This is a genomic window from Bradyrhizobium sp. CER78 (assembly GCF_029846235.1).
GTDB lineage: Bacteria > Pseudomonadota > Alphaproteobacteria > Rhizobiales > Xanthobacteraceae > Bradyrhizobium.
Map to the genome: position 1 here is coordinate 221,270 of NZ_JARVWP010000007.1, position 110,601 is coordinate 331,870.

Genomic DNA, 110,601 nt, shown 5'->3' on the forward strand with positions numbered 1-110,601 from the left:
GTACGCCGCGGCTCATCCGCATAATTACAGCTGTCTCTGGAATACTGGATCGCCCGGTCAAGCCGGGCGATGACAGCGTTGCTCGTTGAACGTTCGCCCTTGCTCAAGTCACGCAGCGGCCGGGCTGCAGCAGCTTGGCCACTTCGGTCAGGACGCTGACCACCGGTTCGCAGGCGACCTTGCGGGTGTCGCCGGGCCGCGCGCGGGCGGGTGCTGCGGGGTGATTGCGGGCCTCTTCCCGCGCCACGGGAACGCGGACCAGGACCGACGTCTCGGGCAGCCGGTCGAGCTTCAGCGCGACGGTCCGGCTCGGCAGGCCGGTCACCGGAACCACGGCGCGGTCGGTCTTGGCGGCGCGATTGACCACGCTCTCCGGCGCCAATTGGGTGGTGACCTGCTGGCCGCCAATGAGATCATGACCGGATGCCAGTTGGACCGCGCCAAGCGTCAATCCAAGCGCCAACGCAGCGAAAATTCCCTTTTGAATCTTTGACATGGTGATGTCCCTCGCCCCATGGAAATTCCCGTTGGCGATCACGGACACAACGCGAACGAAACCTGTGGGGTTCTCGCGTCCAGCCATCACTTAACCGTGTACGAAAAAATTTTGATTCGCGCGGAACGAGTCCGGGGGTCTGCGCGTCTTTGCAAGAGCCGGTTATTCCCCCTGCCCCATTGACCGGCGACGTAGGGCGCGACCGTGGTGATGCCGGTCGCGCCCTGCTCTTTTTGGAGATTCGTCTTTTTGAAAGTTCGTCCGTCACGCCCTGCCGGCGAACGATGTGTCGGCCGGCCTGTCACGCACGCGTCGCATTGAAGTCAGGTTGCGAAAGACCATCCGGCTTCAGGCATCGTCGCTTGATGGCGCGTCCTGGGATCGGACAACCGTCACCTCACGGCATGACGGGCAACGACCGACATGAAACTTGATTCCGGTCGTCTGGTCGTCGACGAGCATCAATTCGCTCAAGGGCTCGCCGCATTTGCAGGTCACCGTCTTCTTATCGGCAAAATACATCTGACGTCCTCCATAAGCCTGGAGAGTTCATCGCGTCATAAGGGCGAGCCCGCTTGCGCCGTGCTCGCCCCTCGTCTCTGCTCCTTCTCGGTCTGTCAGATCCGGACAATCCGGATAGCGGGTCGACTCCCGGCTGTTATTTCGAAGCGGACTGCGCCTGCGAGCGTGACTCGGCGGCTTCGCGCGCCTGCCGCTCGGCCTTGAGGCGCTGGAAATTGTCGTAGAAGGCCTTCTCGTTGGCGCGATGCTCCTTCATCGCCTGCGACGCCTCTTGCTGACGCTGCGCATCACGCTCTTTTCGTTGCTGGGGAGTCAGATTCATGCGGCCTCCAACTAAGTTCTTGAATCAACGCCGGATTCAACGCACGAGGCCGGGAAAAGTTGCAATGGAGGGGAACTGGCCTATTTGCGCAGGCTGGCCCAGACGCCGCCGAGGATCAGCAAGCCGCCGACCAAATGGATCAATTTCGGCGGCTCGCCGAGGATGATCCAGGACAACAGCGCGCTCGCGATCGGCGCGACGTAGAGCACGAGCGATGTCCGCACCGAGCCGAACCGTGCGCCGAGCCAGGCGAAGCCGGCATAGGCCATCAGGCCGGGGACCAGGCCTGCGAAGACATAGGCCTCGAACGCCCTCGCGTTGAACACCGCAGCCGGCGTCGCCCACATCTCCTGCAGGGCCGGCGGCAGCGAGCACAGCGCGCCCGCCGCCGAGAACAGGCTGACCCGCGCCAGCAGCGAGGCGCGCGGTGCGACACGGGATTGCACCAGCGTGTAGCCGGACCAGCCGAGCATCGCGCCCACCACAAGGAGATCGCCCCAGGCCGCGCTCGATTGGGTCAGCGTTTCCAGATGGCCGCCGGAGACGATCAGCAGCGCGCCGGCGAGCGCCAGCGCCGTGCCGAGCCATTGCAGCGGACCGATATGCTCGATGCCGAGCGCGGCCGAGATCAGCAGCACCATGATCGGCGACAGCGCGAAGATCAGCGCGATATGGATCGCGGTGGTGGTGATGCCGGCGATGTAGACCGGGCCGCCGCACAGGAACATGCCGAGGAAGCCCGCAGCGAGGATCGGCCACAGGTTCTGCGCCAGCGGGATCTTGCCGTCGCGGATCGCCGTGATCGCAAACGGCGCCAGCCCGATGGTGATGATGCTCCAGCGGAAGAAGGCCAGCGAGAACGGCGGCACCGAGCCGGCAAGGCCGCGCGCCAGCACCTGGTTGGAGGCCTGCCCGACCGCGACCAGGATGAAGCCGGTCAGCGCAACCGCGTCCTCCCAGCCCGCGGCTGGACGGCTGACAGGCGCCTTCGGCAACTCCGCATCCATGACACCGCCCCCTCAGCCGGTGCGCAGGCCCGCGCCCGCTACTGCTCCGCCGCCTCCCGCTCCATGTCGCGGCCCGACATGTCCTCGCCCTGCATGTTGGCGTATTCGCGCGCCATCTCGCGCATCAGGAATTTGGCGGGGACGTCGTGATAGGTGCCGTGGTCGTTGACATATTGCATGTAGGCGCGCCCTTCGCCGTCGAAGGGATGCAGCAGCGCATCCGAATGACCGTCGAAATCGAGCGGCTTGACGCCGAGCTTGGCGCACAGCGTGTCGTTGAAGGTCGGGGTCGCCTTGCGCCAGGCGCCGTCGACGAACACCTCGGTGAAGCCGTGCCAGGTGAACAGGTCCGAGCCCATGCTCTGGCGCAGCTTCTCGGTGGTGAGATGGTTGCGGACATCGGCGAAGCCGACCCGGGCCGGAATGCCGTGGACCCGGCAGGCCGCGGCATAGAGCGCGGCCTTGCCGACGCAATAACCGTTGCCCGCGGCAAGCACGCTGGAGGCCCGGTAGCTCTCCGGTGAGCGCATGCTGACATAGGGGTTGTAGCGGATGCCGTCGCGCACCGCGGTGTAGAGCCGGCTCGCGATCTCGCGCGCGCTGGCGCTGGCCGGGACGGCGGCGCGGGCGAACGCCTCGACGGCGGGATGGTCGCTGTCGACATATTCGCCGGGGTCGGTGTAGAGGCGGCTGATCGTGTCAGTGAGATGCTCGGTCATGGCGCAAGCTTAGCAAGCCATCAGCGCAGTTCAATGCAGCTCACGCAGCCCTGCCCCGCCAGAGTCCGCTTTAATTCCTGAAGCGTTCGTCCCATTGCGGCGGCTGGTAGCTGCGCCGCTTGGCCTTGAAATATTCGCGCGCGAAATGGATGCCGATCCCGATCAGGAACGGCGGGGCGAGCGCAGCGGCGATCATGAACACGGTGATCGACTTCGGTGTCAGGATGTCCAGCACCATCGACGCCAGCAGCCACAGCGTGGCAGCAATCACCGCGACGTCGACATGCTTCATTCCCTCGGTCTTTCCCTTGGTCGTTCCGGGTTCCATCCTACCGGCTGGACCTGCATGCGCCAAGGATTCCGGCGGCAGCCAATACCTCCGGCCCTTCACTTTTTTGGAACGGTGCCCGCACGGGCAATGTTGATCCGGGCAAACCGAACCCGGAGGCCGCGATGGGCAACTCCAGTGACATCCACAACGGCGTCGACCGTCCTGCGAGCCAAAACGGCGTCAACGACCCGGTCGGCGGGGTCGACGTGAAGCGGACGTTCAACGACAACCAGACGCCGCACGAACGCGCGCAATGGGCCGCCGACGTCCGCGCCGACGCCTCGCCCAGGAGCGGCGAGCCGTTCCTGCCCGAAGCGCTGCGGCGGCGGCCTACGTCGCCGATCAACCCGCGCACCGGCCGCCATCCGACCGACTAGCCAGAGCGATATGAAGGCTACGGGCCCGTCGCAGGGGCGCTGCCAAATATCGAAAACAACCCCATGCAAAGTAACCGGCGTCGGCCGGCGTTCAAACCAGACAACTTGACACGTCGGGCAACTCAGACAGATAATTCTAATATTCCGAAATTGCTCAAGTGTTGCTTGAGCTCCGCCGCATGACGAGCTACGCGCTTTGCAATCAACCGAAGCGCGAGTACAATGATTGCAGATTGCTAAGGTGGACTGACTTCCCAGATGTTGCGACGGCTCGTTGCTTGTATTGCTTTGCTCTTTGCTGCCACAGCTCCCACACTCGCGGAGGACGGCGCAGCCCCACAAGCCTCCCCTTCAATCGCGACATGGAAACAAGATGTCTCCAGCCGTCTGCGCCAGGCTCGGCGTTATCCACCGCTGGCGCCTGGGCAGGGAGGCACCGCCACGGTCCGCTTCAGGATCGATCGCACAGGTCATCTCGTGTCGAGTTGGCTGGTCGAGAACACCGGCATCCCGGCGATAGACGGAGAGGCATTGGCAATCGTCGAACGTGCCCAACCCTTTGCCGCGCTGCCCGACGACGTAAAGGACGACACCGCCGTCCTGACCGTGCCATTCAATTTTGGGAGGGCGCCCGTCGCGCCGTGGGATGATCCCGCCCTTAAGTCAAAGCTGAATTCAGTCTGCCGCGGTTGCTGAGCGGTCCGGCGCGGCCTCTCATTCGTCATTCGCGCATCGACAGCATCGCGTTCAGCTCGACGGCTGTCTTCAGCTGATCGATGCGCGCGACGATCTGCTCACGCTCGGCGCCGCGCGGCAGCTGCGCGAGCTGGCTCTCCAGCCGCACGCGGTGTTCTTCAAGGCGCTGCTCGAAGGTGTGGGGTTCGGATCGCTTCCGCCGTTGAATCGTCTTCTCCATTGCTCATCCTTGGTGGTTGCAGGCCGGGGCTGTTGGCCCAGCGGTCCAGTTGATCGATGACCCGCGCGTGGCTCGGGCGCCGCGGTTCCGGCGCCTTCGGCTCGTCGGACAACTTGCGAGGCAGCTTGACTTGGTTAGTCATGGCATCTCTCCCGCAACCTAACGAAACAGGTAGCCCGTCGTTCCTCTATTTTTTTAATAAGCTATTGATTTTGCTTTACAATATTACTCATTCAACGTTTTTGTCTCAAGCAAGGGAACTCGGGGAGAGTCTGTTGGTTTAGCAAGTTACTCAATCAGCTAAGTTTGGGTATTTTTGCGATGGGGTATTTGAGATGAACGAGTTACGCGCCGAGCGTCTCCAGGTCATGGTCTCGCCGGAGGAATTGGCTGCCTTGGACGATTTCCGGTTCAAGCACCGTATGCCGACCCGCGCCGCGGCGGTCCGCGAGCTGCTCAAGCTCGGTCTGTCCGGCGTCGGCACCGACGCGGCAGCCGGGGTGAAATCCAGCGATTACGGGGTGTTCAATCGGGGGCCTGAAGGCCACACGCAGGGGGAGGACGCGCCAAGCGACAAGTGACGGCGCGTTGTCGCCGATGTGGCGGTTCAGCCGGCGACGAAGAGGTCCACGACCGCCTTCAGGGTGCAGACCACGAGCGCCGACGTGAACATCGCCGTGCCGAGATCTGCGAGATAAAGCAGCTGCGCCTTCTGCTCCGCATCGAGCCGCTCGATCGCCTTGCGCATGGCCAAGCTCCCTTTTCAGGAAAACGCGATGCGCCGATGTCCGTTCCAGCGCGGCCTCAGGCGCGTTGCAGCGCCAGCATCACGCCGCCGAGCGTCAGCGCCATCGCGCCGATCTCGTGCAGGCCCAGCGGCTCGCCGAGGATGATCGCAGCCGATACCACGCCGATCACCGGCACCAGCAGCATGCCGGTCGATGCCGATGTCGGCGGCAGGCGACGCAGCGTCTCGAACCAGGTGAGATAGCAGATGCCCATCGGCATCAGCGTCATGTAGGCGAAGCAGCCGAGGCCGAGCGGCGTGATCGCCGTGTAATTCGGACGCTCGAACAGCACGCCGAGCAGCAGCATGGCGAGACAGCCGATGCCGACCTGCCAGGCGACCACGGCGAGCGGCGGCATCGGCAGCGGCTTGCGGTTCAGGACATTGCCGAGCGCGAACAGGATGGCGCAGGCGAGCGCAAGCGCAATGCCGGTGAGCTTGCCGGCGCTGAACGCAAAGCCGCCTCCGCCGAGCAGCAGCACAACGCCGGCGATGCCGAGCACCAGCGCGGCCAGGTCCCGCAAGGTCGGGCGGCTGTGCAGCACCGGCCAGGCGAACAGCATCGCCCAGATCGGCATGGTGTAGGCGAGCAGCGCGCCCTCGCCGACCGTGACGAACTTCATCGCGATGGTGCCGAAGCCCATCCAGGCAAAGACATTGGTGAAGGAGGCGAACAACAGCCGCGGAATCGCCTCACGCGGCACCGCGAGCGACTGGCCGCGGGCCAGCGCCAGCGTGCCCAGGATCACCGCCGCGCAGGTGCCGGCGAGTCCGCGCGCGAACAGCGGCGGCCATTGCTGCAACAGCAGCTTCATCAGCGGCCAGTTCAGGGCCCAGCCGAACGCCGTCACCCCCAGGCAGAGAAAGCCGACCGTCCTGTCGCGTTGCGTCGTATCCATCGGCCGCGCTTAGCAGGCGGAGCTATGCGATTCCACTTCGCCTCGCGCATGCCGCGTCGCATGCAGAGATGCCTGCCACCCGCGAATGATGCGGCGCGTGCCTTCGAGTACCACCCGTCAGGCGAAGGTGCCGGTCGAAATCCGCGGCCAGCCCTCGCTTTTCCGCGCGGCGGCGAGCTTGCTCGTCCAGGCATCGATCAGGCTTGCGATCAGGAGACGGCCGGTGCCGCGCATGTCGGGCAGTTTCATGGTCGGTGTGCCGAGCGTCAGCGCAACCACGCCATGGGTCGCCGCGAGCAGCGCGGTCGCCAGCCGCTGCGGCAGGCCCGGCGCGGGTTCAGCGCCATGCGCCGCCAGAAATTCCCGCACCGAGACCACGAACAGTTCGTAGCTGCGGCGCGCGATCTCGGTCTCGCCGAAATAGACGCCGTCGGGAAACCGGCGGTCCTCGACCGTGCCGGACATCGAGAACAGCGAGCGGAAGTGATCGGGATTGTCGGCCCAGTAGTCGAGGTAGGTCTCCATCACCCGCCGCAGCCGCAGATCGCGGTCGGCGGTCTGCGCGCGGACCCGTTCAAGTGCTTCGGCAACCGCCTCGAGGTTCTGCTGCTTCACCGCGAGCAGCAGCAGCAGCTTGGTCGGGTAATATTTGAGGACGGTGCCCTTCGAATAGCCGATCGCGTCGGCGATCTTCTGGATCGAGACGGTCTCTAGCGTGCCGGCGGCGAATTCCTTGCGCGCGGTCTGAAGGATCAGCGCCTTCAGCGCCTCCTTGTCGGCCTCCTGGCGCGCCCTGCGCTGAAAGCGCCGCGCGCCCTTGCTGGGTCGCTCCTCGATCGACATGGCCGTCTCCTAAAGCATGATCCGGAAAAGTGCGAGGCGGTTTTCCGAAAAAGATCATGCTCAAACAAAGAGTTAAAGCGCGATGACAACTCAATCCAATCTCATCGCGCTTTAGAGCCTTTTTCCGCTCCGATGGAATCGGAACGAGGCCCTCTTGCCATACCTCAGTTAATTGACTATGGTCAATTAACTGATCGTAAGACGGGAGGATGCAATGAGCGCGCATGCGAGCCCCCTTGCCGGCGACATTGTCCGCAGTGACTTCGATCCATTCAGCCCGGCGACGCGGGCCGATCCCTACGGCACCTACGCGGAGCTGCGCGCCGCGGCGCCGGTCGTTCGCCTGACGAAGTACGACATCTGGGCGGTGCCGCGCTTTGCCGAGGTCAAGACGATCTTCGGAGACCATTTCAATTTCAGCAACGCCGGCGGCGCCGGGCTTGCGAACCACTTCAAGGAGAAGCCGTGGCGGCCGCCGAGCATCGTGCTGGAAGCCGATCCGCCGCTGCATAGTCGGACCCGCGCGGTGCTGGCGCGGATCCTCTCGCCCGGGGCGATGCGGCGGCTCGCCGACGACTTCAAGGCAAAGGCTGCAACGCTCGTCGACGGGCTGGTCGAACGCGGATCGTTCGACGCCATCAAGGACATCGCGGAGGTGTTTCCGGTCAGCGTATTCCCCGACGCGCTCGGCATCGATCAGGAGGGCCGCGAGAACTTCCTGACCTATGGCGCGATGGTGTTCGCCGGCTTCGGGCCGGAGAACGACTATTTTCGCGAGCTGATGAAAGAGGCGCCGCGCGTGCTGCCCTGGGTGGCGGCGCGCTGTCAGCGCGAGGCACTGCGCCCGGGCAGCTTCGGCGCGCAGGTTTACGAGGCGGCCGACACAGGAGAGATCAGCGCGGAAGAAGCGCCGCTCTTGGTGCGCTCGCTGCTCTCGGCCGGGCTCGACACCACGATCAGCGCCATCGGCATGGCGCTGTACACGCTCGCGCGCCATCCCGAGCAATGGGCGTTGCTCGCGGCCGATCCGTCGCTGTCGCGCGCTGCGTTCGACGAGACGCTGCGGTTCGATTCACCGGCGCCGTTCGTGTTCCGCACCACGCCGCACGAGACCGAGATATCAGGCGTTGCTATCGCCAAGCACGAGAAGGTGCTGCTGCTGCTCGCCTCCGCCAACCGCGACGAGACGCGCTGGGAGCATCCCGACCAGTTCGACATCAGGCGGCGGCTGTCAGGACACATGGGCTTCGGCGTCGGCATTCACGGCTGCGTCGGGCAGATGGTGGCGCGGCTGGAGGCGGAGGCCGTGATCGCAGCGCTCGCCAGCCGCGTGAAGCAGTTCGACATTGCGGGCTCGGTCGCCTTCCGCGACAGCTCGGGGCTGCGGGCGCTCAGCGCCATGCCGGTCCGCGTCACGCCGAAATAATTTTGTTGGCAGGCTACGAACCGAGGCCTGGCCCAAAAACAGAACCGGCGCACCTTTCGGCACGCCGGTCTGCCTTTTGCCCGCTTTGTAAACTCAGGTCATGCCGACGCCGCGCGCGGCGTGCGGTTGCGCGAGTTGCGCTGGAAGAACAGCGCCTGGCTCGCCACCGCCGACACCATTGCCGGCTGGAACGGTTTCGAGATCAGGAACGCCGGCTCCGGCCGCTCGCCGGTCAGGAAGCGCTCCGGATAGGCCGTGATGAACACCACCGGCACCTCGAAGGTGCGCAGCAGCTCGTTCACCGCATCGAGGCCCGACGAGCCGTCGGCGAGCTGGATGTCGGCGAGGATCAGGCCGGGCTTCTTGTTCTTGGCGAGCGCCACCGCATCGGAATGCGTGCGCGCGACGCCGATGACGTTGTGGCCGAGATTCTTCACCAGGCTCTCGAGGTCCATGGCGATGAAGGTCTCGTCCTCGATGATCAGGACGTCGGTCGCGATCTCGGCGGCCATCTCGCGGCCGGCGGCATCGGTCAGCTTGCGCGTCTCGGCGATGTCGGTGCCGAGGATGTAGCCGACCTCCTCCTCCGAGAAGCCTTCCAGCGACAGCAGCAGGAAGGCCTGCCGCGGCAGCGGCGTGATGTTGGAGAGCCGGCGCTCCGGCGGCAGCGACAGCGTCGCCACGTCCGCGTTGTCGTTGTTGTTCACCGAGACCGAATTCCAGATTTGGGTGAACAGCCGAAACAGACCGGCGCGCGGGCCGTGCGTCTGGTCCAGCAATGATCCGTCCTGCAACAGGGCCTCGAGCATGGCCCCGACATAGGCGTCCCCCGACGCCTGGTTTCCGGTCAGTGCGCGAGCGTAGCGGCGCAACAGCGGAAGGTGTTCGGCAACGATCTGCGATCGGGACATTCCCACTCCATCCTTGTTCTTAGGCCTGGGTTGTTGGGCCTTGTGGCCTGAAACCCGTTGTCTGGGGACGACAGAGTCCCGCTCCGAGAATCCAGTTTCTGGGGCGACCCCGGTTCCCCTGCATGCCCGACTACGCGCGAAAGCCGAAAAAGTTCCACGAAATAGTTCCAGCCTTCCGGAACTTTCTGCGCAACTTTGCATTAGCTCCTGACCGACGAGGCAACGCGGCCAGCCTCTTTTTTCGAGGAAACATCTTGGAAATCAGAGACTTAACTCCCGGGGAAGCGTGGATCAGATCATGAAGGAAGTAAAGAAGCAGGGCGGTCTCAACGCCGAGATTCAATCGAGAATCGGCCACCAGCTGCGCGCCATGTACGACGATGTGGTGCGGCAGGGGGTGCCCGACCGCTTTGCGGAGCTGATCCGCAAACTCGACGGGCCCGAGGCGGCCGCGGCGGCCGTGGCCGGGGGCGATACCGACAAGAACAATGGAGGGGACTAATGCCTCTCACGAATGAACTTCGCGACGACATCCTGGCGTCGGTCCCGAGCCTGCGCGCGTTCGCGATCTCGCTGTCCGGTAATGGTGACCGCGCCGACGATCTGGTGCAGGAGACCCTGCTGCGGGCGATCGCCAACATCGACTCGTTCCAGCCCGGCTCCAACCTTCCCGCGTGGTTGTTCACCATCCTGCGCAACCTGTTTCGCTCCGACTACCGGAAGCGGCGGCGCGAGGTCGAGGACGCCGAGGGCAACTATGCCAAGACGCTGAAGAGCCAGCCGTCGCAAGCCGCGCATCTGGAGTTCGAGGAATTCCGTGCGGCGCTCGAAAAGCTGCCGCAGGACCAGCGTGAAGCGTTGATCCTGGTGGGTGCCTCCGGCTTCTCCTACGAGGATGCCGCAGCGATCTGCGGCTGTGCGGTCGGCACCATCAAGAGCCGCGTCAACCGCGCCCGCTCGAAGCTTTCCGCGCTGCTCTATGTCGACAGCGCCGAGGATTTCGGCCCCGACAACACGGTGCGCGCCGTGATCGGCGGCAATGGCGGATAGCCGGGCGCGAGCGTCACTGAATACAGAAGAGGCGGCCCTCTGGTGGGCCGCCTCTTTTGCTTTCGGAAGGACAGGTCACGTTCACGCGACCGGCGTACGTAGACGCCGCATGATGCTTGGGTCTAGCCCGCCATCGCCTGCTTGACCGCGGCCGGCTTGAAGCCGTTCCTCAATTCGAGGATCTTGGCCGCGATCTCGGTCACCGGGACCGGATGACTGAACAGGAAGCCCTGGGCCTCGTTGCAGCCCTCGGCGCGCATGTGGTCGAGCTGCTCGACGGTCTCGATGCCTTCGGCGATCGTGGTCATGCCAAGACTTCTGCCAAGGCTGATGACGGCGCGCACGATCGATTTCGATCCATGCGTCGCGGTCGCGTCGCGCACGAAGGATTTGTCGATCTTGAGCTTGTCGAACGGAAAACTGCGCAGATAGCTCAGCGACGAATAGCCGGTGCCGAAATCGTCGAGCGCGATCCGCACGCCCTGCGCTTTCAGCTTGTGCAGCGTTGCAAGCGTCTCGGTGCTGTTCGCAAGGAAGACGGATTCGGTGATCTCGAGCTCCAGCCGGCGCGGCGACAATTTTGACGCCGCCAGCGCATTGACGACGACGTCGATGAAGTTGGGATCGCGAAACTGCACCGCGGAGACGTTGACCGCGAGCTTCATCTCGCTCGGCCAGGTGACGGCCTGTTCGCAGGCGCGGTCGAGCACCCATTCGCCGAGTGGACCGATCAGGCCGATCTCCTCCGCGATCGGGATGAACTGGTCCGGCGGCACCAATCCGCGCTTCGGGTGATGCCAACGCAGCAGCGCCTCGAAGCCGCAGATGCGGTCGAGATGGAGATCGTAGAGCGGCTGGTAGAACAGCGAAAACTCGTCCTTGACCATCGCCTCGCGAAGGTCGAGCTCGATCGCCCGCCGCCGCTGCAGGCTGGCGTCCATCGCAGGCTCGAAGAAGCGCCAGGTGCCCCGGCCCTCCATCTTGGCGCGGTACAGAGCGACGTCGGCATTCTTCAGCAGCTTCTCGCCGGTGGTGCCGTCGCCCGGCGACATCGAGATGCCGACGCTGCAGCCGACCACGACACGATGCCCGTTCAGTTCGTAGGGCGCACCGACGCATTCCACGATGCGGCGAGCCAGGCGTTCGGCCTCCTCGCCGCCCTGGACGCCACACTGGATGACCGCAAACTCGTCGCCGCCCAAACGCGCAACAGTGTCGACCTCGCGGACGCAAGCGTTGAGCCGGTCCGCGACCGCACACAGCAGTTCATCGCCGACCGGATGCCCGAGCGTGTCGTTGACCTGCTTGAAATTATCGAGATCGAGGCAGAACACCGCAAAGCCGGATCCGCGGCCGACCTGAGCGACCGCAAGCTCGATCCGTTCGGCGAGCAGCGTGCGGTTCGGCAGCTTGGTCAGGGCATCGTGCCGCGCCATGAACGCGATCTGCGACTCGGCGCGCTGCTGTTCGGTGACATCCTCGCAGGTGACCAGCCAGCCGCCGTCGGTTGTCGGCCGCTGCGCGATGGCGATGATCCGTCCATCGCTGAGATGCTGCAGATAGTTGCCCTCGTGCTGGGCCATCGATCGCTCGCGTTCCATCAGCAGGTCGGCGACGGTCCGCTCGCCATGATTGCCGGCGGCGACGCTGAGGCCGAGCACGTCTTCCATGGTCATTCCGGGAACGACGAGCTCCGGCGAAATATCGAAGATCTCGCAGAACCGGCGGTTCGCGACCTGCAGCCGCGCCTCGCTGTTGTAGAGGCACAGCCCTTGCGACATGTGCGTGAGCGCCGCATCGAGCCGCAGATTGGTCTCATGCAGCTCCGCCTTCTGCTGCTTCAGCGCGGAGATATCGCTGTAGACCAGGACGACGCCGCCCCCCTGAGTCTCGCTGCGGCTGACGCGCAGCCAGCGTCCGTCCGAAAGCTGCGCCTCGCTGGCAAATCCATCGATGTCACCATCGGCCGGCGCCAGGCTCGGGGCATCGAGCCGATCCGACTGCAGAAGCTGCGGCGAGAGGCGGATGAATTCGCTTGCCCGCGAGTTGGCCAGCGCGATCTGGCCGTCCGCATCGAGCAGCACGACGCCTTCGCGCGACGTTTCGAGCGCATCGGACAGCCGCGCCTGCGCGGAGCGGCGTTGCGACACTTCCTGATCGACCATCCGCCTGATGTTGTCGCGCATGGTTTCCATCGCCGTCAGCAGCGTGCCCAGCTCGTCGGTACCGCCCTTGGGGACGGTCGCGTCGAGGTCGCCGCCGGCGATGCTGCGCGCGGCCCGCGAGGCAATGGCGACGGGGCCGATGATGCGGCGCGCCAGCAACCACGAGAACAGCGCCGACAGGAACAGCGCAACCGTCAGCCCGGCGACGTTGAGCTGCAGGTCTCGCTTGATCGTCGAGAGCGCCTTTTGCCGGAACAGAAAGCCGTCGCCGGCCGTATAGTTGACCAATAGCTCAACCTGCTGGCTGACGATCTTGGAGTAGCGATCGACATCGCCGACCGTGGTGCTCGATGCGCGCGGATCGACCGCCGGATTTTCCTCCACGGACGATCCGATCGCGCGGCGATGCAGCGCCATCCAGGCGTCGGCGGCTTCCTGAACCTTTGCCGCGGCTTGCGCAGCCCGCGTGGACTGCGACCGGTCGGCGGCGATCGTCAGATCCTCCGAGAGCGTCTTGGCGAGCTTCTCGATCTGGCTGTCGAGGCTGGCACGGATCTCCGGATCGGTGGTCAGGAGGCGCTGCGACGACGCGACCCGCATCGAGGCGAAGTCCGCCCCGGCGGCGCGGGCGTAATTGATCGACATCAGGGATTCGTCGAACGTCTTGGCCACCAGGTCGCCGGCATGGCGGATGCCGAGGATGGAGTATCCGCCGAGCGCGACGGCAACGGCACTCATCGCGAGGCAGAAAATCAGGATCTGGGTGCGGATCGAACCCGTGGTCAGGGCAAGACGCGACAGGTGGCCGGTCGCGAACCGAATGGCTGCACCGGTCTTCGTCTTGACGTTGCCTAATAGGCTATCCATACCCGCGTTTCGCCGTAGTGCTCGATGTTCAAGCTACGCAGAAACGCGCAGCGCTGCGGAAAAATGACTGTCTGCTCAAAATTGCCTTAGTAGTGACTGGAACTCATGCTGAAATCGTTAAGATCAGCTGGCGATAATCACCGTTACAGGAAATCCGGGGGCGCCACTTGCACCCTGGAGGTGCCGATGTCGGGCATTCGAGGTTCAAGCGGGGGTCTTATGCAGTCAGCCTTGTTGCGCGCTGTGCGCCTGGGCCGGTTCGGCCGCGTGCCATTTGCGGCGGCGATCATCAGCGGAGCGCTAGCCGGAGCAGCTTTGGGCGCAGGCCCTTATGTCATTTCGCAGAAAGATCGCGAATTCAAGCCCGCCGAGATCTCGATCAAGCGCGGCGAGGCTTTACGGTTCATTAACGATGACGGCGAGCTGCTGCATCACGCTTATTTGAGCAGCGATACCTTCAGCTTCGACTCGGGCGACCAGCAGCCGGGCAGCAAGTTCGACGTCACCTTCTCCGTGGCCGGCGACTACACCGTGCTGTGCGGCATTCACCCCAAGATGAAGCTCGCCGTCCACGTCGCCAAATAGGCCATTTGAGGCAACGACGATCTACAGGACCGAGGTCTTGAAGAGCGCGGCGTGGCCGATATAGTAGACAAACAACGTCAGCGACAGCGCGGCACAGAGCGCGACCGGAGCAAGCCACGGGGCGCGACGATCGCGCGGCAACACCTTGTTGTCGGCGACGATCGCAAGCAGGACCGCGATGATCGCCGAGTGCCCGATGGTGTCGATCTTGCCGAATTCGAAGCATGCGCTGATGAACATCCCCGTCAGCACCGTCGCAGCGCAGCGCCGGATCAACGGCGTCCAGATCAAGGCGAAGGCGAGCGTGAATTCCACCATGCCGGCGGCGCGCATGTAGAACTCGTTGTCGAAGCCGAGAGTCATCGAGGCATGCTCGATCAGCAGCGGGAAGCTCCACTCCGGATAGGCCCATTTCTCGATCGAGGCCCACATCAACGTCACCGCCGCGGCGTACCGCATCACGTCGATCGGCCGGATGCCGAACAGGTCCTTGTTCAGCCCGATAAGCGCAAAATAGGCGGCAACGCCGAGAAAAATCGGGTAATCGGCGAGATGGAAGACGCCGTAGTCGCGGACACCGATCCCGAACAGGATCGCCATCCCCGCGGCCGACAATGGCAGCGTGCGCCGCGACAGCATGCCGGCGGCGATGCCGAGTTGCAACGCGCCGACCAAGTGTGACGTCGTCTTCAACTCGGGTGTCAGCAGGATCCCCCCGACCGCCCAGATCGAGATGAAAAAGAACGCGGCAACCGCGCGCATCATCAATTCGGTGCGCAGCCGCAATGGCTCAGTGATGCGGTCCAGCACCCGGATCGTCGCATCACCCAGCGATGTGGGCTCGATCAGGCAGCCCGCGAACAGCCAGAAGACAGCGACGCCGAGCAGCAGTTCAAAGTCGAGGCAAAGGACGTTCTCGAGTCCCCGGGGCTGACCGGCAACATCGTAGGCGCAGAACCATTTGACATGTGCCTCGGCACTGCGCGCGGCTGTGACGCAAAACAGAACCGCTGCAAAGCACGTGGCGAAATAGGAGCGCACAGCCGAGCCGGCATTTCGCTCCTGCCCACTAAACATTGAACCAACCGCCCACACACACTTAAGGACTTGTTTAACTTATATCAAATTTTAGGCTTTGCGCCTCCCCGTGACACCCGCTGGTTGCATTGTGGTTAATTGCGGCAGGCAGGCTCCGACCCGTCCCTCAGTGCAGTCTTTTCAGCCGGTTCCATCGAATTTTAGCTAATTCCGGCACGGGGGCTCAATTCAACTGTCGTAGTGAAACCCGGACAAATCGGATCGGGAGGCCGGTTAGATGTTCGGAGCGTTGAGTGTCGTGAGTATCGGGGTGGGGTCGGCCCTCGCCTACCTGACCGAACCATCCGCGGCGCACGCGGCGACGCTGGAGACCTGCGCAGGCGCATTCCTGATCGTCGGGCTCGGCCTCCTGGGGGCCGCACTGCCGCACCTGGCCTGACGAGGCCCGTTCTAAACCCTCTGCGGCGGTCAGCGCGGCAGTTTGGGGACCCCCGCCACCGGCGGGGCGGTGGCGGTGAGGGTTTGCAGGAAGGCGATCAGATCCTTCTTGTCGCCTGCGGTCAGAGACAACGGCCTGATGTCAGGCGACCGGCTCGGCCGCTCGATCCCGCCCTTGTTGTACAGCTCGATGACATCTTCCAGCGTTGCGACCGATCCGTCGTGCATGTAGGGCGCACGGCGTGCGACGTCGCGCAATGTCGGGGTCTTGAACGCGTATTTCAGCTTCGCCGACGTCGGAAAGAAGCGGCCGCGCCCGATGTCGTGGCCCTTGGCGGTGCCGATATCCTGGAAGGATCCGTCGGAGAAGGACGGGCCGCTGTGGCAGGACGAACACCGTCCCTTGCCGTTGAAGAGCTCGAAGCCCTGCTTGGCCGATGCGCTGATCGCGTTCTCGTCGCCCTTGATCCAGCGGTCGAACGGCGCCTCGCCGGCAACGATGGAGCGCTCGAAGGTCGCCAGCGACTGCTCGATCCTCGGCCGCGTGATCGCGCCGTCTCCGAACGCGTGGGCGAATGCATCGACATAGCCTGGGATCGCCGAGAGCCGCGCGATCAAATCCGCCTCGGTCATGTTGAGGTTCATCGGACTGAGGATCGGCCCGAACGCAACGGATTCGAGATCTTTGAACTTGCCGTCCCATCCCAGCGGCTCGAAGAAGGCCACGTCGATCAGCGTCGGCGAGCGGATCGGCAGGCCCTTCGGGTCCTCGCCGATGGCGCGCGGAAGGCCGTCGGCCCATGACAGGCTCGGCTTGTGGCAGCTCGCGCAGGCGTGCGTCTTCGACCGCGACAGCAGCGGATCGAAGAACAGCATCTGGCCGAGTGCGGACTTCGCCTCCGAATAGGGATTGCTGCTCGGGAAGGGGACGACGTCCGGCCGGCGATAGCTGGCACGGGTTGCGGCAGGGTCCTTCGGCGCCGTCGCCGGGGTGAAGGCAAGCGACAGCCCTACCGGCAAAACTGCCGCGAGCAAGGTCAGGCTGACCCAAAGCCTCATCGGGGTCCTCAAGCGGTATCCTGCTCGGTATATGCCCAAGCATGTTCAACGAAGTTTTAACGCTCGGTTGCGGGATATTACGGATGCCGGTGTCGGTCCCGGCGTATTCCCATCATCGTGAATACGATCAATCCGCGCAGCGATAGAGCCGCACAACCTGTAGCGGCCGCGCGCGGCTATTTCTTCGCCGGACGGACCGGCGCGGAGAACTGCTCGGTGCGGTCGCGCTCGGTCATGTCGACCACGGTATCCATCGGCGCGGTCAGCTCGTAAACATAGGAGACGTCGGTGAAGTAGCGCTTCGCGGTGCCGCCGAGCGCCTCCGGCGCGACACGGTCGAGCAGGATCAGGCCGAAATCACTGTCGGCCCGCCGCGTCGCCTGGCTGGTGTTGAACTCCTCCCAGCGGAAATGGAAGACCGCGTCGGCATCCTCGCCGACCACTTCCCAATTGGCGACGATGTGCGGATGCTTGCCGACCAGCGACAGCCCTTCATCGGAGTGCGAGGCGAGCTCGAAGAACAGCAGCGATAGCGATTGCGCGGCGCGGGCGCTGACGGTGATGTCAGGGCCGTTCACCGCGATCCGGTCGGCATGCGGAATCGCGCGCGATTCGAACAGGCCCTTCAGCTTGACGCCCTGCCACTGGCTCTCGCTCAGCAGCGTGACGACATTCGACATCGCGTGGATGCGCCCGATCAGAAGTTCGCGCGCGACATCGATATCGGCGCCGTGCCGCAGCGTGCGGGTCACGATCGACTGGATCACCGCGAGGATGTTCTTGACCCGATGGTTGAGCTCGTCGATCACGGCAGTCAGCCGGCGCTCGAAGCCGATCCGGACCTCGATCTCGCGGCTGAGGCGCAAATTGTTGTAGGCGACGTAGCCGAACAGGCCGCAGACGATGCCGGTCAGCGCGAGGCCGATCGCCGCGACGATGGTCGCGGTCTGCTGCGCCCGCACCGTCGCGTTGCTCTTGGCGTAATAGTCGAGCGACCAGTCACGGCCGCCGAACGTCACCGTGCGGACCATCGACGGCGACGGGCCGTCCTGGCGCACCGCGCGCGAGGTGACGATGCCCTGCTCGTTGGCGGTGAACTCGTCGTTGGAATCGCGAGGATCCTTCAGCGCCACCGCGAACAGCGAGGAATCGTCGTTGGTCAGCATCAGCGCCGACAATTCATACGAGAAAGTGATGAAGCCGGCCGGCTCGGAGGCGCCCTCCTGGAACACCGGCGCGGCGAGCACGACGCCGACCGGGCCGTTCAGCCGCAGCAGCGGCACCGGGTCCGAGGCCACCGGCTTGGCGTTGGCCATCGCCCGCGCCAGCATCGGACCGACCACCGAGTGACGGTCGAAGGCGCGGCCCGGGATGCTCAGGGTCTCCGGATTGCGCGGCTCGACGTCCATCAGCACGTTGATCGGCTTGTCGAGCGCCTTGAGGTCGAGCGCCTGGTCGTCGAAATCCCGGATGGTTGGATTGGTGAAGCCGTTGGCCTTCAGCTCGGCCTCCGCTGCACTCAGCTCGTTCGGCTTGAGCCGCGCGATCCAGGCAGCGACGACGAAATCGGTCTTGAAGGCATAGATCGCCGAGCGCAGCGGCTGCAGCATGTTGGCCTTCACCATCGAGGGCGTCTTGAACAGACCCGATGCCACCCGCGCCAGCAGCTCGCGCTCGGTCAGACGGTCCTGCACCAGGCTGGCATGGACGTCGATCGCCCGCGCCAACGCGATGCCGTCGATCGCGAGCTCCTGATCGTGCACCCGATAGGCGGCAAGACCGGAGAGCAGAACTCCGATCAGTGCAATCAACGCAACGATGAAGCCCAGTCGAACCACACGCTTACTCGGCAATCAGGGGGTGGCGAAAGGGGACTGAAGGCATCTGGTTTCTGCGGGGGCGGCGACAAATCAGGGAGCGATGAACGCCAGCCGCAATGCAATATGGAATGGCGATCATCGGTACGCAACAGGAGCCGGTCGGCAACATTAACGACGACGCCACCCGGCGGTCTTTGGCGGCGCCAAAGGTTGCTAATCGTCAAAGTTGGAATTTGTTCCGGCGATTGCGCAGCTTTTTTGCGGCGGAGTGAGTCCCAATGACTGCCTCACCGTCATCCTGAGGAGCCGCGAAGCGGCGTCTCGAAGGATGAACGGCCCGGCTGGTGGCCGTACACCCTTCGAGGCTCGCTACGCTCGCAGTGACGGGGAGAGAGCCGGTACGCCGCCACAATGATTAACGACGATCTGGTCTTGGCACCCGCCTTGTTAAACCGTCTTGGCGGCCCTGCCTTCGCCCTGCGACCGAAGGCCACCCTTGGTCTCGATGAAGCTGATGATGCGGTCGAGGCCCTCGCTCTTCTTCAGATTGGTCATCACGAAGGGCCGCTCGCCGCGCATCCGCCTGGCGTCGGTGTCCATCTTCTCAAGCGACGCACCGACATGGGGCGCGAGGTCGATCTTGTTGATCACCAGGAGGTCGGATCGCGTGATGCCCGGGCCGCCCTTGGAGGGGATCTTGTCGCCGGCGGCGACATCGATGACGTAGATCGTGAGGTCAGCCAGTTCCGGCGAGAAGGTCGCCGCCAGATTGTCGCCGCCGGACTCGATCAGGACCAGATCGAGGTCGGGAAATTTCGCGCGCATGTCGGCGACCGCGGCGAGGTTCATCGAGGCGTCCTCGCGGATCGCGGTGTGCGGGCAGCCGCCGGTCTCGACGCCGGCGATGCGGTCCGGCGTCAGCGAGCCGGAGCGCACCAGAAATTCGGCGTCCCATTTGGTGTAGATGTCGTTGGTGATCGCGGCGATGTCGTAGCGCTCGCGCATCGACTTGCAGAGCAGATCCATCAGCGCGGTCTTGCCGGAGCCGACCGGGCCGCCGACGCCGACGCGGAGTGGGCCGTGAGAAGTGGGCATGTGCGAAGCTCTCTCCGTTATCGTCGTCCCGGCCTAGTGCGCATCATGACCGGAACAGCCGCGTATACTGCGTCTCGTGACGCAGGCTCGCAAGGTCCGCCCGGAAGGTCGCGCTACCGAGATCGTCGAGCGTGGCTGCATTGGCCCGCGCTGCGGTCGCGGCAACGACCGGCTCGAGATCGGCCAGCACGCGCTGGCTGTCGGTCTGCCCGAGCGGGATCAGCCGGCTGCCCGCGGAAATCCAGTTGGAGAGCACGGCGTGCAGGAAAGCATGCAGCGAGGGCGCCAGCCGGATGCCGTGCGCAGCGCTGACGATGCCGACCGCGACCGGATAGACGATCGGGCCGTCGCAGGCGGCGACCATTGCGTCGAGGCCGGGCGAATTCCAGGCAGCTCGCGCGATCTCGATGAAGGCGCGTCCCTGCGTCGTGGTCTCGAGCTGCCGCTCGCGCGACGGCACGAAGGCCGCTGCAAGCTCGGCGATCTCCCTCAGCCCGGCGTGGCTGGGCTCCGACGCCGCGCGATGGCTTTGCGCAAGGAACACGGCGTCGCAAAATCCGCTGCCGTCAGTGAGCATCGCGGCGAGCCAGTCCCGCAGCGTCGCGGCATCGGTGATGTCGCCGGCCTCGACCGCCCATTCGATGCCGCTGGAATAGGCGAACGCGCCCACCGGAAAGGACGGCGACAGCCACGTCATCAGCCGATACAGCGCGGCTGCCTCGTCCTCCGCCATCCCGCCGCGCAACGCGGCGGGATCGGGCTCATTTGTGGTCATGAGCATGGGAGTGGTCGTGATGATGATGGGCATGCTCGCAATGCTCATCATGATGATGGTGATCGTGGTCATGCCCGTGATCATGATCATGGCCGTGGTGGTGACCATGATCATGCGCATGGCTGTGGGCATGATCGTGCCCGGTGTGAGCATGCGCGTGCGCGTCGGCGTGCGCGTGCTCGGCATAGGCACCGCCCTCGGGATCGAACGGCGCCTCGATCTCGATAACACGGGCCCCAAGCCCCTTCACCATCGCCTCGATCACGTGATCCCTGCGGATGCGCAGGCCCTTCGGCATGATCTGCGTCGGCAGATGGCGGTTGCCGAGATGCCAGGCGACCCGGATCAGATGATGCGGATCGCTGCCGCGGATCTCGGCGAGCGGCTCGGGAGCTGCGACCACCTCGACGAGGCGGCCGTCCTCCAGCACCAGCGCATCGCCGCCGCGCAACGCGACGGCGTTTTCGAGGTCGAGCAGGAATTCGAGCCCGCGCGTCCCTGATATCACCATCCGCCGCCGGTGCCGGTCGTCGAAATCGAGCACGACGGTGTCGGCTGCCGCTTCCTTCCAGCGATGCTGTCCCAGGACCTTGATTGCACGGATCATCGATGCCTCAGAGCTTCTGAACCTTGGCGTCGCTGATGATCTCGATCACCGTCGGCCCGGTCTTCATGTCGGCAGAATATTCGCGCCACACCTTCATGTGCGGCGCCTTGCTGTGCGCGGTCAGGTCGTCGCGGGTTTCCCAGCGCTCCACTACCACATACAGATTGGGATCATTGACGCTGACATGGCCCTCATAGGAGAGGCAGCCCTTCTCCTTATGGGTCTCGGCGATGCAGGCCTTATGTCCCCGAATGAAGTCGTCCTTGTTTTCCGGCTTCATCGGCGTGGTGGCGATGACATAGATCATGCTGTGTCTCCCGTTCTTATCGTTGTTTTAGCGGACGTCGACCTTCTCGGGCGTGATCACCTCGATCTTCGGCGGCGCGGCCATGCACTTCACTGCGACCCGGCCGAACGTCTTCATGTGCTCGGCGGTGCGATGCGGCACCAGCGCCTCGGCGTTTTCCCACTGCTCGACGAACACCATCTTGCTGTGGTCGGTGACGCTCTCATGCAGATCGTAGGCGATGTTGCCGGGCTCCTTGCGGGTTTCCTTGATGCAGGCCGTCGCCGCAGCGATGAATTCGGCGCGGGTCTCGGGCTTGATGGTCAGCGTAGCAACGACGTAAATCACGGAAACTTCCTCCCGGTTTTCTCTTTTGGCGCGGGTCTTGTTTGACGCGCTTTTTCCGCGAACCGGAAATCCGCTCCGCTCGAAAACGCTCTGGTTACCGGGGTGGGTTTTAGAACATAAAATAGCGCTGTGCCATGGGCAGCACCTCCGCCGGCGCGCAGGTCAGGAGTTCGCCGTCTGCGCGCACCTCATAGGTCTCCGGATCGACCTCGATCTCCGGCGTCGCATCGTTGTGGATCATGCTCTTCTTGGAGATTTTCCCGCGGGTGTTCTGCACCGCGTAGAGCTTTTTGCTGATCCCGAGCTTGCGGGCGAGGCCGCCGGTGACCGCGGCCTTCGAGGTGAACACCACCGAGGACGCGGTGAGCGACTTGCCGAAGGCGGCGAACATAGGCTGGTAATGCACCGGCTGCGGCGTCGGGATCGAGGCATTGGGATCGCCCATCGGCGCCGCCACGATCGAGCCGCCCTTGATGATGCAGTCCGGCTTGACGCCGAAGAACGCCGGCGACCACAGCACGAGGTCGGCGAGCTTGCCCTTCTCGACCGAGCCGATCAGCTTTGACACGCCATGCGCGATCGCCGGGTTGATGGTGTATTTGGCGATGTAACGCTTGACGCGGAAATTATCGTTGTCGTTGCCCTTGTCCTGCGGCAGGGAACCGCGCTGCTTCTTCATCTTGTCGGCGGTCTGCCAGGTGCGGATGATGACTTCGCCAAGCCGGCCCATGGCCTGCGAATCCGACGACATCATCGAGAGCGCGCCGAGATCGTGCAGGATATCCTCGGCCGCGATGGTCTCCTTGCGGATCCGGCTTTCGGCGAAGGCGAGGTCTTCGGCGATCGACGGATCGAGGTGGTGGCACACCATCAGCATGTCCAGATGCTCGTCGATGGTGTTGCGGGTGAACGGCCTTGTCGGATTGGTCGAGGACGGCAGCACGTTCTTCAGGCCTGCGATCTTGATGATGTCAGGCGCGTGGCCGCCGCCGGCCCCTTCGGTGTGGAAGGCATGGATGGTGCGGCCCTTGAACGCCTTCACCGTGTCCTCGACGAAGCCGGATTCGTTCAGCGTGTCCGAATGCAGCATCACCTGGACGTCGTAATCGTCGGCCACCGACAGGCAGGTGTCGATCGCCGATGGCGTGGTGCCCCAGTCCTCATGCAGCTTCAGCGCGCAGGCGCCGGCCTTGATCATCTCGACCAGCGCTGCCGGACGCGAGGCGTTGCCCTTACCGGAAATGCCGAGGTTGACCGGGAAGGCATCGAACGACTGGATCATCCGCCCCATGTGCCACGGGCCGGGCGTGCAGGTGGTGGCGAAGGTGCCATGCGACGGACCGGTGCCGCCGCCCAGCATCGAGGTGACGCCCGACATCAGCGCGTGCTCGATCTGCTGCGGGCAGATGAAATGGATGTGGCTGTCGAACCCGCCGGCGGTGAGGATCTTGCCTTCGCCCGCGATCACGTCGGTGCCGGGGCCGATGATGATGGTGACATTGGGCTGGATGTCCGGATTGCCGGCCTTGCCGATCGCGGCGATCATGCCCTCCTTGATCGCGACGTCGGCCTTCACGATGCCCCAGTGGTCGACGATCAGCGCGTTGGTGATCACGGTATCGGCCGCGCCCTGCGCGTTGGTCACCTGCGACTGCCCCATGCCGTCGCGGATCACCTTGCCACCGCCGAACTTCACCTCCTCGCCATAGGTGGTGAGATCCTTCTCGACCTCGATGATCAGGTCGGTGTCGGCGAGCCGCACCCTGTCGCCGGTGGTCGGGCCGAACATGTCGGCGTAGACGGAACGCTTGATCTTCACGGACATATCAGCCCCGTTTGCGTTTGAATTGTTGACCGGCGGTCACAGCGAGCGCCTCGCCCTTCGCACCACGTCGTCGAACTTCGTATCAAGCCAGGAATTGCCGCCACGACAGCCCGCGACCACTTGCTCGGCCCAATCGGTGTAGTCGACCAGGTCGTCGCGCTCCTCCGTCGTCGGATCAGAGTGAATACGCGCGCCGATATTGCTGATCTTGTCGGCAATCTTGATCAGCTTGGCGTCGGCCGACTTCTTCGGCGCGTCGACGACTTGCAGCCGCCGCCGCTCGGCCTTTGGCAAGCTCATGTCATCGGTGCATTCGACGACGAGGGAGGCCACGCGATCAGAGAACCTCGCCGAGAGCTCTTCGCGCGTGGTGTCGGTATCCTCGATGGTGTCGTGCAGCCAGCCGGCCGCGACGAGTTCGGCATCTGCACCATCGGTCGCGATCGCCAGCAGGTTCGCGACCTCGGCGAGATGGTTGATGTAGGGCTCGTTGCCCCGTCCTTTGCGTGCCATGCCATTGTGCCGGCGTGCGGCGAGATCGGCAGCTTCGGAGATGAGGCGGATCGCGGGAAGCATGATTACGCCACCTCTCCGGTCCGCGCCCGGGGCTTACCCCTCTCCCCAACCCTCCCCCGCAAGGGGGGAGGGAGCCTGGCGAGTGTGCACACTTCACTTGGCGTCGTTGTCCTTCCACCTTCCATCACGGTTTGTCCTCACCATCGATGTCAGATGTAAGGAACGCACCGGCGGAAGGGTTCCCTCCCCCCTTGCGGGGGAGGGTTAGGGAGAGGGGTGCCGCTTGCTCAGCCGCTTCCGCGATGCTCAGAACGACTCCTTCAAGATTTTTCAACACGTCGTCGTTGGTGAAACGAAGCACACAGAAGCCGCGTGACATGAGCCATTCATCCCGCCGCTCGTCGTGCCGGATACGCTCCTCAAAATCATGGCTCTCACCGTCGACCTCAACAATGAGCTTAGAGGAATGTGCGACGAAATCGGCGATGTAGTTGCCAATCGGTGCCTGACGGCGGAAGTTGAGACCAGCCAGCCGATCAGCCTTCAGGTGACGCCACAGCAAAGTATCCGCGCGCGTCATGGCGCGGCGGAGCTGCTTGGCGCGATCGCGCTGGATGTCGCTCACTTGAGTGTGCGGCATACCCCTCTCCCCACCCTCCCCCGCAAGGGGGGAGGGAGCCGGACTGACGTGCTCACCTCACAAAGGATCACAGCTTCCCCTTCACCTCGGCGCGGAAGCCGTAGATCACGCGCTTGCCGGCGAGAGCGACGAGTTGCACGTCGCGGGTCTGGCCAGGCTCGAAGCGGACGGCGGTGCCGGCGGCGATGTCGAGGCGCATGCCGCGGGCTTTCTTGCGGTCGAATTTCAAGGCCGGGTTGGTTTCGAAGAAATGATAGTGCGAGCCGACCTGAATCGGGCGGTCGCCGGTGTTGGCGACCGACAGCGTCACGGTCTTGCGGCCGGCATTGAGCTCGATCTCGCCGTCCTTGATGAAGAGTTCGCCGGGGATCATCCATCTCTCCTGTCATTCCGGGGCGATGCGCAGCATTGAACCCGGAATCTCGATCAAAAACCTCTGGATTCCGGGTTCGGCCTTCGGCGGCCCCGGAATGACTGATGTGGCCTATCGGATCGGCTCGTGCACGGTGACGAGCTTGGTGCCGTCGGGAAATGTCGCCTCGACCTGGATGTCATGGATCATCTCCGGGATACCAACCATCACCTGGTCGCGGGTCAGGACCTTGGCGCCGGCCTGCATCAGCTCGGCGACGGTGCGGCCGTCGCGCGCGCCCTCGACGATGAAATCGGTGATCAGCGCTACGGCTTCGGGATGGTTCAGCTTGACGCCACGCTCGAGCCGGCGGCGCGCCACCATGGCCGCCATCGAAACCAGCAGCTTGTCCTTTTCGCGGGGAGACAAATTCATGCGAGCACTCTGATCGTTCTTTGAAAGGTCTAGTTGAGCCACAGCCGCGGCAGCGGGCCGATGGAGGCGCGGCCGAGCACCGCCATCATGTCGGCGCGCAACCGGGCGGCATCTTGGGCACAGAAGCGCGCCATTGCAAAGCCATTCCAGGCCGAGATGCCGACTTCGCCGCCAAAGCTGTCCGACGCCTCGCGGATCCGCGCGATCAGCGCCTCGTCGCCCGGCACGATCAGCGCCGTGCCGATCGCGCAGCCGCCGCCCGCGATCGCACGCCGTGCGAGCTTCTCGCCGATTTCACCGTCGAGCCTGACGGTCTCGGCAAACACCAGCCGGCCGCCACGCCGCATCCGCCACCGGTCGACGAATTCGCCATGGCGCATGGTCTCGCCCATCGCGGCGCGGCCGAACACCACGATCTCGCAGAGCAAAAGCGAGGCGCTATCGGCGAGGTCGATGTCGAAGCTGCGGTGAATCCGGGCACGGTCGAACAGGATAGTCTCCTGCGGCAGCCAGGAGAGATGCGCGCCATCCGCGACCTTCAGCGCGATGTCGAGCCGCGCAGCGGGACCGGGGGCGCGATAAACCTTCTCGGCCGCAGCCGTCGTGAGCGTCAGGCGGGTGCCCTCGCCGGCCGCGATCGCAATCTCGAAGCGGTCCCCACCGGCAATACCGCCGGCGGTGTTGACGAACATCGCCGACAGGCCGTCATCCTCGGGCGATGGGAAGCGGACACGCAGCGAGCCGGATTCATGGAGATCACCGCGGCGGGTGACGCCGTCCTTGCGATGCACGCCGAACCGCGCCGCGCCCTGGGCGCGGTTTGCCGCAAACGTCGCCGCTGCCGCGCCTGCGATCCCGCTCCGCATTCCCCCGACGCTCCCTTAACGCACACCGCAAAGGGCGGCGTCACATCCTGTTCACAGCGCCATCTGGCGGCTGATCTCGGCAGGATCGAGGCTTGCGCGGTCGCAGGCATACTTCACCGCGCCCCGGTCCATCACGGCAAAACTGTCGCCGAGTTCGCAGGCAAAGTCGAGATATTGTTCGACCAGCACGATGGCGATGTTGCCGAGGTTGCGCAGATAGGAGATGGCGCGGCCGATATCCTTGATGATCGAGGGCTGGATGCCCTCGGTCGGCTCGTCGAGCAGCAGGAGCTTTGGCCGCATCACCAGCGCGCGGCCGATCGCGAGCTGCTGCTGCTGGCCGCCGGAGAGGTCGCCGCCGCGGCGGCCGAGCATCGTCTCGAGCACCGGGAAGAGCGAGAACACGTCGTTGGGGATGTTGCGGTCTTCGCGCTTCAACGGCCCGAAGCCGGTCTTCAAATTCTCCTCCACCGTCAGCAGCGGAAATATCTCGCGGCCCTGCGGCACGAAGCCGATGCCGCGTCGCGCCCGCTCATACGGCTTCAGCGCGGTGATGTCCTTGCCGTCGAAATTGATCGCGCCGGAGGCGATCGGATACTGGCCGACCATGGCGCGCAGCAGCGAGGTCTTGCCGACGCCGTTGCGGCCGAGCACGCAGGTGACCTTGCCCGGCTCCGCGGTCAGCGAAACGCCGCGCAGCGCCTGTGCCGCGCCATAGTAGAGGTTGATGTTGTCGACCTTCAGCATCGCTAGCGCCCCAGATACACTTCGACCACCCGCTCGTTCGACGACACCTGGTCGATCGAACCTTCGGCGAGCACCGAGCCCTCGTGCAGGCAGGTCACCTTGACGCCGAGCTCGCGCACGAAGGTCATGTCGTGCTCGACCACCATGATGGTGTGGTTGCGGTTGATCTCCTTCAGCAGCTCCGCGGTCAGATGGGTCTCGACGTCGGTCATGCCGGCAACGGGCTCATCGACCAGCAGCACCTTCGGATCCTGCGCCAGCAGCATGCCGATCTCGAGCCATTGCTTCTGGCCGTGCGACAGGCTGCCGGCAAGCCGGTTGCGCGCATCGGTCAGGCGGATGGTCTCGAGCACCTTGTCGATGCGTTCGGACTCGGCCTTGCTGCCGCGCCAGAACAGCGTGCCGCGCACGGAATGATCGACATTGAGGGCGAGCAGCAGGTTGTCCTGCACGGTCTGGCTCTCGAACACCGTCGGCTTCTGGAACTTGCGGCCGATGCCGAGCTCGGCGATCCGGGTCTCGTCGAGCCGGGTCAGGTCGACGGTGCCGTCGAACAGCACGGTGCCCTCGTCCGGCTTGGTCTTGCCGGTGATGATGTCCATCATCGTGGTCTTGCCGGCGCCGTTCGGGCCGATGATGGCGCGCATCTCGCCGGGCGCCAGCGTCAGCGACAGATTGTTGATGGCGTGGAAGCCGTCGAACGAAACGTGCACGCCGTCGAGATAGAGCATGGCCGAAGTGGCGCGGGTATCCATGACGTTCATCTGCCTACTCCGCCGGGTTCGGTGCGCCGACACCGTCTTCGCGCGCGGCGCTGTCGGCGTCGGGAGAGCCGTTCCTTGACTTTGTCGTCTCCCACCAGCTGTTGAAGGTGCCGACGATGCCCTTCGGCAGCAGCAGCGTGACCAGGATGAACAGCGCGCCCAGCATGAACAGCCAGTATGGCGCGAGTGGCCCCGAGGTGAAGAACGTCTTGGCGTAGTTGACGACGACGGCGCCGAGCGCGGCCCCGACCAGTGTGCCGCGGCCACCGACCGCGACCCAAATGACTGCCTCGATCGAATTGCCCGGCGCGAACTCGCTTGGATTGATGATACCGACCTGCGGCACATAGAGCGCGCCGGCGACGCCGGCCATGCAGGCCGACAGCGTGAACACGAACAGCTTGTAGGATTCGACACGATAGCCGAGGAAGCGCGTGCGGCTTTCGGCGTCGCGCACCGCGATCAAGACCTTGCCGAGCTTCGAGGTCACGATCGCGCGGCAGATCAGGAACGCGATGATCAGCGCCAGGCAGCTCAGCAGGAACAGCGCGGCCCGGGTGCCTTCGGCCTGCACGTTGAAGCCGAGGATGTCCTTGAAGTCGGTCAGGCCGTTGTTGCCGCCGAAGCCGAAATCATTGCGGAAGAACGCCAGCAGCAGCGCATAGGTCATCGCCTGCGTGATGATCGACAGATAGACGCCGGTGACGCGCGAGCGGAAGGCGAGCCAGCCGAAGCAGAAGGCGAGCAGGCCCGGCACCAAGAGCACCATCAGCGCCGCGAAGGCGAACTTGTCGAAGCCGTACCAGTACCAGGGCAGCTTGTCCCAGTTCAGGAACACCATGAAGTCGGGCAGGATCGGATTGCCGTAGACGCCGCGGCTGCCGATCTGCCGCATCAAATACATGCCCATCGCGTAGCCGCCGAGCGCGAAGAACGCGCCATGGCCGAGCGAGAGAATGCCGCAATAGCCCCAGATCAGATCGATCGAGAGCGCGAGGATGGCGTAGCAGACATATTTGCCCCACAGCGCCACCAGATAGGTCGGCACCTGGAACATCGAGCCCTGCGGCAGCAGCAGGTTCGACAGCGGGATCAGCACGCCGACCGCGGCGACGATCAGGACAAACGCGGTCGCGGCGCGATCGAGCGAACGGGTCAGGATGTGCGGCGTCATGCTTCCACCGCCCGGCCCTTGAGCGCGAACAGGCCGCGCGGCCGTTTCTGGATGAATAGGATGATCAAGACCAGGATCGCGATCTTGCCGAGCACTGCGCCTGCCACCGGCTCGAGGAACTTGTTGGCGATGCCGAGCGTGAAGGCGCCGACCAGCGTGCCCCAGAGATTGCCGACGCCGCCGAACACGACGACCATGAACGAGTCGATGATGTAGCTCTGGCCGAGATTCGGGCTGACATTGTCGATCTGCGACAATGCCACGCCGGCAATACCGGCGATCCCCGAGCCGAGGCCGAAGGTCAGCGCATCGACGCGCGATGTGGCGATGCCCATCGAGGCCGCCATGCGACGGTTCTGCGTCACCGCCCGCATCTCGAGGCCGAGCGCGGTGTAGCGCAGCATTGCGAGCAGGATCGCGAACACCGCGAGCGTGAAGCAGAGGATCCAGAGCCGGTTATAGGTGATGGTGATCTGGCCGAGCTCGAAGGCGCCGCTCATCCAGGAGGGGTTGCCGACCTCGCGGTTGGTCGGCCCGAACGCGGTGCGCACGGCCTGTTGCAGCACCAGCGACAGGCCCCAGGTCGCGAGCAGCGTCTCCAGCGGACGGCCGTAGAGGAAGCGGATGATGGTGCGCTCGATCAGGACGCCGATGAAGCCGGCGACCAGGAAGGCGAGCGGCACCGCGATCAGCAGCGAGTAATCGAACAGCGCGGGATAGCGGGTGCGGATCACCTCCTGCACCACGAAAGTGGTGTAGGCCCCGAGCATCACCATCTCGCCATGCGCCATGTTGATGACGCCCATCACGCCGAAGGTGATGGCGAGCCCGATTGCGGCGAGCAGCAGCACCGAGCCGAGCGACAGGCCATACCAGGCATTCTGCACCATCGACCACATCGCAAGATTGCTTTGGATCGAGGACACCGCGCTCGCGGCCGCCTTGGCAACCAGCGGCGGCTGGTCACCGAGCCCGGTGAGCAGCGCCAGCGCCTCCTGGTCGCCGCGCGCCTTGACCACGGCGACGGCGTCGAGCTTGTCGCTGTCCGACGCATCGGACTTGAACAGGACGATGGCGGCGCGGGCCTCGGCGAAGGCCTGCTTGATCGGCTTGACGCTCTCCTTGGCGAGCGCGCTCTCCACCGTCGGCAGCAGGTTCTCCTCGTGGCTCTTGAACACCGACTGGGCCGCGGCGAGCCGCTTGGCCGGATCCGGCGACAGCAGCGTCAGGCCACCAAGCGCGGCCTCCACGGTGCGACGCAGGCGGTTGTTGAGCCGCACGGCCGCGGCGTTGTCAGGCAGCTTGTCGATGGCGGCACCGGTGGTGGCGTCGACGATCTTGCCGTCGGTCTGCGTGATGAAGACCTTCTTGCTGTCGGGATCGGCCGACAGCCGGCCGTCCTGCAGCGCGCTGATGATGGGCGATGCCAGCGCATTGCCCGATGCGGCGACCTCGCCGATCGCAGCCTCGGTGTCGGAGAACTCGTCATTGGCGAATTTGGCGACCGAATCCTCGAACGGGCCGGCCAGCGCCGGCACAGCAAGGCAGCTCAGCAGCAGGAACGAGAGACAAAGCGCGCGAAAGCGATCAATACAATTGGCAAACACGTCAGTACCCCGGCAGGAGTGGGAGGAGAAGGCGGCGAGCGGTGCCGCCTTCTCCGGTGTTGGAAGGTTGTGTTGTGTCGTTAGGTCAGCAGCGCTCGATTACGAGCCCTGGCCGCCGCACTTGTTGGTCTTGGTGTTGTAATTGCCGCACTTCTTGCCGACCCAATCGCCGATCAGGTCCTTGGAGCCCTCGAGCTCCTTCGACCAGGCGTCGCCGGCCACCAGGCCCGGGGTCTTCCAGACCACGTCGAACTGACCGTTGCCCTTGATCTCGCCGATGAACACCGGCTTGGTGATGTGGTGGTTGGGCAGCATCTTCGAGGTGCCGCCGGTCAGGTTCGGTGCTTCGATGCCCGGGAGAGCGTCGATCACCTTGTCCGGATCGGTCGACTTCACCTTCTCGACCGCCTTCACCCACATGTTGAAGCCGATGTAGTGCGCTTCCATCGGATCGTTGGTCACGCGCTTCGGGTTCTTGGTGTAGGCCTGCCACTCCTTGATGAACTTCTCGTTCGCCGGGGTCTTGATCGACTCGAAGTAGTTCCAGGCGGCGAGATGGCCGAGCAGCGGCTTGGTGTCGATGCCGGCGAGCTCTTCTTCGCCGACCGAGAACGCGACAACGGGAATATCGGTCGCCTTGATGCCCTGGTTGCCGAGCTCCTTGTAGAACGGAACGTTGGCGTCGCCGTTGATGGTCGAGACCACCGCGGTCTTCTTGCCGGCCGAGCCGAACTTCTTGATGTCGGCGACGATCGTCTGCCAGTCGGAGTGACCGAACGGCGTGTAGTTGATCATGATGTCGTCCTGGGCAACGCCCTTCGACTTCAAATAGGCTTCCAGGATCTTGTTGGTGGTGCGCGGATAGACGTAGTCGGTGCCGGCCAGCACCCAGCGCTTCACCTTCTCTTCCTTCATCAGATAGTCGACGGCGGGGATCGCCTGCTGATTCGGCGCAGCGCCCGTGTAGAACACGTTGCGCTCGGACTCCTCGCCCTCATACTGCACCGGATAGAACAGGATGTTGTTCAGCTCCTTGAACACCGGCAGCACGGATTTGCGCGACACCGAGGTCCAGCAGCCGAACACGACCGCAACCTTGTCCTTGGTGATCAGCTCGCGGGCCTTTTCGGCGAACAGCGGCCAGTTCGATGCGGGGTCGACCACGACGGGCTCAAGCTTCTTGCCAAGCACGCCGCCCTTCTTGTTCTGCTCGTCGATCAGGAAAAGGATGGTGTCCTTCAGCGTGGTTTCGCTGATCGCCATGGTGCCCGACAGCGAGTGAAGGATACCAACCTTGATGGTGTCGTCGGCCGCTTGCGCGGGCGCGAAGGGCGAGGACGCTGCCAGGCCCAAAACCAGGCCGGCCGTCGCCGCAAGCGCGCGGCGGCGGGTCATCGTCGCTATTCCGTGAGTAAGCTGAGTAAGCATGAAATGTCGTCTCCCTGACGCAGGCGTGAACGCTTGCGAAACGGCCGCATGGCCGCCTGCGGTTAAGGGAATCGCAAGAACTGTGCCACGGTGCGTGGACACCGTAAGCCGATGAACCAACTGGATAATTTCATGAGTTCCGGGCAAATACGGAAATCGATTGCATAAACATTGAGCCGCCAGATTGACTGCTGAAAGAGCAGTCAGACTATTTTATAAGCAAAACTGCTGTTTTGGCTAAATTTCCGGCAGCGATTTGTGACAGATTGCGCGATGGTTCGGCGCATTCGACACGTTAATCCGGGCGATATCATCTTGAAACCGCCCAGTTCCTGGTCCATATGGTCGCCATGCCCGCGACATCGCGGTGCCTTCGCGAGCTGCGTGTTCAAGCTGCCCCAAGCGGCTTCTGGCTCGCCTTTCAGCTAACCCAGCTTGACGCCCCAGACACGCGGGTGTCCCCGAATGCCTTCATGCGATTCCGGCCGACATTGGCCGGGACGATGACGGCTTTTATGGAAAGAACCATCTTTTGACCTCCTTTCAGGATTTCGGCCTCGCCGATCCCATCGCCCGCGCGCTTCGAGAAGAAAATTATCTCACGCCAACCCCCATCCAGGCCCAGACCATCCCGCTCGCACTTGCCGGCCGTGACGTCGTCGGCATCGCCCAGACCGGAACCGGCAAGACCGCGTCCTTCGCGCTGCCGATCCTGCACCGGCTGCTGGAGAACCGCATCCGCCCGCAGCCCAAGAGCTGCCGCGTGCTGGTGCTCTCGCCGACCCGCGAACTGTCCGGGCAGATCCTCGACAGCTTCAACACCTATGGCCGCCACATCCGGCTGTCCTCGGCGCTCGCCATCGGCGGCGTGCCGATGGGCCGCCAGGTCCGCGCCGTGATGCAGGGCGTCGAGGTGATGGTCGCCACCCCCGGCCGCCTGCTCGATCTCGTCCAGAGCAACGGTTTGAAGCTCAACCAGGTCGAGTTCCTGGTGCTCGATGAAGCCGACCGCATGCTCGACATGGGCTTCATCAACGACATCCGGAAAATCGTCGTCAAGCTGCCGATCCGGCGCCAGACGCTGTTCTTCTCGGCCACCATGCCCAAGGACATCGCCGAGCTCGCCGAAGCGATGCTGCGCGACCCCGCCCGCGTGGCGGTGACACCGGTGGCCTCGACGGTGGATCGGATCGCCCAGCGCGCGATTCAGGTCGATTTCGCCGCCAAACCGACCGTTCTCGCCCAGCTCCTGAAGCAGGAACCGGTCAACCGCGCCCTGGTCTTCACCCGCACCAAGCACGGTGCCGACAAGGTGGTGAAGAGCCTTGCCAAGGCCGGCATCGAGGCCAATGCGATCCACGGCAACAAGTCGCAGAACCACCGCGAGCGCACGCTGGCGGCGTTCCGCTCCGGCGAGATCCGCACGCTGGTGGCGACCGATATCGCCGCCCGCGGCATCGACGTCGACGGCGTGAGTCACGTCGTGAATTTCGACCTGCCCAACGTGCCGGAAACCTATGTCCACCGCATCGGCCGCACCGCGCGCGCCGGTGCCGACGGGGTCGCGATCTCGCTGATCGCCGGCGCCGAGGAGATGGGCTATTTGCGCGATATCGAGCGGCTGATCCGGATTACCGTGCCGCGGGAAGACCGCCGCACACAAGGCGGCAACCGCGAGGCCGCGACGCCGGCGCAGGCCACCCACCCGCATCGGGGCGGCCGCTCTGCGCCCCGCGCACACAATGTCCGTGGGAATGAGGCCGCTCCGGGCGCAAAAGGCCCTCGCCGCCGCCGCCGTCGGGGTGGTAATAATGGCGCGCCGCAGACGAACCGGGGCGAGTCGCCGCGTCCGTCGCAGGCCGGCAACAGCGAAGGCATCCAGGGCGTCGCCTTCTTGCATCGCGAGAGCCGGCCGAATCCGCAACACAACCGCAACAACCGACCGAAGCACTAGCCGTCGCTCGATCTGGAGAACCATATGGCTAAGGAAGAGCTGATCCAGTTCGAAGGACTGGTGACCGAAATCCTCCCCGACGCTCGTTACCGGGTCCAACTCGACGCCGGGCACGAGATCGTCGCCTACACCGCCGGCAAGATGAAGAAAAACCGCATCAAGACGCTGGCCGGCGACCGCGTCACGATCGAAATGTCGCCCTACGATCTGGAAAAAGGCCGCCTGATTTTTCGGCACAAGGACGAACGTCCGAGCGGCGCGCCCGGCGGCCCGCCACGGGGCGGCGCGCAGCGCGGCGGCCAGTTCCGCCGCCGATAAGCGGATATTGCAACTGCTGCGCGTATGACGTCCTGGTGTCCTGCGCAACAATTGGCCGGCGGCTGCGCCGGCCAAAAAAAGCGCGCACGTCAGGATTGTTTTGAAGGCTTCTATCGAATAATATCCTACCCATCGATTTTCGGCCGGACGACATTAGCCAATACCGGTACAGCCGGTTCAGACGCTGACGACCCTTCCAAAAATTCGATCTCACCACCCCGCCGATCAGCGGGTCTTGAACTTGTATATCTGAGAAGGGACTACCCACGTGAGCATGGGAACCGTGAAGTGGTTTAACGCGACCAAGGGCTACGGCTTCATCCAGCCGGATGAAGGCGGGAACGACGTGTTCGTGCACATCAGTGCAGTCGAGCGCGCCGGCCTTGGCACTCTGCGTGAAGGCCAGAAGATCTCCTACGAGATCGTTGCTGACCGCCGTTCCGGCAAATCCTCGGCCGACAATCTGCGCGCCGCTGGATAAGCCGATTTCCCGGGAGCGCACAGCTCCAGGAAATTGTCGTTAAAGCATCAAGGGCCGCACCTTCGGGTGCGGCCCTTTTTGTCTGCATCGCCGTCTTGTCGCCGCGATCCGGAGCGCTGCGACCAACGCGAAGCATCATTAGTATGTCGAGCAGATCGTCGGCATGGTTGCTAACGTCGGAGCGTAGAACACGCAACGCGACTGCCGCGGCCTTGTATAGGCGACGTCGCTGAGATTGATGCCGCTCTTGGCCATCACATAGCCGACCGCCGGAACGTATTTGTAGCTCACCTCGCTGAAGATTAGATAGGTATCCGCAACCAGCAGCGCCGGCGGAACGACGCTGGTCACGATGTCACCCTGACTGCGGCTCGAGGCCGTCACCGTAGCCTGCGTCGCGCCCGAGGCGATCGTCCCGGCCTTGCTCCACTGGATGTGCGCGATGTTCGAATTATCGACGTAGATTTCCGACAGCGTGACCTTGGTCGGCGACGCATCGTAGGGCGTCATGATGCCGACGCTGGCGCTGAAGAAGTTCTGCAGGTCGGCGTCCACCACCTGCGTCGCCTGCGAGGTGAGATCTGACGCGGCGCGCGCCATCAGCGTGACCTTGCGGTCGACCGCAACGCCGGATGAGAATTCGACGGTGCCGAAGAACATCACCAGCATCAGCGGCACGACAAAGGCAAACTCGACGGCGGCAAGGCCCCGGCGGTCACGCGCGAGCGCAGCAACGGAGCGCAGCAGGGCCGCGGGCAGGGTTTTCACGACCTTGCTCATGAGCACGTGGTCCCGGCGGTTCCGGACGGCTCGTTCTTGAACGTCGCAGTCGCGATCAGGAGCCGCTTGCCATTGGGCAGGTTCGAAGCGTTGAAGCCGAGCTGGGTGACAAACAGCTGCCACTGATAGAACAGCCGGACCACCACCACGTCGCCGTCCTTGCCGGGACACCATTTCACCTGGGTCGGGTCGGTGATCGGCGTGATGTTGACGCTGCTGAAGCCGGTCGCAGACGGATAGCTGCGGACGTCGACGTAGATGCCGTTGTTGCAGTCGAACAGCGTCGTGATCTTGTTACAGACGTAGGCCTTGAACTGCGCCTGGGTATAGCTCAAGCCCTGAGCCTGGCCGGTCATGATGAAACGCGACGAATCCTGCGTCACCGTCTCGAGCACCTGGCTGGCGAAGAAGATCATTGCCACTTCGATGATCGCAAAAAGCAATCCGAAGAACAGCGGCGCGACCATCGCGAATTCCACCGCGGTCACACCGTGACGGTCTCGGCGAAAGCGACGGAGGAGGCGGGCAAAAGCGGTCAACGGCATCAACGACCCCGGATCAACATGGCGGCAACAACTACCCAAGAGTCATTGTCGAAGTATTTCGCCGGATCGAGACAGAGCGACCCGATCCGTTAGGTCTTCATTAACCATCCCGGGTGAACGGCCTGCGATCGACCAAGGCTCCGGCGCGTGGGGCGCCGGACCGGACACGCGTCAGTTCTGCGGCTTCGCGGCTCCGCCCGAGCCGGTGGCCTGATTGTTGAGCGTACCGGCCTGTTCCATGGTCGCCCTGAAGTAGGTGTCGCCATCGCCGAGGGTGATGCGGCGCTGACAGACCGGCATGCAGCTGTAGGTCTCGCGATCGATGCCGCGGTAGACGGTGACAAGCTGGTCGGTCGGACCTTCGACCTGGATCTGGCGATCCACCAGCACCTGTCCGGTGCGGTCGAGTGCGATGAAATTGGTCGCGCCATAGCCCTTGCCGGTCACAACGACGACCCCGCCATTCTGCAGTGTGACGTCGGCGATCAAGGGATTGCCGACCACGATCGTGGCGATGCCGCCGGGCAGCTTGACGAGCTTGGCCTGATCGACATTGACCGCAATCCGATCCGGATCCGGCGCAGCCGTTGCGAGCGCGGGCCCCAGCAGCAGGGCTGCGGCCAGCGAGATGAATCCAATGCGCGTGACGGCGCGAATGCGTTGGGACTGAAACGACATACTCTACCCCGGGACGTTCACAAGCCGGCAAAGGCGATACGCAGCGGACCGGCGCCCGACGCAGGCAAATCTGACGGCAATTCATTTAAGAAGAGCAAAAATCGACCGCCGAATTGCGCGGATGTCACGACTTCCCGAGCCGGCAAGCCTGATGTCCGCGACCTCGCCCGGAAATGCCCGGTCGTCGATGCGGTCGTCCTGCGGCAGCGGCGGCGCGTGATCGAATCGCCCGTTCCGCGGTTATCCCAATCTTAAGAGTCTCCACGCAGTTTCTGCGCCAGCCACAACCACAGGGCGCACCACGTGTCGTCGATATCACGAATCGAAAAGCGCGCCGCCGATTCCGGCGCCCGCGGCCTGATTGCCGACCCTGCTCGGATTCGTGACGCGGCGGCGCGCTGGATGATGTTCAGCGACTTCGGTGACGCCGCGCAGCGCCACATGGCGATCGCGTGGTCCTGCATCGTCGCATGCATTCTTGCCGACGTGGTCTGGCTGCCAAATTCAGGGCTTTCGTTCGCATCGTCGAACTGGATTACGATACTGCAAGGCATGGCATATTGCGCGATCGCGGCCGCATTCATCGCCATCGCGTCCAATCGGCTCGGCGCCGATCAGCGACGTCCGGCCGCCCTGTTGCGGCGTGGCCTGTTCATGACCGAGTTGTTCTGGCGCGCGCTGCTGCCGATCAGCGCGCTGCTGACCGCGGGCAGCACGCTCAGCTACCTGATCGCAGCATCGAAGCTGCCGCTCAGAGATGATGTTCTGGCGGGCGTCGATCATCTGCTGGGGTTCGACTGGCCGACCTTCCTGGCCGCGACAAACTCGCATTCGTTCGTCGCGACGCTGCTGACGACGGCCTACCAAAGCACCGGGCTGCTGTCGCAGCTGGTCCTTGGTTGGCTGATCCTGCAACGGCGTGGCGACCGGCTCGCGGAGTTCATCGCCGTCCTCAGCTTGAGCGCGGTCGCGCTGTGCATCGGCATGTGGCTGATCCTGGCCGCGGGCGCGTTCGCCTATTTCCACCCCGCCCCGCACAGCTACGAGCACTTTGCAGCGCTCGGCGACATGTGGACGTTCGGGCGGACCTTCGCGATGCTGCGAGACGGATCGCTGTCGGCCGTCGACATGGCAAAGGTCGACGGCATCGTCAGCTTTCCCTCGTTTCACACCATGCTCGGCGTGATGACGATCTATGCTGCGCGCGACACGCGCTGGCTCGTCGTTCCCGTGTTCGTCGTGAACGCAACGATGATCGTCGCGACGATGCCCGTGGGAGGTCATCACCTCGCCGACGTCCTGGCCGGCGGCGGCCTGACCATTGCCGCCATCCTCATCGCTCGTCGCTCTGCCAGGCCATCCGTCAGCAGGACTTAAGCTGCCACTTCGCAGCGACCACGTCGTAAGACTACAACGGCTTCAGCTGGCGGCGCGGACGTGAACGACCACGCGATCGTCGGCATAGAGCCGCTGCCATCCTCCGATATGATCCAGCAATCTGGAAGCCGGCGTGTCCGGAGCGAGCATCACCGCATCGATATCATTGGTCTCGAGCAGGCTGAGGAAACCGTTGACGTCCTTGAGCTGAAGCGCGCGGGCCAAGCCCATCCCGAACGTCTCGCCGTAGAGTTCGGCGCGCCCGTCGATGAACACCGGCACCTGGCGCCAGATCAGATATCCGCCGAACTGCAGATCGTTGAGCAGCCGCCTGACGTTGTGCGCCTTCATCGCGTCAACCGCGGCAGCCGGCGAATAGATCGGCGGCGGCGATATGACCTGACGCGCCGCAGCAACTGACGTCCACGCGCAAAGTCCGGCGAGGAGGATTGCGGCTGGAACGGCCCTCGGGCGAACGGTAGAAGAGGCACGCAGCCGGAACTGGGTTGCGACCGGCGTGAGCACAGCGAGCGGCAGCAGCAGCGCGAACAGCTCGAGATTTCTGACGTGAGACAGGGCCATGTGCAGCAAGCCCAGCACCAGAAGGATTCGCGGCAGCGGCAACCTCGCCCCGTAAAAGAGCGCAGCGCCGAGCAGGCCGAGGATGGACAGCGCGAACGGGTCGATCTCGCTGAACGTCGCCGGCCTCCATTCCTGGATGAGATGCAGCAATTCACCGAGGCCCAAAATCTTCAGCGAGGCGAGGATCGAGCCCCATCCGTAGGGTGTGATGCAGCACGCCGCCAGCGCGCCGATGCCGAACGCTGCCCAGCGCAGCGCCAGCGCCCACCTTTGAGCCGGCAGGGCATTCCACAGCGCATCGAGCGCAAATGCGCCGACCAGCACCAGGCCGAACAGAAAGCTGCCATGCAGGTTGGCCCACAGAGCGATCAGCGGCAGCAGCCAGAGCGAAGGCGCATCGCGCCGTTCGCTGGCGGTCATCAGGCCGTTCGCCCAGACCAGCATGATGGGCATCACCAGCACATGCGGACGGGCCAGCAGGTGTCCGGAGGTCAGGACCAGCGCCGCAAGGGCGATCAGGCTCGCATAGATCGCCGGCAGCGCGCGGCTGAGGATCGCGGTCAGCAGCGCGAAGCTGGCGGCAGCACAGGCCGCGGCCAGCGCCGCCGGGCCGGTCCACCCGGCGAGGTCATAGGCCTTCGCGAACAGGACCTGCGCCAGCCAGGACGACGACACCCACGGCGCACCGGCCTTGGTGAATGAATAGATGTCGACCGACGGCAGTGTGCGGTGGTCGAGGATCCAGCGGCCGACGACAATCTGCCAGTAGGTATCGGAATCGGCGAGCAGCCGGTCGCCGACGAACAGCAGCAGCGCGTAAACGCCGCACGCCATCCAGAACCAGGCCGGGATCTCGGCGAACGCGGAGGCCCTCGCCCGCGAGAAGGTCGCCGTCTCAACGCTCATGATGGCACCCGGCGGCCACCGGCGTCACTGCCGGAACGGATAGGCCAGCTGTCCGCCGATCTCGGTCGGCACGCCCTGCTCGGCATCGACGCCGTAATCTTCCGGAAGCTTGCCTTCGGGCATGCGGAACGTCCCGAACAGAATATCCCAGAGCGGGAACGTGCCTGCGAAATTGGTGTCGCCGCCGTCCTCGAGCCCGGTGTGATGCCAGCGATGAAATACCGGCGTCGCGATCACATATTTGAACGGGCCGAGCGTCCAGTTCAGGTTGGCGTGCACGAACGCCGAGTGGAACGTGGTGAACGGTCCGACCCACAGCATGATGTTCGGCGAGATGCCGGCCATCAGCAGGATCACGTCGACGGTGATCGTGCCGATCAGAAGATTGACCGGATGGAAGCGTGCTGCGGAGATCCATTCAAGATCCTCGGAGGAGTGATGAATGGCGTGGTACTTCCAGAAGTCGCCGCGGTGGAACATCCGGTGCAGCCAGTACAGCATGAAATCGGAGCCGACGAGGAAGATGATGGACTGCAGCCAGAGCGGAAGCTGCGCCAGCGGACCGTGCCCGTTCTCGTAGAACGCGATCAGATCGTCGGCGCCGTGAACGTTGAACACCACGGCCGCGCCCACCACCAGCAGCCCGATGCGCAGCACGCGGGCGAACACCGGCACGAAGAACCAGTAGCAGATGTCGGTGACCAGCTCACGCTTCTGCCACCATGGCTTGCCGGGATTGCAGGCCCAGAAATGGGTGAGCACCGTGAAGAACAGCGCCAGCGCGATCGTGATCGGCACCACCTTCATCATCGTCTGGCCGATCATTTCGATGACTTCAAAGGGAAGGCTGGGCATGACGGCCTCATTCGACGGAAGCCTCATGGGTACAGATGTGCACTTAAGGAGCCGTGAACAGGTGAGCTCAGCGGTCCTCAGCAACAATCCGCAATTTGAACCGACCGCTTAATCCCAAATTTACTGTGCGCAACAAGTGCGGGTTCCCACTGTGTTTGTGCGATCAAATTAACTGCACCGAAATTGTCGAACCGTAGGGTGCCGCAATGGTCACGGTGCTGAGAACGCCGGCGAGACCAAACCTAGTTCGACCAGCCACGTGCACACAGGAGTTACTTATGAAGAACCTCGTTTCGCGCTTCGTGAAGGACGAGTCGGGCGCGACCGCCATCGAATACGGCCTGATCGCCACCGGTATCGCCATCGCGATCATCGCTGCAGTCAACGGCGTCGGCACCAAGCTCTCGGGCACCTTCAGCACGATCGCCGGTTCGCTGAAGTAAGCCGGTTCCGACGAACTCGCATCAAAGGTCCCGGCATCCCCGGGACCTTTGCTATTTGTCGGGGGCCGCGGCGGCCTCCGCCTGGGCGCCGGCGGTCCTTTCCCGATTGTTCACCATTGGCCGCTAGCGTCGGGTCTCGACCGCAGCACCAGCTTGACGGCATGAATCCATGATCCTCGACATCGCACGCTTGATACTGTTTCCGGCCCTGATGGCCTTTGCGGCGGCGAGCGATCTGTTGACCATGACGATCCCGAACCGGATCTCGCTGGCGCTGGTGGCCGGCTTCTTCGTGCTGGCGCCGCTGACCGGGATGGGCGTCCACGACATCCTCAGCCATGCCGGCGCGGGCGCGCTGGTTCTGGTGGTCGCATTCGGCATGTTCGCGATGGGCTGGGTCGGCGGCGGAGACGCCAAGGTCGCGGCCGCGGCCGGACTGTGGTTCGGCTTCGAGCATCTGCTCCACTATCTGGTCTTTGCCTCGCTGTTCGGCGGCGCACTGACCGTACTGCTGCTGCAGCTCCGGCAATGGCCGCTGCCCTACCCGCTCGCGTCCCAGGCCTGGCTCAGCCGCCTGCACGACAAGCAAACCGGCATCCCCTACGGCATCGCACTCGCCCTCGGCGCCCTGCTGATCTATCCGGAAACGGACTGGATCAAGACCATTGATCTCGCGCACTTCGCATTGCGCTGAGAAAGCAGCGGTAACCGCCCGTTAAGGCGATTTAGATACGCCTCATTAACCATGCTTTGACGAATAGCTGGTCAACTCCCATCACGGCGGCGGCAGCGTCGCGGCGTCATGTGGAAAGTGAAGCGTAATGGATAAGGCCCGCATTCTGGTCCTGGCAATTGCAGGTTGCGCCGGCCTAGCGGCGCTCTATTTGGCAAGCGGAAGCGACGACAAGCCGGCGCCGCCTCCGCCGGTCGCGCAACTGCCCACCGTCGACATCCTGGTCGCGAAAACCGACATCGGCCTCGGCCAGGCCGTGAAGCCCGAAGATTTGCAGTGGCAGACCTGGCCGGCGGCAACCGCCAGCGCCAGCTTCATGCGCAGGGACAGCCACGCCGAAGCGATCAAGGACGTCACCGGTTCGATCGCGCGCGCGCCGTTCATCCAGGGCGAGCCGATTCGCGAGCAGAAGCTCGTCAAGGCCGACGGAAGCGGCTTCATGGCCGCGATCCTGCCGACCGGCATGCGGGCGGTATCGACCGAAATCTCGCCCGAGACCGGCGCCGGCGGCTTCATCCTGCCGAATGACCGGGTCGACGTCCTGCTGTCGAAGCGCGACAAGAATCCGGACCGCAACGGCGCCGACATCGTCAACTCCGAGGTGATCCTGACCAATATCCGCGTGCTTGCGATCGACCAGGCGCCGAAGGAGAAGGACGGCACCAACGCACTGATCGGCAAGACGGTGACGCTGGAGCTGAAGCCCGAACAGACCGAGACGCTGGCGCGCGCGCGCCAGAGCGGCGTCCTGTCGCTGGCGCTGCGCAGCATCGCCGACAACAACGCGCCCGAAACCAGGATCGACGACAACCACACGAGGCGCGGTGAGACGATCAACGTCATCCGCTTCGGCGTTGCCAACCAGGCAACGATGCAGAAGTGACCATGAGGACACACGTGATGAAGGGCGGGGCAACTCAACGGACAATGCGGGCCTTCATGGTCCGCGCATTGTCGTTCTCGGCCGTCGCGGCGCTCTCGCTCAACCCGGCGCTGACGCCGGTGGTGGCGAGTGATTATCGTGCCGCGCCTGCCCCTGCCGCATCGGCCGACGGCGGCCAGATGAATGCCCGTTTCCTCTCGCTCGGCGTCGGCAAATCGATCGTGATCGACCTGCCCAGGGACATCAAGGACGTGCTGGTGGCCGATCCGAAGATCGCCAACGCCGTGGTCCGCTCGGCGCAGCGCGCCTACATCATCGGCGCGACGGTCGGCCAGACCAACATCGTGTTCTTCGACGCCACCGGACAGCAGATCGCGGCCTATGACATCGCCGTCAAGCGCGACCTCAACGGCGTCCGTCAAGCGCTGCGCGCGGCGCTGCCGAATTCCGATATCCAGATCGAGGGCGTCGGCGACGGCGTGATGCTGACCGGCAGCGCGGCGAGCCCGATCGATGCGCAGCAGGCCGGCGAGATCGCCACCCGGCTGGTCGGCGGCCCCGACAAGGTCGTGAACTCGATCGCGGTTCGCGGCCGCGACCAGGTAATGCTGAAAGTCACGGTTGCCGAAGTCTCGCGCAGCCTGATCAAGCAGCTCGGCATCGACCTCACCGCGAACCTCAACTACGGCACGACCGTGGTGAAATTCGCCAACAGCAATCCGTTCACGGCGAACAGCGGGCCACTGGTGTCCGGCAACAATCTCACCACCGCGTTCGGATCGTCGGTGACGGCGACGCTGCGCGCCATGGAGAGCGCCGGCGTGGTACGGACGCTCGCCGAACCGAACCTGACCGCGATTTCAGGCGAATCGGCAACCTTCATCTCGGGCGGCGAGTTTCCAATTCCGACCGGCGTGACCTGTCAGACCTCGTCGACCGGCACGATCGGGAATTGCGTCCAGACCGTCAGCTTCAAGAAATTCGGCATTTCGCTCAACTTCACCCCGGTGGTGCTGACCGAAGGACGGATCAGCCTGCGCGTGATGACCGAAGTGTCGGAAGTCTCGACCGAGAATGCACTGACGGGCGGCGCGGGTGGAACGACGATCCCCTCGATCAAGACCCGCCGCGCCGAGACCACGCTGGAGATTCCCTCGGGCGGCTCGATGGCCATGGCCGGCCTGATCCAGGACCAGACCAAGCAGGCGATCAACGGCCTTCCGGGGCTGGCGTCGCTGCCGGTGCTCGGCACGCTGTTCCGCAGCCGCGACTTCGTCAACAACCAGACCGAACTGATGGTCCTGGTAACGCCCTATGTCGTTCGCGCGGTGGCCCAGAAGGACCTGTCGCGTCCAGATGACGGCTTCGCCAACGCATCCGATCCGCAGGCCGACCTGCTGGGCAGCCTCAATCGAATCTACGGCGTGCCTGGCCGCACCGAGCCGGCGCGGAATTACCGCGGCACCTACGGCTTCATTACCGACTGAGGCGGACGATGACACAGACCACACCCAGACCATCCGCCGATCACAAGCGCACCGTCAGTCTCGCCGGAGCGCTCGTCGGCCTTGCCATGACGCTCGGCGCCTGCCAGCACGCCGCCGACAACAGTTTCGCGATGGTGGATTCACCGGCCGACTATCGCCTGCGTCACCCGATCGCCGTCACCGAAGGCGACCGCTCGATCGTGGTCTTCGTCGGCCGCAGCCGCGGCGGCCTGACCGCGGAGCAGCGTGCCGAGGTGATGGGAATGGCGCAGGACTGGATGCGCGAAGGCACCGGCGCCGTCACCATCGACGTTCCCGTCGACACGCCGAACGCCCGGCCCGCGCAGGAATCGTTGCGCGAGATCCAGGCGACCTTCGCCGCGGCCGGCGTGCCGCCGCGCGGGATCCTCGTTCGCAAGTACCATCCCGAGAATCCGCGCCTGATGCCGGCGATCCGCGTGAACTATCCCAAGATGAAAGCGGAGGCCGGGCCGTGCGGCCTCTGGCCGGAGGATCTCGGCCCGTCGATGCACAACGGGTCCTACATCCAGAACAAGCAGTACTACAATTTCGGCTGCGCCAATCAGCGCAACCTTGCCGCCATGGTCGAAGACCCGACTGACCTCGTTCAGCCGCGCGCGGAGACCCCTGCCTACACGTCGCGCCGCAACATCGCCTTCGACAAGTATCGCAAGGGCAACACCACCGCCACGACCTATCCCGAGGCCGACAGGGCCAAGCTAAGCGACACAGGAAAATGATCACCTACGCGCAGCAAAACTCCGAAGAGCAGACGGACGCCCCGCCGCAGGCCGTGGACGACCATATTGCTCCGGCGCCACGGGTTTCGGTTCAGGCGTTCTGCGAGACGGTCGAGACCGCCGCCGCCGTGCAGTCGGCGGGCGAGGATCGCCGGCTGGCCAAGGCTCACCTCAAGATCCAGATGGGCGGCATGGCGGCCGCCATCGAGGCCTATCGCTCGGCGCCAACGCCCAACGTCATCATCCTCGAGACCGAGGGCCGCAGCGACATTCTGGCCGGCCTCGACCAGCTCGCCACGGTATGCGACGCCGGCACAAGGGTTGTCGTGATCGGCCGTGTCAACGACGTCACGCTGTACCGCGAGCTGGTGCGCCGCGGCGTCAGCGACTACGTGATCGCACCGGCGCATGCGATCGACGTGGTGCGCGCGGTCTGCAACCTGTTCTCGGCGCCGGAAGCCAAGGCTGTCGGCCGCGTCGTCGCCATCGTCGGCGCCAAGGGCGGCGTCGGCGCCTCGACGATCGCGCACAATGTCGCCTGGGCGATCGCCCGCGATCTGGCGCTGGATTCCGTGGTCGCCGATCTCGACCTTGCGTTCGGCACCGCCGGCCTCAACTACAACCAGGATCCAGCGCAGGGCATCGCCGATGCCGTGTTCTCGCCGGACCGCATCGATACTGCTTTCGTCGACCGCCTGCTGTCGAAATGCACCGACCATCTTAGCCTGCTGGCGGCGCCAGCCACGCTCGACAAGGTCTACGATTTCGGCGCCGAAGCGTTCGATGCGATCTTCGATACGCTGCGCACCACGATGCCCTGCATCGTGCTCGACGTGCCGCATCAATGGTCCGGCTGGACAAAGCGGGCGCTGATCGCGGCCGACGACATCCTGATCGTGGCGGCGCCCGACCTCGCCAATCTGCGCAACGCCAAGAACATGTTCGACCTGTTGAAGGCGTCACGGCCGAACGACCGCGCACCGTTGTACTGCCTGAACCAGGTCGGTGTGCCAAAGCGTCCGGAGATCGCGGCCGGCGAATTCGCCAAGGCGATCGAAAGCCAGCCGATCGCCGCCATCCCGTTCGATCCGCAGATCTTCGGTTCGGCCGCCAACAACGGCCAGATGATCGCGGAGATCTCCGCCAATCACCGCGCAGTCGAGATGTTTCTGCAGATGGCGCAGCGGCTGACAGGCCGCGGCGAAACCAAGAAGCCGAGGGGGTCCTTCCTGTCGCCCCTGCTCGAAAAGCTGCGGTCCAAATAGCGGTCCGCGTGGAGTCAAGACGTCGTGTTTGGTAAGCGTAGCGGAAACGATGGGGATTTGCGGGCACCCAAGCCCGCTTTTCAGACGCCGGAGCCTGCCGGCTCGTCGCCGATGGCGCGCGAGTCCGCCGCCCCGACGATATCGTCGCCTCCGCTGGCCCCGGCCAAGCCGCCGCCCGCTCCCGCCGTCGAAGCCCGCCGCTCGGACAATTACTATCAGGTCAAGGCCACGATCTTCGGCGCCCTGATCGAGGCGATCGACCTTGCCCAGCTCGCCAAGCTGGACAGTGAGTCGGCGCGCGAGGAAATCCGCGACATCGTCAACGAGATCATCGCGATCAAGAACATCGTGATGTCGATCGCCGAGCAGGAAGAGCTGCTCGACGACATCTGCAACGACGTGCTCGGTTACGGACCGCTCGAACCCCTGCTGTCGCGCGACGACATCGCCGACATCATGGTCAACGGCGCGGGCACCGTGTTCATCGAAGTCGCCGGCAAGATCCAGCGCACCGGCATCCGTTTTCGCGACAACCAGCAGCTTCTCAACATCTGCCAGCGCATCGTCAGCCAGGTCGGCCGGCGCGTCGACGAATCCTCGCCGATCTGCGACGCCCGCCTCGCCGACGGCTCGCGCGTCAACGCCATCGTGCCGCCACTGGCGATCGACGGGCCCGCGCTCACCATCCGCAAATTCAAGAAGGACAAGCTGACGCTGGAGCAGCTCGTCAAGTTCGGCGCGATCACGCCGGAAGGGGCGACCATCCTGCAGATCATCGGCCGGGTCCGCTGCAACGTGATCATCTCGGGCGGTACCGGCTCGGGCAAGACCACGCTGCTGAACTGCCTGACCAACTATATCGAGCACGACGAACGCATCATCACCTGCGAAGACGCCGCCGAACTTCAGCTGCAGCAGCCGCATGTGGTGCGGCTGGAAACCCGGCCGCCGAACATCGAAGGCGAGGGCCAGGTCACGATGCGCGAGCTGGTCCGCAACTGCCTGCGTATGCGCCCCGAGCGCATCATCGTCGGCGAAGTCCGCGGACCCGAGGCGTTCGACCTGTTGCAGGCGATGAACACCGGCCACGACGGCTCGATGGGCACGCTGCACGCCAACAATCCCCGCGAAGCGCTGTCGCGCTGCGAATCCATGATCACCATGGGCGGCTTCTCGCTTCCCTCACGCACCATTCGCGAGATGATCTGCGCCTCGGTCGACATCATCGTGCAGGCCGCGCGCCTGCGCGACGGTTCGCGCCGCATCACCCACATCACCGAGGTGATGGGCATGGAAGGCGACACCATCATCACCCAGGACATCTTCCTCTACGACGTGGTCGGGGAGGACGCCAACGGCAAGATCATCGGCAAGCACCGCTCGACCGGCATCGGCCGGCCGCGCTTCTGGGAGCGGGCTCGCTACTACAATGAAGAGAAGCGGCTTGCGGCGGCGCTTGATGCCTCCGACTCGCCGGCGCCGGTCTAGGGGAGCGCAGGATGCAGACGCAAACGCTCGCTCTGGCCTTCCTCGCCGCCACCACCGTGGGCGGCATCGCCTGGGTCTTCCTGTACCCGTACCTTTCGGGGGAGAAGAAGGCCGAGTCGCGCCGCGCATCGGTGGCGCGCAGCGAACAGTCGACGACGCGCGGCAGTGAGCGCACGCAGCGCTCCCGCCGCGAGCAGGTCGAGGGATCGCTGAAGGAGCTCGAGGCACGGCGGCAGAAGGACAAGAAGGTCCCGCTCGGCGTCCGCATCTCGCAGGCCGGACTGGAGTGGTCCGAGCAGAAATTCTGGATGATCTCCGGCGCCCTCGGCCTGTTCGGGTTCGGCGTGGCATTCATGGTCGGCGGAGGACTGCTCGGTGCGGCCGGCATCGGCTTCGCCATGGGTCTCGGCGCACCGCGCTGGCTGCTTGGCTTCTTGAAGAAGCGGCGGGAGAAGGCATTCCTGAAGGCGCTGCCCGACGCCGTCGACGTCATCGTGCGCGGCATCAAGGCCGGCCTGCCGCTGTTCGAATCGCTCAAGGCGGTCGTCAACGACGCGCCCGAGCCGCTGCGCAGCGAGTTCCTCGCGATCATCGAGACCCAGGCGATCGGCATGCCGCTCGGCGAGGCCTGCGCCCGGCTCTACGAGCGCATGCCGCTGCCGGAGGCGAATTTCTTCGGCATCGTGATCGCGATCCAGCAGAAGTCCGGCGGCAATCTGTCGGAAGCGCTCGGCAATTTGTCGCGGGTGCTGCGCGACCGCAAGAAGATGGCCGAGAAGATCCAGGCGATGTCGATGGAAGCCAAGGCCTCCGCCGCCATCATCGGCTCGCTGCCGCCGATCGTGATGATCCTCGTGTTCCTCACGACGCCGGACTACATCGCCCTGCTGTGGACGGAGCCGATGGGCCAGCTGATGCTGGTTGGCTGCGCGCTCTGGATGACGTGCGGCGTGCTGGTGATGAAGAAGATGATCAACTTCGATTTCTGACGGTGCAGCATGATTGATATTCTGATCGCCAAGCTTCACGACGTCAGGTTCATGACCATGCTGCTTGCCTTCTTCGCGGCAAGCGCGACGGTCTACACGCTGGTGATGCCGCTGCTCGCCGGCGGCGACCTCAACAAGCGCATGAAGGCCGTCGCCAGCGAGCGCGAACGCCTCCGGCAGCGCGAACGCGAACGCCTGGCCAAGTCGGAAAAGGTGACGCTGCGCCAGACGCCGAGGCAGGCCGTCTCCAAGATGGTGGACGACCTGAACCTCACCAAATGGCTGGCTCAGGAAGCGGCAATCGAGAAGCTCGTGATGGCCGGCTATCGCGGCCATGCGCCGTATGTCTACTTCCTGGCAGCACGGGCGGTCACGCCGGTTCTGATGCTGATCGCCGCAATCATCTACACGTTCTTCATCGCCGGCGCGACCTGGTCGCTGACGCTCAAGATCGGCATTTGCGTCGGCGCGGCCTATGCCGGCCTGCAGGCGCCGATGCTGTTCCTGAAGAATGCGATCTCCAAGCGCCAGCTCCAGATCAAGCGCGCTTTCCCGGATTCGCTCGATCTGCTGCTGATCTGCATCGAGTCGGGCATGTCGGTCGAAGTCGCGTTCCGCAAGGTCGCCAACGAGATCGTTGGACAGTCGATCGCGCTGTCGGAGGAGTTCGCGCTGACGACCGCGGAATTGTCTTACCTGCAGGACCGCAAGTCCGCCTACGAGAACCTGGCGCGCCGCACCGGCCTCGAAGGCGTGAAGTCGGTCTGCATGGCCTTGCAGCAATCCGAACGCTACGGCACGCCGCTCGGCCAGAGCCTGCGCGTGATGGCGCAGGAAAACCGCGACATGCGCATGAACGAGGCCGAGAAGAAGGCCGCGGCGCTGCCGCCCAAGTTGACCGTGCCGATGATCCTGTTCTTCCTGCCCTGCCTGTTCATCGTGATCCTCGGGCCGTCCTACATCAAGATCGCCGCGATGCACTGAGCTGCGCAGCAGCGGCTGCGAACACACCCGGCAATGCCGGGCGTTTTCTTTTGTGGGCACATAAGTACGATGCTTCGCTAGCTTGCGAGCTTCGCTATCAAACGCAATAGGAGTGGAGCAGCTAGTCGTCCTTGGCGACGACAGGTGCGGCGCGCGATGCGGTCCGCGGCCCATCCTTGCGGTTTAGCATGTCGCGGAGATAGGCGACGTTGGCCGCCGCCTCTTCCGCCGGCAGGTCGGCCTTGACGATGGTTTCAGCCTCGGCGAAGCGGCCCTGCAGGCCGACCACCAGAGCCAGGTTCTGCCGGATGCGGGTATCGGCGCGGGCGCTGGCATAGGCCTGGCGCAGCGTCTCTTCCGCCTTCGGCAATTCCTTGGTCAGCATGTAGGACAGGCCGAGATTGGAGAGCACCGACGGCTCGTCCGGAGCCAGTCGAAGCGCGCTGGCGTAATAGCGCCGCGCTTCCTCGTGCCGGTTCAACTTGTCGAGCGTGGTGCCCTGCACCGACAGGATCCGCCAGTCCGGATTGTCCGGACTGTGCGCGCGGCTCAACACGTCGAATGCGGCCTGCGAATTGCCGTTGTCGGCCAGCGCACGGCCATAGGCGGCGAGCAGCGGCTTGCTGCCGGGGCTGGCGAGCGTGGCCTGCTCCAGCACGGCGCAGGCCTGCGAACGCTGTCCAGTCATGCGCAACGCCTGGCCGTAGGCGATCGCCGCGTCGACATCCTTGGGGTTCTTGCGATAGCGCTCGCCATAGAGCTCGACGCCGCGACGCGGATCGTCAGGCGTGGGATCCGGCCGCGACGCGGTCGATCCGATCACGTCGGACATGGTCTGGCAACCGCCAAGCCCCGCGGCCAAAAGCGCCACGAGGGCTGCGGAAGCGAGATGCCGGGTCAAATTGGACTGTCGACGCATGGCACTGTGACTCACGAAATCGGGCGAATGGATCCAACTGAGCGTGCCAGCAATAGACTGTTAACCCTAACGTCTGGTTAACTGGCACGGTCAGGGATCGGCGCACCCGGTTCCAGTGCCGCAGGTCACGTCAACCGTGGGCGCGCTACCATCCGCCATGAAAGGCGTGTAGTAGCCAACCAACGACGCCAGAACAGCCGAGAGCCGCATGCCATCCGTGTTCGAGACCGCACCCACCACCGCCGTCACGCCGATCACCTTCGTTACCAGGGCGACATGGGATGCGATCCGCAGCGAATTGCCGGTGTCGGCCCGCCTGTTCGCCGAGGCCAACGGCTTTGAGGCCAAGCCCGGCAAATCCCTTGCCTTGCCGGCGGCTGACGGCGGCATCGCGCAGGTGCTGTTCGGCCTCGAGGATTCCGATCACAAAGTGCGCGATCCGTTCCGGCCCGGCGCCCTGCCCGGCCTGCTGCCGCCGGGCGTCTACCGCTTCGCCAATGCGCCGCATGACACACGGCTTGCCGCGCTCGCCTTCGCGCTCGGCTGCTACCGCTTCGGCCGCTATCGCAAGAACAAGGCCCCCGAGGTTCGCCTGGTGCCGCCCGATGGCGTCGATGCCGCCGAGATCGCGCGGATTGCGGATGCCGCGGCGCTGGCGCGCGACCTCATCAACACGCCGTCCAACGACATGGGCCCGGCCGAGCTCGCCGAGGTGGCACGCGATCTCGCAAGCCGGTTCGGCGCCGCCTTCAATTGCATCGATGGCGACGAGCTCGCGCAGAACTTCCCGCTGATCCACGCCGTCGGCATGGCATCGACGCGCGCACCGCGGCTGATCGATCTGAGCTGGGGCGATCCGGCCCATCCAAAGGTGACGCTGGTCGGCAAGGGCGTCTGCTTCGACACCGGCGGGCTCGACCTCAAGCCGTCGAGCGGCATGCTGATCATGAAGAAGGACATGGGTGGCGCCGCCAACGTGCTGGCGCTGGCGCAGATGGTGATGGACGCGAAGCTGAAGGTGCGGCTGCGCGTGCTGATCCCGGCGGTCGAGAACGCGGTTGCCGGCAACGCGTTCCGCCCGCTCGACATCTTCAAGTCGCGCAAGGGCATCACCGTCGAGATCGGTAACACCGACGCTGAAGGACGGCTGGTGCTCGCCGACGCGCTGGCGCTGGCCGACGAGGAGACGCCGGATCTCCTGGTCGATCTCGGCACGCTGACGGGCGCGGCGCGGGTGGCGCTGGGCCCGGATCTGCCGCCGTTCTACACCAATGACGAGGCGCTCGCCGGCGACGTCGCAGATTGTGCAAGGCGAGAGAACGACCCGCTGTGGCGGATGCCGCTATGGCCGGCCTACGATGCCTGGCTCGACTCCAAGACCGCCGACATCACCAACGCGCCGTCAGGCGGTTTTGCGGGCTCGATCACCTGCGCGCTGTTCCTGCAGCGCTTCGTCGAGCACGCCAGGAGCTGGCTGCATGTCGACATCTACGGCTGGACGCCATCAGCAAAGCCCGGCCGCCCCGAAGGCGGCGAGTGCCAGGCCGCGCGCGCGATCTATAAATTGCTGAGCCAGCGCTATGGATGATCCCCGCCTTACTCCCGCCCGCGTCGACGTCGCCGCGAAATATCTCGAGGGCAAGGTCAGGGCTGCACGCTTCGTCGAAGGCGAGACCTTCGAGGTCGTTGACGCCATCGCCCCGCTGCGGCAGGCGCCGGCCGCCGATGCCGAACAGATGACGCAGGCGCTGCGCGGCGAGCGCGTCACGATCTACGACCGCAACGGCGAAGGCTGGGCCTGGGGTCAGCTCGCCGATGATGGCTACGTCGGCTGGATTCCCGAGGCCGCGCTGACCAAGCCCGGCGCCGCGCCCACGCACAAGGTGACGGTGCTGCGCACGCTGGCGTTTCCCGGGCCGTCGATCAAGCTGCCGCCGGTCGAGGCGCTGGCGCTGGGGAGCAAGCTCGCCATCATTCGCGAGGACGGCGCCTTCGCGGTGACCCGCGACGGCTGGCACCTGCCGCGTCAGCACCTTGCGCCGCTCGACGCGATGGCGCAGGACTTCGCAGGGATCGCCGAGCAATTCGTCAGCACGCCTTATCTGTGGGGCGGCAAGTCGGGCCTCGGCATCGACTGCTCCGGCCTGGTGCAGATCGCGCTGACGGCCGCCGGCACCGGCTGCCCGCGCGACAGCGACATGCAGCAGGAAGGGCTCGGCCGCGAATTGACGGCTGCGGAATCCAAGCATCTGCAGCGCGGCGACCTGATCTTCTGGAAGGGCCATGTCGCGATTGTGCGCGATGCGACGACGATCGTTCACGCCAACGCGCATCACATGGCGACGGTGGTGGAGAACACGGAGGCCGCGATTGCGCGGATCAAGGCCGCCGGCAGCGAGGTGCTGGCGATCAAGCGGCTATAGCCGCTTCCGTCATTCCGGGGCGATGCGAAGCATCGAACCCGGAATCTCGAGGTTCCGGATTCAACGCTGCGCGTTGCCCCGGAACGACAGTCAGGTCGCCACCGTCCCGTCGCCGGCGGCTTCGATGCGGAACGCGGCGGCGAACAGTGCGCGGGTGTAGTCGCTCTTCGGATTCTTGAACAGCTCGGAGGCCGGCCCCTCCTCCTCGACCTTGCCGGACTTCATCACGATCAGATGGCTCGCCAGCGAGGCGACCACGCGCAGATCGTGCGAGATGAACATGTAGGTCAGTTCGCGCTTGCGCTGCAAATCGCGCAACAGGTCGACCATCTGGGCCTGCAGCAGCATGTCGAGCGCTGAGGTCGGCTCGTCCAGCACCACGAAATTCGGCTCCAGCACGACGGCGCGCGCGATCGAGATGCGCTGGCGCTGGCCGCCGGAAAATTCGTGCGGATAGCGGAAGCGCCAGTCGGGATCGAGACCGACGTCCTTCAATGCCTTGATCACCCGCGCCTCGCGCTCCTCGCGCGACAGCTGCTTCTGATGCACCTCGAGCCCTTCGGCGATGATGTCGGCCACCGACATGCGCGGGCTGAGAGAGCCGAACGGGTCCTGGAACACGATCTGCATGTCGCGGCGGAACGGCCGCATCTGCTTGAAGCGCAGGCCCTGGATGTCCTTGCCGAGGAACACGATCGGACCGTCGGAGGAAATCAGCCTGAGCAACGCGAGCCCGAGCGTGGTCTTGCCGGAGCCGGACTCGCCGACTACGCCGAGCGTCTCGCCCTTGCGCACCGCGAGGCTGACACCATCGACCGCCTTGATATGACCGACGGTCGAGCGCAGCAGCCCGCGTTTGATCGGAAACCAGACCTTGAGATTGTCCGCCGACATCACGACCGGCGCGCCCGGCTGCGGCGGCGCCGGATCGGGCTTCGGCTCGGCCGCGAGCAGCGCCTTGGTGTAGGCGTGCTGCGGCGCGGTGAAGACCTGCTCGACCGGACCCTGCTCGACGATCTTGCCGTTGTTCATCACGCAGACGGTGTCGGCGATGCGGCGAACGATGCCGAGATCGTGGGTGATGAACAGCAAGCTCATGCCGAGCCGCGCGCGGATCTCGGCCAATAGTGCCAGGATCTGCGCCTGCACGGTGACGTCGAGCGCCGTGGTCGGCTCGTCGGCAATCAACAGATCGGGCTCGTTGGCGAGCGCCATCGCGATCATCACGCGCTGGCGCTGGCCGCCGGACAGTTGGTGCGGATAGCTCTTCAGCCGCGTCTCCGGCTCGGGGATGCCGACCTGGCCGAGCAATTCCAGCGTCCGCGCCCGCGCCGCCGGACCACTGATGCCCCGATGCAGCGACAGGATCTCGCCGATCTGGGTCTCGATGGTCTGCAGCGGATTGAGCGAGGTCATCGGCTCCTGGAAGATGATCGAGATGTCGTTGCCGCGGACCTCGCGCATCTCCCGATCGGACGCGGCCAGGAGATCGCGGCCGCGGAACCGGATCGCGCCGGAGGGATGCGAAGCCGTCGGATAGGGCAGCAGCTTCAACACCGACAGCGCGCTGACGGATTTTCCCGAACCGGATTCGCCGACCAGCGCGACGCACTCGCCGCGCTTGATCGAGAACGAGATGCCGTCCACTGCGACCGAACGGCCGAAGGCGACCGAGAGGTCGCGGACATCGAGTAAAGGCTGGTTGGTCGCGTCCATGCGTCAGCCCTTCGAGAACGTCTTGCGCGGATCGAAGGCGTCGCGCGCGGCTTCGCCGATGAAGATCAGCAGCGACAGCATGATCGCGACCGAGAAGAATCCGGTGAGGCCGAGCCACGGCGCCTGCACATTGGCCTTGCCCTGCGACAGCAATTCACCGAGCGAGGGCGAGCCGGGTGGCAGGCCGAAGCCAAGGAAGTCGAGCGCCGTCAGCGTCATCACCGAAGACGAGACGATGAAGGGCAGGAACGTCATGGTCGCGACCATCGCGTTCGGCAGCAAATGGCGGAACATGATCTTGCCGTTGGAGACGCCGAGCGCGCGCGCCGCCTGGATGTATTCGAAATTGCGGCCACGCAGGAATTCGGCGCGCACGAGGCCGACCAGCGAAACCCAGGAGAACAGCAGGAGGATGCCGAGCAGGATGAAGAAGCCCGGCGGCAGCACCGCCGAGATGATCAGCAGCAAATAAAGCGAGGGGATCGCGGTCCAGATTTCGATCAGCCGTTGGAAGATGAGATCGGTCCAGCCGCCGAAATAGCCCTGCACACCGCCGGCGGCGATGCCGATGATCGAGGACAGGATGGTCAGCGTCAGGCCGAACAGCACCGAAATGCGGAAGCCGTAGATCAGCCGCGCGACGACGTCGCGGCCCTGATCGTCGGTGCCGAGCCAGTTGTATTCGAGGTCGCGGCAGCCAGTCAGCCCCTTCCGCTTCACCACGTCCGCGCACTGCTTTTCGGTCAAGAGCCAGGTCGGCTTCGACGGCACCGCCGTCGGCGGGTCGAGGTTGCGGCTGTCATAGGAGTAACGGATCGGCGGCCAGATCATGCTGCCGCCTTTGGCGGCGATCTGCTTCTGCAAGTATGGATCGCGGTAGTCGGCCGCGGTCTCGAAGTCACCGCCGAAGGTGGTCTCGGCATAGGTGAAAATCACCGGCCAGTAGTAGCGGCCGTCATATTTGACGAGCAGCGGCTTGTCGTTGGCAATGAAATTGGCGAACAGCGACGCCACGAACAGGAAGAGGAATATCCAGAACGACCAGTAGCCGCGGCGGTTCGCCTTGAAGTTCTGCCAGCGCCGCTTGTTCAGCGGCGACGGCGAGAAGCCGTGGCGCGTGGCAGGTACGGCCTCGCCGAGCGGCGATTGCGTCGAAGTCTCGACCGGCTGGGGCGCGAGCAGCGTCATCAGACCTCCCGCGCCTCGAAGTCGATCCGCGGATCGATCCACATATAGGCAAGATCGGACAGCAGGTTGACCACCAATCCGACCAGCGAGAAGATGAACAGCGTCCCGAACACCACCGGATAGTCGCGGTTCAGCACGCTTTCGAAGCCGAGCAGGCCGAGCCCGTCGAGCGAGAAGATGGTTTCGATCAATAGCGAGCCCGAGAAGAATGCGTGGATGAACGCGCCCGGAAAGCCCGCGATCACGATCAGCATGGCGTTGCGGAACACGTGGCCGTACAGCACCTGACGCTCGCTGCAGCCCTTGGCGCGCGCGGTCATCACATATTGCTTGCGGATCTCGTCGAGGAACGAGTTCTTGGTCAGCAGCGTCATGGTGGCGAAGGCGCCGAGCGCCATCGACACCAGCGGCAACGTCAGATGCCAGAAATAGTCGATGATCTTCCAGTACCAGGGGAATTGCGACCAGCCGTCCGAGGTCAGGCCGCGCAGCGGGAAGATATTGAGGAACGAGCCGCCGGCGAACAGCACGATCAAGAGGATCGCGAACAGGAAGCCCGGGATGGCAAAGCCGATGATGATCACCGCCGAGGTCCAGGTGTCGAACCGCGAACCGTCCTTCACCGCCTTGCGGATGCCGAGCGGGATCGAGATCAGATAGGTCAGAAGCGTCATCCAGATGCCAAGCGACATCGAGACCGGCAGCTTTTCCTTGATCAGCTGGATCACGCTGACGCTGCGGAAATAGCTGTTGCCGAAGTCGAACCGCGCGAAATTCCAGACCATCAGGGCGAAGCGCTCGGGCGCCGGCTTGTCGAAGCCGAACTGCACCTCGAGCTTCTTGATGAAGTCAGGATCGAGGCCTTGCGCGCCGCGGTATTTCGAATTGATGGCCGCGCCGGCGCTCGCGCCCTGACCACGCTGCGCACCGAAATCGCCGCCGCCGCCGGACACGCGCGAGGTCCCGCCGGTATCGGCGCCGTTGATCTGCGCGATAACGCGCTCGACCGGACCGCCCGGAGCAAACTGCACGACCACGAAGGACACGAACAGGATGCCGAGCAGCGTCGGCAGCATCAGCAGGATACGTCGGGCGATATAGGCGCTCATCGGCTACTTCGCCTGCTCGAGCTTTGCGGCCTTGGCCGCATCGTACCACCAATTCTCCGGCGCACCGACGCCCTGCGCGTATTTCGCCGGCTTCTCCTGATGGCCGTACTGATCCCAATAGGCGACCCGATGCTTGTTGGAATACCATTGCGGCACCCAGTAGCGGCCGGCGCGGAACACGCGGTCGAACGCACGGCACGCGACAGTCAGCGCCTGACGGCTTTCGGCGCCGAGAATCTTCTCGATCAACACGTCGATGACGGGGCTGGAAATGCCAGCGAGGTTGTAGGAGCCCTTGGTCTTGGCCGCATCCGAGGAGAAGAATGCCCGTATGCCGTCGCCGGGCGTCGCCGAGAAGTTGAAGCGCTCCATCGTCATATCGAAATCGAAAGCTTCCAGCCGGGCGCGGTACTGCACCGCGTCGATCAGACGAGGCGTGGCATTGATGCCGAGCACGTTGAGGTTCTTGAGATAGGGCCCATGGTGCGGCTGCAGCGAGGGCTCGTCGAACAGGAATTCGATGTTGAAGGCTTCGCCGTTCGGCAGCACCCGCTTGCCGTCCTTGACGACATAGCCCGCGTCGTTGAGCAGTTGCGCGGCCTTGCGGAGCAGTGTCCGGTCCTGGCCCGAACCGTCGGACACCGGCGGCACGAACGGGGCGCCGAATACCTCGTCGGGCACAGCGCCCCGGAACGGCTCGAGCAGCGCGAGCTCTTCCGGTGACGGCGGGCCGCTGGCCATCAGGTTCGAATTCTGGAACGGCGACACCGTCCGCGCATAGGCGTCGTACATGATGGTCTTGTTGGTCCATTCGAAGTCAAAGGCATAGATCAATGCCTCGCGCACGCGCGGATCCTTGAACTGCTCGCGCCGCATATTCATGAACCAGCCCTGCGCGCCTGACGGCGTGTCGTCGGGCAGCACCTCGCGCCTGACTCGGCCGTCCTTGGCGGCCGCGAAGTCGTAGCGCGTCGCCCAGATCCGCGCGGTGAGTTCCTCACGGAACAGATAGTTCTTGCCGGTGAAGCCTTCGAAGGCGACATCGCGGTCGCGGTAGAATTCGTAGCGCACAGTATCGAAATTGTAGCTGCCGCGATTGACCGGCAGCTCGGCACCCCACCAATCCTTGACGCGGTCGTATTCGACGTAGCGATTGACCTCGAAGCGGCCGACCTTGTACGGCCCGGAGCCGAGCGGTGCATCGAGCGTCGATTCCTCGAACGATCGCGTCGCGTAGTAGGCCTTGGAGAAGATCGGCAGGCTCGCGACATAGAGCGGCACGTCGCGTGCGCGGCCCGCCGCGAAGGTCACCACCACGGTCGCGTCATCGGGCGCCTCGGCCTTGACGAAGTCGCGCAGCTGCACCTGGATCAACGGGTGCCCCTTCTCCTTCAGCGTATTGAACGAGAAGGCGACGTCCTGTGCGGTCAGCCTCACACCATCATGGAAGCGCGCTTCGGGACGCATGGTGAAGCGGTAGGTCAGCTTGTCCGGCGAGATCTGCACCGATTTTGCGGCAAAGCCGTACATCGCGTCGGGCTCGTCATTGGCGCGCGACATCAGGGTCGCAAACGTCATGTCCATGCCCTGCGCGCCCTCGCCCTTCAGGATGTAGGCATTGAGCGAGCTAAAGGTGAAGTAGGATTGATTATAGGCGCGTACCGACGGGATCAGCGAGAACGCGCCGCCCTTCGGCGCCTTCACGTTGACATAGTCGAACTGCTGAAACTCCGCCGGGTATTTCAGGTCGCCGAACACCGACATGCCGTGCATCTCGGTTCCGTTGTCGGCCGCCGCCGGTGCGACACGCAAGCCTGCAGCACTCAACGCACCGATGCCGAGACCGAGTGCGTGCCGACGGGAGAATAGCGCCATGCGCGAATCCTTCGATCTTATGAACGCTTGAGCTTGGCCGCCTTGTCGGCGTCGAACCACCAAATCGCAGGGAATCCTGAGAGGCCGTATTTGGGCAATTCTGCCGGACGGCCGAAGCGATCCCAACGTGCCGTGCGCAGCTTCGGATAATTCCACTGCGGAATGACGTAATGGTTCCACAACAACACGCGGTCGAGCGCCTTTGTCGCGGCAACGAGATCTTCGCGATCGGTCGCAAAAACCACCCGCTCTATCAATTTGTCGATCACCGGGTTCTTGATGCCGGCAATATTGCGTGATCCGGCTGTGTCCGCAGCTTTCGATCCCCAGTATTCGCGCTGTTCGTTCCCAGGCGACAGGGATTCTCCCCAGGACCCGATGACGATGTCGAAATCCCAGCTGCGAAGCCGGTTCTCGTACTGGATCGGATCAATCGTGCGTACGGTGATCGAAAATCCGAGCCGCTCGAGTGCCGGCTTGTAAGCCAGCATGATCCGTTCGAAATTCGGATCCTCACTCAGCAACTCGATCGAGAACGGCTCTCCACTCTTGGCATCCACGAGCTTGCGGTCGCGCACTTCGTAGCCTGCCTCCTTGAGCAAGCGTGAGGCTTCGCGGAGGTTGTCGCGGACAGCCTCGGGGTTTCCGCCGACCGGGTTGGTGTAGGCCGTTGTGAAAACCTCGGCCGGCACCTGATCGCGCATGGTTTCAAGGATGGCGAGTTCCTTGCCTTGCGGCAGCCCGGTCGCCATCAACTCGTCGGCGCCATCGAAATAGCTAATGATGCGCTTGTACTGGCCGAAGAACAGCAGCTTGTTGACCTCTTCGAAGTCGAACGCGAAGTTCAGAGCTCGGCGAACACGCGGATCCTTGAATTTGGCACGGCGCTGATTCGGGACAAAGGCCTGCATGACGCCCGAACTGCGGTTCGGAAACTCCTCCAGCACCACGCGCTTGTCGGTGACAGCCGGAAAATTATAGGCGGTCGCCCACGCCTTCGCGCTGTTCTCCAGGCGCCAGTCGATCTGATCGCCCTTGAATGCCTCGATCGCAACCGTCGGATCCCTGAAATACTCGTAGCGCAACTCGTCGAAATTGTTGCGCCCAACATTGATCGCGAGGTCGCGCGCCCAATAGTCCTTGACGCGCTCAAGCACGATCGATCTTCCAGCGACGAATTCCTTGACGCGATAGGCGCCCGACCCAAGCGGCTTCTCGAGCGTCGTTCCGGAAACATCACGCTTGCGGCCTTCGCTATCGGTGCTTTCCCACCAGTGTTTGGGCAGGATTGTCAGTTCACCCACGATCTGCGGAAGTTCCCGGTTGCCCGGCATGTCGAACACGAATTTCACGTCGCGATCACCGATCTTCTCTGCCCGGACCACATGGCTGTAGTAGGCTGAATACATCGGATGATGTTTCTTGAACGCCTCAAGCGAGAAGATCACGTCATCCACGGTAACGGGCGCGCCGTCGTGCCATTTGGCCTGTGGGCGAAGACGATAGATGACGTACGAGAAATCGTCGGGATAGCTTGCGGCCTCCGCGAGCCCCCCGTATTGGGTTGATACTTCGTCGAGTGACGGCGTCATCAGGGGTTCGTAGACCAGCGCGACCGCACCCGCGATCGAGCCCTTCACGCCCGAAACCACCACGTTGAAATTATCAAAGGTGCCGATCGCAATCTGGCGAACGCTGCCGCCCTTGGGCGCATCCGGATTGACGTAGTCAAACCGCTTGAAGTCGACCGGGTATTTGACATTGCCGAACAGCGACAAGGCGTGCCGCCATTTTAGCCCGTTCGGAGCGTCATCCGCGAATGCCGGAGTGACCGCTCCGGTGCCGAGGCCGAAACCGAGCGCCGGCGCCATTGCCGCCATTGCGCTGCCCTGAAGGAGGTGTCGTCGGGTGATAGCCAAATTCGGAATTCCTGTTGCTGACCCCGCCTAGATGGACCTCAATATACGGCAACGGTTCGACGATTTACGTTGCTTTTTCCTAATGATGGCCGGTCTGGAACCGATCCGCTGCGGCGAAACGTCTCGATAGCAAATCCGGCAACCCCAAACGAGGGCGACCGTTCCCCATGCGAAAACGGCCAGGCATTGCCTGGCCGTTTCATCCACATGCTTCTGCGAAGCAATTCGTTACTTCGAAGCGGTCGGGAGCGGTGCCGGATGCTCCGAGTTCGAATTCAGATACGCGATGATGTCGGCGCGCTCGCTGTCCTTCGGCACGCCGGCGAAGCCCATCGCGGTGCCGGGGACGAAGCCCTTCGGGTTGGTCAGGAACTTGTTGAGGTCGTCAAACGACCAATCGCCGCCCTTGCCCTTCATCGCAGCCGAGAAATTGAAGCCGCGGCCCTCGCCCTTCTTCTCGCCGACGATGCCGTAGAGGTTCGGACCGACGCGGTTGGGGCCGCCCTTCTCGAAGGTGTGGCAGGCCTGGCACTTCTTGGCGGCCGCCGCACCCTTCTCGACCGAGGCGGTCTGCAGCAGCTTCTCGATCGGCTCGGAGGCGGCCGTAGCGGCCTCGCCGCCACCGCCATGGGACTCTTCCTTCACCGCGATCTCAAAACCCGGCTTCTCCGGCATCTTGGCGGAAAACACCGATCCGGCAGCAAAGCTCATCACCAGAACGACGATGCAGGTGCCGAGAACCGCACCGAGGATTTTGTTGAGTTCGAAGGAGTCCATTTTGGGTCAGGCTCCGGGCCTTGAATGTCGACTTCAGGCCGGGAATACGGCCGCGGGGAAAGACCCGGGAATCGACCTTTCGTGCCTCCCCCCAGGCAGGGTTGAGATATCGGTTTGCCCGCGCTCTGGCAACCCGTATAAACGCGCCGAATTCAACCTCCTCCCCGGCAATTTCCGCAGCCCGGACGGGCCCCGATACGAATGACGCAATCCCGTACCTTGGTGCTGATTCCGGCCCGCATGGCCGCTACGCGCCTCCCCGGCAAGCCGCTGCTCGACATCGGCGGATTGCCCATGATCGTCCACGTGCTGCGGCGGGCCGAGGCGGCCGGGATCGGCCGGGTCGCGGTCGCGACCGACACGGCCGAGATCGCAACTGCGGTGAAGGCTGCGGGCGGCGAGGTAGTGATGACCCGCCCCGACCATCCGTCCGGCTCGGACCGGGTCCATGAAGCGATGATGACCCTCGACCCGGACGGCCGCGCCGAGATCGTGGTCAATCTGCAGGGCGATTTCCCGACCATCACGCCAGAGACCATCCGCAGCGTGATGCCGGCGCTCGACGATCCTGCCGTCGACATCTCGACCCTGGCCTCGCAGATTCATACCGAGGATGAGGATCGGGCCCCCAGCGTGGTCAAGGCAGTCGGCTCTCCGATCGGCGCCAACCGGTTGCGCGCGCTCTATTTCACCCGCGCCACCGCGCCTTATGGCGACGGACCGCGCTACCATCATATCGGCCTCTACGCCTACCGCCGCGCCGCGCTGGAGCGGTTCGTGAAGCTGCCGCCCTCGCCGCTGGAGCAGCAGGAGAAGCTCGAGCAGTTGCGTGCGCTGGAGGCCGGGATGCGGATCGACGTCACCATCGTCGAGACCGTCCCGCGCGGCGTCGACACCCCGGCCGACCTCGAAACCGCCCGGCGGATACTTTCCAAAGCCTGAGCGGCATCTCTTTGTTGAGCATGATCTTTTCGGAAAACCGGTTTCCACTTTTCCGGATCATGCTCTAAAAGGCCACGCATGACCAAGAAGCTGAAAATCGCGTTCCAGGGCGAGCCTGGCGCCAATTCCCACATCGCGATCGTCGAGGCCTATCCTGACGCGGAGCCAATGCCCTGCCCGACCTTCGAGGACGCGCTGGCGGCGATCTCCTCGGGCGAGGCCGATCTCGGCATGATCCCGATCGAGAACTCGGTCGCCGGCCGCGTCGCCGACATCCATCATCTCTTGCCCGCCTCAGGCCTGTTCATTGTCGGCGAATGGTTCTTGCCGATCCGCCACCAGCTGATGGCGATCAAGGGCGTCAAGCTCGCCGACATCAAGAGCGTGGAGAGCCACGTCCAGGCGCTCGGCCAGTGCCGGCGCACGATCCGCAAGCTCGGCATCAAGCCGATCGTCGCCGGCGACACCGCCGGCAGCGCCCGCGACGTCTCCGAACGCGGCGACAAGACCGTGGCGGCGATCGCCTCGCGCCTCGCCGCCGAGATCTATGGCCTCGACATTCTCGCCGAGGACGTCGAGGACGAGGCCCATAACACCACCCGCTTCGTGGTGCTGGCGCGCGAGGCCAAGTGGGCAGCTCAGGGCTCGGGGCCGTTGGTCACCAGCTTTGTCTTCCGGGTGCGCAATCTGCCGGCCGCGCTCTACAAGGCGCTCGGCGGCTTCGCCACCAACGGCGTCAACATGACCAAGCTCGAAAGCTACATGGTCGACGGCAATTTCTTCGCCACGCAATTCTACGCCGATGTCGACGGCCATCCCGACGACCGCGGACTCGCCTTTGCGCTGGAGGAATTGAAGTTCTTCTCGCGCGAATTCCGCATCCTCGGCGTCTATCCCGGCCACCCGTTCCGCGCGACCTTCAGCGAGACGCAGGACTGAAATCGTCATTCCGGGACGATGCGCAGCATCGAACCCGGAATCTCGAGGTTCCGGGTTCACGCTTCGCGTGCCCCGGAACGACGACGATCATTAGGCCGCCACCCGCTTGCCCAGCCCGAACGCCTCGGCGAGCAGACTGTAGGACTTCTTGCGCGCCGCATGGTCGTAAACCGCGGTGATCACCATCAGCTCGTCGGCCTGGCTCGCTGAGATCAGCGGCTGCAGCTTCGTCAGCACGGTCGCGGGGCTGCCGACGAAGAGCCGCGCGCGGTTGCGTGCGATCGAGGCGCGCTCGGCGTCGGTGTAGGGATAGGCCTCCGCCTCCTCGACACTTGGCAGCGGCAGATACTGGCCGCGGTCGCGGCGCAGCCGGTTGAGATCCATCGACATCGCGAGCCGCTCGGCTTCCGCATCGGTCTCCGCCGTGACGACGGCGACCGCGAGGATCGATTGCGGTGTCGCGCGCCAGCCCGACGGCTTGAAATGCGCCCGATAATTCGTCATCGCCGCAATTGCATCGTGAGTGGCGAAATGGTGCGCGAACGCAAAGCCCATCCCAACCTGCGCCGCAAGCTCGGCGGAATAGTCGCTCGAGCCGAGCAGCCAGATCGGGGGCAGCGGCGAATCATCCGGCATCGCCACGACATTGTTGTAGGGATGGCCGGCCGGGAAATCGCGCGTCTCCCACAAGGTCAGCTCATGCAGCCGCTCGAGGAAATCATCGCCCTCGCGGCGATCGAGCCGGCTGCGCAACGCGTAAGCGGTCGCGCCATCGGTGCCGGGCGCGCGGCCGAGGCCAAGGTCGATACGGCCGGGAAACAGCGCCTCCAGCATCTTGAAGCGCTCGGCGACCACGAGCGGCGCATGATTGGGCAGCATCACGCCGCCCGAGCCGACGCGGATGTGCTGCGTCACCGCCGCGATCTGCCCGATCATCAAATCGGGCGCCGGACTCGCGACCGAGGCGAGGTTGTGGTGCTCGGCGAGCCAGTAGCGGACGTAGCCGAGACCATCGACATGGCGCGCCAAATCGATGCTGTTGCGGAGTGCGGCGGCGGGCCTGGTGCCGGTGGTGACGACGGACAGGTCGAGGACGGAGAGCGGGATCATGCCCGACAACCTAGTGTGACGTCAGGAGGCGACAAAGAGCCTGGCTGCGCAGAGCAGTCCCGCACCCGAGAGCTGGTGGAGAGAGCAACAGGACTTGGGACGCAACAAGACGATTCATTGACACGCTACGCTGCCCACAATTCATTTCAGCGACCTCATTCGCTGCAGTTTCAAGTTTATTCTATATAATACAATGAATTAAATCATCTTCACGACAAGCCGCTCGTCGCCCATCATGCATGCCCTGCAGTCGATTTTTCTGGCTTCTGCGTCAATTATGGGCAATTTCCCATATCCGATGGGCTGTTTCGGCCCACCGGTTTCGCCTATCTTAGGGCCTCCATATCAGGCCGGACGTCGACCCTCCAGTTGCGGAGCCCTTGCGTATCATGACCGAGACCATTTCCTCCGTGCCGAACGGACAGCGCGCACCGAAAGCACCGAAAATCTCCTTCGAATTCTTCCCGCCGAAGACCGAGGAGATGGAGCGCAATCTCTGGGAGACCATCAACCGGCTGGCGCCGCTGACGCCGAACTTCGTCTCGGTGACCTACGGTGCCGGCGGCTCGACCCGCGAGCGCACCCATTCCACCATCACCCGCATCCTGCGCGAGACCGATCTGCTGCCGGCCGCGCACCTGACCTGTGTCAGCGCCTCGCGCAGCGAGATCGACGAGATCGTCGATCGCTACCATGAGGTCGGCGTCCGCCACATCGTCGCGCTGCGCGGCGATCCGCCGGGCGGCATCGGCACGCCCTACTTCACCCATCCCGACGGCTACCAGAGCTCGGCCGAGCTCGTCGCCGGGATCAAGAGGCGCCACGCCGACATCGAGATCTCGGTGTCCGCCTATCCGGAGAAGCATCCGGAAGCCGCCGACTTCGACACCGACATCGACACGCTGAAGGCCAAGGTCGACGCCGGTGCGACGCGCGCGATCACCCAGGTATTCTTCGACAACGACCTCTACCATCGCTATGTCGACAGGGTCCGGGCGCGCGGCATCGAGATTCCGATCGTGCCGGGCATCATGCCGATGCACAATTTCAAGCAGGCGCGCAATTTCGTCACCCGCGCCGGCACCAGCGTGCCCGATTGGCTCGCCGAGAAGTTCGAAGGCCTCGACAACGACGCCGAGACCCGCAAGCTGGTGGCGGCAACCGTCGCCGCCGGCCAAGTGCAGAAGCTGTTCAAGCACGGCGTCGACACCTTCCACTTCTACACCATGAACCGCGCGGACCTCGTGTTCGCGATCAGCCATCTGCTCGGCATCCGGCCGAACGGTGCCCAGAAAGCTGCCTGACATGTCCGTTCCCGTTTCTCCCAAGCGTAACGCTTTGCTCGCCGCTGCCCGCGAGCGCATCCTGGTGCTCGACGGCGCCATGGGCACGATGATCCAGGGCCTGCAGTTCGACGAAGCCGCCTTCCGCGGCGCGCGCTTTGCGGACTTCCACCGCGACATCAAGGGCAACAACGATCTCCTGATCCTGACCCAGCCCGAAGCGATCACCGACATCCACGCCGCGTATCTGCGCGCCGGCGCCGACATCGTCGCGACCAACACCTTCTCCTCGACCTCGATCGCGCAGGCCGACTACGACATGTCGGACCTCGCCTATGAGATGAACCTGCAAGGCGCCCGGCTGGCGCGCGCCGCCGCCGAGCGCGTATCGGCCGAGGACGGCAAGGAGCGCTTCGTCGCCGGCGCGCTCGGCCCGACCAACCGCACCGCCTCGATCTCGCCCGACGTCTCCAATCCCGGCTATCGCGCGGTGACTTTCGACGATCTGCGCAAGGCCTATGGCGAACAAGCCAAGGGCCTGCTCGACGGCGGCGCCGACCTGTTGCTGGTCGAGACCATCTTCGACACGCTGAACGCCAAGGCGGCGCTGTATGCGATCTCCGAGATCATCGAGGAGCGCGGCATCGACGTGCCGGTGATGATCTCCGGCACCATCACCGACAAGTCCGGCCGCCTGCTCTCCGGCCAATTGCCGGAGGCGTTCTGGCATTCGGTGCGGCACGCCAAGCCGATCACGATCGGCTTCAACTGCGCGCTTGGCGCCGAAGATCTGCGCGCGCACATCGCCGATATCGGCCGCGTCGCCGACACGCTGGTCTGCGCATATCCGAACGCCGGCCTGCCCAACGAATTCGGCCAATATGACGAGACGCCGGACTACATGGCGCGGCTGATCGGCGAGTTCGCCGCCGCCGGCCTCGTCAACATCGTCGGCGGCTGCTGCGGCACCACGCCCGACCATATCGCCGCGATCGCCGAGGCCGTCGCTCCGCACAAGCCGCGCGTGGTGCCCGAGATCGAACCGCGGCTCAGGCTGTCCGGCCTCGAGCCGTTCACGCTGACCGACGCGATCCCGTTCGTGAACGTCGGCGAGCGCACCAACGTCACCGGCTCCGCCCGCTTCCGCAAGCTGATCACCGCTGGCGACTACACCGCAGCACTCCAGGTCGCGCGCGACCAGGTCGAGAACGGCGCCCAGGTCATCGACGTCAACATGGACGAGGGCCTGCTCGATTCCGAGAATGCGATGGTGACGTTCCTCAACCTCGTCGCCGCCGAGCCTGACATCGCGCGCGTGCCTGTCATGGTCGACTCCTCGAAATTCCACGTCATCGAAGCCGGCCTGAAGTGCATCCAGGGCAAGCCGATCGTGAACTCGATCTCGATGAAGGAAGGCGAGGAGAAATTCCTGCACGAGGCGACCGTCGCCAAGCGCCACGGCGCCGCCGTGGTGGTGATGGCGTTCGACGAAACCGGCCAGGCCGACACGTTCGCGCGCAAGACCGAGATCTGCAAGCGCGCCTACGACATCCTGGTCAACAGGCTCGACTTCCCGCCCGAGGACATCATCTTCGATCCGAACATCTTCGCGATCGCGACCGGCCTCGAGGAGCACAACAATTACGGCGTCGACTTTATCGAGGCGACGCGCTGGATCCGGCGGAACCTGCCGGGCGCCCACATCTCCGGCGGCGTCTCCAATTTGTCGTTCTCGTTCCGCGGCAACGAGCCGGTGCGCGAGGCGATGCACTCGGTGTTCCTGTATCACGCCATCCATGCCGGCATGGACATGGGTATCGTCAATGCCGGCCAGATGATCGTCTATGACGACATCGACCCCGAGCTGCGCCAAACCTGCGAGGACGTCATCCTCAACCGCGACCCGGGCGCGTCGGAGCGGCTGCTAGCGCTCGCCGAGAAATTCCGCGGCAAGGAGAAGCAGACCAAGGAAGCCGATCTCGCCTGGCGCGAATGGCCGGTCGAGAAGCGGCTGTCCCATGCGCTGGTGCACGGCATCACCGAGTTCATCGAGCAGGACACCGAAGCCGCGCGCCAGAACGCCTCCCGCCCCCTCGACGTCATCGAAGGCCCGCTGATGGCCGGCATGAACGTGGTCGGCGATTTGTTCGGTGACGGCAAGATGTTCCTGCCGCAGGTCGTGAAGTCGGCGCGCGTGATGAAGCAGGCGGTCGCCTATCTGATGCCGTTCATGGAGGAGGAGAAGGCGCGCAACCTCGCCAACGGCATCACCGGCGGCCGCAACGCCGCGGGCAAGATCGTGCTCGCGACGGTGAAGGGCGATGTCCATGACATCGGCAAGAACATCGTCGGCATCGTGCTCCAGTGCAACAATTTCGAGGTCATCGACCTCGGCGTCATGGTACCCGCCAACAAGATCATCGAGACCGCGAAGGCCGAGGGCGCCGACATCATCGGCCTGTCCGGCCTGATCACGCCCTCGCTCGACGAGATGAGCTTCCTCGCCGGCGAACTGGAGCGGCAGGGCATGAACGTGCCGCTCTTGATCGGCGGCGCCACCACGAGCCGCGTGCATACTGCCGTGAAGATCGACCCGAACTATCCGGGCGGCCCGGTCGTGCATGTCAACGACGCGAGCCGCGCGGTCGGCGTCGCCTCCTCGCTGCTGTCGGTCGAGAAGAAGCAGGCCTATGCCGCCGAGGTGCGCGCCGAATACGCGAAAATCTCGACCGCGCATTTCCGCGCCCAGGCCGACAAGAAGCGGCTGAAGCTCGCTGAGGCCCGCGCCAACAAGGTCGCGATCGACTTCGCGGCAGTGCCGCCGAAGAAGCCGGCTTTCTTCGGGCTGAAGAGCTTCGACGCCTACGATCTCGCCGAGCTCGCCGACTACATCGACTGGACGCCGTTCTTCCAGACCTGGGAGCTGACGGGGCGCTTCCCGGCGATGCTCGACGACCCCAAGGTCGGCGAAGTCGCGCGCTCGCTCTATGCCGACGCGCGCAAGATGCTGGACACAATCATCAAGGAGAAGTGGTTCACGGCTCGCGCCACCGTCGGCTTCTGGCCGGCGAACGCTGTCGGCGACGACATCGAGGTCTATGCCGACGAGAGCCGCGCCAAGAAGATCGCGACCTTCCACACGCTGCGCCAGCAGCTGGAGAAGCGCGAGGGCCGCTTCAACGCCGCGCTGTCCGACTTCGTGGCACCGAAGGAGACCGGCGTGCCCGACTATATCGGCGGCTTCGTCGTCACGGCGGGGATCGGCGAGGATGCGGTCGCTGACCGCTTCAAGAACGCCAATGACGACTACTCCTCGATCCTGTGCAAGGCGCTGGCCGATCGTCTCGCCGAGGCCTTTGCCGAGCGCATGCACCAGCGCGTGCGCAAGGAGTTCTGGGCCTATGCACCTGATGAGGCGTGGTCGGCGGACGAATTGATCCTCGAGAAATACGACGGCATCCGCCCGGCGCCCGGCTATCCGGCGCAACCCGACCACACAGAGAAGCGGACGCTTTTCGCGCTGCTCGACGCAGAGAACACCGCCGGCGTGAAGCTGACCGAGAGCTTTGCGATGTGGCCGGGCTCGTCGGTCTCGGGCCTGTACTTCTCGCATCCCGAAAGCTTCTATTTCGGCGTCGGCAAGATCGAGCGCGACCAGGTCGAGGACTATGCCGCGCGCAAGGCGATGACGGTCGCCGAGGTCGAACGCTGGCTGGCGCCGGTGTTGAACTACATCCCGTCACAGGACGGCGCCAAGGGCCAGGCGATCGCGCCCGCCGCAACACCCGCCAACGACGAGGAACTGGCCTCGCATCCGCAGGGCTGCACCTGCGCGGTGCACCTCGCCTGGCGGAAGAAGAAGGTGGGCGCGGGCTAGGCCTTTCTTCCCCCTTGTGGGAGAAGGTGTCGCGGACGAAGTCCGCGACGGATGAGGTGTCTCTATCCGCGGAGACAGACCCCTCACCCGTCCGCGATGCTCTGCATCGCGTCCACCCTCTCCCACAAGGGGAGAGGGGAAGAAATGCGGAGTGGCCTCACCATGCAGTTCTTCTCCTTCTGGCGATCGCTGGCAAGCTTTCGGGTGCGGATCGCGCTCAACCTCAAGGGCGTGCCGGCCGATGTTGTGTTCGTTGATCTCGATGCCGATGCGCATCGCGCGGATGCCTTTCGCAAGATCAATCCGCAGATGGCGCTGCCGGCGCTGGTGACGGACGACGGCACCGTGCTGTTCCAGTCGCTCGCGATCATCGACTATATCGACGAGACTTTTCCGAGCCCGCCGCTGCTGCCATCGGATGCGCTCGGGCGCGCCCGGGTGCGCGGGCTGGCGCTGATGGTCGCCTGCGAGGGCCATCCATTGCTGACGCCGCGGGTACGCCGCTATCTCGACCGCGAGCTCGATTTGCGCGACAGCCAGCAGAGCGCCTGGCGGCGGCACTGGACGGTCGAGACGCTGGCGGCACTCGAGGGCCACCTCGCCGGCCACAAGGCGACCGGCCAGTTCTGCCACGGCGATACGCCGACCATCGCCGACATCTGCCTGGTCGGCCACGTCACCGCGGCGATCAATCAGCAGATCAGCCTGTCGCCCTGGCCGACCGTGAAGCGCATCCACGAGACCGCGATGGCACTGCCGGCATTCGCCAAGGCGCATCCCTCGGCGCAGCCGGATACGCCGGAGGCGATGCGGGCGAAGTAGGCGCACGACGCGCCGCTGTCGCGCGCGGTCCCCTCTAAGGGTCGTCCCGGCGAAAGCCGGGACCCATAACCACAGGGTTCGGTTGTGAACGGGATCGTGGCCCCAGCGTCGCGCAACAACCAATATTCGGGGTAATGGGTCCTGGCTTTCGCCAGGGCGACGCGGTGGATGGTTCTCGATTCACGATGTCAAACACGCGCTGTCACCACCCGCGCATGCGGGCGATCCAGTATTCCAGAGGCAGCAGTGCTTGAGCCGAGAGGCCGCGGCGTACTGGATCGCCCGGTCGAGCCGGGCGATGACAGCGCGGATGGAGGCGCAGCTTTGCGTTCTCGCGACACGAATCGTCGGAGCTTTGCTTTATCCACCGGCACCGCTCTCCGCGTTCCGAGCAATGCGATCCCGGACCGTCCGCGCGATCGCGGCCGGCGCCTCGTCGGGGATCGCAAAGCACGAGCTCGCGTTGATCTCACAGAGCACGTAGGTGTCGGCACCGTCAGCATCGCGCGGGCCGTAGAGGAGGTCCGCATCCCAGATCACCGGCAGCGACGCTTCGTCGATCACCAGCGTCTCCATCAGCTGCGGAATCCATTCGTCCTCCATCAAGCGTCGCAGCGCCTGGAATCGCCGCGCATCGGGGCCGTGCATGATGCGCGGGCCGGGCTGGGCTTGCGGTGAATCCGGGCCTTCCGGAGGCGGTGGGATCAAGGCCTTGACCAGCTGGTGTCCGAACCCTGCGACCTTCGAGCCGCTGACATAGCAACGGATCATGCCCTCGGGCAGGCGCGGCTGGAATGGCTGATCGATGATACAGCCGCCCCAGCCGAAATACGGCTCGCAGCGCGCCATGAAGGCCTCCAGCGGCATCTTCTCAGGCTGGCTGCCGCGCAGCGCGTGCAGCACGCGCACCGTCGCATTCGGCAAGGCTTCCACCTTCCAGACGCCCTGCCCGCCATTGCCGCGGTTCTGCTTGAGGACGCGCGGACCGGCCGCGCGAAGCCGCGGCGGGAATTCGGCGCGGAAAGCATCGGCCGTGGCGTATCGATGCGTGTCGGCGCCCCAGCTGAGGTGACGCGTGCGATGGAGCACCTCCTTGACGCCCATCTTCAGGATGACGTCAGGATGGGCGCTGACCCATGGACGTCTCGCCGCGACCTCGCGCAGCAGCGGATCGAGCGCCGCCCGCGTCTTGCCCTGGTGGATCGGATCGACCCAGACCAGGACGCCGTCCATGGTCAGCAGCTGGTCGCGGACGAGATCGGCGAACGTCTCGTCATAGACGACGGGCAGGGCCTCGATGCCGGCGGCATCGAGCGCTTCGAAGACGCGAACGAAACGGCTGTTCTGCGGCGTCGCCTCGCGGCGCGACGCGGCATCGCCACGCCACAGGATCGCGATCCTGGAACGGCGATTTTCGGAACGAAGAAATGTGTGTGGTTCGGTGTCCATATCAAAGCTCCACGACGGTTGATGTCGCGCAGAGCTTGGACCGAAGTCTCACGGGGAGTCTGCCTGTCCCCGTGGCAGCGACTCTAGACGACTTCGCGCAGGTTTCAAGATCGACGTGGGATCACGCCATGATCCCGTGCAGCCCCAGCCAGCCGGTATAGAGGCCGACCAGCACGATCAGCGCGGCCGACACGTAAGGCGCGCGCTGCGCGAATCGGCTGAAGCCGCCCCAGTGCCGCTCGATATGGCGAAGGCTGAGCGCGGCAGCGACCCCCGCGGAGACCATGGTGATGGCAAGCCCGATGCCGAAGCAGAGCACCAGCACGAAGCCGAGGCTGAACTGCTTGAGCTGAAGGCAGAGCAGCAGCACGGTGATCGCCGCCGGGCACGGGATGAGCCCACCGGTCAAACCGAACAGGATGATCTGCCACGTCGTGACTGTGCGTCCGGCAAAGCGCTTGCGGATGTCGGCCGCGTGCGCACGCGCATGCTCGTCGTCCGTCTCGCCGAGGTTCATATGCGCATGGTCGTGCTCTTCGAACAGAACTTCCGCGAAGTCTGCCCGAACCGACACGCGTGCCTTGAATTCATGCGGCTCCGGAATTTCATCGATGCTTTCCAGATAGCCGTTCTGCTCGGCGAAACGAAAATGTTGCTCGCTGCCGTCGGGGCGGATCGTCACGACATCGACCTCGCCGGCCGCCGGCAGCGCCCCGGCCTCGCTCCGCAACCGCCAGCGCGGCGGCACGCCATCCTCGAAGACTTCGAGCGACAGCGGCTGCCCGGCCAGGGTCAATTGGCGCGTTTCGTCGTGATGATGGTGATCATGATCGTGATCATGGTGATGATCGTGCTCGGAGGTCTGCTCGCGCCAGGTGCGCCAGGCCATCCACGCCGCGATCGCGATGATGATGACCGCCGAGGCCAGTTGCAGATAGGCTTCGCTGCGTTCGCCGGACCATTGCTGGCCGAAATGCAGGCCCGCCAGCGCGACGATCCAGACGATCGCGGTGTGCGAGATTGTCGCCGATAGGCCGAGCAGCACCGCCTGCACCACCGTGCCGCGGATCGCGACGATGAAGGCCGCCATCATCGTCTTGGAGTGGCCGGGCTCGAGACCGTGCAGTGAGCCGAGCAGGATCGCACTGGGGATGAACAGCCATGCATGCGCGCTGCTCTGCTGCAGCAACTGAGACAAATCGGTCATAGGCTTCGCTTCAGCACGGGCGTTACTTCAAATAGGTACGAACGACGTCGATCAGATCGGCGGCGCCCTGGGCCTTCTCGGGATCCTTTTCCCGCGAGGGATCCACGACGTGATGGCGGATGTGATCCTCGAGCAATTCAGCGGTGAGACCGTTGATAGCGCCGCGAACCGAGGCCACCAGCATCAGCACGTCGGCACAGCCGATCTCGGATTCCAGGGCCCGCTCGACGGCCTCCAACTGACCCTTGATGCGGCGGACCCGGCCGACAAGCTTGGACTTGTGCTTGATGGTGTGCGACATGATCATAATATAGGGGGGTACCCTATATTGGTCAATAGCGCTGTCGGCTCATCTCAGCGGAATCCGCAATGTCACAGGCCGAACTCAACGCTGTGATTGTTCCTGTCATAATTGCTGAATTCTTGGTGATCCGCCGATCGGGCTGTGTGGTTGACAGCAACGCGTATTGGTCTTCTATTGACGGCACGGGGATGTGCGATCTCCCCGCGAGGCGACATGCCCAAGAATCGCGTCCTGTCACCAAGGGCGCACCATGTCATCATACACATCAATCTCATCCGAAAAATTGTCTCGTCTCATCGGTACCGCCAAGGCGCCGACGCTCGTCGACGTTCGCATCGATGAAGACTTCACCGCCGATCCGCGCCTGATCCCGGGCGCCATCAGGCTTTCGCATCTCGACGTCCAGGACTGGGCTTCCGGCCTCAGCGGTCAGTCCGTGGTCGTGATCTGTCAAACGGGACAGAAGCTCAGCGAAGGCACCGCCGCCTGGCTGCGGTGCGGCAACATCGCGGCGGAAGTTCTCGAGGGCGGCCACCTCGCGTGGCGGGAGGCAGAGCTTCCCACTGTGCCCGCGGACAAAATTCCGAAACGCGACGGCCGCGGCCGCACCGTCTGGGTGACGCGATCGCGGCCGAAGATCGACCGCATCGCCTGTCCGTGGCTGATCCGCCGCTTCGTCGATCCCGCGGCCGTGTTCCTGTTCGTGACCTCAGCGGAAGTCGAGGCCGTCGCCGAACGCTTCGACGCGACGCCGTTCGACATCGAGAACGTGTTCTGGAGCCATCGCGGAGAGCTTTGCACATTCGATGTGATGATCCAGGAATTCGGCCTCTCGACGCCGGCGCTCAAGCGGCTGGCGACGATGGTGCGGGCGGCGGATACCGCGCGGCTCGATCTGTCGCCCGAGGCGCCCGGATTACTCGCGGCCTCGCTCGGCCTGTCGCGCATGTTCGACGACGACCTCGAACAGTTGAGCGCCGGCCTCTTGCTCTACGACGCCTTCTATCGCTGGTGCCGCGACGCGACCAAAGAGACGCACAACTGGCCGACCAGCAAGGTGAAGCCGTAACCGGCTTTCCGGCCAATGCAGAGGCGCGCGGAAATCGCGCCTCTGGACCACCTGGGGCAGGACAACACAACCAGGAGGACAGCCATGCCGAAGCAGAAACTCCTTCACCTGATTGTTGCCTTCGCGATCGCGGGTGCCGCGATGCCCGCTCGCGCACTGACGCAGGACGAGCTTGTCGCGAAACTCCAGGCCGTCGGCTACGCGAGCATTAGCGACGTCAAGTCGACGGCCGAAGGCATCACGGCGAAGGCGATGAAGAACGGCAAGCCTGTGAGGCTCGTGATCGACAGCAGCGGCCAGGTCAGGGAGCAGGACTGAGGCCCTGTACCGCGCAAGCCGTCAAACCAATGCGATGGAGTGATAATCATGATGAGAACAAGTGTAGTCCTGTGCCTGACCGTCCTGTGGTCGGGCACGATCCTCGCGGCACCGGGCGGCGTCAGTGAGGAGCAGCAAACCGCTGTCACCTTGCAGGCGGCAATTGTTCCTTCGCCGGCAAGCGAGACGCTGCGCGGCGTGGTCGACAGCGTCGATGAGCGCAACGACACACTGATGGTACGCCTGTCGGCGGGCAGGACCGAGCCATTCAAGGTTCAGGACGGCTTGATCTTCAACGCCGTCCGCTTCGGCGATCCCGTCGAAATCTCGGTGCAGACCATCTCCGGGTTCCGCACCATCGTCGGGCTCTCGAAGGAATAGAGCCGCGATCTGAAGCATCAAATCCAGGTTCAAGGGAGGAATCCAATGCGACACACGATTTCGGCGCTGATCGGCATTGGTGCCTGCTGCTTCGCCACGAGCGGAAGCGCGCAGAAGATCGACTGGCAGGTGTTCGCCGAGCCATTCGTCTCGTCGGCCCATGCCCAGACGATCGACTGGCAGAAGGTCGATGACACGCTGGGCAGAAAGCCCGCGGTTACCGGCGATGTGCATCGCTACGGCTTTCCGCGGACCGATCTCACGGTGGCGCTGGATGGCGTCACCATCAAACCGGCGCTGGCGCTCGGCGGCTGGGTCGCCTTCAAGCCGATGCATGACGGCGTGATGGCGATGGGCGACCTGGTGCTGCTCGAATCCGAGATCAACCCTGTCATGATGAAGATGATCGCGAACGGCCTGGAGATCACGGCCGTGCACAATCACCTGCTCGGCGCGAGCCCGGCCACTTTCTACATGCACGTCGCCGGCCACGGCGATCCGGTCAAGATCGCCACTGCGATCCGCGACGCCCTTGCGGAAAGCAAGACGCCGCTCAAGACGGCCGCGCCTGCAGCGCCGCCGCCGGCAATCGATCTCGACATGGCCCAGCTCGACCAGATCATCGGCGTCAAGGGCCAGGCCAATGGTGGAGTCTATCAGTTCAACGTGCCACGGCGCGATCCGATCACCGAGGAAGGCATGACATTGAGCCCGGTCGGCCCGATGGGCGTCGCCATCGGCATCAACTTCCAGCCCACCGGCGGAGGCAAGGCGGCCATCACCGGCGACTTCGTGCTGACCAATGACGAGGTGAACCCGGTGATCATGGCTCTACGAACTCACGGCATCGACGTGACCGCGCTGCACAGCCACATGCTGGACGAGCAGCCGCGCCTGTTCTTCATGCATTTCTGGGCCAATGATGACGCCATCAAACTCGCCAAAGGCTTGCGTGCGGCGCTCGACAAGACGGCGACCACCAAGAGCTGAGCTGCGAACTGCATACCGGATGATCGCATATGATGAGCATGAACCATGCACCGCTATCAATTCTCGCAGCCTGCGCGGCCGCCGCCACCGCAATTGGCCCGGCGACTGCAGGCGCAGACAACGGAAAAGCCAAAGCGGAGATGTGCGTAGCCTGCCACGGCGAGAACGGCATTTCGGCAACCGAGAACGTCCCATCGCTTGCCTCGCAACCCGACCTCTTCCTGCAATGGCAGTTGATCTTCTTCCGCAGTGGCGCGCGGAAGAACGAGGCGATGGAGCCGATCGCGGGGCAGCTCAACAATGAGGATGTCCGCGATCTCGGAGCATACTTTGCCTCGCTGAAGCCCGCCGACGCCTCGAGCGTAAAGGCGCCGGACGATCACCCGGAGTTGGTCAAGGCCGGCCAGCAGGCCGCAGCTGCGGGACGATGCGCGTCCTGTCACGGCGATAACTATGCGGGAAACAAGGCTGCGGCGCGTATCGCGGGCCAGCGCGAGGAATACATCATCAAGGCGCTCCACGACTACAAGGCGGGTGTCCGGAGCGGAGGCGGCGTGGCGGCGATGGCAGAGGTCGCCTATCCCCTCAGCGACGACGACATCGCAGCCCTTGCTCACTACCTTTCGCGACTTTGATCCAGCCGCGCGAGGCGCCGTGACGATCCGTGTCACGAACATGCAAGCCGCGAGTGCGATAACGAGACATCGTTCAACACTTGGAGGAACCAATGACCATCAACACCGAGCGCCGACATTTCATCGCAGCGGTTGGCGCCGCCACAGCTTCAGCAGCCGTGCTCGGCGCTAACCAGGCCGCTGCCGAAGCAAACCCACAGACAGGAGCCAGGGCGATGTCCTATCAGGCCAAGCCGATGCCGTTCGACCCGAAGTCAATCACCGGCATCTCGGAAAAGATCCTCGTCAGCCACTACGAGAACAATTACGTCGGCGCGGTGAAGCGGCTGAACGCCATCGGCACGCAACTCGCCGAACTCGACTTCGCCAAGGCGCCGAACTTTGTGATCAACGGCCTGAAGCGCGAAGAGTTGATCGCGTCAAACTCGATGATCCTGCATGAGGTCTATTTCGACGGGCTCGGCGGCGCCGGCAAGCCTGGCGGTGCGCTCGCCGAGGCGATTGCACGAGACTTCGGCAGCATGGAGCGCTGGCGCGCGGAATTCTCGGCCATGGGCAAGGCCGAAGGCGGCGGGTCGGGTTGGGTGATCCTCTCCTATTCGCCCCGCGACAAGCGACTCGTCAATCAATGGGCGGCCGATCACACGACGACGCTCGCCGGCGGCCGTCCGGTCCTGGTGCTCGATATGTATGAGCACGCCTATCACATGGACTTCGGCGCGGCCGCGGCCCGCTATGTCGACATCTACATGGAAGCCATCCGCTGGGACAACGCGGCCCGGCTGTATGAACAATACTCAAAGGAGATGTGAGGAGAGTTCTGTGAGCAAGAATGAGGCGATCGTCCGAAAGCCATTGCTGATCCGCAGCGATGCGCAAAATTCTCTGCAGGGAGCTTTCCCGTGATCCCGCCAACAGATTCGCAGCGCAGCCGTTTGGCAGAACTGGCACGTTATTTCCTGCGCCTCGGCTTTCTCGGCTTCGGCGGCCCGGTCGCGCTTGTCGGGCAAATGGAGCGGGAACTGGTCGACGGCAAGAAATGGCTGACCAAGCAGGAGATGAAGGAATCGATTGCCATCTGCCAATCGCTTCCGGGGCCACTGGCGATCCAGGTCGGCATCTACGTGTCCTGGCTTCGCGGTGGCTTCTGGGGCGCCTGGGTCGGCGGATGGTGCTTCATCCTGCCCAACTTCGTCATCGTGGCTTCGCTCGGCGCCCTCTACGTCTATCTTGGCGATCTCCAGCCGGTTACCGCGGTCTTCTACGGCGTCAGTCCCGCCGTGATCGCGCTCATCCTTCACTCCTGTTACCGGCTTGCCAAGCTCGGCATGGAAGACTGGCTGCAATGGGCGATCGCGGCGGTCTGCTTGGCCGTCACGGTCATCCTCCAGGCCGAGGTCGCGCTGCTGTTCATCGGCGCGGGCATCGTAGGCATTCTTTATTACGGCAATCTGTTCAAACGTTCGCCGGCGACGCTGCCGGGAATTGCCATCGTGCCGGCTGTCGCCGGTCCGATCGCGCCGGTCGCAAGCGGGTCTACGCTCACCAAGCTGCTGCTGTTCTTCCTCAAGGCCGGCTCGCTGACATTCGGGAGCGGCCTCGTGATCGTGCCGTTCCTCGAGCAAGGACTCGTGCAGCAATACAACTGGCTCGATGAGCGACAGTTTCTCATCGCGGTCGCGATCGGCATGATCAGTCCGGGCCCGGTAGTGATCACCGCAACTTTCGTCGGCTACCTCGTGGCGGGATTTTGGGGCTCGGTGGTCTCCACGATCGGCATCTTCCTGCCGTCGTTCCTGCTGGTGCTGATCGTTGCTCCCCTGCTCGCGCGGCATCGCGGAAACGCCAACGTCCAGGGCTTCGTGAAAGGCGCCTATGCCGCCGCGATCGGAACCATCCTCGGCGCTTGCATCCTGCTCGGCAAGATTGCCATCGGCGACTGGCTCACCGCGCTGATCGGAATCGTGTCGCTGGCGGTGCTGTTCCGCTGGAAGGTCAGCAATCCGCTGCTCATCGCGGCGACCGCCGTGGTCGGCCTGATTGCGTATCCATGGCTGCAACCGGGCTGGGTGATGGTCCATTAGCCGACCACCCCAACTCGCCGCTCCTCCCACCATCCTGGTCAGGGCTCACGCGCGTTGAGAAGTCGGCTGCGGCTCTCTACATGAGGAGGTGCCCTACCCGCCGCTGCGGCGCTATCCCGCATTCATCGAAGAGTTCATCTCATGCGACCCCACATCATCTGCCACATGGGCACGTCGATCGACGGCCGGCTTCACCCCAGCCGCTTCACCAAGGCCGCCGCGGGCATCCCGGCCGAGGTGCTGCGCTCCCACTATGAGGATCCATGACGGCTTCAATGCCGATGGGTGGATCATCGGCCGCGTCACCATGAACGAGATGGCCAAGGGAACGGAGCGGCACATCGCCAACCCACTGAGGCTGCCGCGCGAGCCGCATCTTTCCAACCGCGACGGCCGCAAGCTTGCTATCGGCATCGATCCGTCGGGCCGTGTGCATTTCGGCAAGGACAATGTCGGCGGCGATCATGCCGTTGCGGTGCTCGGCGAACAGGTCTCCGACAGCCATCTCGCCGAGTTGCGCGAGGACGGCGCGTCCTACATCTTTGCCGGCCCCAAGGGTGACGATCTGCCGGGCGCGATGACGCAGCTGGCCTCGCTGTTCGGCGCTAGGACGCTGCTGCTCGAAGGCGGCGGCGGCATCAACGGCGCATTCCTGAAGCAAGGGCTGATCGACGAATTCAGCACCTTGATCTTTCCGGCGGTCGATGGCGTTGCGGGATCGCAAAGCATCGTCGATTACCACGGCCCTGACGGCGACCGTCCCGGCGCCGGGCAGTCACTGCGCCTGACGCATTGCGAGGCGCTGGAAGGCGGCATGGTCTGGCTCCGCCACGCGGTGGAGCGCGCGCCGGGCTGAACGCGCCCCGCGGAGACGCAAAGCGCGGGCGAACCACGTCCGTCATGCGCGGCTTGATGCCGGGCATGACGGGACGTCACTTCGCTCAGTCGGGTGTCAGAACTTGTAACTCAACGCGGCGCGGGCAACGCTGAACCTGCTCTCGCGGCTGGCGTTGTAGCGGATCTGGCTCTGCAGCGGATCGGTGCCCTGGAACGTCGCCGTGGTGCCGCTTGCGCCGAGATCGACGTAGAGATATTCGCCGCGCAGCGTCCAGTTGTTGGTGAAGGCATATTCGGCGCCGGCGCCGGCGGTCCAACCGACGCGGACGTCGGTATTGTCGCCAAGCCAAAGCCGCGACAGGCCCGTGGAAAACGCTGACGAATTGGCGATGTTGGTCTTCACCTCGCCGTAGGCGAGACCGCCCGTCCCGTAGATCAGCAGGCGCTCGGTCGGCACAAAGCCGATACGGCCCCGCACGGTGCCGAACCAATCGACCTTGCTGGTGTTCTGAATATTGAAGCTTCCCGTCACGCCGCCCGGGAGAGCCGCGATGGTGCTGCCATTCCGGGTGGACTTCAGATCGACATAGTTGAGATCGGCTTCCGCGCCGAGCACGACCCTATCGACCTGATAATTGTATCCAACCAATCCACCAGCAGTAACACCCGCCTGGTTGCTGTTCGAAACAGGAACACGGGTGATGTTAGCCGGGGGCACGATCGAAGCGACATTGCTGCTCGTCGCGACATTCCCGCCATCGTACCAGCCGCCGCCGACATTCACGCCGGCGTAGAAGCCGGACCAGTTGAACGCAGGAGCCACCAAAGGCGGAGCCTTGGTCCAGTTGCGCTCCGATAGGTCAGCGGCGGATGCCGCGCTTGCAAACCCCAAAAATGAAATCAGGCCAGCCCCGACAATTGCAAAACCACGCATTCCCATTCCCATTCCTTGCACTCGGCGAAACCGCCTTACTTAAGGTTGTGGCACGGACGGGCGACTTGCGACAGCTTGTCTCATTCGAATTTGAATCTTTTGCGTACTCTGTGGCGACGTTGCAACGCCCCGTGCTCGCAACCCGACGAGCGGATTTGTCCCGGATCGACCGGATCAATCGGTCCCGAACCGGTATTCGGTTCTGCACGCCGCGACGAAGAACGCGACGCCGCGCGCGACGTGTTCATCGATCTCGGGGTCGAGCGCCTTCAGGTCCACCTCGAACAGCGCACGGAGCAGCATCGGCACGGCGATGATGTCGAGGAACAGCCGCGCCGTGGTCGGCAGATGCTCCGGCGCGAAGGCCGGCAGCTTGCCGAGCTCGTCGGATTGCGTCAGCTCGCGCAGCAGGTGAATCCCGAGCTCGGTGCTGAGTGCACGCGCCCGGCGGTTGACCGTGGCGGCGAGGTCCGGGAAGCGGTGCGCCTCCGCGATCGCGAGCCGCATCAGGCCGATCCGGTCGGCATCGAAGCCCCAGTGCAGCAAGGTGGATGCGACGCTGGTGAGGCGCTCCTCGATGGTCGCGCCGACCGGCGGGTCGGCCTTGAACTCGGCGATGCGCGACAGGATGTCCCGCGTCACCACCTCGGTGAACAGCGCCCGCTTGTCGCGGAAGCGCGCATAGATCGTGCGCTTGCCGGAGCGCGCGGCGTCCGCAATCTCGTCGATGCTCGCGCCTTCGAACCCGCGCTGCAGAAACACCCTGCGCGCGGCATCGAGGATGCGCGCATCGACCTCGCCGGCCAATTCCTTCGGCGGCCGGCCGGCGCGCACCTCGACCGGGCTGGCCGCAGGTCTGGTCCTGGGCGCCCTTGGCGTCTTCAGGGTGCTGGTGGTCATCGCCTCGACCCGGGTTCCGTGAGCCGGTCAGGCCGGCAATCCCAAGCAATATAGCCTTATCACATCTAGTTGTAAATAGAACGGTACAGTTCCGTTCCTATTGACGAGCCGCGCAACCGGGACTAATTGCCGCACAGAATGGAACGGCGCCGTTCCCTTTTGCGAAGGCCTTGCAGACCTCGCCGGACAGCAGGAGCAGCCATCATGTTCGAAGACACTGTTTTGGAGCGCGCCCGAGAGGGGCACCAGGGTATCGAGGGCGCGCCCTCGATCTCTCATGAGCCCACCACATCCGACGAGCGACCGGAGATCACCACGCGGGCCCCGGCCGAGGAGCGTCCGGTGAGCAAGGAGCCTGCCCCGCCGGCAACGATCCTGCCGGAGGCCACGCCGCAGAACCGCAGCTTCCTGCGCCGCCGTCCGGTGGTCTCCGCGATCGGCGCGGTGCTGCTCGCCGCCACGCTCGGCGGCGGCTATCTCTATTGGGACTACACGGGGCATTTCGAATCCACCGACGATGCCTTCATCGCGGCGCGGCAGTCGGCGCTGGCGCCCAAGGTCTCCGGCTACATCACCTCCGTCCCGGTCACCGACAACCAGCATGTCGCGGCCGGCGACGTGATCGCGCGGCTCGATGACCGCGACTATCGCGTCGCGCTGGCGCAGGCCGAAGCGCAGGTCGCGGCGGCGCGGGCCAGCATCGAGAATGTCGATGCGCAGCTCGACGTGCAGCAGGCGCAGATCGCGGCTAACCAGGCCCAGGTCGACCAGGCGCAGGCGGCGCTGACCTTCGCGCAGCAGCAGGCGACGCGCTACCAGCATCTCGAGCAGACCGGCTACGGCACGGTGCAGAATTCCGAGCAGTACACCTCGCAACTGCATCAGCAGCAGGCGTCGCTCCTGAGCGCGCAGGCGACGCTGAACCTCGCGCAGCGCCAGGTGGAATCGCTGAAGGCGCAGCGCAAGAGCGCGGTCGCCAACGTCGCCCAGGCCGAGGCGCAGCGCGACCAGGCCAAGCTCAACCTGTCCTACACGACGGTCACCGCCGCGCAGCCGGGCCGCGTCGTCAACCTGTCCGCCGCGGTCGGCCAGTTCGCGCAGCCCGGCACCAACCTCACGATGTTCGTGCCGGACCAAACCTGGGTCACCGCGAATTTCAAGGAGATCCAGCTCGACCAGATGCGTCCGGGCGAGAAGGTGACGCTGAAGATCGACGCCTATCCCGGCCGCACCATCAACGGACATGTCGAAAGCGTGCAGCCCGGCTCCGGCACCGCGTTCTCGCTGCTGCCGGCGCAGAACGCCACCGGCAACTACGTCAAGATCGTGCAGCGCGTGCCGGTCAAGATCGTGATGGACAACCCGCCGACCGACGTCGCGCTCGGCCCCGGCATGTCGGTCGTGCCGACGGTGCGGATCAATGCCGCGTCCTCGCTGCTCGAGCGGCTTGGCAAGCTCTGATCCCCGGAGGCTGTCATGAGTGCAGCAGCAATCGATGCCCAAAGCCTCCCTGCTCCGCGCGTCACCGTCAATCCCTGGCTGATCGCCATCGTGGTGGCGCTCGCGAGCTTCATGGAGGTGCTCGACACCACCATCGCCAACGTCGCACTGCCCTACATCGCCGGCGGCATGGGCGTGAGCGAGGACGAGGCCTCTTGGGTGGTCACGACCTACCTGGTGTCCAACGCCATCATCCTGACCGCCTCCAGCTTTCTCGCCAAAATGCTGGGGCGCAAGACCTTCTTCCTGATCTGCCTCGGCATCTTCACCGTCAGCTCGGTGCTGTGCGGCTTCGCGCCGAACCTCAACGCACTGCTGCTGTTCCGCATCCTGCAAGGTCTCGGCGGCGGCGGCATGGTGCCGGTGGCGCAGTCGATCCTCGCCGACGCATTCCCGCCGGCCAAGCGCGGGCAGGCATTTGCGGTGTTCGGCATCGCCGTGGTGGTCGCGCCGGTGGTCGGCCCGACGCTCGGCGGCTGGCTGTCCGACAATCTGTCCTGGCACTGGTGCTTCCTGATCAACGCGCCAGTCGGCGTGTTCGCGATCGCGCTGATCGCCGCGGTGCTGCAGGAGCCCGCCAAGGCCAATGACACGCAGCCGCAGGACAACACCTTCGACTTCATCGGCTTCGCGCTTGTGGCGACCTTCCTCGGCGCGCTCGAGGTAATGCTCGACCGCGGCCTCGAGGACGACTGGTTCGCCTCGCCCTTCATCATCACGTCAGCGGCGATCTGCGCTATCGCATTCGTGCTGATGATCCCGTGGGAGATGAGCCGCCGCAACCCGATGATCGACCTGCGCATGGTCGCGACCCGGCAGTTCGGCGCCTGCTTCCTGGTGATGCTGGCGACCGGCGCCATCCTGCTCGCGACCACCCAGTTCCTGCCGCAGCTGGTGCAGCAGGATTTCGGCTACACCGCGACCTGGGCCGGCCTCGTGCTGTCGCCCGGCGGCGTGGTCACCATGCTGATGATGTTCGTGGTCGGCCGGCTCGCCGCCAAAGTGCAGCCGAAATATCTGATCATCGCCGGCGCGCTTGTCATCGCGGCCTCGATGTACAGCATGACCAACGTGTACGGCGATCTCGGCTTCTGGTTCATGGCGCGCTCGCGCATGCTGATCGGCATCGGCCTGCCGCTGATCTTCATTCCGATCATGACGGCGTCCTATGACGGCATTCCCGCCGCGAAGACCGACCAGGCCTCCGCACTGATCAATGCGGCGCGCAACACCGGCGGCTCGATCGGCGTTTCGATCGTCTCCAACGTGCTGACGCATCGCCAGCAGTTCCACCAGAGCCGGCTGGTCGAGCAGGTCACGCCGTCAAGCCCGCAATATCAGGACACCCTGCACCAGGTCACCGACTACTTCGTCGCCCAGGGCAATGCGCTGGCGCAGGCGCACCAACAGGCAATCCAGTGGATCGGCCAGCAGGTGCAGATCCAGGCTTCGTTCCTGTCCTACATGGATGCGTTCTGGGTGCTGATGCTGATCGCGCTCTCGGCGATCCCGCTGGCGCTGACCTTGCGCAAGGTCAAGCTCGGCGGTCCCGCGCCTGTCGGGCACTGACGAACGCAGAGGTCAACTGCGATACGCCCGCGCCAGAGATCGGCGCGGGCGTATCGCTTTTGGATCGTTTCGATAGACGTCAGATGCCGCTCGTGGCGGCAACGATCGTGTCCCTCAGCCAGCGGTGCGCCGGCAGATCGTCGAAGCGGCGGTGCCAGCTCATGACGCTCTGCAGCCTCGATGCATCGAACGGCAGCTCCCGCATCTCGATCGGATAGGCGCGGCGGAATTCGAGCGCGAGCTTGCGCCCGAGGATCGCGACCATGTTCGATTGCACCAGGACCGCGCCGGCGGACAGATACGGCACATCGGCCGCAATGATGCGCTCGGCCTTGCGCGCCCGCAGCCAGGCATCGATGAAATCCAGATTCTCGCCGCTGGAGGTGATCGCAAGGTGTGGCAACTCGACCAGAGTTTCACCGGTCAGCTTCTTGCGCAGGGCCGGATGACCGGCCCGCAGCACCGCGACGAAGCGATCCTCGATCAACCGGCGGGCCGCGAAGCGCTCGCCCTCCAGCGCGCCGGCGGAGATCGCAACGTCGAGTTCGCCGCGATCGAGCCGGTCGGCGAGATTCAAGGTCCCGCTCGGCACCAGTGTCAGCCGCACCCTGGGCGCCTGCGCGCGCACCGCCGCGATGATCGCGCCGGCCGCGACCACCGCAGCATAATTGTTGACGGCAATGGCGAAGCGCCGATCCGCCTGCGCCGGATCGAAGCGATCCCCCTCGACCGCCAGTTGCAGTTCGTTGAGCGCCTTGCGGACCGGCAGCGCGAGCGCTTCCGCCCGCGGCGTCGGCAGCATGCCGGACGGCGTGCGGACGAATAGCTGGTCTTTCAGGGCGTGACGCAGCCGGTTCAGCGCATGGCTCACGGCGGGCTGACTGATGCCAAGCGCGGCGGCCGCGCGCACCACGCTGCGTTCGCGCATGACGGCGTCGAACACCAGCAGGAGATTGAGGTCGAGATTGCGCAGCCGCATGCCGCCATCATGCATGATATGAATTGACGGATAAAGACAATTCATTTGAATAATACCGGGCCGAAGCCCAGTTTCCGGGCATGCCCGAGAGCCCGCAAACCGCCATCGCAATCCGGCCCCATCGTGCCAACGCACGCGTACTGGTCGGCGTCCTGGTCGCCCCCGATGCCACGGCCATAGCCGTGCCGGAGACCTTCGCGCGCTGGCAACGGCTCACGCCGCTTGCGACATGGCTGCCGATTGCGCTGCGCGAGACCAGCTATGCCGGCATCCTGAGCGGCGTTGCGGCAACGCTCGACCGCGTCGATATCCCCCCGCGGCAGTTGATCCTGCTGGGCGAAGGATCCATCGCGCGGCGCATGCTCGAACTGACGCTAAGGGGCGAGCTGCCCTGCGCCGGCATTGTCGCAATCGACGTCTCCTCCGAAGCACTGCCGTTTCCCGTGGTGCCGACGGTCACGGCGATACGCCTCGTCATTCATCGCAACGACGACGCGCCGCAAGGCAGCCTGATCGGTGCGTTGCGCGCCGCCGATCTCGACGCGCGCATCATCAATCTCGACCTGACCGTCGGCCGCGGGACGCAAGCCGCCGCGGCGAGCGCAACTGAAACCTTTGTCCTCGAGCTGGTTGCAACGATCGGCCGCCGGACCACCGATGGAGCTGGTAATCCATGACATCGAAGACCCTCAAGATCGCGGGCGCGTGCCTGGTGGTCGCCGCAGTCAGCGTCGGCCTCTATGCCGTGGATCGGCCAGACCGCGCAGCTGACAAGGCTCCGGCAGCGGCCCAATCGACGACGGTCACGCCTGTCGTTCCGGTGACGGCGACCAAGGTCGTGCAGCATGATGTGCCGATCGTGCTCGAGGGACTCGGCACGGTGACGCCGATCAACACGGCCACCATCCGCACCCAGGTGCAGGGTACGCTCGACAGCGTCGATTTCGTCGAGGGCAAGCAGGTGAAGCGCGGCGATGTGCTCGCCAAGATCGACCCGCGGGTCTACGAGGCCCAGGTCGACCAGGCCGAGGCCGCGCTGGCGCGCGACGAGGCGACCTTGAAGAACGCCCGGACCAATCTGGCGCGAACACAGCCGCTCGCCAATCGCGGCTTTGCCACCCAGCAATTGCTCGATACCCAGGATTCGCAGGTCGCGCAGGGCGAAGGCACCGTCGCGCTCGACAAGGCCGCGCTGGAAGCCGCACAGACCCAGCTGAGCTACGCCAGAATCACCGCGCCGTTCGACGGTGTCACCGGCATCCGCCGCGTCGATCCCGGCAACGTCGTGCACCCGACCGACACCAACGGGCTCGTGGTCCTCACCCAGTTGCAGCCGATTGCGGTGATCTTCACGCTGCCGTCCGGCGACATTCCCGGTATCCGGCAGGCGCTGGCAACCGGAGACGCGTCGGTCGACGTCTATGATGCACAGAACAAGCAAAAGCTCGACCACGGCAGCCTGATGCTGATCAACAACCAGGTCGACAGCTCGACCGGCACGGTGCAGCTGAAGGCATCGTTTCCCAATGCCGGCAACACGCTGTGGCCCGGGACCTTCGTCAACGTCCATCTGACGGTCGCGGTTCGTCATAACGCACTCACGGTGCCGCTGACGGCGGTGCGCCAGGGACCGAACGGCGCCTTCGCCTATGTTGTCGGCCCGAACGACGTCGTCGGCATCCGCAATGTCACGACCGGGCAATCGCGTGACGGGCAGGTGCTGGTCGAGCAGGGCCTCGCCGCGAACGAGACCGTCGTCACCGCCGGCCAGTACCGGCTCAATCCAGGAACGACGGTCGAGATCGTGCCCGATGACAAGAAAGACCAGGTCCAGGACGCAACCACCGCAAGCGCAGGCATGCTGCCATGAACGTCTCCGCAGGCTTTATCCGCAAACCCGTCGCCACCGCTTTTCTCGCCGTCGCCATCGTGCTGGTCGGCATGATCGCCTTCGTGCGGCTGCCGGTCTCGGCGCTGCCGACGGTGGATACCCCGACCATCCAGGTCACCGCGCAATTGCCCGGCGCCGACCCGCAGACCATGGCCTCCTCGGTCGCGACGCCGCTGGAGCGGCAATTCGGCCAGATCGCCGGCCTGACCGGCATGAGCTCGAGCAGCGGGCTCGGCAATACCCAGATCACGCTGCAATTCGCGCTGAACCGCGGCGTCGATGCGGCCGCGCAGGACGTGCAGACCGCGATCGATGCGGCATCCGGGCAACTGCCCAAGACCATGCCGTCGCCGCCGACCTTCCACAAGGTCAATCCGGCCGACGTGCCGGTGCTGCTGATCGCGCTGACGTCGGACACCGAGCCGCTGACCAAGGTCGACGACTATGCCGACAGCATCCTGGCGCAGAAACTGTCGCAGGTACCGGGCGTCTCGCTCGTCACCATCGGCGGCACGCAGAAGCCGTCGATCCGGGTGCAGGTCAATCCGGCCAAGCTCGCCGCCGCAGGGATCGATCTCGAGCAATTGCGGACCACGCTCGGCAACATCACCGTGAACCAGCCGAAGGGCGTGCTCTATGGCAGCCAGCAGGCCTATACGCTGGCCACCAACGACCAGGTGCTCAACGCGAGCAAATATGACGACCTGATCATCGCCTATCGCAACGGCGCGCCGGTGCGCCTGCGAGACGTCGGGCATGCCGTGGTGGCAGCCGAGGATGTCACGCTGCATGGCTGGTACAACGACAAGCCTGCCGTGATCCTGGCGATCCAGCGCCAGCCCGGCGCCAACGTGATCAGCACGGTGGACGGCATCAAGAAGCTGCTCCCGCAGCTGGTGTCGAGCCTGCCGTCCGACATCAAGGTGACGATCGCCTCCGACCGTACGCAGACCATCCGCGCCAGCGTCGCCGACGTTCAGCTCACCCTGGTGCTGACCATCGCGCTGGTGGTCGGAGTGATCTTCCTGTTCCTGCGCAATCTGTGGGCGACCATCATCCCCGCAGTGTCGGTGCCGATCTCGCTGATCGGCACCTTCGGCGTGATGTATCTGCTCAACTACAGCCTCGACAATTTGTCACTGATGGGCCTGTCGATCGCGGTCGGCTTCGTCGTGGACGACGCCATCGTGATGATCGAGAACATCTCGCGGCACATCGAGGAAGGCCTCTCTCCAATGCAGGCCGCCCTGAAGGGCGCCGGCGAGATCGGCTTCACGATCATTTCGATATCGGTCTCGCTGATCGCGGTGTTCATTCCGCTGCTGCTGATGGGCGGGGTGATCGGCCGCATGTTCCAGGAATTCGCTGTCACAGTCTGCGTTGCCATCGTGGTGTCGGTGATCGTCTCGGTCACGCTGACGCCGATGATGTGCGCGTATCTGCTGTCGCCGCACCAGGGCGCCGGGGCTGGCGCTGTCTCACGCACGCTCGAACGCGGCTTCGTCGCGATCCAGGCGGCCTATGAGGCCGTACTTGCCAGAGCGCTGCGCTTCAAGGCGACGACCTTGTCGATCATGCTGGCAAGCATTGCGGTGACCGGCCTGCTGTTCGTCGGCATTCCCAAGGGCTTCTTTCCCCAGCAGGACACCGGCTTGATCACCGGCATCACGGAGGCCTCGGCCGACATCTCCCCGGCGCAGATGGCAACGCTGCAACGCAGCGTCATCGACGTCATTTCCAAGAACCCCTCGGTCGCCAACGCGACCGGCTATATCGGACCGGGCGGCCCGACCGTGACCGAGAACAACGGCCGCCTGTTCGTGCTGCTGAAGCCGCGCAACGAGCGCAGCGCCTCCGCCGATCAGGTGATCCGGCAGCTCGACAGCGCGCTGCAGAAGATCAAGGGGATGTCGGTGTTCATGCAGGCGACGCAGGACATCAATCTCGCGAGCCGCCTGTCCAAGACGCAGTACCAGTTCACCCTCACCGACGTGAACCAGGACGAGCTCAATCTGTGGGCCGGCAAGCTGTATCAGAAGCTGAAGACGTTGCCGGAACTGGCCGACGTCGCGACCGACCAGGCCAACGCTGCGCGTCAGCTCAAGCTGCAGATCGACCGCGACGCGGCCTCCCGCCTCGGCATCGATCCGGCCGCGGTCGACAACACGCTCTATGATTCATTCGGCCAGCGCCATGTCGCCCAGCTGTTCACGACGCTCAACACCTACTACGTGATCCTGGAGGTCGATCCGTCGTTCCAGCTCGGTCCCTATGCGCTCAACCGCATCTATGTCCGCTCGTCCGCGGGGACGATGGTGCCCTTGAGCCAGATCGCGAGCATCGATTACGGCACCGCGCCGCTCTCCGTGAATCACCAAAGCCAGTTTCCGTCGGTGACCCTGAGCTTCAACCTGGCACCGGGCACGGCGGTGGGGACCGCGGTCGCGGCCGTGCAGAAGGCGACCGCCGACCTGCACGTGCCGTCGACCGTCGTCACCAGCTTCCAGGGCAATGCGCAGGCGTTCCAGGCGGCGCTCGGCAGCACGCCGATCCTGATCCTCGCCGCGGTGGTCGCCGTCTATCTGATCCTCGGCATGCTCTATGAAAGCACGATCCATCCGATCACGATCCTCTCGACCTTGCCGTCCGCCGGGCTCGGCGCGCTGCTCGCGCTGTGGGCGTTCGGCTTCGGGCTCGACGTGATCGGGCTGATCGGCATCATCCTCTTGATCGGCATCGTGCAGAAGAACGGCATCATGCTGATCGATTTTGCGCTGCAGGCCGAGCGCCACCAGCATCTCCCCGCCGAACAGTCGGTCTACATGGCCTGCCGTGCGCGCTTCCGGCCGATCCTGATGACGACGATGTGCGCCATGCTCGGCGGCGTTCCGCTGATGATCGGCACCGGCACCGGATCGGAGCTGCGCCAGCCGCTCGGCTTTGCCATCGTCGGCGGGCTGATCGTCTCGCAGCTGATGACGCTGTTCACGACGCCGGTCGTGTACATCTATCTCGACGGGATGACCCGGTGGTTCGCCAGGCTGCGCAAGGGTGCGCAGAAGGCCGCACCACACGGAGCCGAGACGGCGACGTGACGTGCCCCGCGCCGTAGCCGTGCGTCAGCCTGCCCTGCGGCGTTGGCCGCGCCACCACAGGCCGAAGGCAATCGTGACCGCGGCGGCGAGCGAGAACCAGGTGATGGCGTACTGCATGTGGTCGTCCTTGAGACGCACCTTGAGCGGCCCGGGCTTCGGCGTGCCGCTGTCGGGGACCGGCGCCTCGAGGTCGATATAGAACGGCGCGACCTCACCCCAACCGAGCGCCTGCGCCATCGCGCGATGATCGCGCACGAACCACAGCCGCTTCGCGGTATCCTCCTTTGGCGTCAGCCGGCCCGGCGGCTCGGGAAAGCGGATATAGCCGGTGAGCTCCACCGGCGTGCCGGTGACGAGGCGCGCGGTGACGCGATCCTCGAAGGCGCGGTCCTGCATCGTGTTCTGGACAAAGCCGGCGTTGATCACCACGGTCTCGCCGCTGGCGAGCTTGGCCGGCAGGAACGCCCAAGTGCCGGGTCCCGAAACATCGTCGCGCACCGCGGAGCCGGAGCTGAAGACCATCGCGTCGGGCTGCTTCGCGTAGGTCGCGGTCAAAGTGACACGGCGGAATTCATCCTTGGCCGAGGTCACCGTGGGCCACACCGATGGCGGCGGCAGCGCCTCGGTCGGGGCGGCCAGCCGGGCGTCGAGGGCTGCGATCAGCGCGTGCTTCTCGACCCGGCGCTGCAATTGCCAGACGCCGAGGGCAATGAACACCGCGATCAGGATCAGCGTGAAAATTCCGAAGCCGGCCGCGCTCGGCCGACTCGCTTTACTGTCATTCATTTCGGGTCGCGCTCGATCAATTGGCCTTCGGCCGCCTTGTGGTGGAATTGCAGCGCGATCAGCAGCGCCTTCATCGAGCGCAGCGGCAGGATGGTGGTGATCACGATCAGCGGCAGCCACAGCGCCGCGTGCACCCAGAACGGCGGCTGGTACTTCACCTCGACGATCAGCGCGGCCGCGACCACGATGGCGCCGGCCAGCATGATGATGAAGATCGCCGGGCCGTCGCCGGCATCGATGAAGGCGTAGTCGAGGCCGCAGGCCTCACAGCGCGGCGCCAGGGTCAGGAAGCCGGAATAGAGCTTGCCCTTGCCGCAGCGCGGGCAGCGGCAGGCGATGCCGCGGATCGCGCTTTCGGTCACAGTGGGCGGGGTATCGGTCATCGGTTCTCTTCAAAAAGCAAAAGGGGCGGCCATCGGGCCGCCCCTTGTTAGCACGTCGGCCTGCGCTTTAGTGGGCGCCGTGGGCCATGGACTCGGCGCCGTGACCCCAGACGTAGATGCAGATGAACAGGAACAGCCACACCACGTCGACGAAGTGCCAGTACCAGGCGGCGAACTCGAAGCCGAGGTGCTGCTTCGGGGTGAAGTGGCCGGCATAGGCGCGGATCAGGCAGACCAGCAGGAAGATGGTGCCGACTAGCACGTGGAAGCCGTGGAACCCGGTCGCCATGAAGAAGGTCGCGCCATAAACGTTGCCGCCGAACGAAAACGTCGCATGGGCGTACTCATAGGCCTGCACGCAGGTGAACAAGGCGCCGAGGATCACGGTGAGGATCAGGCCCTGCTTGAGGCCCTGGCGGTCGTTCTCCAGCAGCGCATGGTGCGCCCAGGTGACGGTGGTGCCCGAGGTCAGCAGCAGCAGGGTGTTGAGCAGCGGCAGATGCCAGGGATCGAAGGTCTCGATGCCGTGCGGCGGCCAGGTGCCGGGCACCGAGCAGGCGCCCATCGCCGTGCCGGCGCCGCAGCCGAACACCGCGTCGCGGGTGGCGTGGACGGCGTCGGCCGGGAACAGCGCCGAGTTGAAGAAGGCCCAGAACCAGGCGACGAAGAACATCACCTCGGAGGCGATGAACAGGATCATGCCGTAGCGGTGGCTGATCTGCACCACGCGGGTGTGGTCGCCCTTGTACTGGGCTTCCTTGATCACGTCGCCCCACCAGCTCGCCATGGTGTAGAGCACGCCGATGGTGCCGATGCCGAACACGATCGGAGCGGCGGAATACATATGGTGCATCCAGCCGATCGCACCGAACGCCATGATGAAGGCCGAGATCGAGCCGACCACCGGCCACGGGCTCGGGTCGACGAGATGATAGTCGTGATGCTTGACTTGCGCCTCAGCCATTGCCGTCTCTCCATTCGCGTGCCGCAAGGCACGTCTTAATCTTAAATTCCAATCTCTTCAGCATGATCTTCTCGGAAAACCGGTCCCCACTTTTCCGGATCATGCTCTAGCCGCCCTTGCGCTGCTCCGCCTCGCCGGCCGCCACGGGCTTCGGCGTAGCGTCGCGCACGGGGAAGAAGGTGTAGGACAAGGTGATGTTCTTCAGCGTGTCGTTCTCGCTGTCCTTCGCCAGTTCGGGATCGACATAGAACACCACGGCCATCTCGCGCTTTTCGCCCGGGGCCATGGTCTGCTCGGTGAAGCAGAAGCAATTGATCTTCTGGAAGTAGGCGCCGACCGTGAGCGGCGCGACGTTGTAGGACGCCTGCGCCGTGGTGGTGCGCGCCGACTGGTTGGTCACGGTGTAGTAGACCGTGACGACCTGGCCGATCTTGACGTCAATATTGTTCTGCTCCGGCTCGAACTTCCAGGGCAGGCCCGGTGCGACGTTGGAATCGAAGCTGACGGTGATGGTGCGCTCGAGCGGCCTATCCGTCGGCAGCGAGGTCGCGACCTGAGTGGTGCCGTTGAAGCCGGTGGTGCGGCAGAACCAGTTGTAGAACGGCACGGCCGCGTAGGACGCGCCGACCATCAGCACCACGACGAAGCCGCAGATCGAGGCGACCAGCGCGTCACGGGTCAGCATGCGGCGCGTGACCTTGGCGCCTTCACCCTGTCGCGGTCCCTGGTTCGCCATCTCGCTCACAGCGGCCGCACCAGCACGGCCGGCCCCTTAACGAGGGTGACGGCGAAGAACAGCACCACCATGACGCCGAGCGCGAGCGCAATCGCGATCGAACGCTGGCGGCGGCTCTTGAGCTGCGCCTCGGTGAGCACGATGCCTTCTGGTTCGTTCTTGTCGTCCATTGCTGTCCCGTACGCCCCCATCTCGCCCCCCGGCGTCCCTATCCGATGAAGACAGGCAGGATCGCGCGCACCACCACCTCGGCAAGGAGGACGGCGAACAGCGCGAACAGATAAAGGATCGAGAAGGCAAACAGCCGGCGCGTGGCGCGGTTGGCCGCAACACCCTCACGGCGGCGGTAGACCTCGATGGCGAGCCACAGCATGCCGGCGCCCAGCACCAGCGAGGTGACGCCGTAGATCGCGTCGAAATAGCCCAGCGGCCACGGCGCCAGCGCGATCGCGACCAGCACGATAGTGTAGAGCAGGATCTGCAGGCGGGTCGCGTCGGGACCGGCGACCACCGGCAGCATCGGTATGCCGGCGCGCGCATAGTCGTCGCTGCGGAACAGCGCCAGCGCCCAGAAGTGCGGCGGGGTCCAGAAGAAGATGATCAGGAACAGCAGGATCGGCTCGACCGAGAGCGAGCCGGTCGCGGCGGCCCACGCCACCACCGGCGGCAGCGCGCCGGCGGCGCCGCCGATCACGATGTTCTGCGCGGTCCAGCGCTTCAGCAGCATCGTGTAGATCACGGCGTAGAAGAAGATGGTGAAGGCAAGCAGCGCACCCGCCACCCAGTTGACCAGGATGCCGAGCGTCATCACCGAGAAGAAGGCGAGCGTCAGGCCGAACGCGTACGCCTCGGCCGGGGTGATCCGGCCGCGCGGGATCGGTCGGTTGGCGGTACGCGTCATCAACGCGTCGACGTCGCTCTCATAGGCCATGTTGAGCGCGCCGGAAGCGCCGGCGCCGACCGCGATGCAGAGGATCGAGGTGAACGCCAGCACAGGATGCACATGCACCGGCGCGATCATCAGCCCGACCAGCGCGGTGAAGATCACCAGCGACATCACGCGCGGCTTCAAGAGCGCGATGTAGTCGCCCACTTCGGCCTCGGAGATCCGGGGCAGCTCGATGGCGTTGTGATCGACAACCGACAAGATCAGGTCTCACTTCTCTTCAAAAGGCGCGGCGCACCCGCAGGTGCGCCGCGTTGACTTGGACTTACTGCACGCGGGGCAGCACTTCGAACTGGTGGAACGGCGGCGGTGAGGTCAGCGTCCACTCCAGCGTGGTGGCGCCCGCACCCCACGGATTGTTCGCGGCCTGCTCCTTGCGGACGAAGGCATCGATCACGCCGTAGATGAAGATCAGCACGCCGACGCCTGAGATGTAGGAGCCCCAGGAGGAGATCAGGTTCCAGCCGGCGAACGCATCCGGATAGTCGACATAGCGGCGCGGCATGCCCGACAGGCCGAGGAAGTGCTGCGGGAAGAACACCAGATTGACGCCGACGAAGGTGAACCAGAAGTGCGCCTTGGCGATCTTCTCCGAGTACATGTAGCCGAACATCTTCGGGAACCAGTAGTACCAGCCGGCGAAGATGCCGAACACGGCGCCGAGCGACAGCACGTAGTGGAAGTGCGCCACCACGTAATAGGTGTCCTGCAGCACGCGGTCGACGCCGGCATTGGCCAGCACGACGCCGGTGACGCCGCCGACGGTGAACAGGAAGATGAAGCCGATCGCCCAGATCATCGGCGCCTTGAACTCGATCGAGCCGCCCCACATCGTGGCGATCCAGGAGAAGATCTTCACGCCGGTCGGCACCGCGATCACCATCGTGGCGGCGACGAAATAGGCCTGCGTCGCCGACGACATGCCGACAGTGTACATGTGGTGCGCCCACACCACGAAGCCGATGCCGCCGATCGCGACCATGGCGTAGGCCATGCCGAGATAGCCGAACACGGGCTTGCGCGAGAAGGTGGAGACGATCTGGCTGATCATGCCGAAGGCGGGCAGGATCAGGATGTACACTTCGGGGTGACCGAAGAACCAGAACAGATGCTGGAACAGCACGGGGTCGCCGCCGCCGTCAGCCGCAAAGAAGGTGGTGCCGAAATTGCGGTCGGTCAGCAGCATGGTGATCGCACCGGCGAGCACCGGCAGCGACAACAGCAGCAGGAACACCGTCACCAGGATCGACCACACGAACAGCGGCATCTTGTGCAGGGTCATGCCCGGCGCGCGCATGTTGAAGATCGTGGTGATGAAGTTGATGGCGCCGAGGATCGACGACGCACCGGCAAGATGCAGCGACAGGATCGCGAAATCGACTGCCGGACCCGGATGGCCCGAGGTCGACAGCGGCGCATACATGGTCCAGCCGGCACCGACGCCGTTGGCGCCCGGCTCACCCTCGACGAAGGTCGACAGCAAGAGCAACGCGAACGAGGCCGGCAGCAGCCAGAACGAGATGTTGTTCATGCGCGGGAACGCCATGTCGGGCGCGCCGATCATCAGCGGCACCATCCAGTTGCCGAACCCGCCGATCATCGCCGGCATGACCATGAAGAAGATCATGATCAAACCGTGCGAGGTCACGAACACGTTATAGGTGTGCGTCTCGTGGAATATCTGGACGCCCGGGTACATCAACTCGGCACGGATCGCGATCGACATCGCAGCGCCGATGATGCCCGCGATCACCGCAAAAACCAGGTACATCGTACCGATGTCCTTGTGGTTCGTGGAGTAGAGATAGCGCCGCCATCCGGTCGGATGGTGGGCGTGATCATCATGGGCGTGATCGTCGTGTGTCGCTGCGCCTGTCGCCATGTTCAAAATCCTGCCTTGCAGTCCCTCTTGGACCTTGCGGCCCGTCGCCCTTATTCCATCCGCCGCAATAAGCCGCTCGGCTTACTGCGCCGCCTGACCAGCCGAGGCGTAGGAATTCGCCGGATTGGTCGCAAACTTCTTCTTCGCCCCTTCAACCCAGGTCGCGAATTCCTGGTCGCTGACGACCCGGACCGCGATCGGCATGAAGGCATGGTCCTTGCCGCACAGTTCCGAGCACTGGCCGTAGAACACGCCGGTCTTGGTGGCCTTGAACCAGCTCTCGTTGAGACGGCCGGGGACCGAATCGATCTTCACGCCGAAGGCCGGCACAGCGAACGAGTGGATCACGTCGGCGCCGGTGGTCTGGATCCGGACCACCTTGTTGACCGGGACCACCATTTCATTGTCGACGCCGAGCAGACGGGGCTGCTTGTCCTTGTCGAGCAGCGAGTCGAACTCGAACTTGCCGTTATCCGGATAGCCGTAGGACCAGTACCACTGCTTGCCGGTGACCTTCACGGTGAGGTCCGGCTTCGGCACGTCGAGCTCCAGGAACAGCAGACGGAACGACGGCACCGCGATGCCGACCAGGATCAGGACCGGGATCAGCGTCCAGGCCACTTCGATCAGGGTGTTGTGGGTGGTCTTGGAGGGGACCGGGTTGGCGCGGGCGTTGAACTTCACCACCACGATGATGAGCAGCGCCAGCACGAACAGGGTGATGACGGTGATCAGCACCAGCAGGAAATTGTGAAACCAAATGATGTTTTCCATCACCGGGGTCGCGGCTTCCTGCAGCCTGTGCTCCCACGGCGCCGGCTGCCCCATTTCGGCGAAGGCCGATCCTGCGGCGACAGACGCCACACCCGCTACCGCCAACCCCAGCAATTGCCTGCCCAACCGGCCAATCGACATCTTCATGCCGCTCGCGCTCCCTTGCATTATTCCCCAAAGCACCTCCGGCATGTGGCCGAAAATGCAGCACGATCCGCCCTGACAAACGGCCTTCCGGACATACCCGTCTCTGAGTCAAGGTGGGTACGGGAGCCAGATCGCTAGAACGCGTCGAAATCCAGCCTCTCAAACCATAATTCTCAGGCGCTCGCAATGCAGTAGTAGGTCCGAAAGCCATGCGCCTGCGATGAAGCTGCCGCTTGCGATTTTTCCCGCAAAATCAAGCGAAAGTCGCCGAAACAACACCGCATGCAGTTGACAGGGGGATTGCCGGATGTACCCACAGGCGGGATAGCCCACAGGAACCTGATTCGCTGCGGGCTGCCCCAATCCGGCGCGGGAATGGCTTCAAGATCGCCTTCAAGGCGCCGTCATTGCGGTATCAGTCGACGGGCGAGCACGATCCGGAGCAGGGACAGCCGGTTTCCGAAAAGATCATGCTCAAACAAAGAGATGAGATCACGATGCGATTTTTAAGGGCGCATCCTGATCGGGCGTGCTAGCGGCGGCCGGGCGGACGGCCGGTCCGACCGAACATCAAAGGATCGACCCGGATGGGCGCTTCGAACATTCGTTTGACGATGGCCTGCTGGCTCGGCGGCCTCGTGATTCTGGCCTCTTCTCTCGGCCTCACCCAGACAGCGAACGCGCAAGGCGCGGTGCGCTCGGTCCATGGCGACTGGCAGATCCGCTGCGACACCCCGCCCGGCGCCCAGGCCGAGCAATGCGCACTGATCCAGAGCGTGGTAGCCGAAGACCGCTCCAATGCCGGCCTGACCGTGATCGTGCTCAAGACCGCCGACCAGAAGAGCCGCCTGATGCGCGTGGTCGCCCCGCTCGGCGTGCTGTTGCCCTCCGGCCTCGGCCTGAAACTCGACAATCAGGACGTCGGCCGCGCCGGTTTTGTCAGATGCCTGCCCAATGGCTGCGTCGCCGAGGTCGTGATGGACGACAAGCTGCTCGGCCAGCTCAAGAACGCCAAGACCGCGACGTTCATCATCTTCGAGACCCCGGAAGAGGGCATCGGCTTTCCGCTCAGCCTGAACGGCCTGGCGGAGGGCTATGACAAATTGCCCTAGGCCAACGAGCATCCCAGAAGGCGTAGCCCGGATGAAGCGAAGCGAAATCCGGGAAAATCTCTCTGGCGGTTGATGCCGGTCCCGGATTGCGCTGCGCTCCATCCGGGCTACGCAAGCTGCGCTGATCGACGCCAAGCGAATCTCGCTCACCGCCCTCCGCCCGCATAATAATCAACCAACGCACTCGCGTCGGCGGACAACCAGTCCGCTTCACCAGTCATGTAGCCCTCGACCTGTCCGCTCACGCCGATCAGGAACGAGATCGGCATGCCGTACAGCGCGAACGGCGTCTTGACCTCGGCAGCGTCGACGCGCGAGACGAGACCGCCGGGATCGAAGCCGATCGTCAGGTGACGCAGCTTGAGCTGCTTGACGTAGGGCGCCACCACCGCACGGTTGCGGTCGGTGCTGACCGCGATGACCGCGAGATCGCTGCGGCCGCCGGCAGCGAGGCGATCCAGCATCGGCAGCTCGCCCCGGCACGCCGCGCACCAAGTAGCCCAGAAGTTCACCAGCACCAGCCTGCCCTTGAACGCATTGAGATCGATCGCGCCGCCGGCCAGCGCCGGGATCGCGACCGGCGGCACTGGATAAGCGCCTTGAACCAGCGTGAACTGATGTCGGATGGTGCCGAATTGCGGCGGCCCCGACGCGGCCCGCGCCGGCATCGCGAGCGCAGCCCCGGCGCCGATCATGCCGGCGACGACGGTGCGGCGTGTGGGCGCGCGAACGACAGTCATGATCAGCTCTCCGCTTGGCTCGATGGCTGCATCGCTCACGACCGGATGTAGGACCAGCCGGCTTCCTGCAATTCGATGATGCGCCCGGGCCCGTTCGGCACCAGGTCGACATTATCGAGCAGGACGAGCGGATGGCCCTCGGCGCGTTCCATGCCGAGCTTGGTGGCCTCACAGACCACGAAGAGGATGTCGGGCGTGAGTCCACGCACCACCCGCAGCAGATCCTTCACTGGCGAGGTATCGGCCCGCAGCATGTGGACGCCGGCATTATAGGCGACGACCTCGATCTCGAACGGCTCGTTGCGCTCCCGGTAATGTTTCGGGAGATTGAGCGCGGTCGAGATCAGCGCCCGCATCGTGGTCGGATCGTCGCTGTTGATCGGCAGCACGACATGATGCACACGCGGCTCGGGCTGCTTTGACCCGAGGTTTTTGGGCTCCGGTTTGGAGGCCGCCGAGACCGAGCCGGTGAGCAGCAAGGTCACGGCGAACGGCACCGCGAAGGCCAACACGAGCCCCACAGCGAGCGTCGGGATGCGCCGAGAGACACGCATCGCTGCGACCTCACGGCGCGGTCGCGAGCAGCGCGAACTGGCTGCGCTTGGCGTAGGCGACGATCGCGCTCAGCGCGAGCAGCACGAGCGCCGGCACCGGTGAGCCGCCGATCACGAACAGATGGCTGATGGTCGCGCCGACCATGATGCAGCTCAGCAGCACGCCGCCGACGGCTGCGACCGGCGGCAGCAGGATCAGGACCGCGCCGATGAGCTCCAGCGACCCGGTGAAGTAGCGGAACCACTGGCCGAGCCCGATATGCTCGAATTCCTCGACCAGCATCGGCACGCCATAGAGCTTGGCGGCGCCCGCAGCGGCAAAGGCCAGCGCAAGCAGTCCCCTGACAACCCAGAGACTGACGGATTTCCAGCGCGACGGCGCCGTGGCAACAGCAACTGACATGGATCACTTCCCAATAGTTCGTTTCGACCGGACCGCGCGGCCACCTGACCGATCGGCGGCAGGCCCGCGGCTTTCGATGGGCTAAATTCGGGAGTAAGATGAAAAGAACAAGTAGGATCATTTTTGTGAGGTAGTATGAAAAAACAGACTATTGAGCCGCCCGAGCCTCCGGCGGCGTCCGAACCGTGCGACGGCGACATGCTGGCGCAATTTCATCGCGCGCTTGCGGTGCTGGCCGGGAAATGGAAAGGCGACATCCTCTGGCAACTGATCGACCGCAAGCGGCGATTCGGCGAGCTGCGGCAGGCCATCCCCGGCGTCACCCAGCACATGCTGACCACGCAATTGCGCGATCTCGAGGCCAATGGCCTCGTCAAGCGCACGGTCTATCCCGAGGTGCCGCCACGGGTTGAGTACGAGATGACGCCCTCCGCCAAGGCGCTCAAGCCGGTGTTCGACGAGCTCTACCGGTGGGCGCAGGAGCATGGTTTTCCGACCTCAGCGCAGGGCGCGGCCGGCAAGGGCGCGCAGCCACCGTCGCAGCCTGGCGATGCAGCCGGGCCGGACAGCCAGCCACGGAAGGCCGGCCGGCGCGGCGGCTGATGACGACAAGGTGACGATCCCGAGGGGCTGCCGTGACCGATGTCACTGTCGCAGGCACTCCCGGTTTGCCACCCCAAACACTATGTTTGGCCATCGTCGTCCGAGCCTGGAACCGGGCCGGCACAGGTTTCCGGGTTGTAAGATGAGTTTTCCGCTCGTCTCTGCTTCAATCGGCGGAATCCCTGCTTGCGGGTTCCGCACTGGCAATCAGCTGCGCTTCAGGCAAGGATGACGGGGAATCGCCCACGGAATCGCCAAGAACATCGCACTGCGTCGGAGTGACCATGACCAATCCCGCCACGACCTCCCTGCTCGACCGCGCCAATCTGGACCGCGATGCCGTCCGCCGCGAGGTGGCCCGCGGCCTTGAAGGCGCCGATGACGGCGAGCTGTTCCTGGAGTTCGGGCAGACCGAGGCGCTGGTGTTCGACAACGGCCGGCTCAAGCAGGCGACCTATGACACCTCGCAGGGCTTTGGCCTGCGCGCCGTCAAGGACGACGTGGTCGGTTATGCGCATTCCTCCGATGTCTCGATCCCGGCGCTGATCCGCGCCGCGGATGCGGTCGCTGCCGTGCGCGGCGGCTATGCCGGCACGTTCGCTGCGGCGCCGGCCCACACCAATGTCAGACTCTATGGCGACGAGAATCCGCTGGACGGACCTGCGTTCGAGGCCAAAGTAAAACTGCTCGGCGAGATCGACGCCTATGTCCGGGACAAGGACCCGCGCGTACGGCAGGTCTCGGCCAGCCTCACTGCGACCTGGCAGGTGGTGGAGATCCTGCGGCCCGACGGCGAGAGCTATCGCGACATCCGCCCGCTGGTGCGCGTCAATATCTCCGTGGTTGCAGGCCAGGGCGATCGGCAGGAGAGCGGCAGCAAGGGCTATGGCGGCCGCGAGGGCTATGCCCGTTTCATCGAGACCAAGGCCTGGCGCGACGCCGCCGACGGCGCGCTGCGCGAGGCGCTGGTCAATCTCGAATCGGTGCCGGCGCCCGCCGGCGAGATGGATGTGGTGCTCGGAGCCGGCTGGCCCGGCGTGATGCTGCATGAAGCCGTGGGCCACGGGCTCGAAGGCGACTTCAACCGCAAGCAGACCTCGGCCTTTGCAGGATTGATGGGCCAGCAGGTCGCGGCCAAGGGCGTCACCGTGGTCGACGACGGCGCCATGGCCTCGCGCCGTGGCTCGCTCTCGATCGACGACGAGGGCACGCCGACCAACCGCACCGTGCTGATCGAGGATGGCATTCTGGTCGGCTACATGCAGGACCGCCAGAACGCACGCCTGATGGGCATGAAGCCGACCGGCAACGGACGGCGGCAGAGCTATGCCCATGTGCCGATGCCGCGCATGACCAACACCTACATGTTGTCAGGCGACCGCGACCCGGCCGAGATCATCGCCTCGGTGAAGAACGGCATGTATGCCGCCAATTTCGGCGGCGGCCAGGTCGACATCACCTCGGGCAAATACGTGTTCCAGTGCACCGAGGCCTACAAGATCGAGAACGGCAAGCTCGGCGCGCCGCTGAAGGGCGCCATGCTGATCGGCAATGGGCCGACCGATCTCCACAGGATCACCATGATCGGCAACGATCTTGCGCTGGATACGGGAATCGGTACTTGCGGCAAGAACGGCCAGGGTGTGCCGGTCGGCGTTGGCCAGCCGACGCTCAGGATGGAACGGATTACGGTCGGAGGAACGGGCTAGTGAGCAGCGGAAACGAAGTCGTGGCGGCCAAACCGACCAGCTGGCGCGGGCAGGCCGTGCAGCTGGCCGCGATCGTGGCCGTCGTGTTCCTCGCCAAGGGCGCGATCGCCGAGCCGTTCTATGTGCCGTCGGGCTCGATGGAGCCGACGCTCCTGATCGGCGATGCGCTGGTGGCCTCGAAGTTTCCCTATGGCTACGGCGCGGCGTCGCTGCCGATCCAGATCACGCTGCCGGAAACCGGCCGGGTGTTCGGCGAGACGCCGAAGCGCGGCGACGTCGTCGTGTTCCGCTGGCCGGGCGATCGCTCGCAGGCCTGGGTCAAGCGTGTCGTCGGGCTGCCCGGCGATCGCATCCAGATGCGGCAGGGCCAGCTCTTCATCAACGATCATCCGGCGGCGCTGAAGCCCGACGGCACCGGCTTTGCCGAGGACGACCGCGGCGGCGGGGAGGATGCCAATCGCTATATCGAGACGCTGCCGAACGGCGTCAGCCACGCGATCTTCAAGATCCGCGACAACGGCCGGCTCGACAACACGGCGGAGGTGACGGTGCCTGCGGGCCAGTTGTTCGTGCTCGGCGACAACAGGGATAATTCCGCCGACAGCCGCGTGCCGGTGCGCGACGGCGGTGTCGGCCTGCTGCCGATCGACAATCTGATCGGCCGCGCCGACGCGGTGGTCGGCTCCTGGGACATGGGCATCCGCAGCCAGCCGGTCTGGACCTGGCTCTCCGGCTTCCGCCTCGCGCGCTTCTTCACCTCGGTGCAGTGAGCCTGCCAACGTGACCTTCGACGACGTCAGGACCCTGGTGCTGGCGTGGCCGGAGGTCGAGGACGGCACGTCCTACGGCACACCGGCGCTGAAGGTGCGCAAGAAGATGCTGGTGCGGCTCAAGGAGGACGGCGACAGCCTGGTGATGCCCGGCGTGCCACCGGACGAGCGCGACATGCTGGTCGAGAGCCAGCCCAAGATCTTCTACTTCACCGATCACTATCGCGATTATCCGACCGTGCTGATCCGCCTGTCGAAGGCCAAGCGCGCAACCGTCGAGCCGCTGCTGCGCCGGCACTGGCGCACGCTGGCCTCGAAGAAGGCGGTCAGGGATTACGACGCGGCCGGATAATCGTTTCTCGTCATTGCGAGCCACCCGGTCGGCGCGAAGCGCCGCCGGATGACAGGCTCCGCGAAGCAATCCATGTCACGTCATAACGGATCGATGGATTGCTTCGTCGCTTCGCTCCCGTGCGCAAACGCTTCGCGTTTGTCGCAGGCAATGACGGGCAGAAATCTGGAAATATGACCCAGGACGAATTCCTCACCGCGGCGCTACGCAATCCGGTCAATCCAGCGATTGCAGACGAGCTTGACCGCCTCGGTTTGCCCGATGCCTGGCTGGTCGCCGGCTGCCTGGTGCAGAGCGTCTGGAATGTGCTGACCAACCGGCCGCTCGATCACGGCATCAACGACTACGACGTGTTCTATTTCGATCCGGATACGTCGTGGGAGGCTGAGGACGCTGTGATCCGCGGGCTTACCGCGCGGCTCGGCCATCTCGGCGTCGCGATCGAGGTCCGCAACCAGGCCCGCGTCCATCTCTGGTATCCCGACAAGCACGGCGTGCCCTACCCTGCACTGTCATGTTCGACCGACGGCATCGATCGCTTCCTCAGCGCGAACGTGCAGGTCGGTATCCGCCGCAGCGCTGGCGGCTACGACGTGTATGCGCCAAGCGGCTTCGACGATGTCGCCGGCATGATCGTGCGGCCGAACCGGACCGCGAATTTTTCCGCGGCGAATTACACGACGAAGGCTGAGCGATGGAAGGCGCTTTGGCCGGAGATCACGGTAATCAACCCCGAATAGTCCGTCGTCCCTGCGAACGCAGGGACCCATAACCACCGATGCCGATTGTTGCACGGTGGTGGAATGACGAGTCCCATTCACGACATTCTGCCGCGGAGTATGGGTCCCTGCTTTCGCAGGGACGACGAATGTATGTGCGGCCCTAAAGCATGATCCGGAAAAGTGCGAAGCGGTTTTCCGAAAAAGATCATGCCCAAACAAAGAGCTAAAGCGCGATGACGACTCAATCCAATCTCATCGCGCCCTAGCGCACCACGCCCGAGGTGAACCCCGCCTTCCGGCGCGGCGGCTTGATCTCTTTCTTCAGGAAGCAACGCGCGTCGCGGCCGGCATAGCCGGGGCGGGCGTAGGTCCAGGCGCGGCACTTGTTGTCGGCGGTGCAGGCGGCCTGGCAGGCCTCGTCGCCGTCGCTGCTCTTCAATTCGAAATTCTTGTAGTCGCCGCCGAGGCGATCGATCGAGGTTTCGATGGCGCCGCTGCGCGGCTCGACCACGCCCGCGCCACGCACCCCGGAGACGCAGCAATTGTCCTGCACCCGCAGCGGCACGGTGTTCTTCAGCCAGCACACCGCGCCGTTGTTGGCATCGGTCGGATAGTTGAAGCTCCAGGCGCGGCAACGGCGGTCGCGCTCGCAGGTCAACGCGCAGTCGGCGGGGTCGCCCGTCGTCACCGGCGCGTTCAGATAGTCGCCGCCGGGACGGTCGAAATTGGTTTGCGCCAATGCCGGGCGCGTGACGGCAACGGCCGACAAGGCCGCGAACATCACCACACACGCCTTAAAGAGGCGGCCTATCCCCATGAGATTGCTTTCAAATTCGCACAGCCCCGCGCATCCCGCGGGGCGTCATTTGAACGCCATGAACCTGTACGGCTGATGAACGGCGATGCAGCGGCAGGTGCGACAACACCGCCGTTCGCACGCGTTCGGGGCCCGGGCCGTGATTAGAAGGCGTACTCCTGATAGGCCGGTTCCACCGAACCGTTCCAGGGCCCGTTGAACTTCTCCAGCATCTCCTCGGCCGGCGAGCGGCCGGTCTCGATGATGCGCTCGAGCGGTTCGAGGAAGCGGCTCTCGTCGCGGCCGAGATGGTCGATCCGGCCGCGCCGGCGCAATCCGGCATGCGACAAGACGAGGCACTCCTTGGCGATCTCGAACAGATAGCGGTCCTTGATCCGCGCCTTGAAGCCGAATCGCGGCACGTCATCGCGCAACGCCTGCCGCTCCGCCGCGGTCCAGTGCCGGACGATATCCCAGGCGGCGTCGAGGCTGTCATTGTCGTAAAGCAGCCCGACCCAGAACGCCGGCAGCGCCGGCAGCCGGCCCCACGGCACGCCATCGGCGCCGCGCATTTCGAGGTAACGCTTCAACCGCACCTCGGGGAAGATCGTCGAGAGATGATTGGCCCAATCCGACAACGTCGGGCGCTCGCCGGGGAGGATCTTGTTCTTGCCGGCGAAGAAATCGCGGAACGACGAGCCGGAGACGTCGATATATTCCTCGCCGCGCTTGACGAAATACATCGGCACATCGAGCGCGTAGTCGACATAGCGCTCGAAGCCCATGCCGTCCTCGAACGCGAACGGGATCATGCCCGAGCGCGCATTGTCGGTGTCGCGCCAGATCTCGGAGCGGAACGACAGGAAGCCGTTGGGCTTGCCCTCGGTGAACGGCGAGTTGGCGAACAGAGCGGTCGCGATCGGCTGCAGCGCCAGCGACACCCGCAGCTTCTTCACCATGTCGGCTTCGGAGGAGAAGTCGAGATTGGTCTGCACCGTGCAGGTCCGGAACATCATGTCGAGGCCGTATTTGCCGACCTTCGGCATGTAGTTGCGCATGATCTTGTAGCGCCCCTTCGGCATCACGGGGATCTGCGCGCGCGACCAGGACGGCGTCATGCCGAGGCCGAGGAAGCCGATGCCGAGCGGGGTCGCGATCTCCCGCACCTGCGCCAGATGCGCCATCAGCTCCGACTGCGTCTGGTGCACGGTCTCGACCGGCGCGCCCGACAATTCGAACTGGCCGCCCGGCTCGAGCGAGATCGCGCCGCCGCCGGTGACGTCATAGAGCCCGATGATGTTGCCGCGCTCCATGATCGGCTCCCAGCCGAGCAGGAGCTTCATGCCTTCGAGCAGCGCGCCGATGCCCTTGGCGCCTTCATAGGGCACGGGCTGACGGCCCTCGAGCGTGAACGGGGTCTTCTCGTGCTCGGTGCCGATCCGGAATTCGGACTCGGGCTTCACGCCGGCTTCAATCCACGCCACGAGTTCGTCGCGCGACTGCAGCGGCGTCATGTCGATCTGGTCACGCGCCATAGAAAATCCAACTCAAGGGCGCTTCGATCGAAGGCGCGCGGTGGCAGGGACATCCGTCGGCCGCAACGGCCGCGGATGATGGGATCAGGAATATCATCGTGCGGACACGCCGTCTCGCGCGGGCGCGGCCTTGGTATCGCTCTTTGCATCGGTCTTGGTGTCGCCCTTGGCGTCGCTTTTGGCGTCGCCGCAGGAACAGCCGAGACGGTCGAGCAGACCGCACAGCCGTTCGGCGTCGGCGTCGGACAATTTCGACCCGACATGCTTGTCGATCGCGGTCGAGTAGGCGCTCCACATCTTCTTCTGCAGCTCGCGTCCGGCCTCGGTGATCTCGACGAACTGGCCGCGCTTGTCGATCTTGCATTCGCGCCGGGCGGCAAGCCCCTCGTCGACCAGCTTGTCGATCAGCCGCGAGGTCGAATATTGCGGGATCAGCATCTGCCGCTCGAGCTCGACCGGGCGCAGCTCGCCGGACGGCGCGCGCGACAGTTCGAGCAAGGCGTCATACCAGGCGAGCGGCGGAAAGCCGGCCTTCTTCAGATCCTGCTCGACGCAGTCCAGCACCCGGCTCGGCACCCGCATCAGGCGGATCCAGGCGGCCGTCGCCTCGCTCGATAGCTTGCGTTTCATCGTCTAGTCCATAAGGTCCCGGCACCGACTGTACCGCACTGAATGCATCTGCATCAATCTTGACTATTTCATGCAGGTGCATGTAGGCAATCCCTCTCCGGACGCCAAGAACAAGGGAAGGAATACCCCTATGAAGCTTTATTACACCCCCGGTGCCTGCTCCCTCTCCCCCCACATCGCTCTGCTCGAGGCCGGCCTGCCCTACGACCTGGTCAAGGTCGATCTGCGCGCCAAGAAGCTCGAAAACGGCGACGATTTCCTGCAAGTGAACCCCAAGGGCCAGGTGCCGGCGCTGGCACTGGATTCCGGCGAGATGGTCACCGAAGGCCCGATCATCATCCAGATGATCGCCGACAAGGCCGCCGACAAGAAGCTGGCGCCCGCGAGGGACTCCAACGAGCGCTACAAGCTGCTCGAATGGCTGAACTACATCACGACCGAGCTGCACAAGAACCTCGGCCCGATGTTCTCGCCCGTGCTCGCCGACGACGCCAAGGCGTTCTTTAAGGACCGCGCCATGGGCAAGTTCAAATATGTCGACAGCCAGCTCGCCGGACGCGAGTACCTGATGGGCAACCAGTTCACGGTCGCCGACGGCTACCTCTTCACCATGATCATGTGGGCGCAAGACCGGCTCGGCTTCGATCTCTCCGACCTGCCGAACGTGACAGCCTACAAGGCGCGCGTCGCAGCGCGCCCGAAGGTGCAGGAAGCGCTGAAGAAGGAAGGCCTGCTGAAGGCGGCCTGAGCTTTCGCACCAGTTGCACGAGACCTGAAAGGGCCGGATGGAAATCCGGCCCTTTTTGTTTTGCGGCCAGCAGCACCACAGCTGGCACCTTCACGCGGCGGGCGTCGCCGGCCGGCCTCACGCCCCCGACCAGCGAGCGGCGGGTGTTGTCCTATCTGATGAAGCCGCTGGCGGATCAGGCGCACCGCGCCTTCAGGGAGAAATGAGCGGCGCAACCTTTCGAAGCGCGTTGGGAACAAATCAATTTAATCGGCATTCTACCGATTAACACTACTTCCGGCTGCGGGCGCTGCCGTCCTTGTTCGAGCGATGCAACTGACCGACTATGACCTGCGGCGCGCCCTCCGCTCCAACTGGTCTGAAAATGTGACTATCGTCTCCACGCTTTTATTGACCAGCACGCTCGTCGGGCTGGCAACCAGTTTGTACTTTCGGGTTTGGACATTGATGCTGGTGTCGCCGCTGATCGCGGTGCTCGCGGCAATCGTGCTCCAGTCCGATGGCTTTGCGTTTGCGACCGGCGCCCCGATCGTCGTCGCCTGCCTCGCATTCAACCAGATCGCCTATCTCGCCGGCGCTTTGCTGTCGCCGGACAATGACGGCTCAATGGCGGAAGAAATCGACGGCGCTCCACGCCGCGGCCGCGAGCATAAGATCCACGGCCAGAACGAATAGGACCAGGCCGATCCACGACGGCCCCTTGCGCCGCAAGCGTAGCGAATTCCGACGTCGTGGCGGCAGGAGCGGGATGGATGGCCTCGCCGCCGTCTCAGCGGCACCTTCCTTGAGCACAGCACGCATTGCACGACACCCCAGCCTGATCGTCGCCTTGCTGATCATCTAGACGATCAACCAGCAAGAGTGATGCCAGCAGCATGGTGCCAGTGGGGAACAAGCGTGGCGGGACTTTGACCGCCGTGACCGTCGCACAACAGGATCAAGTCGGATCGATGACCGGCTTGATCTACTTCACCTCGCCCCGCGTGCGGGGAGAGGCATAGGCCGCCTTTGGCGGCCGTTCTCAAGAACGCCGAAGCAAAGCTTCGGCTATGACGCATCGTCAGATGCGCTCCGGGTGAGGGGGAGTCTCCGCAGACACAGCTATCGCCGAATGTGCGGAGAGAGCCCCTCACCCCAATCCTCTCCCCGTAAGAACGGGGCGAGGGAGCGCAGCGCTATCGCTGATCGCGCTACGCCGCCTGCTTCTTCGGCGGGAAGCGGCCGTAGAAGGTCTCGCCCTTGGCTGCCATCTCCTCCAGCAGCATCGGCGGCGTGAAGCGCGAGCCGTACTTCTTCTCGAAAGTGTGGCAGAGCGCGACGAAGTTCTTCGTGCCCATGAAGTCGATATAGGACAGCGCACCGCCGGTGAACGGCGCGAAGCCGAAACCGAGGATCGAGCCGACATCCGCTTCGCGCACGTCGGTGATGACGTGATCCTCGACGGTGCGCGCGGCTTCCACCGCCTGCACCACAAGGAAGCGCTGCTTCAATTCCTCGACGCTGAGCGTGTCGGGATCGAGCTGCTTCGGCTGGAGAGCGGCCAGCCCCGGCCACAGGCTCTTCTGGCCCTTGCCCTTCTCGGGATAGTCATAGAAGCCCTTGCCGTTCTTGCGGCCGTAGCGGCCCTGGTTCTCGACCATCTCGACCATCAGCTTCTTCTGCGCCTGGTCGATCGCGTTGGGACCGAGATCGGCCTCGGTCGCCTTGGTGATCTTGAGGCCGAGATCGAGCGCGACCTCGTCCTGCAGCGACAGCGGTCCGACCGGCATGCCGGCCATCTTGGCGGTGTTCTCGATCATCGCCGGCGGCACGCCTTCGAGCAGCATCTCGTTGCCCTCGGAGATGTAGCGCATCACGCAGCGGTTGGCGAAGAAGCCGCGGCTATCGTTCACCACGATGGGCGTCTTGCCGATCGCGCGGACATAGTCGAGCGCGGTCGCCAGCGCGACGTCGCCGGTGTTCTTGCCGAGGATGATCTCGACCAGCATCATCTTCTCGACCGGCGAGAAGAAGTGGATGCCGATGAACTTGCCCTGGTCCTTGAACTCCTCGGCCAGCGAGTTGATCGGCAGGGTCGAGGTGTTGGAGGCAAAGATCGCGCCCGGCTTCAGCAGCGGCTGTGCCTTCGCATACGTATCGGCCTTGACCTTGCGATCCTCGAACACCGCCTCGATGACGAGGTCGCAGTCCGAGATCACATTGTAGTCCGATGTCGCCGAGATCCGCGCCAGGATGGCGTCGGCTGCCTCCTGCTTCATCCGCCCCTTGGCGATCAGGCCGTCGACCACGGTCTTGGCGTGGCCCTTGCCCTTGTCGGCGCTTTCCTGGTCGCGATCGACCAGCACGACATCGATGCCGGCCTGCGCCGAGACGTAGCCGACGCTGGCGCCCATGAAGCCGGCGCCGATCACGGCGAGCTTCTTGACCTTGGTCGGCGGCACGCCCGCCGGACGACGAGCGCCCTTGTTCAGTTCCTGCATCGACAGGAACAGGGAGCGGATCATCGCCGCCGCTTCCTTCGAGCGCAGCACCTTGGTGAAGTAGCGCGACTCGACCCGCAGTGCGGCGTCGATCGGGAGCTGCAGGCCTTCATAGACGCAGCTCATGATGGCGCGCGCGGCCGGATAATTGTCGTAGGTCTCGCGGCGATAGATCGCGTTGCCGGCCGGGAACATCTGCATGCCCATCTTGGAGAAGACGGGGCCGCCGGGCAGCT

At 64.5% G+C, this 110,601-nt stretch carries 116 protein-coding genes (1 of these 116 running past the window's edge); 51 read left to right on the plus strand and 65 right to left on the minus strand.

Annotation, left to right across the window (positions count from 1 at the left end; translation table 11 throughout):
* Nucleotides 1-103: 103 nt before the first annotated feature.
* From QDT69_RS17605 to QDT69_RS17625, 5 genes are all read right to left on the minus strand, one after another.
* A complete protein-coding gene (locus QDT69_RS17605) occupies nucleotides 104-496 on the minus strand; it encodes a hypothetical protein (RefSeq protein WP_279707738.1) in 393 nt (130 codons plus the stop codon).
* A gap of 658 nt (nucleotides 497-1,154) precedes the next feature.
* Nucleotides 1,155-1,340 carry a hypothetical protein gene (locus QDT69_RS17610; RefSeq protein ID WP_146989086.1) on the minus strand — a complete coding sequence of 62 codons (186 nt, stop codon included), beginning with the start codon at nucleotides 1,338-1,340 and terminating at the stop codon, nucleotides 1,155-1,157.
* Nucleotides 1,341-1,420: 80 nt separating this feature from the next.
* Complete coding sequence (locus QDT69_RS17615) at nucleotides 1,421-2,347, minus strand: DMT family transporter (protein WP_279707740.1); 927 nt, start codon at nucleotides 2,345-2,347, stop codon at nucleotides 1,421-1,423.
* A 38-nt stretch (nucleotides 2,348-2,385) separates the two neighbouring features.
* On the minus strand, nucleotides 2,386-3,066 hold the full coding sequence (locus tag QDT69_RS17620) for a transglutaminase family protein (RefSeq protein ID WP_279707743.1): 681 nt from the start codon (nucleotides 3,064-3,066) through the stop codon (nucleotides 2,386-2,388).
* Nucleotides 3,067-3,136: 70 nt separating this feature from the next.
* On the minus strand, nucleotides 3,137-3,358 hold the full coding sequence (locus QDT69_RS17625; RefSeq protein WP_050425834.1) for a hypothetical protein: 222 nt from the start codon (nucleotides 3,356-3,358) through the stop codon (nucleotides 3,137-3,139).
* Nucleotides 3,359-3,519: 161 nt separating this feature from the next.
* Here QDT69_RS17625 and QDT69_RS17630 point away from each other — a divergent pair, with 161 nt between their 5' ends.
* Nucleotides 3,520-3,774, plus strand: coding sequence for a hypothetical protein (locus tag QDT69_RS17630; RefSeq protein ID WP_279707744.1), 255 nt, complete (start codon nucleotides 3,520-3,522; stop codon nucleotides 3,772-3,774).
* 258 nt (nucleotides 3,775-4,032) lie between these two features.
* On the plus strand, nucleotides 4,033-4,470 hold the full coding sequence (locus QDT69_RS17635) for an energy transducer TonB (protein WP_279707745.1): 438 nt from the start codon (nucleotides 4,033-4,035) through the stop codon (nucleotides 4,468-4,470).
* Between the two features lie 25 nt (nucleotides 4,471-4,495).
* Here the strand turns inward: QDT69_RS17635 and QDT69_RS17640 are convergent, their stop codons facing one another.
* Nucleotides 4,496-4,690 carry a hypothetical protein gene (locus QDT69_RS17640; RefSeq protein WP_279707746.1) on the minus strand — a complete coding sequence of 65 codons (195 nt, stop codon included), beginning with the start codon at nucleotides 4,688-4,690 and terminating at the stop codon, nucleotides 4,496-4,498.
* On the minus strand, nucleotides 4,629-4,832 hold the full coding sequence (locus QDT69_RS17645; protein WP_279707747.1) for a hypothetical protein: 204 nt from the start codon (nucleotides 4,830-4,832) through the stop codon (nucleotides 4,629-4,631). The genes QDT69_RS17640 and QDT69_RS17645 overlap by 62 nt, the downstream gene beginning before the upstream one ends.
* Before the next feature lie 193 nt (nucleotides 4,833-5,025).
* Here QDT69_RS17645 and QDT69_RS17650 point away from each other — a divergent pair, with 193 nt between their 5' ends.
* Nucleotides 5,026-5,271, plus strand: a complete 246-nt coding sequence (locus QDT69_RS17650; protein ID WP_279707748.1) for a hypothetical protein — start codon at nucleotides 5,026-5,028, stop codon at nucleotides 5,269-5,271.
* 26 nt (nucleotides 5,272-5,297) lie between these two features.
* On the opposite strand, the gene QDT69_RS17655 is transcribed toward QDT69_RS17650, so the two are convergent.
* The 3 genes from QDT69_RS17655 to QDT69_RS17665 all read right to left on the minus strand — a co-directional run bounded on the left by QDT69_RS17655 (nucleotide 5,298) and on the right by QDT69_RS17665 (nucleotide 7,219).
* Complete coding sequence (locus tag QDT69_RS17655) at nucleotides 5,298-5,438, minus strand: hypothetical protein (protein ID WP_279707749.1); 141 nt, start codon at nucleotides 5,436-5,438, stop codon at nucleotides 5,298-5,300.
* Nucleotides 5,439-5,494: 56 nt separating this feature from the next.
* Nucleotides 5,495-6,376 carry a DMT family transporter gene (locus tag QDT69_RS17660; RefSeq protein WP_279707750.1) on the minus strand — a complete coding sequence of 294 codons (882 nt, stop codon included), beginning with the start codon at nucleotides 6,374-6,376 and terminating at the stop codon, nucleotides 5,495-5,497.
* 117 nt (nucleotides 6,377-6,493) lie between these two features.
* Nucleotides 6,494-7,219 (minus strand): TetR/AcrR family transcriptional regulator, encoded by a 726-nt coding sequence (locus tag QDT69_RS17665; RefSeq protein ID WP_279707751.1) that lies wholly within the window; start codon nucleotides 7,217-7,219, stop codon nucleotides 6,494-6,496.
* A 214-nt stretch (nucleotides 7,220-7,433) separates the two neighbouring features.
* Between QDT69_RS17665 and QDT69_RS17670 the strand changes: the two genes are divergently transcribed.
* Nucleotides 7,434-8,645, plus strand: a complete 1,212-nt coding sequence (locus QDT69_RS17670) for a cytochrome P450 (protein ID WP_279707752.1) — start codon at nucleotides 7,434-7,436, stop codon at nucleotides 8,643-8,645.
* A gap of 98 nt (nucleotides 8,646-8,743) precedes the next feature.
* Here the strand turns inward: QDT69_RS17670 and QDT69_RS17675 are convergent, their stop codons facing one another.
* Complete coding sequence (locus QDT69_RS17675) at nucleotides 8,744-9,556, minus strand: response regulator (RefSeq protein ID WP_016847263.1); 813 nt, start codon at nucleotides 9,554-9,556, stop codon at nucleotides 8,744-8,746.
* A gap of 298 nt (nucleotides 9,557-9,854) precedes the next feature.
* Between QDT69_RS17675 and QDT69_RS17680 the strand changes: the two genes are divergently transcribed.
* A complete protein-coding gene (locus QDT69_RS17680; RefSeq protein ID WP_018269610.1) occupies nucleotides 9,855-10,058 on the plus strand; it encodes a NepR family anti-sigma factor in 204 nt (67 codons plus the stop codon).
* On the plus strand, nucleotides 10,058-10,606 hold the full coding sequence (locus QDT69_RS17685; RefSeq protein ID WP_016847265.1) for a sigma-70 family RNA polymerase sigma factor: 549 nt from the start codon (nucleotides 10,058-10,060) through the stop codon (nucleotides 10,604-10,606). The genes QDT69_RS17680 and QDT69_RS17685 overlap by 1 nt, the downstream gene beginning before the upstream one ends.
* A 122-nt stretch (nucleotides 10,607-10,728) precedes the next feature.
* On the opposite strand, the gene QDT69_RS17690 is transcribed toward QDT69_RS17685, so the two are convergent.
* Complete coding sequence (locus QDT69_RS17690; protein WP_279707755.1) at nucleotides 10,729-13,638, minus strand: EAL domain-containing protein; 2,910 nt, start codon at nucleotides 13,636-13,638, stop codon at nucleotides 10,729-10,731.
* A 186-nt stretch (nucleotides 13,639-13,824) separates the two neighbouring features.
* Between QDT69_RS17690 and QDT69_RS17695 the strand changes: the two genes are divergently transcribed.
* Nucleotides 13,825-14,223, plus strand: a complete 399-nt coding sequence (locus QDT69_RS17695; protein WP_279707756.1) for a methylamine utilization protein — start codon at nucleotides 13,825-13,827, stop codon at nucleotides 14,221-14,223.
* A gap of 21 nt (nucleotides 14,224-14,244) precedes the next feature.
* Here the strand turns inward: QDT69_RS17695 and QDT69_RS17700 are convergent, their stop codons facing one another.
* Nucleotides 14,245-15,228 (minus strand): hypothetical protein, encoded by a 984-nt coding sequence (locus QDT69_RS17700; RefSeq protein WP_279707901.1) that lies wholly within the window; start codon nucleotides 15,226-15,228, stop codon nucleotides 14,245-14,247.
* Between the two features lie 310 nt (nucleotides 15,229-15,538).
* Here QDT69_RS17700 and QDT69_RS17705 point away from each other — a divergent pair, with 310 nt between their 5' ends.
* Nucleotides 15,539-15,700, plus strand: coding sequence for a hypothetical protein (locus QDT69_RS17705; protein WP_279707757.1), 162 nt, complete (start codon nucleotides 15,539-15,541; stop codon nucleotides 15,698-15,700).
* Between the two features lie 29 nt (nucleotides 15,701-15,729).
* Here the strand turns inward: QDT69_RS17705 and QDT69_RS17710 are convergent, their stop codons facing one another.
* Together QDT69_RS17710 and QDT69_RS17715 are read right to left on the minus strand one after the other, a co-directional pair.
* Entirely contained in the window at nucleotides 15,730-16,758 is a 1,029-nt protein-coding gene (locus QDT69_RS17710) for a cytochrome c peroxidase (protein WP_279707758.1), read from the minus strand.
* 176 nt (nucleotides 16,759-16,934) lie between these two features.
* Nucleotides 16,935-18,596 (minus strand): HWE histidine kinase domain-containing protein, encoded by a 1,662-nt coding sequence (locus QDT69_RS17715; protein WP_279707759.1) that lies wholly within the window; start codon nucleotides 18,594-18,596, stop codon nucleotides 16,935-16,937.
* A 110-nt stretch (nucleotides 18,597-18,706) separates the two neighbouring features.
* Between QDT69_RS17715 and QDT69_RS17720 the strand changes: the two genes are divergently transcribed.
* A complete protein-coding gene (locus QDT69_RS17720; RefSeq protein WP_279707760.1) occupies nucleotides 18,707-18,850 on the plus strand; it encodes a hypothetical protein in 144 nt (47 codons plus the stop codon).
* Nucleotides 18,851-19,025: 175 nt separating this feature from the next.
* Here the strand turns inward: QDT69_RS17720 and ureG are convergent, their stop codons facing one another.
* The 16 genes from ureG to urtA all read right to left on the minus strand — a co-directional run bounded on the left by ureG (nucleotide 19,026) and on the right by urtA (nucleotide 32,043).
* Nucleotides 19,026-19,673, minus strand: coding sequence for an urease accessory protein UreG (gene ureG, locus QDT69_RS17725; protein ID WP_279707761.1), 648 nt, complete (start codon nucleotides 19,671-19,673; stop codon nucleotides 19,026-19,028).
* A gap of 43 nt (nucleotides 19,674-19,716) precedes the next feature.
* Nucleotides 19,717-20,454 carry an urease accessory protein UreF gene (locus tag QDT69_RS17730; RefSeq protein WP_279707762.1) on the minus strand — a complete coding sequence of 246 codons (738 nt, stop codon included), beginning with the start codon at nucleotides 20,452-20,454 and terminating at the stop codon, nucleotides 19,717-19,719.
* Nucleotides 20,435-21,055: an urease accessory protein UreE gene (locus QDT69_RS17735; RefSeq protein ID WP_279707763.1), complete on the minus strand. Its 621-nt coding sequence runs from the start codon at nucleotides 21,053-21,055 to the stop codon at nucleotides 20,435-20,437. The genes QDT69_RS17730 and QDT69_RS17735 overlap by 20 nt, the downstream gene beginning before the upstream one ends.
* 7 nt (nucleotides 21,056-21,062) lie before the next feature.
* Complete coding sequence (locus QDT69_RS17740) at nucleotides 21,063-21,362, minus strand: putative quinol monooxygenase (RefSeq protein WP_021076828.1); 300 nt, start codon at nucleotides 21,360-21,362, stop codon at nucleotides 21,063-21,065.
* 27 nt (nucleotides 21,363-21,389) lie between these two features.
* Nucleotides 21,390-21,689: a putative quinol monooxygenase gene (locus QDT69_RS17745; RefSeq protein WP_024581875.1), complete on the minus strand. Its 300-nt coding sequence runs from the start codon at nucleotides 21,687-21,689 to the stop codon at nucleotides 21,390-21,392.
* A gap of 109 nt (nucleotides 21,690-21,798) precedes the next feature.
* Nucleotides 21,799-23,514, minus strand: a complete 1,716-nt coding sequence (ureC, locus tag QDT69_RS17750; RefSeq protein ID WP_279707765.1) for an urease subunit alpha — start codon at nucleotides 23,512-23,514, stop codon at nucleotides 21,799-21,801.
* Nucleotides 23,515-23,550: 36 nt separating this feature from the next.
* Nucleotides 23,551-24,090 carry an HD domain-containing protein gene (locus QDT69_RS17755; protein ID WP_279707766.1) on the minus strand — a complete coding sequence of 180 codons (540 nt, stop codon included), beginning with the start codon at nucleotides 24,088-24,090 and terminating at the stop codon, nucleotides 23,551-23,553.
* Between the two features lie 124 nt (nucleotides 24,091-24,214).
* Nucleotides 24,215-24,670, minus strand: a complete 456-nt coding sequence (locus tag QDT69_RS17760; RefSeq protein WP_279707767.1) for an endonuclease domain-containing protein — start codon at nucleotides 24,668-24,670, stop codon at nucleotides 24,215-24,217.
* A 67-nt stretch (nucleotides 24,671-24,737) separates the two neighbouring features.
* Nucleotides 24,738-25,043 (minus strand): urease subunit beta, encoded by a 306-nt coding sequence (locus tag QDT69_RS17765; RefSeq protein ID WP_028334688.1) that lies wholly within the window; start codon nucleotides 25,041-25,043, stop codon nucleotides 24,738-24,740.
* 111 nt (nucleotides 25,044-25,154) lie between these two features.
* On the minus strand, nucleotides 25,155-25,457 hold the full coding sequence (locus QDT69_RS17770; protein ID WP_279707768.1) for an urease subunit gamma: 303 nt from the start codon (nucleotides 25,455-25,457) through the stop codon (nucleotides 25,155-25,157).
* 29 nt (nucleotides 25,458-25,486) lie between these two features.
* Nucleotides 25,487-26,323 carry an urease accessory protein UreD gene (locus QDT69_RS17775; RefSeq protein WP_279707769.1) on the minus strand — a complete coding sequence of 279 codons (837 nt, stop codon included), beginning with the start codon at nucleotides 26,321-26,323 and terminating at the stop codon, nucleotides 25,487-25,489.
* Nucleotides 26,324-26,374: 51 nt separating this feature from the next.
* Nucleotides 26,375-27,070: an urea ABC transporter ATP-binding subunit UrtE gene (gene urtE, locus QDT69_RS17780; protein WP_279707770.1), complete on the minus strand. Its 696-nt coding sequence runs from the start codon at nucleotides 27,068-27,070 to the stop codon at nucleotides 26,375-26,377.
* Between the two features lie 2 nt (nucleotides 27,071-27,072).
* On the minus strand, nucleotides 27,073-27,834 hold the full coding sequence (gene urtD, locus QDT69_RS17785; RefSeq protein WP_146989055.1) for an urea ABC transporter ATP-binding protein UrtD: 762 nt from the start codon (nucleotides 27,832-27,834) through the stop codon (nucleotides 27,073-27,075).
* Between the two features lie 4 nt (nucleotides 27,835-27,838).
* Nucleotides 27,839-29,008 carry an urea ABC transporter permease subunit UrtC gene (urtC, locus tag QDT69_RS17790; protein ID WP_279707771.1) on the minus strand — a complete coding sequence of 390 codons (1,170 nt, stop codon included), beginning with the start codon at nucleotides 29,006-29,008 and terminating at the stop codon, nucleotides 27,839-27,841.
* The gene (gene urtB / locus QDT69_RS17795; protein ID WP_279707772.1) at nucleotides 29,005-30,615 is read right to left on the minus strand and encodes an urea ABC transporter permease subunit UrtB; all 1,611 of its coding nucleotides are present in this window, start codon (nucleotides 30,613-30,615) and stop codon (nucleotides 29,005-29,007) included. Before urtB ends, urtC begins: the two co-directional genes overlap by 4 nt.
* Nucleotides 30,616-30,714: 99 nt before the next feature.
* Entirely contained in the window at nucleotides 30,715-32,043 is a 1,329-nt protein-coding gene (urtA, locus tag QDT69_RS17800) for an urea ABC transporter substrate-binding protein (RefSeq protein ID WP_146989050.1), read from the minus strand.
* A 532-nt stretch (nucleotides 32,044-32,575) separates the two neighbouring features.
* On the opposite strand from urtA, the gene QDT69_RS17805 reads away from it, so the two are divergent.
* From QDT69_RS17805 to QDT69_RS17815, 3 genes are all read left to right on the plus strand, one after another.
* Entirely contained in the window at nucleotides 32,576-33,997 is a 1,422-nt protein-coding gene (locus QDT69_RS17805; RefSeq protein ID WP_279707773.1) for a DEAD/DEAH box helicase, read from the plus strand.
* Between the two features lie 24 nt (nucleotides 33,998-34,021).
* Nucleotides 34,022-34,315: a translation initiation factor IF-1 gene (infA, locus tag QDT69_RS17810; RefSeq protein ID WP_016842649.1), complete on the plus strand. Its 294-nt coding sequence runs from the start codon at nucleotides 34,022-34,024 to the stop codon at nucleotides 34,313-34,315.
* 268 nt (nucleotides 34,316-34,583) lie between these two features.
* Nucleotides 34,584-34,796: a cold-shock protein gene (locus QDT69_RS17815; RefSeq protein WP_016842648.1), complete on the plus strand. Its 213-nt coding sequence runs from the start codon at nucleotides 34,584-34,586 to the stop codon at nucleotides 34,794-34,796.
* A 138-nt stretch (nucleotides 34,797-34,934) separates the two neighbouring features.
* Here the strand turns inward: QDT69_RS17815 and QDT69_RS17820 are convergent, their stop codons facing one another.
* The 3 genes from QDT69_RS17820 to QDT69_RS17830 form a co-directional block, all read right to left on the minus strand.
* Nucleotides 34,935-35,582, minus strand: coding sequence for a pilus assembly protein (locus QDT69_RS17820; RefSeq protein ID WP_279707774.1), 648 nt, complete (start codon nucleotides 35,580-35,582; stop codon nucleotides 34,935-34,937).
* Nucleotides 35,573-36,121 carry a pilus assembly protein gene (locus tag QDT69_RS17825; protein WP_279707775.1) on the minus strand — a complete coding sequence of 183 codons (549 nt, stop codon included), beginning with the start codon at nucleotides 36,119-36,121 and terminating at the stop codon, nucleotides 35,573-35,575. Before QDT69_RS17825 ends, QDT69_RS17820 begins: the two co-directional genes overlap by 10 nt.
* A 171-nt stretch (nucleotides 36,122-36,292) precedes the next feature.
* Nucleotides 36,293-36,799, minus strand: coding sequence for a pilus assembly protein N-terminal domain-containing protein (locus QDT69_RS17830; RefSeq protein WP_279707776.1), 507 nt, complete (start codon nucleotides 36,797-36,799; stop codon nucleotides 36,293-36,295).
* Between the two features lie 303 nt (nucleotides 36,800-37,102).
* Between QDT69_RS17830 and QDT69_RS17835 the strand changes: the two genes are divergently transcribed.
* Complete coding sequence (locus tag QDT69_RS17835; protein ID WP_279707777.1) at nucleotides 37,103-38,176, plus strand: phosphatase PAP2 family protein; 1,074 nt, start codon at nucleotides 37,103-37,105, stop codon at nucleotides 38,174-38,176.
* Between the two features lie 42 nt (nucleotides 38,177-38,218).
* Here QDT69_RS17835 and QDT69_RS17840 read toward each other — a convergent pair whose 3' ends face one another.
* Nucleotides 38,219-39,664 carry a hypothetical protein gene (locus QDT69_RS17840; protein WP_279707778.1) on the minus strand — a complete coding sequence of 482 codons (1,446 nt, stop codon included), beginning with the start codon at nucleotides 39,662-39,664 and terminating at the stop codon, nucleotides 38,219-38,221.
* Nucleotides 39,665-39,688: 24 nt separating this feature from the next.
* Nucleotides 39,689-40,519 carry a sterol desaturase family protein gene (locus QDT69_RS17845; protein WP_050422242.1) on the minus strand — a complete coding sequence of 277 codons (831 nt, stop codon included), beginning with the start codon at nucleotides 40,517-40,519 and terminating at the stop codon, nucleotides 39,689-39,691.
* Nucleotides 40,520-40,797: 278 nt separating this feature from the next.
* On the opposite strand from QDT69_RS17845, the gene QDT69_RS17850 reads away from it, so the two are divergent.
* The 9 genes from QDT69_RS17850 (at nucleotide 40,798) to QDT69_RS17890 (ending at nucleotide 49,552) form a co-directional block, all read left to right on the plus strand.
* Nucleotides 40,798-40,962: a Flp family type IVb pilin gene (locus QDT69_RS17850; protein WP_050422174.1), complete on the plus strand. Its 165-nt coding sequence runs from the start codon at nucleotides 40,798-40,800 to the stop codon at nucleotides 40,960-40,962.
* Nucleotides 40,963-41,131: 169 nt separating this feature from the next.
* On the plus strand, nucleotides 41,132-41,656 hold the full coding sequence (locus QDT69_RS17855; protein ID WP_279707779.1) for a prepilin peptidase: 525 nt from the start codon (nucleotides 41,132-41,134) through the stop codon (nucleotides 41,654-41,656).
* Between the two features lie 127 nt (nucleotides 41,657-41,783).
* Nucleotides 41,784-42,578: a Flp pilus assembly protein CpaB gene (gene cpaB, locus QDT69_RS17860; RefSeq protein WP_279707780.1), complete on the plus strand. Its 795-nt coding sequence runs from the start codon at nucleotides 41,784-41,786 to the stop codon at nucleotides 42,576-42,578.
* A 2-nt stretch (nucleotides 42,579-42,580) separates the two neighbouring features.
* Nucleotides 42,581-44,065: a type II and III secretion system protein family protein gene (locus QDT69_RS17865; protein WP_279707781.1), complete on the plus strand. Its 1,485-nt coding sequence runs from the start codon at nucleotides 42,581-42,583 to the stop codon at nucleotides 44,063-44,065.
* Nucleotides 44,066-44,073: 8 nt separating this feature from the next.
* The gene (locus tag QDT69_RS17870; RefSeq protein WP_279707782.1) at nucleotides 44,074-44,826 is read left to right on the plus strand and encodes a CpaD family pilus assembly protein; all 753 of its coding nucleotides are present in this window, start codon (nucleotides 44,074-44,076) and stop codon (nucleotides 44,824-44,826) included.
* Nucleotides 44,823-46,091 (plus strand): AAA family ATPase, encoded by a 1,269-nt coding sequence (locus tag QDT69_RS17875; protein ID WP_279707783.1) that lies wholly within the window; start codon nucleotides 44,823-44,825, stop codon nucleotides 46,089-46,091. Before QDT69_RS17870 ends, QDT69_RS17875 begins: the two co-directional genes overlap by 4 nt.
* A gap of 24 nt (nucleotides 46,092-46,115) precedes the next feature.
* Nucleotides 46,116-47,579 carry a CpaF family protein gene (locus QDT69_RS17880; RefSeq protein WP_279707784.1) on the plus strand — a complete coding sequence of 488 codons (1,464 nt, stop codon included), beginning with the start codon at nucleotides 46,116-46,118 and terminating at the stop codon, nucleotides 47,577-47,579.
* An 11-nt stretch (nucleotides 47,580-47,590) separates the two neighbouring features.
* A complete protein-coding gene (locus QDT69_RS17885) occupies nucleotides 47,591-48,568 on the plus strand; it encodes a type II secretion system F family protein (RefSeq protein ID WP_279707785.1) in 978 nt (325 codons plus the stop codon).
* Nucleotides 48,569-48,577: 9 nt separating this feature from the next.
* The gene (locus QDT69_RS17890; RefSeq protein WP_279707786.1) at nucleotides 48,578-49,552 is read left to right on the plus strand and encodes a type II secretion system F family protein; all 975 of its coding nucleotides are present in this window, start codon (nucleotides 48,578-48,580) and stop codon (nucleotides 49,550-49,552) included.
* A gap of 121 nt (nucleotides 49,553-49,673) precedes the next feature.
* On the opposite strand, the gene QDT69_RS17895 is transcribed toward QDT69_RS17890, so the two are convergent.
* Nucleotides 49,674-50,471 (minus strand): tetratricopeptide repeat protein, encoded by a 798-nt coding sequence (locus QDT69_RS17895; RefSeq protein ID WP_279707787.1) that lies wholly within the window; start codon nucleotides 50,469-50,471, stop codon nucleotides 49,674-49,676.
* Between the two features lie 208 nt (nucleotides 50,472-50,679).
* On the opposite strand from QDT69_RS17895, the gene QDT69_RS17900 reads away from it, so the two are divergent.
* Both QDT69_RS17900 and QDT69_RS17905 read left to right on the plus strand, forming a co-directional pair.
* Nucleotides 50,680-52,059 (plus strand): leucyl aminopeptidase family protein, encoded by a 1,380-nt coding sequence (locus QDT69_RS17900; protein WP_279707788.1) that lies wholly within the window; start codon nucleotides 50,680-50,682, stop codon nucleotides 52,057-52,059.
* Entirely contained in the window at nucleotides 52,052-52,894 is an 843-nt protein-coding gene (locus QDT69_RS17905; RefSeq protein ID WP_279707789.1) for an NlpC/P60 family protein, read from the plus strand. Before QDT69_RS17900 ends, QDT69_RS17905 begins: the two co-directional genes overlap by 8 nt.
* A gap of 90 nt (nucleotides 52,895-52,984) precedes the next feature.
* Here QDT69_RS17905 and QDT69_RS17910 read toward each other — a convergent pair whose 3' ends face one another.
* The 6 genes from QDT69_RS17910 to QDT69_RS17935 form a co-directional block, all read right to left on the minus strand.
* The gene (locus tag QDT69_RS17910; protein WP_279707790.1) at nucleotides 52,985-54,610 is read right to left on the minus strand and encodes an ABC transporter ATP-binding protein; all 1,626 of its coding nucleotides are present in this window, start codon (nucleotides 54,608-54,610) and stop codon (nucleotides 52,985-52,987) included.
* A gap of 3 nt (nucleotides 54,611-54,613) precedes the next feature.
* Nucleotides 54,614-55,798, minus strand: coding sequence for an ABC transporter permease (locus tag QDT69_RS17915; RefSeq protein ID WP_279707791.1), 1,185 nt, complete (start codon nucleotides 55,796-55,798; stop codon nucleotides 54,614-54,616).
* Entirely contained in the window at nucleotides 55,798-56,907 is a 1,110-nt protein-coding gene (locus QDT69_RS17920; RefSeq protein WP_279707792.1) for a microcin C ABC transporter permease YejB, read from the minus strand. The genes QDT69_RS17915 and QDT69_RS17920 overlap by 1 nt, the downstream gene beginning before the upstream one ends.
* A 3-nt stretch (nucleotides 56,908-56,910) precedes the next feature.
* Nucleotides 56,911-58,782 carry an extracellular solute-binding protein gene (locus tag QDT69_RS17925; RefSeq protein ID WP_279707793.1) on the minus strand — a complete coding sequence of 624 codons (1,872 nt, stop codon included), beginning with the start codon at nucleotides 58,780-58,782 and terminating at the stop codon, nucleotides 56,911-56,913.
* Between the two features lie 17 nt (nucleotides 58,783-58,799).
* The gene (locus QDT69_RS17930) at nucleotides 58,800-60,701 is read right to left on the minus strand and encodes an extracellular solute-binding protein (RefSeq protein WP_279707794.1); all 1,902 of its coding nucleotides are present in this window, start codon (nucleotides 60,699-60,701) and stop codon (nucleotides 58,800-58,802) included.
* Between the two features lie 228 nt (nucleotides 60,702-60,929).
* Nucleotides 60,930-61,478 (minus strand): cytochrome c family protein, encoded by a 549-nt coding sequence (locus QDT69_RS17935; protein ID WP_279707795.1) that lies wholly within the window; start codon nucleotides 61,476-61,478, stop codon nucleotides 60,930-60,932.
* A 201-nt stretch (nucleotides 61,479-61,679) separates the two neighbouring features.
* On the opposite strand from QDT69_RS17935, the gene QDT69_RS17940 reads away from it, so the two are divergent.
* Nucleotides 61,680-62,420 carry a 3-deoxy-manno-octulosonate cytidylyltransferase gene (locus QDT69_RS17940; RefSeq protein ID WP_279707796.1) on the plus strand — a complete coding sequence of 247 codons (741 nt, stop codon included), beginning with the start codon at nucleotides 61,680-61,682 and terminating at the stop codon, nucleotides 62,418-62,420.
* Between the two features lie 78 nt (nucleotides 62,421-62,498).
* Nucleotides 62,499-63,359, plus strand: a complete 861-nt coding sequence (locus tag QDT69_RS17945; RefSeq protein ID WP_279707797.1) for a prephenate dehydratase — start codon at nucleotides 62,499-62,501, stop codon at nucleotides 63,357-63,359.
* A 90-nt stretch (nucleotides 63,360-63,449) separates the two neighbouring features.
* Here QDT69_RS17945 and QDT69_RS17950 read toward each other — a convergent pair whose 3' ends face one another.
* Nucleotides 63,450-64,469 carry an LLM class flavin-dependent oxidoreductase gene (locus QDT69_RS17950; protein ID WP_279707798.1) on the minus strand — a complete coding sequence of 340 codons (1,020 nt, stop codon included), beginning with the start codon at nucleotides 64,467-64,469 and terminating at the stop codon, nucleotides 63,450-63,452.
* Between the two features lie 389 nt (nucleotides 64,470-64,858).
* On the opposite strand from QDT69_RS17950, the gene metF reads away from it, so the two are divergent.
* The 3 genes from metF to maiA all read left to right on the plus strand — a co-directional run bounded on the left by metF (nucleotide 64,859) and on the right by maiA (nucleotide 70,451).
* Nucleotides 64,859-65,773: a methylenetetrahydrofolate reductase [NAD(P)H] gene (metF, locus tag QDT69_RS17955; protein ID WP_279707799.1), complete on the plus strand. Its 915-nt coding sequence runs from the start codon at nucleotides 64,859-64,861 to the stop codon at nucleotides 65,771-65,773.
* A 1-nt stretch (nucleotide 65,774) separates the two neighbouring features.
* Nucleotides 65,775-69,629, plus strand: coding sequence for a methionine synthase (gene metH, locus QDT69_RS17960; protein ID WP_279707800.1), 3,855 nt, complete (start codon nucleotides 65,775-65,777; stop codon nucleotides 69,627-69,629).
* 144 nt (nucleotides 69,630-69,773) lie between these two features.
* Nucleotides 69,774-70,451, plus strand: coding sequence for a maleylacetoacetate isomerase (gene maiA / locus QDT69_RS17965; RefSeq protein ID WP_347952045.1), 678 nt, complete (start codon nucleotides 69,774-69,776; stop codon nucleotides 70,449-70,451).
* 360 nt (nucleotides 70,452-70,811) lie between these two features.
* On the opposite strand, the gene QDT69_RS17970 is transcribed toward maiA, so the two are convergent.
* From QDT69_RS17970 to QDT69_RS17980, 3 genes are all read right to left on the minus strand, one after another.
* Nucleotides 70,812-71,900 carry a Cj0069 family protein gene (locus tag QDT69_RS17970; protein WP_279707801.1) on the minus strand — a complete coding sequence of 363 codons (1,089 nt, stop codon included), beginning with the start codon at nucleotides 71,898-71,900 and terminating at the stop codon, nucleotides 70,812-70,814.
* A gap of 121 nt (nucleotides 71,901-72,021) precedes the next feature.
* Entirely contained in the window at nucleotides 72,022-73,107 is a 1,086-nt protein-coding gene (locus QDT69_RS17975; protein ID WP_279707802.1) for a nickel/cobalt efflux transporter, read from the minus strand.
* Nucleotides 73,108-73,129: 22 nt separating this feature from the next.
* Nucleotides 73,130-73,408: a metal/formaldehyde-sensitive transcriptional repressor gene (locus QDT69_RS17980; RefSeq protein ID WP_050422196.1), complete on the minus strand. Its 279-nt coding sequence runs from the start codon at nucleotides 73,406-73,408 to the stop codon at nucleotides 73,130-73,132.
* Nucleotides 73,409-73,661: 253 nt separating this feature from the next.
* Between QDT69_RS17980 and QDT69_RS17985 the strand changes: the two genes are divergently transcribed.
* The 9 genes from QDT69_RS17985 (at nucleotide 73,662) to QDT69_RS18025 (ending at nucleotide 79,744) form a co-directional block, all read left to right on the plus strand.
* Nucleotides 73,662-74,480, plus strand: a complete 819-nt coding sequence (locus tag QDT69_RS17985) for a sulfurtransferase/chromate resistance protein (protein WP_279707803.1) — start codon at nucleotides 73,662-73,664, stop codon at nucleotides 74,478-74,480.
* An 84-nt stretch (nucleotides 74,481-74,564) separates the two neighbouring features.
* On the plus strand, nucleotides 74,565-74,798 hold the full coding sequence (locus QDT69_RS17990) for a hypothetical protein (protein ID WP_279707917.1): 234 nt from the start codon (nucleotides 74,565-74,567) through the stop codon (nucleotides 74,796-74,798).
* 48 nt (nucleotides 74,799-74,846) lie between these two features.
* Nucleotides 74,847-75,179 carry a hypothetical protein gene (locus tag QDT69_RS17995; RefSeq protein WP_279707804.1) on the plus strand — a complete coding sequence of 111 codons (333 nt, stop codon included), beginning with the start codon at nucleotides 74,847-74,849 and terminating at the stop codon, nucleotides 75,177-75,179.
* Nucleotides 75,180-75,224: 45 nt separating this feature from the next.
* The gene (locus QDT69_RS18000) at nucleotides 75,225-76,169 is read left to right on the plus strand and encodes a DUF1259 domain-containing protein (protein WP_279707805.1); all 945 of its coding nucleotides are present in this window, start codon (nucleotides 75,225-75,227) and stop codon (nucleotides 76,167-76,169) included.
* Between the two features lie 38 nt (nucleotides 76,170-76,207).
* On the plus strand, nucleotides 76,208-76,804 hold the full coding sequence (locus QDT69_RS18005; RefSeq protein WP_279707903.1) for a c-type cytochrome: 597 nt from the start codon (nucleotides 76,208-76,210) through the stop codon (nucleotides 76,802-76,804).
* A 215-nt stretch (nucleotides 76,805-77,019) separates the two neighbouring features.
* Nucleotides 77,020-77,616 carry a Fe-Mn family superoxide dismutase gene (locus QDT69_RS18010; RefSeq protein ID WP_279707904.1) on the plus strand — a complete coding sequence of 199 codons (597 nt, stop codon included), beginning with the start codon at nucleotides 77,020-77,022 and terminating at the stop codon, nucleotides 77,614-77,616.
* A 90-nt stretch (nucleotides 77,617-77,706) separates the two neighbouring features.
* Complete coding sequence (gene chrA / locus QDT69_RS18015) at nucleotides 77,707-78,888, plus strand: chromate efflux transporter (RefSeq protein WP_279707806.1); 1,182 nt, start codon at nucleotides 77,707-77,709, stop codon at nucleotides 78,886-78,888.
* A gap of 141 nt (nucleotides 78,889-79,029) precedes the next feature.
* A complete protein-coding gene (locus QDT69_RS18020) occupies nucleotides 79,030-79,155 on the plus strand; it encodes a hypothetical protein (RefSeq protein WP_279707807.1) in 126 nt (41 codons plus the stop codon).
* Entirely contained in the window at nucleotides 79,142-79,744 is a 603-nt protein-coding gene (locus tag QDT69_RS18025) for a dihydrofolate reductase family protein (protein WP_279707808.1), read from the plus strand. Before QDT69_RS18020 ends, QDT69_RS18025 begins: the two co-directional genes overlap by 14 nt.
* Nucleotides 79,745-79,840: 96 nt before the next feature.
* Here the strand turns inward: QDT69_RS18025 and QDT69_RS18030 are convergent, their stop codons facing one another.
* Nucleotides 79,841-80,671: an outer membrane beta-barrel protein gene (locus QDT69_RS18030; protein WP_347952046.1), complete on the minus strand. Its 831-nt coding sequence runs from the start codon at nucleotides 80,669-80,671 to the stop codon at nucleotides 79,841-79,843.
* A 162-nt stretch (nucleotides 80,672-80,833) separates the two neighbouring features.
* Nucleotides 80,834-81,559 carry a TetR/AcrR family transcriptional regulator gene (locus QDT69_RS18035; RefSeq protein ID WP_279707810.1) on the minus strand — a complete coding sequence of 242 codons (726 nt, stop codon included), beginning with the start codon at nucleotides 81,557-81,559 and terminating at the stop codon, nucleotides 80,834-80,836.
* Nucleotides 81,560-81,763: 204 nt separating this feature from the next.
* On the opposite strand from QDT69_RS18035, the gene QDT69_RS18040 reads away from it, so the two are divergent.
* Both QDT69_RS18040 and QDT69_RS18045 read left to right on the plus strand, forming a co-directional pair.
* Entirely contained in the window at nucleotides 81,764-83,020 is a 1,257-nt protein-coding gene (locus QDT69_RS18040; RefSeq protein WP_279707811.1) for an HlyD family secretion protein, read from the plus strand.
* A gap of 15 nt (nucleotides 83,021-83,035) precedes the next feature.
* Nucleotides 83,036-84,628, plus strand: a complete 1,593-nt coding sequence (locus QDT69_RS18045; protein WP_279707812.1) for a DHA2 family efflux MFS transporter permease subunit — start codon at nucleotides 83,036-83,038, stop codon at nucleotides 84,626-84,628.
* Nucleotides 84,629-84,707: 79 nt separating this feature from the next.
* On the opposite strand, the gene QDT69_RS18050 is transcribed toward QDT69_RS18045, so the two are convergent.
* Entirely contained in the window at nucleotides 84,708-85,607 is a 900-nt protein-coding gene (locus tag QDT69_RS18050) for a LysR family transcriptional regulator (protein WP_279707813.1), read from the minus strand.
* A gap of 80 nt (nucleotides 85,608-85,687) precedes the next feature.
* On the opposite strand from QDT69_RS18050, the gene QDT69_RS18055 reads away from it, so the two are divergent.
* Genes QDT69_RS18055 through QDT69_RS18065 form a run of 3 tightly spaced genes read left to right on the plus strand, consistent with a single transcriptional unit; the run spans nucleotide 85,688 to nucleotide 90,593 of the window.
* Complete coding sequence (locus tag QDT69_RS18055; protein WP_279707814.1) at nucleotides 85,688-86,284, plus strand: hypothetical protein; 597 nt, start codon at nucleotides 85,688-85,690, stop codon at nucleotides 86,282-86,284.
* Nucleotides 86,281-87,477 (plus strand): efflux RND transporter periplasmic adaptor subunit, encoded by a 1,197-nt coding sequence (locus QDT69_RS18060; protein WP_279707815.1) that lies wholly within the window; start codon nucleotides 86,281-86,283, stop codon nucleotides 87,475-87,477. Before QDT69_RS18055 ends, QDT69_RS18060 begins: the two co-directional genes overlap by 4 nt.
* On the plus strand, nucleotides 87,474-90,593 hold the full coding sequence (locus tag QDT69_RS18065; RefSeq protein ID WP_279707816.1) for an efflux RND transporter permease subunit: 3,120 nt from the start codon (nucleotides 87,474-87,476) through the stop codon (nucleotides 90,591-90,593). The genes QDT69_RS18060 and QDT69_RS18065 overlap by 4 nt, the downstream gene beginning before the upstream one ends.
* Before the next feature lie 24 nt (nucleotides 90,594-90,617).
* On the opposite strand, the gene QDT69_RS18070 is transcribed toward QDT69_RS18065, so the two are convergent.
* The 8 genes from QDT69_RS18070 to coxB form a co-directional block, all read right to left on the minus strand.
* A complete protein-coding gene (locus QDT69_RS18070; RefSeq protein ID WP_279707817.1) occupies nucleotides 90,618-91,379 on the minus strand; it encodes an SURF1 family cytochrome oxidase biogenesis protein in 762 nt (253 codons plus the stop codon).
* The gene (locus QDT69_RS18075) at nucleotides 91,376-91,762 is read right to left on the minus strand and encodes a DUF983 domain-containing protein (protein WP_279707818.1); all 387 of its coding nucleotides are present in this window, start codon (nucleotides 91,760-91,762) and stop codon (nucleotides 91,376-91,378) included. The genes QDT69_RS18070 and QDT69_RS18075 overlap by 4 nt, the downstream gene beginning before the upstream one ends.
* A gap of 67 nt (nucleotides 91,763-91,829) precedes the next feature.
* Nucleotides 91,830-92,726, minus strand: coding sequence for a cytochrome c oxidase subunit 3 (locus tag QDT69_RS18080; protein WP_050422212.1), 897 nt, complete (start codon nucleotides 92,724-92,726; stop codon nucleotides 91,830-91,832).
* Between the two features lie 106 nt (nucleotides 92,727-92,832).
* Nucleotides 92,833-93,462, minus strand: coding sequence for a cytochrome c oxidase assembly protein (locus tag QDT69_RS18085; protein ID WP_279707905.1), 630 nt, complete (start codon nucleotides 93,460-93,462; stop codon nucleotides 92,833-92,835).
* A 5-nt stretch (nucleotides 93,463-93,467) separates the two neighbouring features.
* Nucleotides 93,468-93,632, minus strand: coding sequence for a CoxF protein (locus QDT69_RS18090; protein ID WP_212012421.1), 165 nt, complete (start codon nucleotides 93,630-93,632; stop codon nucleotides 93,468-93,470).
* 38 nt (nucleotides 93,633-93,670) lie between these two features.
* On the minus strand, nucleotides 93,671-94,609 hold the full coding sequence (locus QDT69_RS18095; RefSeq protein WP_279707819.1) for a heme o synthase: 939 nt from the start codon (nucleotides 94,607-94,609) through the stop codon (nucleotides 93,671-93,673).
* A 64-nt stretch (nucleotides 94,610-94,673) separates the two neighbouring features.
* A complete protein-coding gene (gene ctaD / locus QDT69_RS18100) occupies nucleotides 94,674-96,290 on the minus strand; it encodes a cytochrome c oxidase subunit I (protein ID WP_279707820.1) in 1,617 nt (538 codons plus the stop codon).
* An 81-nt stretch (nucleotides 96,291-96,371) separates the two neighbouring features.
* Nucleotides 96,372-97,211: a cytochrome c oxidase subunit II gene (coxB, locus tag QDT69_RS18105; protein ID WP_279707821.1), complete on the minus strand. Its 840-nt coding sequence runs from the start codon at nucleotides 97,209-97,211 to the stop codon at nucleotides 96,372-96,374.
* Between the two features lie 614 nt (nucleotides 97,212-97,825).
* Between coxB and QDT69_RS18110 the strand changes: the two genes are divergently transcribed.
* Nucleotides 97,826-98,323: an invasion associated locus B family protein gene (locus QDT69_RS18110; protein WP_050422247.1), complete on the plus strand. Its 498-nt coding sequence runs from the start codon at nucleotides 97,826-97,828 to the stop codon at nucleotides 98,321-98,323.
* 146 nt (nucleotides 98,324-98,469) lie between these two features.
* On the opposite strand, the gene QDT69_RS18115 is transcribed toward QDT69_RS18110, so the two are convergent.
* The 3 genes from QDT69_RS18115 to QDT69_RS18125 are packed head-to-tail and all read right to left on the minus strand — an operon-like array spanning nucleotide 98,470 to nucleotide 100,020.
* A complete protein-coding gene (locus QDT69_RS18115; protein WP_279707822.1) occupies nucleotides 98,470-99,063 on the minus strand; it encodes a TlpA disulfide reductase family protein in 594 nt (197 codons plus the stop codon).
* A gap of 35 nt (nucleotides 99,064-99,098) precedes the next feature.
* Nucleotides 99,099-99,617, minus strand: a complete 519-nt coding sequence (locus QDT69_RS18120; protein WP_279707823.1) for a hypothetical protein — start codon at nucleotides 99,615-99,617, stop codon at nucleotides 99,099-99,101.
* 10 nt (nucleotides 99,618-99,627) lie between these two features.
* Nucleotides 99,628-100,020: a DoxX family protein gene (locus QDT69_RS18125; RefSeq protein WP_279707824.1), complete on the minus strand. Its 393-nt coding sequence runs from the start codon at nucleotides 100,018-100,020 to the stop codon at nucleotides 99,628-99,630.
* A gap of 198 nt (nucleotides 100,021-100,218) precedes the next feature.
* Between QDT69_RS18125 and QDT69_RS18130 the strand changes: the two genes are divergently transcribed.
* From QDT69_RS18130 to QDT69_RS18150, 5 genes are all read left to right on the plus strand, one after another.
* Nucleotides 100,219-100,623 carry a helix-turn-helix domain-containing protein gene (locus QDT69_RS18130; protein ID WP_279707906.1) on the plus strand — a complete coding sequence of 135 codons (405 nt, stop codon included), beginning with the start codon at nucleotides 100,219-100,221 and terminating at the stop codon, nucleotides 100,621-100,623.
* A 284-nt stretch (nucleotides 100,624-100,907) separates the two neighbouring features.
* Entirely contained in the window at nucleotides 100,908-102,332 is a 1,425-nt protein-coding gene (gene tldD / locus QDT69_RS18135) for a metalloprotease TldD (protein ID WP_279707825.1), read from the plus strand.
* Nucleotides 102,332-103,102 (plus strand): signal peptidase I, encoded by a 771-nt coding sequence (gene lepB, locus QDT69_RS18140; protein WP_279707826.1) that lies wholly within the window; start codon nucleotides 102,332-102,334, stop codon nucleotides 103,100-103,102. Before tldD ends, lepB begins: the two co-directional genes overlap by 1 nt.
* 10 nt (nucleotides 103,103-103,112) lie before the next feature.
* Entirely contained in the window at nucleotides 103,113-103,454 is a 342-nt protein-coding gene (locus QDT69_RS18145) for an MmcQ/YjbR family DNA-binding protein (RefSeq protein ID WP_279707827.1), read from the plus strand.
* 173 nt (nucleotides 103,455-103,627) lie between these two features.
* Complete coding sequence (locus QDT69_RS18150; protein WP_279707828.1) at nucleotides 103,628-104,194, plus strand: nucleotidyltransferase family protein; 567 nt, start codon at nucleotides 103,628-103,630, stop codon at nucleotides 104,192-104,194.
* A gap of 244 nt (nucleotides 104,195-104,438) precedes the next feature.
* Here QDT69_RS18150 and QDT69_RS18155 read toward each other — a convergent pair whose 3' ends face one another.
* The 3 genes from QDT69_RS18155 to QDT69_RS18165 form a co-directional block, all read right to left on the minus strand.
* Nucleotides 104,439-104,957 carry a PAN domain-containing protein gene (locus tag QDT69_RS18155; RefSeq protein WP_193399667.1) on the minus strand — a complete coding sequence of 173 codons (519 nt, stop codon included), beginning with the start codon at nucleotides 104,955-104,957 and terminating at the stop codon, nucleotides 104,439-104,441.
* 179 nt (nucleotides 104,958-105,136) lie between these two features.
* Nucleotides 105,137-106,507, minus strand: a complete 1,371-nt coding sequence (locus QDT69_RS18160) for a glutamate--cysteine ligase (protein ID WP_279707829.1) — start codon at nucleotides 106,505-106,507, stop codon at nucleotides 105,137-105,139.
* Between the two features lie 93 nt (nucleotides 106,508-106,600).
* The gene (locus QDT69_RS18165; protein WP_279707830.1) at nucleotides 106,601-107,137 is read right to left on the minus strand and encodes a MarR family winged helix-turn-helix transcriptional regulator; all 537 of its coding nucleotides are present in this window, start codon (nucleotides 107,135-107,137) and stop codon (nucleotides 106,601-106,603) included.
* A gap of 130 nt (nucleotides 107,138-107,267) precedes the next feature.
* Between QDT69_RS18165 and gstA the strand changes: the two genes are divergently transcribed.
* Together gstA and QDT69_RS18175 are read left to right on the plus strand one after the other, a co-directional pair.
* A complete protein-coding gene (gene gstA, locus QDT69_RS18170) occupies nucleotides 107,268-107,885 on the plus strand; it encodes a glutathione transferase GstA (protein ID WP_279707831.1) in 618 nt (205 codons plus the stop codon).
* A gap of 309 nt (nucleotides 107,886-108,194) precedes the next feature.
* A complete protein-coding gene (locus QDT69_RS18175) occupies nucleotides 108,195-108,560 on the plus strand; it encodes a hypothetical protein (RefSeq protein ID WP_279707833.1) in 366 nt (121 codons plus the stop codon).
* Between the two features lie 515 nt (nucleotides 108,561-109,075).
* Here QDT69_RS18175 and QDT69_RS18180 read toward each other — a convergent pair.
* On the minus strand, nucleotides 109,076-110,601 hold the 3' portion of the coding sequence (locus tag QDT69_RS18180) for an FAD-dependent oxidoreductase (protein WP_279707834.1). It continues 688 nt past the right edge of the window; only the last 1,526 of its 2,214 coding nucleotides appear in the window; its start codon lies beyond the right edge, outside the window — the gene reads right to left on this strand; the stop codon is at nucleotides 109,076-109,078.

Bases quoted from the DNA above. Each gene is read 5' to 3' on its own strand.
- urtC (WP_279707771.1), bottom strand. From the start codon at position 29,008: ATGACGCCGCACATCCTGACCCGTTCGCTCGATCGCGCCGCGACCGCG.
- QDT69_RS17845 (WP_050422242.1), bottom strand. From the start codon at position 40,519: ATGCCCAGCCTTCCCTTTGAAGTCATCGAAATGATCGGCCAGACGATG.
- QDT69_RS17625 (WP_050425834.1), bottom strand. From the start codon at position 3,358: ATGAAGCATGTCGACGTCGCGGTGATTGCTGCCACGCTGTGGCTGCTG.
- QDT69_RS18120 (WP_279707823.1), bottom strand. From the start codon at position 99,617: ATGCGTGTCTCTCGGCGCATCCCGACGCTCGCTGTGGGGCTCGTGTTG.
- QDT69_RS18005 (WP_279707903.1), top strand. From the start codon at position 76,208: ATGAACCATGCACCGCTATCAATTCTCGCAGCCTGCGCGGCCGCCGCC.
- QDT69_RS18010 (WP_279707904.1), top strand. From the start codon at position 77,020: ATGTCCTATCAGGCCAAGCCGATGCCGTTCGACCCGAAGTCAATCACC.
- ureG (WP_279707761.1), bottom strand. From the start codon at position 19,673: ATGCCCACTTCTCACGGCCCACTCCGCGTCGGCGTCGGCGGCCCGGTC.
- coxB (WP_279707821.1), bottom strand. From the start codon at position 97,211: ATGAAGATGTCGATTGGCCGGTTGGGCAGGCAATTGCTGGGGTTGGCG.
- QDT69_RS17710 (WP_279707758.1), bottom strand. From the start codon at position 16,758: ATGAGGCTTTGGGTCAGCCTGACCTTGCTCGCGGCAGTTTTGCCGGTA.
- QDT69_RS17920 (WP_279707792.1), bottom strand. From the start codon at position 56,907: ATGAGCGCCTATATCGCCCGACGTATCCTGCTGATGCTGCCGACGCTG.
- QDT69_RS17825 (WP_279707775.1), bottom strand. From the start codon at position 36,121: ATGCCGTTGACCGCTTTTGCCCGCCTCCTCCGTCGCTTTCGCCGAGAC.
- QDT69_RS18115 (WP_279707822.1), bottom strand. From the start codon at position 99,063: ATGACTGTCGTTCGCGCGCCCACACGCCGCACCGTCGTCGCCGGCATG.
- urtD (WP_146989055.1), bottom strand. From the start codon at position 27,834: ATGAACGTCATGGATACCCGCGCCACTTCGGCCATGCTCTATCTCGAC.
- maiA (WP_347952045.1), top strand. From the start codon at position 69,774: ATGCGGAGTGGCCTCACCATGCAGTTCTTCTCCTTCTGGCGATCGCTG.
- ctaD (WP_279707820.1), bottom strand. From the start codon at position 96,290: ATGGCGACAGGCGCAGCGACACACGACGATCACGCCCATGATGATCAC.
- QDT69_RS17925 (WP_279707793.1), bottom strand. From the start codon at position 58,782: ATGGCGCTATTCTCCCGTCGGCACGCACTCGGTCTCGGCATCGGTGCG.
- urtA (WP_146989050.1), bottom strand. From the start codon at position 32,043: ATGCTTACTCAGCTTACTCACGGAATAGCGACGATGACCCGCCGCCGC.
- QDT69_RS18165 (WP_279707830.1), bottom strand. From the start codon at position 107,137: ATGAAACGCAAGCTATCGAGCGAGGCGACGGCCGCCTGGATCCGCCTG.
- QDT69_RS17980 (WP_050422196.1), bottom strand. From the start codon at position 73,408: ATGTCGCACACCATCAAGCACAAGTCCAAGCTTGTCGGCCGGGTCCGC.
- QDT69_RS18045 (WP_279707812.1), top strand. From the start codon at position 83,036: ATGAGTGCAGCAGCAATCGATGCCCAAAGCCTCCCTGCTCCGCGCGTC.
- QDT69_RS17665 (WP_279707751.1), bottom strand. From the start codon at position 7,219: ATGTCGATCGAGGAGCGACCCAGCAAGGGCGCGCGGCGCTTTCAGCGC.
- QDT69_RS17685 (WP_016847265.1), top strand. From the start codon at position 10,058: ATGCCTCTCACGAATGAACTTCGCGACGACATCCTGGCGTCGGTCCCG.
- QDT69_RS17695 (WP_279707756.1), top strand. From the start codon at position 13,825: ATGTCGGGCATTCGAGGTTCAAGCGGGGGTCTTATGCAGTCAGCCTTG.
- QDT69_RS17890 (WP_279707786.1), top strand. From the start codon at position 48,578: ATGATTGATATTCTGATCGCCAAGCTTCACGACGTCAGGTTCATGACC.
- QDT69_RS17945 (WP_279707797.1), top strand. From the start codon at position 62,499: ATGACCAAGAAGCTGAAAATCGCGTTCCAGGGCGAGCCTGGCGCCAAT.
- QDT69_RS18050 (WP_279707813.1), bottom strand. From the start codon at position 85,607: ATGCGGCTGCGCAATCTCGACCTCAATCTCCTGCTGGTGTTCGACGCC.
- QDT69_RS17765 (WP_028334688.1), bottom strand. From the start codon at position 25,043: ATGATCCCCGGCGAACTCTTCATCAAGGACGGCGAGATCGAGCTCAAT.
- QDT69_RS17730 (WP_279707762.1), bottom strand. From the start codon at position 20,454: ATGCTCATGACCACAAATGAGCCCGATCCCGCCGCGTTGCGCGGCGGG.
- QDT69_RS18155 (WP_193399667.1), bottom strand. From the start codon at position 104,957: ATGTTCGCGGCCTTGTCGGCCGTTGCCGTCACGCGCCCGGCATTGGCG.
- QDT69_RS18020 (WP_279707807.1), top strand. From the start codon at position 79,030: ATGCGACCCCACATCATCTGCCACATGGGCACGTCGATCGACGGCCGG.
- QDT69_RS18130 (WP_279707906.1), top strand. From the start codon at position 100,219: ATGCTGGCGCAATTTCATCGCGCGCTTGCGGTGCTGGCCGGGAAATGG.
- QDT69_RS18085 (WP_279707905.1), bottom strand. From the start codon at position 93,462: ATGGCGAACCAGGGACCGCGACAGGGTGAAGGCGCCAAGGTCACGCGC.
- QDT69_RS17605 (WP_279707738.1), bottom strand. From the start codon at position 496: ATGTCAAAGATTCAAAAGGGAATTTTCGCTGCGTTGGCGCTTGGATTG.
- QDT69_RS17855 (WP_279707779.1), top strand. From the start codon at position 41,132: ATGATCCTCGACATCGCACGCTTGATACTGTTTCCGGCCCTGATGGCC.
- QDT69_RS17735 (WP_279707763.1), bottom strand. From the start codon at position 21,055: ATGATCCGTGCAATCAAGGTCCTGGGACAGCATCGCTGGAAGGAAGCG.
- QDT69_RS18090 (WP_212012421.1), bottom strand. From the start codon at position 93,632: ATGGACGACAAGAACGAACCAGAAGGCATCGTGCTCACCGAGGCGCAG.
- QDT69_RS17990 (WP_279707917.1), top strand. From the start codon at position 74,565: ATGCCGAAGCAGAAACTCCTTCACCTGATTGTTGCCTTCGCGATCGCG.
- QDT69_RS18035 (WP_279707810.1), bottom strand. From the start codon at position 81,559: ATGACCACCAGCACCCTGAAGACGCCAAGGGCGCCCAGGACCAGACCT.
- QDT69_RS17675 (WP_016847263.1), bottom strand. From the start codon at position 9,556: ATGTCCCGATCGCAGATCGTTGCCGAACACCTTCCGCTGTTGCGCCGC.
- QDT69_RS17975 (WP_279707802.1), bottom strand. From the start codon at position 73,107: ATGACCGATTTGTCTCAGTTGCTGCAGCAGAGCAGCGCGCATGCATGG.
- QDT69_RS17865 (WP_279707781.1), top strand. From the start codon at position 42,581: ATGAGGACACACGTGATGAAGGGCGGGGCAACTCAACGGACAATGCGG.
- QDT69_RS18000 (WP_279707805.1), top strand. From the start codon at position 75,225: ATGCGACACACGATTTCGGCGCTGATCGGCATTGGTGCCTGCTGCTTC.
- QDT69_RS18060 (WP_279707815.1), top strand. From the start codon at position 86,281: ATGACATCGAAGACCCTCAAGATCGCGGGCGCGTGCCTGGTGGTCGCC.
- QDT69_RS17895 (WP_279707787.1), bottom strand. From the start codon at position 50,471: ATGCGTCGACAGTCCAATTTGACCCGGCATCTCGCTTCCGCAGCCCTC.
- QDT69_RS17905 (WP_279707789.1), top strand. From the start codon at position 52,052: ATGGATGATCCCCGCCTTACTCCCGCCCGCGTCGACGTCGCCGCGAAA.
- QDT69_RS18075 (WP_279707818.1), bottom strand. From the start codon at position 91,762: ATGACCGATACCCCGCCCACTGTGACCGAAAGCGCGATCCGCGGCATC.
- QDT69_RS18055 (WP_279707814.1), top strand. From the start codon at position 85,688: ATGCCCGAGAGCCCGCAAACCGCCATCGCAATCCGGCCCCATCGTGCC.
- QDT69_RS17915 (WP_279707791.1), bottom strand. From the start codon at position 55,798: ATGACGCTGCTCGCGCCCCAGCCGGTCGAGACTTCGACGCAATCGCCG.
- QDT69_RS18025 (WP_279707808.1), top strand. From the start codon at position 79,142: ATGAGGATCCATGACGGCTTCAATGCCGATGGGTGGATCATCGGCCGC.
- QDT69_RS17690 (WP_279707755.1), bottom strand. From the start codon at position 13,638: ATGGATAGCCTATTAGGCAACGTCAAGACGAAGACCGGTGCAGCCATT.
- QDT69_RS17635 (WP_279707745.1), top strand. From the start codon at position 4,033: ATGTTGCGACGGCTCGTTGCTTGTATTGCTTTGCTCTTTGCTGCCACA.
- QDT69_RS17875 (WP_279707783.1), top strand. From the start codon at position 44,823: ATGATCACCTACGCGCAGCAAAACTCCGAAGAGCAGACGGACGCCCCG.
- metF (WP_279707799.1), top strand. From the start codon at position 64,859: ATGACCGAGACCATTTCCTCCGTGCCGAACGGACAGCGCGCACCGAAA.
- QDT69_RS17640 (WP_279707746.1), bottom strand. From the start codon at position 4,690: ATGGAGAAGACGATTCAACGGCGGAAGCGATCCGAACCCCACACCTTC.
- QDT69_RS17995 (WP_279707804.1), top strand. From the start codon at position 74,847: ATGATGAGAACAAGTGTAGTCCTGTGCCTGACCGTCCTGTGGTCGGGC.
- QDT69_RS17660 (WP_279707750.1), bottom strand. From the start codon at position 6,376: ATGGATACGACGCAACGCGACAGGACGGTCGGCTTTCTCTGCCTGGGG.
- QDT69_RS17770 (WP_279707768.1), bottom strand. From the start codon at position 25,457: ATGAATTTGTCTCCCCGCGAAAAGGACAAGCTGCTGGTTTCGATGGCG.
- QDT69_RS17670 (WP_279707752.1), top strand. From the start codon at position 7,434: ATGAGCGCGCATGCGAGCCCCCTTGCCGGCGACATTGTCCGCAGTGAC.
- ureC (WP_279707765.1), bottom strand. From the start codon at position 23,514: ATGTCCGTGAAGATCAAGCGTTCCGTCTACGCCGACATGTTCGGCCCG.
- QDT69_RS17620 (WP_279707743.1), bottom strand. From the start codon at position 3,066: ATGACCGAGCATCTCACTGACACGATCAGCCGCCTCTACACCGACCCC.
- QDT69_RS17850 (WP_050422174.1), top strand. From the start codon at position 40,798: ATGAAGAACCTCGTTTCGCGCTTCGTGAAGGACGAGTCGGGCGCGACC.
- QDT69_RS18040 (WP_279707811.1), top strand. From the start codon at position 81,764: ATGTTCGAAGACACTGTTTTGGAGCGCGCCCGAGAGGGGCACCAGGGT.
- QDT69_RS17840 (WP_279707778.1), bottom strand. From the start codon at position 39,664: ATGAGCGTTGAGACGGCGACCTTCTCGCGGGCGAGGGCCTCCGCGTTC.
- QDT69_RS17970 (WP_279707801.1), bottom strand. From the start codon at position 71,900: ATGGACACCGAACCACACACATTTCTTCGTTCCGAAAATCGCCGTTCC.
- QDT69_RS17830 (WP_279707776.1), bottom strand. From the start codon at position 36,799: ATGTCGTTTCAGTCCCAACGCATTCGCGCCGTCACGCGCATTGGATTC.
- QDT69_RS17885 (WP_279707785.1), top strand. From the start codon at position 47,591: ATGCAGACGCAAACGCTCGCTCTGGCCTTCCTCGCCGCCACCACCGTG.
- QDT69_RS17870 (WP_279707782.1), top strand. From the start codon at position 44,074: ATGACACAGACCACACCCAGACCATCCGCCGATCACAAGCGCACCGTC.
- cpaB (WP_279707780.1), top strand. From the start codon at position 41,784: ATGGATAAGGCCCGCATTCTGGTCCTGGCAATTGCAGGTTGCGCCGGC.
- QDT69_RS18070 (WP_279707817.1), bottom strand. From the start codon at position 91,379: ATGAATGACAGTAAAGCGAGTCGGCCGAGCGCGGCCGGCTTCGGAATT.
- QDT69_RS17630 (WP_279707744.1), top strand. From the start codon at position 3,520: ATGGGCAACTCCAGTGACATCCACAACGGCGTCGACCGTCCTGCGAGC.
- QDT69_RS17720 (WP_279707760.1), top strand. From the start codon at position 18,707: ATGGCGATCATCGGTACGCAACAGGAGCCGGTCGGCAACATTAACGAC.
- QDT69_RS18150 (WP_279707828.1), top strand. From the start codon at position 103,628: ATGACCCAGGACGAATTCCTCACCGCGGCGCTACGCAATCCGGTCAAT.
- QDT69_RS17615 (WP_279707740.1), bottom strand. From the start codon at position 2,347: ATGGATGCGGAGTTGCCGAAGGCGCCTGTCAGCCGTCCAGCCGCGGGC.
- QDT69_RS18175 (WP_279707833.1), top strand. From the start codon at position 108,195: ATGCAACTGACCGACTATGACCTGCGGCGCGCCCTCCGCTCCAACTGG.
- QDT69_RS17740 (WP_021076828.1), bottom strand. From the start codon at position 21,362: ATGATCTATGTCATCGCCACCACGCCGATGAAGCCGGAAAACAAGGAC.
- QDT69_RS18065 (WP_279707816.1), top strand. From the start codon at position 87,474: ATGAACGTCTCCGCAGGCTTTATCCGCAAACCCGTCGCCACCGCTTTT.
- QDT69_RS17680 (WP_018269610.1), top strand. From the start codon at position 9,855: ATGAAGGAAGTAAAGAAGCAGGGCGGTCTCAACGCCGAGATTCAATCG.
- QDT69_RS18030 (WP_347952046.1), bottom strand. From the start codon at position 80,671: ATGGGAATGGGAATGCGTGGTTTTGCAATTGTCGGGGCTGGCCTGATT.
- QDT69_RS17705 (WP_279707757.1), top strand. From the start codon at position 15,539: ATGTTCGGAGCGTTGAGTGTCGTGAGTATCGGGGTGGGGTCGGCCCTC.
- QDT69_RS18080 (WP_050422212.1), bottom strand. From the start codon at position 92,726: ATGGCTGAGGCGCAAGTCAAGCATCACGACTATCATCTCGTCGACCCG.
- QDT69_RS17610 (WP_146989086.1), bottom strand. From the start codon at position 1,340: ATGAATCTGACTCCCCAGCAACGAAAAGAGCGTGATGCGCAGCGTCAG.
- QDT69_RS18160 (WP_279707829.1), bottom strand. From the start codon at position 106,507: ATGGCGCGTGACCAGATCGACATGACGCCGCTGCAGTCGCGCGACGAA.
- QDT69_RS17655 (WP_279707749.1), bottom strand. From the start codon at position 5,438: ATGCGCAAGGCGATCGAGCGGCTCGATGCGGAGCAGAAGGCGCAGCTG.
- QDT69_RS17775 (WP_279707769.1), bottom strand. From the start codon at position 26,323: ATGCGGAGCGGGATCGCAGGCGCGGCAGCGGCGACGTTTGCGGCAAAC.
- tldD (WP_279707825.1), top strand. From the start codon at position 100,908: ATGACCAATCCCGCCACGACCTCCCTGCTCGACCGCGCCAATCTGGAC.
- QDT69_RS17760 (WP_279707767.1), bottom strand. From the start codon at position 24,670: ATGCCGCACACTCAAGTGAGCGACATCCAGCGCGATCGCGCCAAGCAG.
- QDT69_RS17950 (WP_279707798.1), bottom strand. From the start codon at position 64,469: ATGATCCCGCTCTCCGTCCTCGACCTGTCCGTCGTCACCACCGGCACC.
- infA (WP_016842649.1), top strand. From the start codon at position 34,022: ATGGCTAAGGAAGAGCTGATCCAGTTCGAAGGACTGGTGACCGAAATC.
- QDT69_RS17940 (WP_279707796.1), top strand. From the start codon at position 61,680: ATGACGCAATCCCGTACCTTGGTGCTGATTCCGGCCCGCATGGCCGCT.
- QDT69_RS17900 (WP_279707788.1), top strand. From the start codon at position 50,680: ATGCCATCCGTGTTCGAGACCGCACCCACCACCGCCGTCACGCCGATC.
- metH (WP_279707800.1), top strand. From the start codon at position 65,775: ATGTCCGTTCCCGTTTCTCCCAAGCGTAACGCTTTGCTCGCCGCTGCC.
- urtE (WP_279707770.1), bottom strand. From the start codon at position 27,070: ATGCTGAAGGTCGACAACATCAACCTCTACTATGGCGCGGCACAGGCG.
- QDT69_RS17985 (WP_279707803.1), top strand. From the start codon at position 73,662: ATGTCATCATACACATCAATCTCATCCGAAAAATTGTCTCGTCTCATC.
- gstA (WP_279707831.1), top strand. From the start codon at position 107,268: ATGAAGCTTTATTACACCCCCGGTGCCTGCTCCCTCTCCCCCCACATC.
- QDT69_RS17935 (WP_279707795.1), bottom strand. From the start codon at position 61,478: ATGGACTCCTTCGAACTCAACAAAATCCTCGGTGCGGTTCTCGGCACC.
- QDT69_RS17910 (WP_279707790.1), bottom strand. From the start codon at position 54,610: ATGGACGCGACCAACCAGCCTTTACTCGATGTCCGCGACCTCTCGGTC.
- QDT69_RS17645 (WP_279707747.1), bottom strand. From the start codon at position 4,832: ATGACTAACCAAGTCAAGCTGCCTCGCAAGTTGTCCGACGAGCCGAAG.
- QDT69_RS18125 (WP_279707824.1), bottom strand. From the start codon at position 100,020: ATGTCAGTTGCTGTTGCCACGGCGCCGTCGCGCTGGAAATCCGTCAGT.
- QDT69_RS18110 (WP_050422247.1), top strand. From the start codon at position 97,826: ATGGCCTGCTGGCTCGGCGGCCTCGTGATTCTGGCCTCTTCTCTCGGC.
- QDT69_RS17755 (WP_279707766.1), bottom strand. From the start codon at position 24,090: ATGCTTCCCGCGATCCGCCTCATCTCCGAAGCTGCCGATCTCGCCGCA.
- QDT69_RS17650 (WP_279707748.1), top strand. From the start codon at position 5,026: ATGAACGAGTTACGCGCCGAGCGTCTCCAGGTCATGGTCTCGCCGGAG.